This window comes from Bacillus cereus group sp. MYBK245-2 (genome assembly GCF_051916145.1).
Classification (GTDB): domain Bacteria; phylum Bacillota; class Bacilli; order Bacillales; family Bacillaceae_G; genus Bacillus_A; species Bacillus_A pacificus.
Window position 1 is genome coordinate 1 of record NZ_JBQAGB010000008.1, and the last position, 115,343, is coordinate 115,343.

Consider the following 115,343-nt stretch of genomic DNA (forward strand, 5'->3'; position numbering starts at 1 on the left):
TTACTCTCGACTATTAAAAGACCGCATCATTATGCTTGGTAGCGCAATTGATGACAACGTAGCTAACTCAATCGTTTCCCAGCTTTTATTCTTGGAATCTCAAGATCCAGACAAAGATATTCACCTATACATCAATAGTCCAGGTGGTTCTATCACAGCAGGTATGGCAATTTACGATACAATGCAGTTTATTAAACCGCAAGTATCAACAATCTGTATCGGTATGGCTGCATCTATGGGTGCATTCTTACTTGCAGCAGGTGAAAAAGGAAAACGTTATGCACTTCCAAACAGTGAAGTAATGATTCACCAACCACTTGGTGGAGCACAAGGTCAAGCGACTGAAATCGAAATCGCTGCTAAACGTATCCTATTCTTACGTGAAAAACTAAACCAAATTCTTGCTGACCGCACAGGTCAACCACTTGAAGTACTACAACGCGACACAGACCGCGACAACTTCATGACAGCAGAAAAAGCTTTAGAATACGGTTTAATCGATAAGATCTTTACAAATCGTTAATAGATATTTAAGGCGAAAGCGGCTCGTTTAGAATCGCAGGGCGATGGAGCCCCTGATTCTGAGGCGATTTTTGCCTCGAATGAAGGGGCGAAGCGACCGGAGATTCTAGCCGCTGGAGCTGGATAAAATTAAAAGCGGAAGCGGCTCGTTCAGAATCGCAGGGTGTTGGAGCTTTTACATCCGAGGCGCTTTTTGCCTCGAATGTAAAAGCGAAACAACCGGAGATTCTAGCCGCTGGAGCTGGATAGATTAAAAGCAGAAGCGCCCTATAACAGGGCGCTTTTTTTATATGCTGTTCTCCGCCCGCATACCCCACCTAGTATCAGCCAAAATATATCGGCGATTTTTCAAATATATCGACCGTAACTCCAATTATATCGGCGATTATTTTAATATATCGACGTTTCGACACAACTTATCGACTTACCGACAATTCTCGACAAGTACACACACCCCACATACCCCCACCAACAAGCCCCAAACAACAAAAAAGCTATCGCACATACGCGATAGCTTCTTATTGTACATATGCAGCTAATGCTTCTAAAGCTTCTTCTGCATCTGAACCTTCTGTTGTAATTGTTATCATGCTACCAGTTCCAATTGCTAAGCTCATAATCCCCATTATGCTCTTTGCATTTACTGTCTTCCCATCTTTTTCGATGAAAATATCTGCATGAAAGCGATTGGCTTCTTGTACAAACAACGCAGCCGGACGTGCTTGTAAACCGTTTTTTAATGAAACCTGAACTCTTTTTTGAACCACAGCTCCATTTCCCCTTTAACCTCTTATTTTTTTGCTACCGTTTCCCCCGCGCGTAATTTCTCTGCAATATCATCGATTTTACGCAAACGATGATTAATACCCGATTTACTAATTTTCCCCCCGGATACCATCTCACCTAACTCTTTCAATGTTACATCTTGATAATCTCTTCGTAGTTGCGCAATTTCTCGTAGTTTATCCGGCAATATATCAAGACCAACCGTCTCATCAATATAACGGATATTTTCAATCTGCCTTAGCGCTGCACCAATTGTTTTATTTAAATTAGCTGTTTCGCAGTTCACTAAGCGATTTACAGAATTACGCATATCACGTACGATTCGAATGTCTTCAAATCTTAAAAGTGCATTATGAGCACCTATAATATTTAAAAACTCTGTAATCTTTTCTGCTTCTTTCAAATACGTAATGTACCCTTTTCTTCTTTCCAACGTCTTACTATTTAAATCAAATCCGTTCATCAGTTCACATATAGCATCATTATGTTCCTTATATAACGAAAAGATCTCTAAATGATAAGATGATGTTTCTGGGTTATTTACTGAACCACCTGCTAAAAATGCACCGCGTAAATACGATCGTTTACAACATTTCTTCTCAATTAATTCTTGTGATATATTTCGAATAAATGAAAAGTCATCTCGAACGATATGAAGATCAGCTAATATTTCGCGCGACTTCTCAACAAGCCTTACGATATATACATTGTTTTTCTTCAATCGCATTTTTTTACGAACAAGTAATTCTACCGTCACGTCATATCCTTTTTTCAAAAGCGTATAAATCCTTCTTGCAATTGCCGCATTTTCCGTTTGAATATCGATTGATAGACGACGATTTGAAAAAGAAAGCGATCCGTTCATGCGAAGTAACGCTGATAATTCTGCTTTCTCACAGCATTCCTTCATCTCCAGATTCGTCAACTCTTTCTTTGTTTCTGATGCAAATGACACAGTCAACACCTCCTTATACGATTATTGTGGAACAAAAATCTTGTCCTATATGAAATGAGGAGCGTTACCTCAAACGAGGCAACGCACATCTACAACAGTGAATATAAAATAGAAGCTAGTTTTAATGTATCGTGTCTTACAACACGGTCATCATACTTCGCTAATTGATCTTGAATCACATTAATATTGTTTTCAGTAAAACGCTCTTCATCTACTACAACTGGCACCGACATTTCTTCCTCATATAACTGACGTAATTCACAAGGAATATCACGGTTATTTACAATTGCAGTATCGATAAATGGTTCACCTAAATGATCATGTAACGCCTGCACATGGTCAAACGCAGTATATCCCATCGTTTCACCAGCTTGCGTCATAACATTACACACATATACCTTCTTCGCTTTTGCAGCAAGAACAGCGTCCCCAATTTTGTTAACAACTAAATTCGGTAATATACTCGTATACAAACTTCCTGGACCGAAAACAAGTAAATCAGCTCGTTTAATTTCAGTCAACGTTTCATGTAACGGCTCTACATCTTCTGGAGTTAAAAAGACACGGTTAATTTTCTTTCCGAAATAAGGAATCTTTGATTCACCTGTTACAATTTCTCCGTCTTCTAGTTCCGCATGTAGTACTGCACTTTGATTCGCTGCTGGTAATACACGTCCTCTAACATTTAAAACTTTACTCGTTTCTGTAATAGCATGGAAGAAGTCTCCTGTAATCGAGGTCATACCTGCCAATAATAAATTTCCTAACGCATGACCTTTCAGCCCATCTCCCGTTGTGAAACGATGCTGAAATAAAGCTTCCACCAGTGGCTCTACATCTGATAACGCAACAAGTACGTTACGAATGTCACCTGGGGGTGGAATTTCTAGCTCATCACGTAATCTACCTGAACTGCCACCATCATCAGCGATTGTAACAACTGCTGTAATATCAACCGGATATTGTTTTAATCCTCGTAATAAAACAGAAAGTCCCGTTCCGCCTCCCATGATAACAATTTTAGGTTTTCTCTCTTTTTTCATCCCTTAATGACCCTTTCTCTTCTCCACATCACGATGAGATACATGAACGCTATACTCTGGTTTCAGATGTTTCCCAAGGTATTCTGTAAGCGTAACAGAACGATGCTGTCCACCTGTACATCCAATTGCAATTACAAGTTGACTCTTGCCTTCTCTTTTATAATGAGGCAGCATGAAAGTGATAAGATCAGTCAATTTCTCTAAAAACTTATGCGTCTCATTAAATTTCAGCACATACGATGAAACTTCTTCATCTAGTCCTGTTAATGGCTTCATATGTGGAATGTAATATGGATTTGGTAAAAAACGAACATCAAATACTAAATCTGCATCAATTGGAATACCGTACTTAAATCCAAATGACATAACATTTACACGAAATGCTTGCTCAGTTTCAGTTGAAAATAGGTGAACAATTTTTTCACGTAATTCTTTCGGTTTTAAATCCGATGTATCAAGCACAATATTCGCGCGTGCCTTCATATCTGTTAATAAATTACGCTCTGCTTCGATTCCCTTTAACGGCAGACCAGTTGGTGCAAGTGGATGCGAGCGTCTCGTTTCTTTATAACGAGTTACAAGCGTGCTATCTTTCGCATCTAAGAATAAAATATGAGGAATAATCCATGTACGTTCTGATAAATCATCAAGCGCTTCCCATAAATGTTCGAAAAACTCTCGGCCACGTAAATCAATACCAAGTGCTACCTTATTCATTTTTCCTTTTGAATCCGCCATAAGCTCAATAAACTTCGGCAATAACATCGGTGGTAAATTATCCACACAGAAATATCCTAAATCTTCAAAACTTTGTAAAGCTACTGTCTTTCCAGCTCCAGACATTCCTGTAATAATTACCATTTTTATATCATTATTCTCTGTCATCGTATCCTCTCCTTGACGGTTTAACTCGGATCTAATCGATATGAAAGCAACTCAAAATCTGGGGTATATACAAATGTACCGTAGATTATGCCATTTCCTTTAATTAAATAATCAATAATGTGATAATCTCCTGGTGCCATTGCTAAATCATCAATTTTATCAAATGTATGCCAACCAATGATGCCTTCTTCGCTCTCTAGTTTGTTTTCTCCTGCAAAATCTGTCGCTAAAAAGGAGAACATCATCCATTCAGAAACAACTTTATCACCTTCTTGGATGACAAAGGTGAAGACCCCCTTTAACGCTGGGTTCTTTAAATAAATACCTGTTTCTTCACGATACTCGCGAACAACGGAATCTCTTACAGTCTCACCACGCTCCATTTTCCCGCCTGGTGCAACCCACCAATTCCGGCGAGGTTTTTGGAGTAAGAGTACTTCATTATCTCTAATTAACACACAGTTTGTCACTCTTTGCATGTTTCTTCACCTCAGCTACTTGCAGCAAATTTCTCACTGCATACTCATTTCATTATACTATCAAAAACAGTTTGCTACAACGAAAGAGCCAGTCCCCCTTTCGCTAAGCACTGCTACTCAACAATTTTAAAAAAGCTTTTTATAACAAGCAATGTAAATGCCTGCACTTTCCGTGAATAGCATGAAAAATCCCCTTAACGACTTTTATCGCCAAGGGGACTCCAGCCCTTACTTCTTACCGAAATAAGTAACAATCGCAAATCCTAAAATAAAGGTAATAATTGAACTTATAATTGAAAATCCTCCAGTTGGAATACCAGGGAACACAATTACAATCGAACCGATAACTAGTCCAATAATTGCCGCAAATGTCATACTTTTATATCGATCTAATAAGAAGCTAATTCCTTTACTACTTACAACGAACCCTACCATAACACCAGCACCAATAACTGCGATTAAAGGTAAGTTGAATGTAGTTAAAGCATTAATTGCTGTCGGATACACACCAATAATTAATAAAATAAACGATCCGCTAATTCCAGGAAGCAACATAGCCATACTAGCCATCCATCCTGCGAAAAATAAACCAATTGCATTTAAAATTGTTAACGTTGTAATTGGGTCTGCTGTCTTATCTGGTTTAAAGAAAGCTGTAATCGCAACAAGAATTGCTGCAACTATTAATAAAACAATGTGCTTACCTTTAAACGATGACTTTGCATCAGCTTCTCTCATTAACATCGGTAATATACTAATAATTAAACCGAGGAAGAAAAATTGAGTCGGTTCATAATGATTTGCAAGTAAATATTTAATAACGTGACTTAACGTTAAAAACGCTGCTGCCACACCAGCTGCAAGTGGAATTAAAAATCCTAAATGTTTTTTCCATTCACGACTAAAGAATCCGCTAATTGCCGCAAGCAATTGTTCATAAATCCCTAACACAACAGCGATTGTACCGCCGCTCACACCAGGAATTAAATCACTAACGCCCATACAAAATCCACGATATATATTACGCCATTCCATATTGAATAAATTCCTCATTTCTTATAGTGATTTTTTCCGTAAAGTCCAGTATATCAATAAGAAAGCTTATAATCCCAATATTTTTTGACAAAACTTTGACATTTTCACACAAAAAAAGAAGAAAGCTCCTATCGGTAGCTTTCTTCTCAAAAGGTATATTATCCCTTATTTTTCTGATACAGTTTTTAGTTCTTCTAATAATTCTTCTACGTAATGTTGTGCACTTTGTGCTGCAATACTACCATCACCTGTTGCAGTTACAATTTGACGTAGCATTTTTTCACGAACATCACCTGCTGCGAAAATACCAGGAACTTTCGTTTCCATACGCTCGTTTGTTTCAAGGTAACCATTTTCATTTGTAATACCTAGTTCAACAAATGGTTTTGATAGTGGTAACATACCGATGTATACGAATACGCCGTCAGTTTTGACTTCCTTCTCTTCTCCACTGTTTACATCTACAAGTGTTACACTTCCTACTTTACCATTTGCTTCGTTAATTTCTTTTATCGTGTGGTTCCAAATGAAGTCTACCTTTTCGTTTTGGAAAGCACGATCTTGTAAAATTTTCTGTGCACGAAGCGTGTCACGGCGGTGAACGATCGTTACTTTTGATGCGAAGCGTGTTAAGAACACACCCTCTTCAACAGCAGAATCTCCGCCGCCAATAACTACAAGTTCTTTACCTTTAAAGAATGCGCCATCACATACCGCACAATATGATACACCGCGGCCGCCAAGTTCTGTTTCACCTGGTACACCAATTTTTTTATACTCTGCACCACTTGCAACGATAATTGCACGTGCTTTATATTCTTTTTTACCAGCAATAATTGTTTTGTATTCTTTACCATCGATGACTTCTTTCACATCACCGTATGCATATTCAGCACCAAATTTCTTCGCATGCTCGAACATTTTATTTGATAAGTCTGGTCCTAAAATAGACTCATAACCTGGGTAGTTTTCTACATCTTCTGTATTTGCCATTTGTCCGCCTGGAATACCACGCTCAAGCATTAATGTGCTTAAATTCGCACGAGATGTATATACTGCAGCTGTCATACCAGCTGGTCCTGCACCAATAATAATGACATCATAAATTTTTTCTTCCGACACACTATTCACTCCTATCCATTCCTACACAATTAAGTTACCCTCATTATACTGTTCGCATCATTTTTTTCCCAATGATTTGCTTATCTATGTGTGCGTACGCTTAACAGCTTGCACATACTTTCGAACAGTCGCTACAGATACATTATACACATCTCCGAGCTCCGACTGTGTCATCTTATTTCCTTGTTCACTGCGTACGATATATTCAACCGCAGCTGACCAGCCGTATACATTTGTAAAAACTGCCCCAGATGTATATAAACGTATGAACGTACAAAACCAAAATTGTAAACACTCTTCGATTAATTCATCATCTTTTTTCGTATAATTGTATAAAGCATCCGCGATTCGCGCGCACTGTTCAAATTGCTGTAAATCAGCTGGAATACTCTTATGGCTATTCAGTAAAAAGAAATACTTTGCAAGTTGCGATACAATCGGAACACCATTCTTCGCCTGCGTTACATCAAAGAAGAATCCAACCTTCTCTGGCGTTGATAATTCATTCATTAAATATAAAGCTAGCATTTGTTCCTCTAGCGTCGCACTTTGCTGAAATGATTTTCGTAATTCTTCAAATAACACGTTTTGTCCTTCATCCGCTAAATTCAATGCATTCCACGGTTCTTTTCCCTTTTTATCAGGGTGCAATTCTACAACATGTTGCCACATTTTTTCAGCTACTTGCTGATCTTTTACCATATACGCAGAATATGCAAACCAATAATAAAAACTAACGTCTCCCTCGTATCCTTGACGCTTTAATAATTTGAACCATTTATATGCAGGCTCGAAATGACCAATTGTTGCAAGTGTCGTCCCAAGTTTCAAACGATGTTCAAACGAAATCGGATATACCGAAACTAACTGAGCAGCTAACGCCTCTACTTGTTTATGCTCTCCAATTGAATATAGAAAAATAAGTGTATTACAAAGCGCATGTATATTACCAGGATTTTTCTCTAAAATCATTTCCGTTAATTTCAGCGCCTTATCTACATTACCAGATTGAAAATGCGCAATGGCTAAATTATTATGCCCCGACCAAAATTCCGGATAATCTTTCGTAACAATTTCTAATGTAGCAATTGCTTCTTCCAATTGTCCGTTACGAATATAACGATTGGCTTCTTCCTGCATAACAATTAAATCATCTTCATCCTCAATCTCTTCCGCACCCATCGCTTCTTCTTCCATAATTTCAAGTAATTCTAATGTATCTTCAACAAATTCCTTCTCTTCTGCAACTTCTAAATAGCGATCCGCATACTTCTTCGCCTGCTGAAATAGCCCCATATATGCATAATTATTTGCAATAAAATAATAACACTGTTCAAGTTCTGGATTAGATCTAACAAGCTTAAAGAAGGTTTGATTTGACTCTTGATATTCACCAGCCTCAGATAATACTGTTGCTAATTGACATAAAATAAACGGCTCCTTCTCACTTTGTGCCGCTCTTCGAAAATATTTAATTGCATCTTGCAATTTTTGTCCTTTGTAAGCCCTCATCCCTTTTTTATAAAAGAAGTCCGCTAATTGATTAAAAGAGATAACTTGTCCGTTCTCCTTATATATTCTTTGATTTTTCCCCATATATCCTCCAGTTTTTTGTTTTCTTCGTTCACACATTCTTCTATCTATAAGTATAAACGATTCCGTAAAAAACAAAACAGTATATTATACTCAATTATTTCCTTTTTATTCATTAAAAAGAAGAGAAATGTTACATTTTTAGCATCAACCTTCTCTAGCATCCATTTCTTCTTTTGTATAAATAACACGCATTGGATTTCCACCTACGAAAGCACCGCTTGGTACATCTTTATGAACGAGTGTGCCAGCTGAAACAATCGCACCATCTCCAATTTTCACACCTGGTAATATAGTCGTATTCGCTCCAATCATCACTTCATTTCCTATAACGATCTCTCCAAGTCGATATTCTCGAATTAAATATTCATGTGCTAAAAGCGTTGTATTATAGCCTATAATCGAATTTTCTCCCACAGTTATCTTTTCCGGGAACATAATGTCTGGCATTACCATAAGCGCAAACGAGGTTTTCTTTCCTACTTTCATCCGCAAAAATGTGCGGTATAACCAATTCTTGACCGATAAAAAAGGTGTATAACGTGCAATTTGGATAATCATAAAGTTTTTCATTACCTTCCAAAAAGACACTGTTTTATACACATTCCATAATGAATTCTCTCCTGAAACAGGATAGCGCGTTGTCCGTCGCACTTCACTCGCTCCTCTACTTATCTTTACGAACGATTCATGTCGGACAAAATCGGCAATAAATCACTCATTTTATCTAGCATAAAGTCTGGCTTGTAAGCCTCTAAATACGCTCTCCCTTTCAACGTCCATGAAACCGCAGCTGTTTTCGTACCCGCATTTTGTCCGCCAACAATATCATGATGATTATCCCCAACCATCAATGCTTCTTCCGGTTTCGCATCTAATAACTGAAGCGCTTTTTGAAGTGGCTCTGGATGTGGTTTCACATGCTCGACATCATCAATCGTCACAACAACATCAAAAAACTCATCAAGCTTTGAAAACTTTAATCCCATTTCAACGGTTTGTCTCGCTTTCGTTGTAACAATACCAACCTTATAGCCTTGCTTTTTCAACTCTTGAACTGTTTCATATACAGTTTCATATTCTTCTACTAATTCATCATGATGATCATGGTTAAATTGACGATAGCTTGTAATTAACTCTTCAACCTTACTTTCATCAATCTTGCTGAAAGTATCATGTAAAGATGGACCGATAAATGGCAATACATCTTCACGCTTATATTGATTTGGATAATATGTATGTAAAGTATGTAAAAAAGAAGAAATAATAAGTTCATTTGTATTAATTAACGTTCCATCTAAATCAAATAACACTGTATTTATTTTCATTGCCTTAGTCCTTTCTCTTTCCTGAATATGAAAGAAGCAGCATCTTACAATAAGATGCTACTTTTCTCTAATTTTCTAAATATCTTTTATCAGCTTGCCCCATTTTTCGTCTCACAATAATGAAAATAACAGAAATAACAACAAGTCCAATTGACATTACTTGTGCAATACGAAGTGGCCCTAGCATTAAACTATCTGTACGTAACCCTTCTACGAAGAATCGTCCTATTGAATACCAAATTAAATATGTGAAGAATAACTCCCCGCGTCGTAAATTCACTTTTCGTAATGCAAGTAATAGAATTACCCCTGCAAAATTCCATAATGATTCATATAAAAACGTCGGGTGATAGTAAACACCATCAATATACATTTGATTAATAATGAAATCCGGTAAATGAAGGCCTTCTAAAAACTGTCTCGTTACCTCATCACCATGTGCCTCTTGGTTCATAAAGTTTCCCCATCGGCCAATTGCTTGTCCTAGTAAAATACTTGGCGCAGCAATATCCGCCAACTTCCAGAATGAAACTCCGCGGCGTTTCGCAAAAAAAATCCCTGTAATAACAGCCCCGATTAAGCCACCATGAATCGCCAAGCCACCTTGACGAATATTAATAATTTGACTCGGGTTTTGCGCGTAATATTCCCATTCAAAAATAACATAGTACATTCTCGCAAATAGAATAGCGATCGGTACTGCAATTAATACAAGGTCAACAAATGTATCTTTTGGAATACCTAGCCTTTCTCCTTCGCGAGTTGCTAGCCAAAGACCTAATAGCACACCTGTACCGATAATAATCCCGTACCAATAAACAGGAAACGGTCCAAGTTGGATAGCTACGCGGTCAAGCTGTGGTACAGAACCTAACAGCATATGTATGACCTCCCTCTCCAATGTTTACTCCTGATTTCCTAACTCAATCGCACTCATTAATCGTTCTGAGAACTGCTGTGCTGCATTGACACCCATACGTTTTAAACGGAAGTTCATCGCTGCCACTTCAATAATAACAGCTAAGTTTCGACCAGGACGAACTGGAAGTGTAATCTTCGTAAGTTCTGTATCAATAATCTTCATCTTCTCTTCATCAAGACCTAAGCGATCATAATTTTTCTTTTGATCCCAAATTTCAAGATTAATAACAAGTGTAATACGCTTATAATTTCGCACTGCCCCTGCACCGAATAACGTCATAACGTTAATAATGCCTAGACCACGAATTTCTAATAAATGCTCAATTAAATCTGGCGAGCTTCCAACTAACATGTCTTCATCTTCTTGGCGAATTTCTACACTATCATCCGCAACAAGGCGATGACCACGTTTTACAAGCTCAAGAGCTGTCTCACTTTTACCGACACCACTTTGTCCTGTAATTAAAACACCAACGCCGTAAATATCAACTAACACACCGTGTACAGCTGTTGTTGGTGCTAACTTACCTTCTAAATAATTTGTTAAACGACTTGATAATCTCGTTGTCGTTTGAGAAGAGCGTAATAAAGGCATGCCTGATTCACGCGATGCTTGCAGCAACTCATCTGGTACATCTTGATTACGAGTTACAATAATACATGGCGTCTCCTCAGTACAAAGCGCTTTCATTCTCTCTTGTTTTTGCTCTGACGTTAACGTGTCAAAGAACGTAAGCTCCGTCTTTCCAAGAAGCTGCACGCGATCAGCTGGATAATATGTAAAAAATCCTGCCATTTCAATACCAGGTCGTGATAAATCACTTGTATCAATCGGACGATGAATTCCTTCTTCACCACTTATTAACTCCAATTGAAATTGTTCAATTAAATCCTTTGTCCTTACTTTCGGCATATGTATAAACCTCCACTCCGCTGCGGGTTCAGTCTCATTTGATGTAAAATTCCATTCTACCGGATATTGTACCATTTTTTTCTGGAAACAAGAAATACGGTTTCTAATAAATAGAAAAAAACATTTCATACATATCATGAAATGTTTTTCTTTTTGTCATTTTCTCTTTTTTTCATATAAAGGTTCCACAATTGCCTTTTCAATAATCATATTAAAAATTGAAATACAAATTGCCGCAACGATCGCTACACCGAAACCTGATATATTAAATGCGTCTCCTAATAATGAATCTGCTATTTTTAACGTAATCGCATTAATAACAATTAAGAAGAAACCGAAAGTTACAACAGTAATTGGTAGCGTAATTAAAATTAAAAACGGTTTTACGAACACATTTAAAACAGCCAAAATAATACTCGCAATAATTGCAGTTTGTATATTTGCTACGTAAAACGCGTCTGGTGCAATCCCTTTTAAAAGTCCCGATACAGCGATTAACACAACACTATTTACAAGAAGTGATACAATCCATCTCATTTTCTTACACATCCTTTTAAACATATATCTTTCATCATACGCTAATCAATAATAAACGCAAGCACGATACAAACACTTATATCAATTTATTCGATTCTTCATGCTTGTATACCTACTAACACTTCCTTGCAAAATAAGGGCCATACCATCCATGCTCATGCGTTTTCACAAAAGTCCAAGTGAAATCTTTATCTACAATGTAAATATCGCCTTTATACATATCATCTGTTTCACGTAATATATCATCCATACTTAATACACTTGCATCTTTTATTAATAGTACATCATTACAGTGTTGATAGAAGATGTAGCACTCCTTTTTCACCTCATTATGAAACGCATTTTCTGCTTCTTTCCCCTTTAAGTATTTCTTTTTCTCTTTTCACATTGTGGTTCTATTAAAATAATTATCGTACTATTCCACCGCTATATTTCAATTCATACACCTTTTCATCACCTATGAGAATAATTTCTTTACCTTGAAAACAATCAAGAGTGCCTTCATACTCATTCTTGAAAATATATGTACCTGATTTATAGTAATTTGGACCACGATAGATAGAATTCGTATCAACTGACCTTAATGCTTGGCGAAGAAAGTTATAAATTGGACCCATGATATCCCAATCTGAGTTTGGGTTAGTGACACCACCTGAATAGACCATTGACCAAATGGGACGATTCTCAAACTCTACAGTTTCTTGTCCAATAAAAAAAGCTGAACCAAAATAAATATCTCGATAAAAATAATCACCGCTACTGTACTCAAGTTGTTTCGATCCGTTTAATAACGCCTGAACCGATGCGTCATCTCCCTGAGATGCATATGTCCTTCTTTTCGCTTCTACAATAAATTGGGCAAGTGATTTATGATTAATTGACATAATCCCCCTCCATTACAATTCCATTTTGATACCTTATAAATTTCTTAAAACCCCATCTTCTCCCCCTATACAATAAAAACCGAGCGTCATTTCAACTCGGTTTTTATTACTAAACTTATTGTGATAGCTCTACTTCTTTTATTCTCTCTTTCATTCTTGCTTTATCACGATTTAAAATCTCTTTTAAATACTTACCTGTATACGAGCGCTCTTCTTTCACTACTTGCTCTGGCGTTCCGGAAGCAACGATTTGTCCACCTTTGTCTCCGCCCTCTGGTCCAAGGTCAACGATATAATCCGCTGTTTTAATTACATCTAAATTATGTTCAATTACAAGTACCGTCTCACCGCTCTCAACAAGACGTTGCAACACTTCTAGAAGACGCGCGATATCATGCGCATGTAAACCAGTCGTTGGCTCATCTAAAATGTATAGTGTACGACCTGTAGAACGACGGTGTAATTCAGAAGCTAATTTCACACGCTGTGCTTCACCACCAGATAACGTCGTAGCTGGTTGTCCTAATTTCATATAACCAAGCCCTACATCTACAAGCGTTTGAAGTTTACGCTTAATTTTTGGGATATTAGCGAAGAACTCTACCCCGTCTTCAATCGTCATCCCTAACACTTCAGAAATGTTTTTATCTTTATATTTCACTTCTAACGTTTCACGGTTGTAACGTTTACCGTGACAAACTTCACACGGAACGTATACGTCTGGTAAGAAGTGCATTTCGATTTTAATAATTCCATCACCACGGCACGCTTCACAACGTCCACCTTTTACGTTAAAGCTGAAACGTCCTTTTTGATATCCGCGCACTTTCGCTTCATTCGTTTGAGCAAACACATCACGAATATCATCGAACACACCTGTATAAGTCGCAGGGTTAGAACGTGGTGTACGACCGATTGGCGATTGATCTATATCGATTACTTTATCTAAATGTTCAAGACCTTTAATCTCTTTATGCGTACCTGGCTTCGCTTTCGCTTTATATAACTTTTGCGCTAACGATTTATATAGTACTTCATTAATCATCGTACTTTTACCAGAACCAGATACACCCGTTACCGCTACAAACGTACCAAGCGGGAATGACATTTTCGCGTTCTTTAAATTATTCTCTTTTGCACCGACAATTTCCACTTTTCGTCCGTCACCTTTACGTCTTTCAAGTGGAACTGGAATAAACTCTTTACCGCTTAAATACTTCCCTGTTAGCGAATTCTCATCTTGCATCACTTCAGCTGGTGTACCTGCTGATACGACTTGTCCACCGTGAATACCTGCGCCAGGCCCGATATCAAGTAAATAATCAGCTGCCATCATCGTATCTTCATCATGCTCAACAACAATTAACGTATTACCTAAATCACGCATTTCTTGCAATGTACGAATAAGACGATCGTTATCGCGCTGATGCAAACCGATAGAAGGCTCATCAAGAATGTAAAGTACGCCAGTAAGACGAGAACCAATTTGTGTCGCTAAACGAATACGTTGCGCCTCACCACCTGATAAAGTTCCTGCGGCACGACTTAACGTTAAATAATCTAAACCGACGTTCACTAAGAACCCAACGCGCTCCTGAATTTCTCTTAAAATTAAATGAGCAATTTTTTGTTGTTTCTCTGTTAGCTCCACACTTGAGAAGAATTCCTGTACTTCTTGAACAGAATATTTCGTTACATCAGCAATCGTTTTTCCGCCAACGAAAACAGCTAAACTCTCAGGTTTTAAACGTCCACCTTTACACTTCGGACAAGCTTGTTCTGCCATATACTTTTCCATTTGCTCACGAATGTAATCAGAACTCGTTTCGCGATAACGACGTTCAATATTTGGAATAACACCTTCAAATAAAATCTCATTTTCCTTTACTTGACCAAATTCATTTACATAGCGGAAATAAACTTTCTCTTCACCGCTTCCGTACAACACTTTATCAAATAAATCTTTCGGTATATCTTTCACAGGCACATCCATATCAACGCCGTAGTGATTACATACAGATTGTAAAAGCTGTGGGTAATATTGTGAACTTGTCGGTTCCCAAGGCGCAATCGCATGTTCATTTAATGATAAATCCCAGTTCGGAATAACAAGTTCTAAATCTACCTCTAGCTTTGAGCCAAGTCCATCACAAGAAGGACATGCACCGAACGGACTATTGAATGAGAACATACGCGGCTCTAATTCTCCGATTGAAAAACCACAATGCGGACAAGCATGATGCTCACTAAATAGAAGTTCCTCTTCTCCCATAACATCGATTAACACTCGTCCCCCGCCAAGCTTTAATGCACTTTCAAGTGAATCCGCAAGACGGCTTGCGATTCCTTCTTTTACAACAATACGATCTATTACAACTTCAATGGAATGCTTCTTATTTTTATCTAACGTAATATCTTCAGACACATCAAGCATTTCACCATCAACACGTACACGAACATATCCTTGCTTCTTAATGTCTTCAAGTACTTTCACATGTGCACCTTTACGGCCAGAAACGATAGGAGCTAACACTTGTAATTTCGTACGTTCAGGATATTCAAGGACGCGGTCTACCATCTGCTCTACTGTTTGTGATGTAATTTCAATGCCATGATTCGGACAAATTGGCGTACCAATTCGCGCAAATAATAAACGTAAATAATCATAAATCTCCGTTACTGTTCCAACTGTTGAACGTGGATTACGACTCGTCGTTTTTTGATCGATTGAAATTGCTGGTGACAATCCTTCAATCGTATCTACATCCGGTTTATCCATTTGCCCTAAAAACTGGCGTGCATACGCAGATAACGATTCTACGTATCTGCGCTGCCCTTCTGCATAAATCGTATCAAATGCTAATGATGATTTCCCCGAACCAGACAATCCCGTCACAACGACAAGCTGATTTCTCGGAATGGTTACATCAATATTTTTTAAGTTATGTGCTCTAGCACCTTTTACAACGATAAAATCCTTGCTCTTACTCACTCTTTTCACCCTTCCGCTTTTAATTCTAATAGTAAATCTCTTAATTCAGCTGCACGCTCGAAGTCTAACGCTTTTGCTGCTTCTTTCATTTCTGCTTCCATCTTCGCAATTGTCTTTTCACGCTCTTTTTTCGTCATCTTCTTAGCTGGCGTTGCTTCATACGTTTCTGTTGCTTCAGCAGCTGTCGTTGCACGAATTACATCACGCACACCTTTTTGAATCGTTTTCGGCGTAATACCATGCTCTTCATTGTAAGCTTCTTGTATACTACGACGACGCTTCGTTTCTTCAATCGCAATTTCCATCGATCTCGTTATGCGATCTGCGTACATAATAACGCGGCCGTTTTCATTACGTGCTGCACGACCGATTGTTTGAATTAATGAACGTTCTGAACGCAAGAATCCTTCCTTATCAGCATCTAAAATAGCTACAAGTGATACTTCTGGAATATCTAACCCTTCTCGTAATAAGTTAATACCGACAAGAACATCAAACTTACCAAGACGAAGATCCCGAATAATTTCAATACGTTCTAATGTTTTCACTTCAGAATGCAGGTAATTCACCTTAATCCCTACATCTTTTAAGTAGTCTGTTAAATCCTCTGACATCTTCTTCGTTAAAGTTGTAATTAATACACGTTCATTTTTTGCAATGCGATCTTGAATCTCTCCTAATAAATCGTCAATCTGCCCTTCAATTGGTCGTATATCAATTGGCGGATCTAAAAGCCCTGTTGGACGAATAATTTGTTCTATTACTTCTGGCGACTGCTCTAATTCATACGGTCCTGGCGTTGCTGACACGTAAATAACTTGATTTGTTTTCTCTTCAAACTCATCAAATGTGAGCGGTCTATTATCTAAAGCTGATGGCAGACGGAATCCATGATCCACAAGCACTTGCTTACGCGCTTGGTCCCCGTTATACATCGCTCTTACTTGCGGCACTGATACGTGCGACTCATCCATAACGATTAAGAAATCTTCCGGGAAATAGTCTAATAACGTATACGGCGTTGCCCCCGCTGGACGAAGTGTTAAATGACGGGAATAGTTTTCAATACCTGAACAAAAGCCCATCTCACGCATCATTTCTAAATCATAACGTGTACGCTGCTCTATACGCTGCGCTTCTAACAACTTGCCGTTATCATTTAATTCCTTTAAACGCTCTTCTAGTTCTTTTTCGATATTTTCAATAGCGACCTTCATTTTTTCTTCACGTGTAACGAAGTGAGATGCTGGGAAAATTGCTACATGATCACGTTCTGCTAATACTTCCCCTGTTAACGCATTTACTTCGCGAATACGATCAATTTCATCACCGAAAAACTCAATTCGGATACAATGCTCGTCAAGTGATGCCGGGAAGATTTCAACTACATCTCCGCGCACACGGAATGTACCGCGCTTGAAATCAATATCATTACGTCCATACTGCACATCAACAAGTTCACGAAGCAATTGATTGCGATCCTTCTCCATACCAACTCGAAGTGAAACAACTAACTCGCGGTATTCTTCTGGAGAACCTAAACCATATATGCACGAAACACTCGCAACGATAATTACATCATCCCGTTCAAATAATGCAGACGTTGCCGAGTGACGCAATTTATCAATTTCATCATTAATCTGTGCGTCTTTTTCAATAAACGTATCTGTTTGCGGCACATACGCTTCTGGTTGATAATAATCGTAATAACTAACAAAATATTCAACTGCATTATTTGGGAAAAAGTCCTTCAACTCACTATATAACTGTCCTGCTAACGTTTTATTATGAGCCATGACAAGTGTTGGCTTTTGCACTTCTTTAATGACATTTGAAATCGTAAATGTCTTACCCGTTCCTGTCGCTCCAAGCAACACTTGCTTTTTCTTTCCGCTATTAATTCCCTCTACAAGCTTCTCTATAGCTACCGGCTGATCACCTTGCGGGGAATACGCTGAGACAATTTCAAATTGACGTTCCAAGAAAATCCGACCTCCTCATAAAAATCTGTATTATTATTTTACCACGAATGCCTATAAAAAACCTAAAAAAACGAACAGATATTCGGTAAAGTTTTCGACAATATATACATAGAAAAAGGAAGGAGTATATACTTCCTTCCTCTACTAACTCTATTTTTTAGGTACATATAATACATCATATCCATTGCGCCCATCTTCATTCGTACAATCTATTAGCTTATAAGTGGTTCCTGATTCGCGCTCGTCTTTAACAATACTTTTACAACTATCTTTATATAACCCTTTATTATCACCGGCAAATTGGTCTTTTCTATTATCTGACACATAAAGTATATCGTTCTTACTACGCTCTAACGTTTGAAAAATCGGGTCACCTTCATGGGTATACTGTACAATTCTTATTTTATCAACTTCCCTTTGCTCGACATTCAAAACGAACTTTTCAAATTTATCTAGATTGAGAATTCCTGCTCCCTTTACAATGACATCATTCTGCCTATCAATTGTTGTGCTTGATGGTGAGCATGCTACTAAACTAAAGAGAAATATCCATATAAAACTGGTTCTTTTTCCTACTGTCATCCTCTCCTATACGAAACTATTGGCATACTAAAAAGCTACTTCCCCTAAGAAAGTAGCTTCTTGTTCCCTTTCTCCTTCTTCGGAAAAAGAACATATGAAAATGAAATAGCTGCATCCACTAAAAGTATAATCGCCCAAACTTGGCTAACCCGACTCGCTGCTTTATTTAAAACAATTCCCGTTTCTAACCAATTATGCCATTGTTCAACCGGGGCAAGACCGTACAGAAAGAAAAAGAAAATATGCACAACAACAAACAAACTAAGGTGCAAGACCCAATTTTTTATTTCCTGCTTCGCATAAGCCATACCTGTTAATTCTACCTGTTCTTCTATAATAGGCGCCGGCTCATTCCGCCATTTCGCAACTAGCTTTTGCGCAAATATATCAAGCTTCTTCAAATCCTTTTTCCCGTAGAAAACTGCATACAATAAAATAATTACCGTAATGATTTGAAAGTTAGAGAACTTTCCTGTTTGATAATAGTCCACTACCCCTAAAGTTAAAATAAACACTTCATTTATGAGTAGTACAATCCCCATAATAAAACTCGCCTTTTTCAAACGGAATCCGTAACGGAGTAAAAAGAAACCGATAGCTGATAACCAAAATACAATCTCTGCCCCAATTAAAAAATACCAACGATATTCTGCAAGTATACTCATTTATCCTTCTCCTTTTCATCATATATACGAAAAGCTTCATCCATATATAATAAAAGTTCTTCTTCGATTGGATACATGCTCATTTTCTGGGAATCTTCTTTCGATTTTCTAACTTCCCATAACTTATCTAAAAACGCTTCGTCACCATTAGCCATTTCTAAACACTTCTGCATTAATCTCTTCGTTGCCCCTTGTACCTCATCATTTGCAGCTTCTTTACCATCTTTCATAAAAGTGCGAAATTGCTTTAATAAATCTACCCACTCTAAAACATTCGGATCTTCTTCACTCATATTCGGCAAATTCTGAAGCAATTTTTGTTCTTCCTTTGAAAACACTTCATTTTGAAATATTTCACGTATACGAGAAGACTGTTTCGAAAGCTGAATTAATTCAAACATAACTTTCCAATCGAGCTCTCCCTCTACATCTACCGAATAAACAACCGCTTGTAAAACACGCTCCATTCGATTAAATTTCTTTTGTTCTTCCTGTACAAATCGAAGTTGTTTTTCAAGAGAATTCTTTAAATCCAACTCACCTTTTACTAACATATTCGCAGTTTCTTTTAACGAAAATCCCATTTCCTTTAAAAATAAAATTTGTTGCAAACGAATAACGTCCGCTTCACTATATAACCGATGTCCACCCTCTGTTTTACCACTCGGCTTTAATAAATCTATTTGATCATAATAACGTAATGTGCGTACTGTTATCCCTGTTTCTTTCGTCAATTGTTGAATTGAAATCACTATCATCACCTCTTCTCCTTCATTATAAAAGATGACGTTACGTAACTTTCAAGTGTTTTGTAAAAAAATACAAAAGGCTGTTTATACGCTTCGTATAAACAGCCTTTACGGAAATAACCCCTTTTGCACAGCACGACCACAAAATAAAATAAGTGCTCCGACAACAACGCTCGTTGCTGTTTTATGATAATGAGCTGAAACTAATAAATAATACGATAAACCTACAGTACCAAGCATAATACAAATACTCGGCACTGGATTATGAGAGAAGTTCTGCATTCCCCAAAACAAAGCAAAAATAGCTGTAGCGACACATAATACCGGTAATCCCATCCCAGTTCCCCTTTTTCTATCTATTCCTTGTTGCTAACACGCTCGTCGATGCCATACTTATTAATAGACCAAAAATAGCAATATATAATAACTCATTTACATGTACTACTGGCCTGTCTAAATATTTATTTACACAAAGATACATAATGAATAAGAACACGAAGCTTGTCATAACTCCAGCGTAAATATTTCTTCCACCTTCACTCCAAAATATTTGGCGATTTTTAAGGATAACTCTAGACTCGGGTTGTAATGATGGTTTTCAATCGCCACGATTGTCTGCCGTGTCACCTGCATCGCCTTTGCCATTTCAACTTGCGTTATATGATGTTGCTTTCTTAATTCTTTAATTTTATTTTTTACACCCATAGGCTCCACCTTCAAAAGTAAAGATATCTTTACTTTAATTATAAATATTTTCCAAATACAAGTAAAGATATCTTTACAAATTTTAGAAAAACGTCTCATTAAACATCTACTCTAACAAAGTACAAAAGTAATTCAATTTATATCAGCGATTTTTCAAATATATCAGCGCAACTGAAATTATATCGGCGATTTCCCAAATATATCAGCGCAACTCCATTTATATCAGCGATTTTTCGAATATATCGACTTACCGACAAATACCGACATTCGTAGCAAGGTAAACATAAGAAAAAGCTGCCCCCAAATATACCTTCGGGAACAGCTCTCTCCTTTACTACATAAATCCTAACGCATATACAAGAACATATCCAAGCACCGATAAGCAAACCGAGCCAATTAGCCCTGCCACGAATGCTTTGCTTCCTAACTTACGGAACGTTTTAAACTCTACATTTAAACCAAGCCCCGCCATCGCCATTGCGATAAGCATATAAGCGATGACTACAATATATCCCGCAACAACTTCTGGAATAATCCCGAGCGAATGCACTGCACTCATCGCTAAAAATCCGAAAATGAACCACGGAATTGGAAGGTCGCGCCATGATCTTTTTTCCCTGCTTCCTTCACTCTTACCAAACCATAATCCAATTAAAACCGCTACTGGTACAAGCATTGCAACGCGCGTTAACTTCACGATAACTGCGATGTCTACAGCCGCGCTTCCTCCTGGCGCCGCAGCTGCGATGACATGAGCGATTTCATGCAGCGTGGCCCCTGAGAATACACCGTAACCGTATGGAGATAGGCCAAGTACTGGATATAATAACGTATAAATAAGAGTAAATATTGTACCTAAAATCGCAATGATTGCAGCCCCAACTGCCGTTTCATCATCTTTTGCTTTCACTTGCGGCGCAATTGCCACGACCGCTGCCGCGCCGCAAATTGCTGTTCCACATGCTGTTAGAATCCCAAGTTTCTTTTCTACCTTAAATACTTTCGTTAGTCCATATACAACGAAAATTGTAAATATAATAACAACCGCAGCGATAACCAATACTTTCGGTCCCGCCTTCGCAATATCAACAAGATTTAATCGCATTCCAAGTAAGATGATCCCGAAGCGAAGTAATTTCTTACTCGCGAAATTCGTTCCTGCAATCGCATCATGAGGAACTCCAATTGCCGCACGCCAAACCATCCCAATTAGAATAGCAATTACTAATTGTCCCATAATATTTAAAAATGGAAGCTCCGCTAAATATTTCGCCACAATTGCGATTAATAATGTAATCCCAATCCCTTGCGAAAATCCAAAACGCTTCTTCTTTTGTATAACAAGTGTTTGTTCCACTTTGAACCACTCCAATAATCGTATTGGAACATGCATGTTCTTTCTACTTACATTATAAGAGAGTTTCTATAATAAGTTTAATACCAATACCAAATCTCTATCATCAGAAATACTTATGATAAGATGATAGAAAAAGAAAGGAGCAGATGATATGAACGTAGACATTTTAAAAATTTTTGTTACGGTTGTTGAACAGAAACACTTCTCTCGTGCAGCAGAATTATTAAACCTTTCACAGCCTGGCGTAAGTATGCACATTCGCAACTTAGAAAACGAATTTGGAACTACACTCATTCAGCGATCCCCGAAGCACGTTCAAGTGACCGAGGCCGGAAACATTTTATATATACATGCAAAGCAAATACTCTCTCTTTACGAAGACGCTAAGCAAGAAATTAACGAGCTACATAACGTTGTAACAGGAACACTTCGCATCGGTGCTAGTTTTACAATTGGCGAATACTTACTCCCGAAAATATTAGCTAATTATGCCAATGAAAATCCACGCGTCGAAGTCCATACCTTTATCTCAAATACAGAAGACGTTTTGCAAAGTCTTCGATCTAATCAAATTGATATCGGCTTAGTGGAAGGGCAAGTCGTATACGCCGACGTTGACGTTGAAACATTTATGCAAGATGAAATGAAACTCGTCGTCCCGCCAAATCATCCACTGCTCGACACAAAGGAAGTGAATGAAAGGACACTCCAAGATCAAGTGTGGGTATTAAGAGAAAGTGGTTCCGGAACACGTGCTTATAGCGATCGCTTTATTCATCAACACCATTTAAAAATGAAACGATTCTTTACCTTTAGTAGTATCCAAAGCGTAAAGGAAGCTGTCGCTGCCGGGCTTGGCATCGCTATACTTTCTGATTGGACTGTACGGAAAGAGCTACTGGCAAAAGAACTATTCCACGTCGAAATTCCAAATGAACAACTCATCCGTCCATTCTCCATCGTGCGCGGCAAATATTTTATTCCGTCTAAAGCTATTCAAGTGTTTTTAAATCATGTAGATTACTTTGCGAAAAAACAGAGTTGACCTTCACATTAGTGTGAAGGTTTACAATACATGTAAAAGGAGTGAAACGCATTGCGAATTGGGGAGTTATCAAAAGAAACTGGCGTTAGCGAAAGATCACTAAGACATTACGAAGAAAAGGGATTACTCCCTTCGAAGCGCCTCGCAAATGGCTATCGTGATTTTGACGAAAGTGCCATCGAAAAAGTGGAGCTTATTCAAATGTACTTACAAATTGGCTTAAATTTAGAAGAGACGGCAAGGATGCTGCGCTGCCTTGAAATTGAACCGCACTTATACGACAATCCGTGCAGCAGCATCCTTACGCTTTATGAAGATAAACTTAATGAAGTAACAAAGCAAATTTCATTACTTTCCAATATTCAAACGAATTTGCAAAAACACGTTTCACTCCTAAAAAAAGCAAAAGAAAAGGAATGATTACATGTTTGTTATACACGGCAGTTCAAGACAAAATGGAAATACGGAAGCTTTAACACATATGATGATTGATGGAATTGAAACAGAACAAATTTATTTACGTGATCACACAGTCTATCCTATTACAGATCAGCGTCATGATGCAGGAGGATTCCAACCTGTAGATGATGACTACGAGCAGTTAACGAAGCGCATGTTAGAGCACGACACAATTATCTTTGCTACACCATTATATTGGTACGGGATGAGTGGTCATATGAAAAACTTCATCGATCGCTGGTCACAAAGCTTGCGTGATACATCCCTTCATTTCAAAGAAAAAATGAAAGGCAAAAAAATGTACGTTGTTATCGTTGGCGGCGATAATCCGAAACTAAAAGCATTACCGCTTATCTCCCAGTTCCAATACATCTTTGATTTTGTTGGTTCATCATTTGAAGGTTATATTATTGGGGATGCGAATGGATTAAATGAAATTCAAAATGATGCTGAGGCGCTAGCGAAAGCACAAATTTATAATAACGAATTCAAAAATCACAAGCTGAAATAAGTTTGACAAACTCATTTGTATGCGCATACAATAAAAGTAATATTATGAAAGGAAGGTACTTTGACCAATGAAGTTCTAATTCTCTTATTTATTTCATCCATCACAAATAGTGAACAAAAATGATGAAAACTAGCAGAGGATTAGTCTGTCCATTTGTCGATACTTTCTTTCGAAACGATCATGTGAAAAATCGTTTATTTATGTACGATTTTTACATGCAAGGACGACATTTATCCTCTCTAGTGAAACTAGGGAGGTTTTTTTATGACTATTTTATTCGCACGTAATATTGAAAAAAGCTTTGGTGATCGTACACTATTTACGTTACCATCACTGGAAATTCAATCACAGGATCGCATAGGAATTGTCGGAGTCAACGGTGCTGGTAAATCTACGTTATTACAAATATTAAGTAAAGAAATAGAAGCTGACAAAGGCATAGTAACTCATCATAGTTCTATCAGCATCATTCCTCAGCTTAGCGAAGAACTACCAGAAACCGCTTCTTCTCTCGCAAAAGGAAAATGGTGCATTTCAAACGTTACAGATTCAATGAGCGGCGGTGAACGAATGCGTCTAAAGATTGCCCACGCTCTTGAACAGAATGCAGGCATTTTATTCGCTGATGAACCAACAAGCCACTTAGATATGACCGGTACAGAACAATTAGAAAAGGCACTTTTATCTTATAAAGGGGCACTTGTTTTAATATCACATGATCGTGACTTTTTAGATGCAATATGTACAAAAATCATCGAAATCGAAGACGGCACTATTCAAGAGTATAAAGGTAATTATTCAAACTATCGCAAGCAAAAAGAACGTGAGCGAATACAAAAACAAGCAGAATATGAGCAATATGTACAAGAAAAAAATCGTTTAGAGCAGTCCATTTTACAAAAAAAGCAACGTGCTTCTAGCATGACAAAAATCCCAACACGGTTCAGTTCATCTGAATCTAAACTGTATAAATTAAGTGGGGCTCATGGCCAAGAACAGGTTAGTAAAGCAGCGAAAGCATTAGAAACACGTCTTGAAAAACTAGAAAAGAAGGAAAAGCCAAAGGATCTTTCTCAAGCTCAGTTTGACGTGCAATACCATACACCCATTCATAGTAAAGTGGCATTACAGTTTAATAAAGCAACAAAGAAAATAGATGACCGCACACTATTCAAAAATATGAACGGAACGATTGTCCCTGGTGCAAAGCTTGCTATTTTAGGGGCAAACGGAAGTGGAAAAACGACCCTGTTCAACATGCTTCTTGCAAACGAGCGTGGCATTCAGCTTTCGAAAAGTTGTAAGATTGGGTACTTTGAACAAACACTATCCATTTTAAAAACGGATAAAACCATTTTAGAAAATGTGCTAGAAGAAACAAACTATACAGAGTCGTTCGTTCGCACAATACTTGCACGGCTTCTATTCCGCCGTGAAGATGTTCATAAACCTGTGCACGTTCTAAGCGGGGGCGAGCGAATGAAGGTTGCACTCGCAAAAGTATTTTTAGGAAACTATAATATGCTTCTGCTTGATGAACCGACAAACTATTTAGACTTAGCAACACAAGAAGAATTAGAAAGCATGTTACAAGAATATCCTGGCACTATACTTTTTATTAGCCATGACCGTGCCTTTATTCGCTCTGTGGCAGACCATATTCTACAAGTAGACGAGAGTGAACCTAGAGTATTCCACGGTAATTACGAGCAATACACCAAGAGAACAACCGAGGATTCTGTAAACGTTACCGAACAAGAATTGTTACGATTACAAACAAAATTAACAGAAATCATCGGCCGAATTTCCATACCAAATCATCACGATGACATTAAATCTCTCGAACAAGAATACGAAACATTATTAATTGAAATCCGGAAATGTAAAGGAGCACTCTAATGTCTTCCCTATATATCGACGGGACCTTCCGCATTTCCCAAGAAATATTGAATCTTCGACATAGCATACAAAAAGCCGTGCATCAGCACGGCTTTTTACTTCAGATACGGACAGCAGTCCCGCTGACCGCAACCATTAGCATCCCTTCGCGAACCACTTCATAATCCACGTCGATACCAACAATTGCATTCGCATTTTTTTGTCTTGCGAAAGTTTTCATTTCTTCCATTGCGATGTCGCGCGCTTCTTTTAATTTACTTTCATAAGCGCCAGCACGACCACCGACAACGTCACGGACAGAGGCGAAGAGGTCACGAACGATATTCGCACCCATAATCGCTTCTCCATTGACGATATCGATATACTCAATAATTTCTTTTCCTTGAATTGTAGACGTTGTTGTTACAATCATACTTTATTACCTCCCATATGAGATTTTTACCTACTTATGGTGCACTAATTCCGTACAAATTATATTTACGAACTAAACTGAGCTTCGTATAACCTACTGTATCCCCCGCCTTGCTCAATTAATTCATCATGTGAACCTTGTTCTGCAATACCATCTTTATTTACAACGACGATGCGATCTGCATTTTTAATCGTTGCCAGTCTATGAGCGATAACTAACGTTGTACGACCGACAGATAGTTCAGCAAGTGATTTTTGAATCGCAAGTTCCGTCTCTGTGTCTAATGCGGAAGTCGCTTCATCTAATATTAAAATTGGCGGGTTTTTCAAGAACATACGAGCAATTGCTAGACGTTGTTTCTGTCCACCTGAAAGTTTCACACCGCGCTCACCAATAACGGTATCTAAACCGTCTCGTTGTGAGTAAATTAAGTCTTCTAATTGCGCACTTTTTACTGCCTGCCAAATTTCAGCTTCTGACGCCTTTAAATTTCCGTAAGCAATATTTTCACGAATCGTTCCAGAGAATAGGAACACGTCTTGCTGCACAATTCCAATTTGCTTACGAAGTGAAGATAACGTCATGTCTTTCGTATCAATACCATCAATTTGAATGGATCCAGATGATTGCTCATAAAAACGTGGTAATAAGCTACATAACGTCGTTTTTCCAGCTCCAGATGGTCCAACGAACGCAACTGTTTCACCTGCATGTATTTTCAAACTAATATCATTTAAAATCGGTTCTTTATTTTCATATCCGAACGTAATGTTGTTATATTGAATATCACCGTGTACATGTTTCACTTCCATCGCATCTTTAGAGTCCACAATATCTGGCTCTGTTTCAAGAAGCTCTACATACCTCTTAAAACCGGCAATCCCTTTCGGATAACTTTCGATTACCGCATTAATTTTTTCAATTGGGCGGAAGAAAATATTCGTTAATAGAACGAATCCGATAAATCCACCGTACGTTAATTCACCTTGCAGAACAAACCATGTACCGCATATTAAGACGAAGAGCGTTACGAGGCGCATGAGCATATAACTAATCGATGAATTTAACGCCATAATTTTATACGCCATTAATTTCGTTGTACGGAAACGAGCGTTGTTCACAGCAAATTGCTCTTTCTCAAACTTTTCATTTCCGAATGCTTGTACAACGCGAATACCACCAACGTTATTCTCAATACATGCATTGAAATCAGCAACGTCTGAGAATAAACGTCTAAACGTACCTGTCATTTTTTTGTTGAAGTAAAGTGCTAACCATAATAGGAATGGAATGACGAAGAACGTTAATAGCGCTAACTTCCAGTTGATCATCATCATAAATGAGAATGCCCCAACTAAAGTCATTACAGCGATAAATAAATCTTCTGGCCCATGGTGAGCAATTTCCCCAATTTCCATTAAATCGTTCGTAAGACGTGAAATTAAATGACCTGTTTTATTATTGTCAAAAAATCTGAATGATAGCTTTTGAATATGATCAAATAATTTCTGTCTCATATCTGTTTCAATGTTAACACCAAGCATATGTCCCCAGTATGTAACGACATATTGTAAACCTGCATTTAACATATACACTGCAAGTAAACCGAAACAAGCCCATAAAATAAGCGTCCAGTTTTGCCCTGGCAATAACTTATCAATAAATTGATTTACGATAAGCGGGAAGCCAAGTTCTAGTAATCCTGCGACGACTGCACAAGAAAAGTCGAGTATAAATAAACCTTTATACGGTTTATAGTAAGAAAAAAATTTACGTAGCATATCTTCCCTCCATTTTCCAAAATTAAAAAGACTCCCTAAATGATAACCATTATCAAATAATTATTCAAGTGATTCGACTATGAAACTAAAATGAGGTTTGCGATAGTTGTCGTTTTTTGCCGGAAAGTCGATATATTTGGATAATCGCTGATATATTTCAATAATCGCCGATATATCTCAAGTTGCGCTGATATATTCCGATAATCGCCGATATAAATTTCATGTACTATAACTACCGCCCATCTTACACAAAAAAGGCATCACCACAAGGTGATACCTTTTCTTCTATTACATCGCTTCCGAATCCCACTCATGCTCCTGCTGAACAAACACAATACCCAATTCGTGATGTCCACCAGCGTATAATGCCGTTTGAGCAAGACGTAACTCTCCGTTTGTATCTAATACTTCTAACTTACAAAATGCTCCTGTCGTCTTCGTTTGAAGCGCATCATAAAATTCCTCAGCACTTCTTGGAATGACTCCATTTACTTTCGTAATCATTTCTCCAGGCAGTAAATTCAGCTCTGCTCCAATTGTATTTGGAATTGTATCTAGTACAACGAGTCCATCATTACGTGCAGCGAAGTATGCTGGTCTTGTTTCATCCGCAATTTTCTCTTGCATGGAAATTGTAAAACGTCCAAGCATTGCAACGCCCATTGCAATAATGGCAAGTACGTGCCACCAATAACTTGCGATTCCTAAAACAAGCACAAGTCCTGCTAATCCGTACACACGTCTTCCTGTAAATAATAAAGCTTCCGTCGGCTCATAACTTCTAATCCTTCTCATAAATCCAATTAAAAATGGAACGAGGAATAGAGAATATGTATGTGAACCGATTGACACGACAGGCCACCATGAAATAAACTGCGTTACTGCTTCACCTGGTACAAGAATAAAAATAGGAACGATCCATAAACGCTTTGATTCGTGTAAACCAATCTTTAGTCCACGCTTACCCTTCCTAATCTTCGGCGTCGAATATCCTACTGCATTTTTAGAAATCAACAAGCCCTCTACAACGAGCATGATGCCTAGCAAAATAGCAAGGGATACGATTGTATTCTCTTCACCTTCTCCAAGCTGTAAGAAAGAAACTGGTAGCTTAGAAGATAATAGAACACATACAATCGCGATACTAAACGTATAAGCCGCTGATAAATATCGATACATAGCAGTTAATCCAAATAGTAACGTCCAAAGTAAAATGGCCCATAAGCTCGCCTTAGAAACAACAAGTCCGAGCCCAATCGTAATGATAGATACGATTAATCCGTATTTAACTCCCGCCAATAAAGATGTTCGCAGTTCAAACCAAATATCATAAACTTTAAAAGAAAAATCTTTTCGTTCTCGTAACATACGTAAGTATCCAACGAAGATACTACTTATTAAAAATACATAGACAGCAGGGTGTAAGAAAAAACGTCCAACTGCCCGCATTATTTCAAAAATCCATGCCTCCACGAACCCATTCACCACCATTTATATCATTCTTTCTTTTTATATTATCATAACTGGACAAACGTTTGTTTAACACAAAAAAATACAGGCAGCAAACCGCCTGTATTTCTTTTTACTTCGCCATTAATTTTAATGCTGACTGTAATTGTAGATCATTTTCTCCAGAACGGATTTTTTCAATAATTTTCGTTTGAATCGCCTCAGCTGTCTTTTTATCGAGCTGTCCTGTCGCTTCCATCTTATTCGCATTTTGGAATGCTTTCAGTGCTGATTCTGTCTCTTTACTAAAGTAGCCATCTTCACGTCCTGGTACATATCCTAAACTCTTAAGCATTTCTTGGGCATGTTTTACTTGTACATCATTTGCATTGTATGAAAGTGTCTTTTCAATTTGAATTGGTGTCGCATGATAATAATCTGGTTGTTTCACTTCTACAGTTGGCTTGATTCCTTTTTTATGAATCCAGTTTCCATCCGGTGTTAACCATTTGAACATCGTTAATTTGATGTTGCTACCATCTTTAAATGGAACAGCTTGCTGAACAGTACCTTTGCCAAACGTTTTTTCACCAATTAAATCGTATCCTTCTCCCTCTTTTAGCGCACCCGCTAAAATCTCTGAAGCAGAAGCACTTCCGTTATCAATTAATACTGAAATCGGATATGGTTTTCTCTCTTTCAGTTCCGTAGAGAATTTCTTCTTCTCACCATTTCTTTGCTCTACTTGTAGCATCGGCTTTTTATCCGTCATAATTTCTCCTAGTATCTCTTCTACACTATTTAAGTAGCCACCTGGATTACCACGTACGTCAATAACTAAGCCTTTTATGTTTTTCTTCTCTAACTCTTTTAACTGATCCTTAAATTCTTTCGCTGTATTTTCAGCAAAAGAAGTGATTTGCATATAACCGATATCTTTTCCACTCTCTTGTTTCACAGAGCTAAACACTGTGAAGATTGGAATTTTTTCACGCTTAATTTTAAATACAATCGGATCAGCTACTCCTGCACGCTTAATTTCAATCGCAACAGTCGTTCCTTTTTTACCACGAATCTTTAATACTGCTTCTTCACGTGATAAATCTTTCACACTATTTCCATCTACAGATAAAATTTGGTCATTCGGTTTAATTCCAATCTTTTCTGCTGGTGAGCCTTTAATTGGAGATACGATAATAAGCTTACCGTCCGTTTTGTTCACCTCAGCCCCAATCCCTTCTAACTCGGGATCAAGCGATTCACTAAACTGTTTAGCCGTTTCTTTATCCATATACGTGGAATAAGGGTCCTTCAGCGTAGACAACATGCCTTGTATTGCACCTTCGACTAATTTTTCATCTTTCACGTCTTCCACATAACGTGAATCAATTAGTGCATACGCCTCATTAATTTTTGCCAAATTCCCTTGCGCAGTGCTAGCGTTTCCATTCGAAATTGTTTGCGTTACTTCTGCTGGGTTAACCCCAAATAAAGACATACCCGCAAACATTCCGCCAGCACCAATTAAAAATGCAACAACCATTCCAATAATTGCAACTCTACGTTTCAATGCGGAATTCCCCTTTCCAAAACACACAGGTGGTGTAGCAAAAGGCATCACACAGTGTGTGATGCCTTTACCTATTTCTACTATATGATAAGCTTGTACGAATTATGTTTGCAACTTTTTATACTTTTAAGAAGCGACGAATTGACATTACACTTCCCCACATACCGATTAAAGCCCCGATTAACACTAGTAAACCAGCTAATTGGAATACGAATGGGCTGTATGGTAGAAGTTCGAAAATTGTTCCGCCAAGTTTTTCGTTAAACACACCTTGCAACGAATTATACGTAACTAGAATTAAGCCAATTGGAATAATTGATCCTAATACTCCTAGGAATAATCCCTCTAATAAGAACGGCCAACGAATAAACCAGTTTGTTGCACCTACAAGTTTCATAATTTCGATTTCTGTACTACGAGCATAAATTGTAATTTTAATTGTATTAGAGATTAAGAACATCGCTGTGAATAAAAGACCAGCAATTAACACAATCCCGATGTTACGACCAGTTTTTACAGTATCAAATAATCGTTCAACTTGCCCTTTTCCGTACTGAACATTACTTACAAACTGCATTTTTTCAATCTTTTTCGCAATTGTTGCTGTATCTGTTGGTTCTTTTGCTTTTACAACGAATACGTTTTTAAGTGGGTTATCTTGTTCAAATAACTCAAATGTCTTTCCGCTATCGCCTAAGCTTTTAATTAAACGTTTTAACTCTTCTTCTTTAGAAGAATATTTAATAGAGTCTACTTTTGCAATCTTACTCATATCATCTTCTAATTTCTTTTGATCAGCTTCTTTTGCTGCTGGATCAATGTGTACACGAATTTCTACATCTTGCTCTACTTTCGTCGCAAAATGGTTCATATTCATAATCGCTGTTAAAAAGACACCTACAAGTAATAATGTAACTGTTACTGCACTAACAGAAGCAAACGTCATCCATCCGTTACGTGATAGATTCTTTACACCTTCTCGCAAATGTCGACTAAGGGTCTTAGCCTTCATATCCGTATCCTCCCTCCATCTCATCTCGAACAATTTTTCCGCCTTCAATCGCGATTACACGATGACGGATTGTATTTACGATATCTGCGTTATGTGTCGCCATAACGATCGTTGTACCACGCTCATTAATGCGCGTGAAAATCTTCATAATATCAAGAGCTGTTTCAATATCTAAGTTACCTGTTGGCTCATCGGCAATTACAACCTTTGGTCTATTAACAATTGCTCTCGCAATCGCAACACGTTGCTGCTCCCCGCCTGAAAGTTCGCTTGGAAGTGCGTCTGCACGATCTTCAAGACCTACAAGACCTAACACTTCTGTTACACGCTCACGAATTGCATCTGGCTCTTCTTCAATTACTTCTAAGGCAAACGCAACATTCTCATATACCGTTAATTTAGGTAGTAATTTAAAGTCTTGGAAAATCACGCCTAATTGACGACGGAAATATGGAACGTCTCTTTCTGCTAATGACTCGATAGTAAGACCATTTACATTAATTGATCCTGTAGATGGCTTCTCTTCACGATACATCATTTTAATAAATGTAGATTTTCCGGCTCCACTCGGTCCAACTACGTATACAAACTCGCCTTGTTTAATGTTAACTGTGAGACCAGCAATGGCTTTCATACCATTCGGGTACTCCTTATAAACATTCGTCATTTTTATCATTATTTATCACCCAATACTTAATGATTTTTTTCGAAATACTTTTCTGTACATTTGAAAATAAAAGCTAAACCTTTATTCTCTTTTAAACCACTCTTGTTGAAGGTAGTCTACTTATACTCTTTTTCTAAGCAATACTACTCTATGTAATATATTTCAGCAAAATTCTACAAACCTCATTGTAACATCAAACGGTTTCCAGTTTGGATACATTTTTGTTACAGTTATGTTACATTCCAAAAAAAGGGAAACGAGTTGATTATATGAATCAACTCGTCCATTTTACCCCTTTTTATTTATGTTCAGCTAACCACTCAGCTACTTTTTTCGCATCTTCACCTTGAATAAGTCCTGGCGACATTGAACCGCGACCTTTTTTAATAATTTCTTCGATATCTGCAGCGTCGTACTTCCCGCCTACTTTTCTTAAATCAGGTCCAGTTGCTCCTGATAAATCTGTTGCGTGACACCCAGCACAACTTCTTTGGAAAATTTGTTCTGCACTGTCTGTACTTGCAGACTGGTTCGAAGGCTTACTCTCTTCTTTATTTCCACACGCTCCTAAAGCAAAAACGACTGATGTTCCTAGCGCAATAGCCAATAATTTCTTTTTCACTTCTATCGCTCCCCATTGTTGATATTCTTTTCATTCCTAACACACTCATTTTCATTATAAGCATTATCTTTATATAGAAAAACTAAGGTATATTTCATATTCTTCAAAAATAAAGTGAGAACCCTAATGATATAAAGCTTTTATAAGTTGTTTCAATTCTGTGAACAACTTATAAACTTCTATAAAGGATTCTTTTTGAACGGGAATTTAGAAAAATTCTGTAGAAAGCCTTACTCTATTGCCAATCTGTTTTACTATTTTCTACTTTTTACAAAACAATATACAACATTGTATGCTACATATAATCCCATCAAAAAGAGAAGTTGTCGTTTCCAACTTCTCTTCCTCTGTACTTCATCCATATAAATAAAATAGCACTCTTTATGTCCTCTATATCCTCAACGTGCGCCAACAATTTTGTTGGCTTTTTTTCACTTAGCTTATTAGATGCGAGAACGTAAGTAAGCATCAATAAATGGATCAATTTCTCCATCCATAACTGCTTGCACATTACCGACCTCTGTATTTGTACGGTGGTCTTTCACAAGAGAATATGGGTGGAATACGTAAGAACGGATTTGGCTACCCCATCCGATTTCTTTTTGTTCTCCGCGAATTTCATCTAACTCCGCTTGTTGCTCTTCTAATTTCTTTTGATATAATTTCGCTTTTAACATCTTCATCGCATGCTCACGGTTTTTAATTTGAGAACGCTCTGACTGACACGTTACAACCGTATTTGTCGGTGTATGCGTAATACGAACTGCTGAATCTGTCGTATTAACGTGCTGTCCACCCGCTCCACTTGCACGATACGTATCAATTTTCAAGTCTTCTGTACGCACTTCAATTTCAACTTCATCATTGAACTCAGGTACAACTTCACAAGATACGAACGATGTATGACGACGGCCTGAAGAATCGAATGGTGAAATACGTACAAGACGATGTACACCTTTCTCAGCTTTTAAGTAACCGTAAGCGTTATGACCTTTAATTAATAAAGTAACGCTCTTAATACCAGCTTCATCACCTGGTAAGTAGTCAACAGTTTCTACTTTAAACCCACGTTTTTCAGCCCAACGTGTGTACATACGTAGTAACATAGAGCCCCAGTCTTGTGACTCTGTTCCACCAGCACCTGGGTGTAATTCTAAAATGGCGTTATTTTTATCATAAGGATCGCTAAGTAGTAACTGCAGCTCATACTCATTCATTTCTTGAATTAAGCCTTTTACTTCTGATTCAAGTTCCTCATGTAAATCTTCATCATACTCTTCTTTTAAAAGCTCATGCGTAATTTCTAGGTTTTCGAACGTCTCATCTAGCTGACGGAACTTTCCAACCATATCTTTCAGTGCATTTGCTTCGTTAATTACAGCTTGTGCGCCTTGTTGGTCATCCCAAAATCCTGCGCCCATCATTTTCTCTTCTAATTCTGCAATTTGTTTCTCCTTAGTAGGGAGGTCAAAGAGACCCCCTAAAAGCCGCTAATCTCTTAGCCATTTTCTCTAATTCCTGTCTAATTTCTACTAATTCCATTTCCTTCACCTCTATGTAATTGCTGTTACTTTCGTATGAAAACAAGGGAAACTCTCTCCACTTATGACGGAGAGAGTTTAATCCTTCTTAATTATACATTTTTGATGTAAAAGTTTGCAAAGCAGCCTAGGCTACCGCCCTATATTACTTCCCAATGCCACAGCAGTTTTTATATTTTTTACCGCTACCACATTTACATAAATCGTTGCGGCCCACTTGGTCACCTTTTACAACTGGTTTTTTCTTCGCCTCTTCGCCATCGCTAGATGGGTGAACAGCTTCACCTTGAACAACTTCTTGACGCTCTAAGTTTTGTTCAATTTCAGCTTTCATAATGTAACGAGAAATTTCCTCTTCAATAGAAGCAATCATTGATTCGAACATTGCGAATCCTTCCATTTGATACTCACGAAGTGGATCAATTTGGCCGTAAGCACGTAAATGAATACCTTCACGAAGGTGATCCATCGCATCGATATGCTCTGTCCATTTCGTATCTACAACACGGAATACAACAACTTTTTCGAACTCACGCATTTGCTCTTCTGGCATAAGCTTTTCTTTTTCGTTGTAACGCTCTATTAATTTCGCGATAATTGGCTCGCTCATTTCCTCTGGAGCAAGGCGACGTAATTCTTCTTCTTTCACATCTCCTTCTTGCAGAAGGTTTGTATTTAAGTAGTCAACAAGACCTTTAATGTTCCAATCTTCTTCAATTTCCTCTTGTGTATGAAGTGCAACCGCACGCTCTACTGTAGATTTCATCATACCTTCAATAATACCGCGTAAGTTCTCAGACTCCATTACCTCTTGACGCTGCTTGTAAATAACTTCACGTTGCTGACGAAGTACATCATCGTATTGTAGTAACTGCTTACGTGCATCATAGTTATTTCCTTCTACACGTTTTTGCGCAGATTCTACTGCACGAGAAACCATTTTACTTTCGATTGGCTGAGAATCATCCATACCAAGGCGATCCATCATCGCTTTCATATTATCAGAACCGAAGCGACGCATTAGTTCATCTTCCATTGATAAGTAGAACTGCGTAACACCTGGGTCCCCTTGACGACCAGCACGACCACGTAACTGATTATCAATACGACGACTTTCGTGACGCTCTGTACCGATAACGGCTAAACCAACGTTTTTCACATCGTCTCCAAGCTTAATATCTGTACCACGACCTGCCATGTTCGTCGCAATCGTTACAGCGCCTTTTATACCTGCTTCTGCAATGATATCCGCTTCACGCGCATGGTTTTTCGCATTTAAGATGTTATGACGTACACCTTTACGAGTTAACATTTTTGAAATAAGTTCTGACGTTTCAATCGCAACTGTACCGACAAGAACTGGTTGTCCTTGTTTATGACGATTTACAATATCCTCAACAACAGCATTAAATTTACCTTCCATTGATTTGAAGATTAAATCCGCACGGTCATCACGAATAATCGGTTTGTTTGTTGGAATTACGATAACGTTCATATTATAAATGTTACGGAATTCCTCTTCCTCTGTTTTCGCTGTACCAGTCATACCAGATAACTTTTCGTACATACGGAAGTAGTTCTGGAATGTAATTGTCGCAAGCGTCATACTTTCATTTTGAATTTCTACGCCTTCTTTTGCCTCGATAGCTTGGTGTAACCCTTCGCTATAACGACGACCTTTCATAAGACGACCAGTAAATTGGTCTACAATTACGATTTCGCCTTCTTGTACAACATAATCTGTATCACGATGCATAACAACGTGCGCACGAAGTGCCTGATTAATATGGTGAAGAAGTGCTACATGTTTTAAATCAAATAAGTTTTCAATATGGAAAGCTTTCTCCGCTTTCGTAATACCATCTTCTGTTAACATTACATTTTTCGTCTTCACATCAAATGAATAATCTTTTTCATTTTCTAACGTACGAACGAATGCATTTGCAAACATGTACAGCTCTGTTGATTTTTGAGCTTGTCCAGAAATAATAAGTGGCGTACGCGCTTCATCGACTAAGATAGAATCGACTTCATCGATAATAGCAAAGTGCAGTGGGCGTTGAACGCACTGCTCTTTATATAAAACCATGTTGTCACGTAAGTAATCGAATCCAAGCTCATTATTTGTGCTATACGTAATATCAGCAGCATAAGCCTCTTGTTTCTCTTCGCGTGACATACTGTTTAAATTAATTCCTACTGTTAATCCTAGGAACTCATGAAGTTGTCCCATTTCGCTCGCATCACGTTGTGCTAAGTATTCATTGACTGTAACAACGTGAACACCTTTTCCTGTTAAAGCATTTAAATATACAGGTAATGTAGATGTTAACGTTTTACCTTCACCCGTTTTCATCTCAGAGATATTCCCTTCATGTAAGGCAATACCACCCATTAACTGTACACCATACGGACGCATTCCAAGAACACGAGTCGCAGCTTCACGAACAACCGCAAAAGCTTCAGGTAGTAGATCATCTACTGTTTCACCTTTTGTTAGACGTTCTTTAAATTCAAGCGTCTTCCCTTTTAATTGTTCATCAGTTAATGGCTTAATAGATGGCTCTAATGCATCAATTTGCTCAACTGTCTTCTGCATACGTTTAATTTGGCGTTGATTTACATCAAATACCTTTTTTAAAATACCGATCATAGGAAATACGCTCCTCTTTTTTATTAAAATAAAACTTCCGATTGTTTTTCTTTTTCTCTATTACAATCAGTCGTTATAAAAATCAAATGTATGTTATGCCAATTTTTCTCCTAATTAAAAAAACTAAAATGTATATACCTAATGATAATTGTAACACTTGTCTTATAACTATGACAACAATCGGCCGAATGTCTCGTTCTAAATTAAGAAAACTTTTTTAAAAAATCTATTTTCAGCAAAAAAAGCGCAGCCATTTCGGCTGCGCTTTTGAATTATTACTTAGTTTCAATTAAACCATATTTCCCATCTTTACGGCCATATACAACGTTAGTTTCATTTGTATCAGCATTTGTGAAGACGAAGAAATTATGTCCTAGCATATCCATTTGTAGGATTGCTTCTTCAACGTCCATCGGTTTTAAGTCGAATCGTTTTGTACGTACAAGCTCTAGTTCATCCTCTTCTACCTCATCCAGAACAGCTACTGCTTCTGGAAGGATAAAGTTCGTTTTCATAGAACCTTTCTCACGTAACTTACGATTTACTTTTGTTTTATGTTTACGAATTTGTCGCTCAAGTTTATCAACTACTAAATCGATAGCAGCGTACATATCGCTATTAGTTTCTTCTGCACGAAGTAATAAATCAGTAAATGGAATTGTTACCTCGACACGTTGCTTGTCAGAGTATACTTTTAAATTAACTTTAATCTCTGGGAATGTATCAAAATAACGCTCTAACTTACTTAGTTTTTTCTCTACATATTCCTTTAATGCTGGAGTTACTTCAATATTTTCACCACGAATGTTGAATTTCATAGATGAATTCCTCCTTTCAAGCCTATGTACTATAATTTCGACACCGGCTTAAAAACTCCTTCTAACTTTTTTAAAAAAATTAGTGGAATTGCGATTTTTTTATCGTTTTTTGTTGAAATGAAAAGATGCATCGTTTCTATCTTTATTTTATCCTATTAACATCGTGAATAACGAATATAACTGTGGACAATTCGTTACAGAAAAGAAACAACTTTTTGACAACTCCATTCATAACAAAAACCCCTTGCAAAAAAACAAGAGGTTCTACCATATATATAACGTTGCCACAAGCGCAGCTTTCTCTTCTCAAAAACAATATACCTACAGTTTTACAACATTAGCTGCTTGCGGTCCACGTGCTCCCTCTACAATATCAAACTCAACTTGTTGCCCTTCTTCTAATGACTTATATCCATCTTGTTGAATAGCAGAAAAATGAACAAACACATCATCACCGTCTTCACGCTCAATAAACCCAAATCCCTTTTCTGCATTGAACCATTTTACTCTTCCTTGCATGTTCATTCCATTCCCTTCACTCTAAAAATCAGGGCATTTGCCCCATAATTTCACTATAACGAATGACAACATACGAAGTCAAAGAAGACTTATCGTCTTTTTATTATCTCTTTCGACAGTTACAGATCAACTTCTACAGAGCGTCAAACTAGAAACTTCGCTTGCTCCTTTATCATAGAAAAGACTTCCAATTTGTCTCACTGTAATTCCTGTCGTATATACATCATCAACAAGTAAAATGTGTTGACCATGAAACATCTCTTCTCTCTGAAAATAAAAAGGATTACTTCCCGAAAGCCTTTCTTTACGCGATTTCTTACTTTGCTTTTCTGTTTCCTTCCTTCTTAATGATGAATAAAAATTTTTGACAGGCAAACATGCTGCTAATAACTCTGCTTGATTAAAACCTCGTTCATATTCTCGTTCCCTACTAAGCGGAACAGCAATAACAGTTGAAACGTCCGTAAAATACTTTTGAAATAACTCCCGAAAAGATTGATAAAAAATACGAACTAACTCCGCATCACCTCGAAACTTAAACTGCGCTAGTATACCTTTCATATCATCATTGTACACGTACAACGAACGATTTTTAAAAGGACGATATCCTTCCTCATTCCTCCATCTTACACAGTCCATGCAAATGTCATTTTCTTTATATCGAGTAGGTAAGTCATCTAAAGGACGACCACAATCCATGCAAATTCCTCCTATAATATAGGAAAGTTTTTGCTCACATCTATCACATACATATTTTTTGGGGGACTTTACAAAGAAGGTGTACCAACTAACTGTTTCCACCATATACTCATCACAAAGTAAACAATGCATTAATCGATCAATCCTTGTTCTTTCGCATTTTTGTTCATACTTTGAATATGTTTTTTCGCGCGTACCATTGCCTCTGTCTTACCGTAATGAAAATACATAACCTCACCATATGGCTCTTCAAAACTACGCCCCGCTCGGCCTGCAATTTGTACGAGCGCACTCTCTGAAAAAATTTCTTCTTCAGCTCCTAACACAGCCACTTGTAAGTTCTTCACAGTTACTCCTCTTTCTAAAATTGTCGTTGTAACTAATAACGGAATGTCTCCCTTTCTGAAAGATGCTACTTTTTCTTTTCTCATCGAATCTTCTGCATGCACGCCATCTATTCTATTATCCAACCCTTTCAACAACTGACTTATTTCTTCTATATATCGCACATGAGGAACAAATAAAAAAATAGGATACTTTTTGTTTAAGTTCATTTTTAACCATTGTAGTAACACGCGAGGAATTTTTTTATGATGGAGGCTTTTCTTCCAATTTCCGCACCAACTAAATAGAGGAACTGGTAACGGGTGACGATGGTATCGTCCTGACACAATAACACCTTTTTGTTTCCCCTTTCTAAAATTACGCTTCCACTTCTCATCAGGGGTTGCAGTTAAATAAATACGCGCTGCTTTCTCTTTCATTGCTTGCCTAACTGCATACTGTAACATTTGATCTGCATGATACGGGAAGGCATCAATCTCATCTACAATCATCACATGAAACGCTCTATAGTAACGTAACAGTTGGTGAGTCGTTGCAACGACTAACGCTGCATCTTTTTTATGATCTACACTCCCTCCGTATAAAGCAGCTACAGTTATACTTGGAAACACTTCTTGTAATCTCGGCGCTAATTCCAGTACAACGTCCGTCCTTGGCGTTGCGATACAAACTCTTTCTCCTTTTCGAAGCGCCTCTTCTATACCGTAAAATAACATTTCTGTTTTTCCAGCCCCGCACACAGCCCAAATAAAAAAAGATTTTTTCTGCTTAATCGCTTCTTTAACCCCTTGCGCCGCCAACTCCTGACCAATCGATAAAGTCCCATTCCACTGTAATGGATTTAGCTCCCTGTCCCCGTTTCTTTCATGAATCCCGCGAACAAGTACAGTACATTCACTAACTCTCCCCATCGTGATACACTTCCGGCAATACGCGCATGCTTTACCGCACCTTTTACATAAAAATGATGCAAATAGCCGCTGCTCTATATTTCCGCAGCGCTGACATATATATTTAGAAGCCTTCTTCGTTATACCTTGTACACATACAACCTCTCCCTTCTTTTTCAAATCACTTAATTCTCTCCGTAAATCTGAAGAGAGTTCTTCTAATAGCAACTGTTTTCCAGCAAGCATTAGCACTCACCTCCAGCATTACTATAAACCTTTCTTATAATCTCGTAAAAACACAAAAAAGCCGATAACCTACTTATAAAATAGTAAGCTATCGACTTTATACACGTTTTTTATTCAATTATAATCCTATAATCTACCGTAACCTAAGAAATGTTTTTGGTTATAAGAACTATTTACACTACCGTAAGTAACACCCGTTGATTCATCAGCAGCATGGATCATTTGACCGCCACCAATATAAATACCAACGTGAGATACGCCTTCTCTGTAAGTACCTTGTAAGAAGATAAGATCTCCTGGTTTTGCTTCAGATGGGCTAATCTTTTGTACAGAGTTCCATAAACCTCTAGTATCTTGACGACCTAAACCGTAAACATAAGAGATTAAACCACTGCAGTCAAATCCACCATTTGAAATTGACGCACTACCCCATACGTATTTTAAACCTACTAAGCCTTTAGCTTTTGAGACAACATCTTGTCGTCCCCCATCATCATTACCTGGTACTGGAGTTGGAGCTGGTGTTGCTTTTTTCTCTTCTTTTTTCTTAGGCTCTTCTTTTTTAGATTCTTCTTTTGGAGCTTGTACAGCATTGTTTGCTGGAGCTACTGGCTCTGCTTGTGTTTGTGCTGGTTGAGCTGGAGCTTGTTGAGCCTGAGCTTGCTGAGCAGCTTGTTCTGCTTGTTTTTGAGCAGCAACTTCTTGTGCAGCTTTTTCTTGCGCTTCTTTTTCAGCAATTTGCTGTAATTTTAATGCCTGTTGTTCAAGCTCCTTCAATTGGTCTTCCGTACTTGTCATTGAAGTTACAACTGTATCCATTTTACCGCTTAAATCGTTTACTGCCGCTGCTTTTTTCTCTTTTTCAACATCAAGTTCTTTTTTAGCAGTTTCAATTTGAGCTTGTGCTTCTTTTAATTCTTTTTGCTTTGTTTTTACCGTTTCAACATCTTTTTTCACGTTCGCTTGATCTTCTTGTTGTGTTTTCATGATGTCTTCGTCAGACTCAAGAATTTTAGAAACTGAATTTAAACGATCAACTAAATCTGCAAGATTTTTAGAGTTTACAAGAACTTCTGTTACAACGTTCGTGTTTGGTTGCTCTTGAAGTGCAACTAAACGTTTTCTTAATAACTCTTCACGTTTTGCAATTTTCGTTTGTAATTCTGCAATATCTTTATTTTTCTTTTCGATTAATTGCTCAGTGTCCGCAACTTTTTTCGTTGTTTCATCAAGCTTTGCAGCATTCTCTTGAACAGACTTATCTAAACCTTGAATTGTTTTGTTTAAGTCATTCATTTGTTTTTGTAATTCATCACGTTCTTGTTGTTGTTTATGTAAAGTGTCATTTTGTGTATTAATTTGTGATTTCACGTCAGAAATTTTATCTTCTGCAAATACATTTGGTGTTAGTCCTGAAAACATTAACCCTGCCACTAATGCGCAAGATGCCATTTTTAGCTTTTTCATTTTATTTTTTACACCGCTTTCTTTTTTCTTTTTCCGTATATAACCTATAAAATTTATACCATAATTCGGGATTTTTTTTGCTAATGTTACGCTTTTGTAAAACAAATGTAATATTATATGTAACACTATCGCAAAATATGCATATTTTTGTATATACGTGTAGAGTTTTAAAAGTTTTTTTTAGCAAAGAAAAAAACGCAAGGTTTCCCTTACGTTTTATTAAATATACTAATACGGATGAAATCAAAACGTTATTTCATCCATTTCTCAGCCCAATTTTGGACTTCATCCATAACACTTTCTAACGCTTTTCCCTTGTCCGTTAAGCCATACTCGATTCGAACTGGTACTTCTGGATAAACATTACGAACTACAATGCCTTCGCTTTCCAATTCCTTTAAACGCTCTGATAACATACGATCGCTCATATTCGGTATAATATCTGCGATTTCTCTAAAACGTTTTGACTCTTCCAGCAAAGATTTAATAATTAAGCCAGTCCACTTCTTACTAAGCAAAGTAAAAGCTGACTCAAACTTTGGACATAAACAAGAATTATGCTCCATATGTTTCACCTCTCTTCTATTATAATATAGTTTCTTGTAAAAAGTAAGTTATAAAACTTTCCTCATTATTTTATTTTACGTACATTTTACCATTTCCAAATATTAACTTGTCAACTTCACGTAAAATATCCGTAAAAAAACCCTCTTCCGAAAGAGAGCTTTTTATATCTTTATTACTTCGTATACCATCCAAGACCTAGTGCACCTTCACCTAAATGCGTTCCAATTACAGCACCGAAATAACCTGTGCGGATTGTAACATGAGGATATTTTGCTTCTAATTCTGCCTTCCATTCATTCGCTTCCTCTTCACGTTGTGCATGAATGATAACTGCTTCCATAGGTACACCTTTACTTGCTTGCTCATCAAAAATTTCAATGATACGTTTTAGCGCTTTTTTACGCGTACGAATCTTTTCAAACGGGATAATGATTTTGTCTCTAAAATATAAAACCGGCTTTACTTGTAACAGACTACCGATGAAAGCTTGCGCACTATTTAATCGGCCTCCACGTTGTAAATGGTGTAAATCATCTACTACAAAATAAGCGTCCATCGTTTTCTTCATTTCATCAAAACGGGCGATAATCTCTTTTGGATCCTTCCCTTCGCTTGCTAGCTTTGCACCTTCACGCACGTAGAATCCTTGTACTTCACAACTAATTTCAGAGTCGTACGTATATACATCAATACCCTCTACCATTTGACCAGCTGTCGTTGACGTTTGATATGTACCACTAATCCCACTTGAAAGATGAATGCTAATAACTGCATCATAATCCTTAGATAATTCTTCATATAGCTCAACAAACTTTCCGATTGCTGGTTGAGAAGTTTTCGGAAGCTCTTCTTGCTCACGTACTTTTACATAAAAATCATCTGCTGAAATTTCAGCTTCTTCTTGATAAGATTCCGTTCCAAACACAACGTTTAATGGAATCATATATATATTGAGTTCATCACGAATATGCTTCGGTATATATGCTGTACTATCAGTAACAATAGCTGTTTTCATTTTCGTACCTGCCTTATAAAAAAGTTTTTATTTCCTAATTTTACACGAAAACTAAAAATGGTGCATCCATACATGAAAATGCGGGTTTGAAATTATACTTATCATCTCGACAAATTACAACAAAAAGGTAAAATACTCATCAAAAATTTCAGCTTATTTATAAAAAATGTTTGAATATAAAAACGCCCGCTTTTAAAATGTAAAGTACTAGTCATTTTGATGGATAGGGGCGTATACAAGTGTTATTACAATATTTAACAATAAAAAACTACGGTGAACACGAAATTGTTATTCAAAAATCAAGATTCATCTGTTATGTTAGTCGTGCTACAACCGAAGAAGAAGCTCAAGAATTCATACAAAAAATCAAAAAACAAAACTGGAATGCAACACATAATTGTTCTGCGTATTTAATTGGCGAACAAGATCAAATCCAAAAAGCAAATGATGATGGTGAACCTAGTGGTACAGCTGGCGTACCCATGTTAGAGGTACTAAAAAAACGCGGTTTAAAAGATACCGTCGTTGTCGTTACCCGATATTTTGGTGGCATCAAACTGGGAGCTGGTGGATTAATTCGCGCATATGGAAAATGTACAAGCGAAGGCATTAATCATGTCGGTGTTGTCGAGCGAAAGCTAATGCGTATTATGCAGACCGAAATTGATTACACATTACTTGGCAAAATTGAAAATGAATTACGCAATTCAAAATATGCCATTAAAGATATACATTACCTCGAAAATGTCACATTTGATACGTATGTAGAAGAAGATGGAAAACAAGCATTCACGGATTGGATGATTGAATTAACAAATGGGAAATGTACAATTACAGAAGGAGATATGTTGTACTTAGAACAAGATATTATCTAAGAATAACTACTGTATCGCCTTTAAAGATTAATGTAGTGAATTACTTTCCTACAAATGAACTAAGGAGATTATATATGGAAGAACGTTATTATCATCTCCAAAATAGCAGAATAAAAAAGAAACGAAGAAGAAAGTTTTTCTACTTCCTTATTTTCTTATTTTTATTTGGTAGTGTAGGACTTTATATATTAAATTCCTACTCTTCTCTCATGGGGATGTATAGTGGTTTTACTCGTGAAAAATCGGATTTGAGAACCGAAGATGTAGAAATTACAAAGGAGCCTTTTACACTCCTTATTATGGGTATAGAAGATTATGCAACAGACGGCCAAAACGGTCGTACAGATTCATTAATGTTTGCGACAGTCAATCCGAAAACGCAAAAGATTTCGCTTATGAGTATCCCTCGTGATAGTCGCGTTCCAATTGTCGGAAAGAATAAAGAGGACAAAATTAACGCTGCGCATGCTTACGGCGGAGAAGAAATGGCAATCAAAACTGTCGAAGGTTTCCTAAAAGTACCTGTAGACCATTATGTTAAAATTGATTTCCAAGGATTTAAAGGTATTGTTGATGCTGTTGGCGGTGTTACTGTTGATGTTCCCTTCGATTTTTGGGAGCGTTCAGACGTAGATTACTACAAAAAAATCCAATTTAAGCAAGGACAGCAAGAATTAAATGGTGAAGAAGCACTCGCTTACGTTCGTATGCGAAAGCAAGATCCAAATGGTGACTATGGTCGGGCCGCTAGACAAAGACAATTACTAGCTGCTGTTGCTCAAAAACTAAATTCCACCTCTACCGTATTTAAAATTAAAGATTTAACAGCGGTCGTTGGAAAATATATAAAAACTGACATTCCTATTTCTGATGGCCTTGCTCTTTACAAGAAACTTTCTGGGTTTGATCCTTCCACAATACAAACACTCAAACTTGAAGGAGAAGACAAAAAAATAGGTGGTATTTATTACTTCCTTCCAGATCCAAACGGTGTTGAGGCAGTACGTAACGAAATTAAAAAAGAACTAGGAGAAAAGGTAACCACGCAAGAAAATTCAACAACAAAAACCGAATCCACTCCTTCTTCAAATTCTAACTCTAACGAAAAAGCGAAGAAAGAAACGAATCGGAATCAGAATAAAACACCAACTGATCCCCCTCCTTCTACGAATGCTCATGCAGAGTGGATTATGAGAAATCAGCAATAAAAAAGAGCCAAATCGCATGCGATTTGGCTTTTTTTTATTTATTAAAGTGTTTTAAAATTGCTTCTACAATACGCTCTGATGCACGGCCATCACCGTACGGATTAGATGCTTTTGACATCTTATCATGAGCTTCTTTGTCTGATAACAACTCATCAGCAAGGCTAAAGATTGTCTCTTCGTCTGTTCCCGCTAATTTCAACGTACCTGCTTCAATACCTTCTGGACGCTCTGTTGTATCACGAAGAACAAGAACTGGCACACCGAGTGACGGTGCTTCCTCTTGTACCCCGCCAGAGTCAGTTAACATTAAGTATGAACGAGCTGCAACATTGTGGAAATCAATTACATCTAGCGGCTCAATTAAATGAATGCGGCCATGATCGCCTAAAATATCATTTGCAGTTTCACGAACAACAGGGTTCATATGAACAGGATACACAACTTGTACGTCTTCATGCTTATCAACAAGACGCTTAATTGCACGGAACATATTACGCATTGGCTCTCCTAGGTTTTCACGGCGGTGAGCTGTCATAAGTACAAGACGATCATTTCCAAGTTTCTCTAGTACAGGATGACTATATGTTTCTTTTACAGTCGTTTTTAGCGCGTCAATCGCTGTATTTCCTGTTATGAAAATGCGTGATTCATCTTTATTTTCTTTCTGTAAGTTCGTTGCTGATTTTGCTGTAGGTGAGAAATGAAGATCTGCCATTACGCCTGTTAATTGGCGATTCATCTCTTCTGGGTATGGAGAATACTTATCCCATGTACGAAGTCCTGCTTCGACATGACCTACTGGAATTTGATTGTAGAAAGCAGCTAAACTTGCAATAAACGTTGTCGTCGTATCACCATGTACAAGTACGATATCAGGCTTTGCTTCTTTCATTACTTTATCCAAACCTTCTAAACCACGCGTTGTAATATCGATTAAAGTTTGGCGATCCTTCATAATATTCAAATCGAAATCTGGTGTAATTCCAAAGATACTTAATACTTGGTCTAACATTTGACGATGTTGTGCTGTTACAGTCACAATCGATTCAATTTTCTCAGGATGCTTTTGCAACTCTAATACAAGAGGTGCCATTTTAATTGCTTCTGGACGTGTCCCGAAAATTGTCATTACTTTTAAACGTTCAGTCATTTCATTGCCTCTTTTCTTTCACTAGTTACAAATCCTATTATGACATATAAGAATATACATGAATACATACCTTTTTAACGAATAACAGAAAAATCCCTCTTATGAATACTTTCTCTTCCAACGGAATAATAATCTATTCCTTGTTTCTTGACATCCTCATTAGTATAACAATTTCTTCCATCAAATAAAATAGGCTCTCTCATAAGTTGTGCGTACTTTTCTAACGGATAAGCTCTGATTGCTTCCCATTCTGTCACGATAAAAGCCGCACTCGCTCCTCTAATCGATTCATCTATACATTCGCTATATTGTATAGTCTCCCCAAAGATATTTTTCATATTGTGAATTGCCTTTGGATCATATAGAACTACATCCGCACCCATATGAATTAATTCTTGTATCATAATAAGGGACGGTGCGTCTCTTATATCATCCGTATTCGGCTTAAATGCCGCTCCCAGCACTGCAATCCGCTTCTTGTTCATATTTATTACTTTCTTCGCTTTCTCAATCAATAACAACTGTTGTTTATTATTCACTTCAATGACGGCTTTTAACAAACGAAAATCATGCGCCACATTCCCTGCAATTTGCACAAGCGCTTTCGTATCTTTCGGAAAACACGATCCCCCGTAACCAATGCCCGCATTTAAAAAAGACGCCCCAATTCTCTTATCCATTCCCATTCCTTTTGCAACATCTAATACATTAGCTCCTACCTTCTCACATATATTTGAAATTTCATTGATAAAACTAATTTTTGTCGCTAAAAAGGCATTCGATGCGTATTTAATCATCTCTGCACTTTTTATATCTGTAACATACGTTTGCAAATGTAATTTACTATATAAATTCTCAACTTTTCGCGCCGCTTCCTCATTATCAGCTCCAATTACAATACGATCTCCCTGAAAAAAATCGTAAATCCCTGAACCCTCCCGTAAAAATTCGGGATTCGATACAATATGTAATTCATGCCTATTTTGTAATGTCTCCTCAATCCATCCCCTCATAGCACCATTCGTCCCTACAGGAACAGTACTTTTTGTAACAACAATAATGTCTTTAGTCGCATATGCTCCAATATCAAAACATGCATTTTGAATATATGTTAAATCTGCTGTCCCATCTAATAACGATGGCGTTCCAACTGTAATAAATATAAATTCTGCATCATGAAATGCTTCTTCTTTACTTGTTGTAAAAGTTAAACGATTATTCTCACACGCATCATGTATTAATTCATATAAGCCAGCTTCATAAATAGGCAGATCCCCTTGTTTTATCCGTTCAATTTTCTCATCATTTATATCAAAACATGTAACCGAATGTCCCAATACTGCCAATCCTACTCCTGTAATCAATCCAACGTATCCGGTACCTATTATCGTAATTTTCATTTCCTTTTCGCACAGGAATATACAATAGAGAATATACGAATACATAGAATTTCCCCTGTGCTTCCCCCTCTCACATTAAAAATGAGAAAACTCTTTTACTTCTTTATTATATGAATTGCTTTCTTCATTCTTTTTTAAGTTTTTGTAAAATTAAATATTGTCCATAAAACCAATAGAAATTTTACCGAGATTAAAGCTGCACGTTCAGGCTTGAAAAATTCCCACATTTTAACACGGAACTTACTCATTTCTACGTGTAACACTTATAATATTGAAATAAAATTATTCGCTATTAAAGAGAAAGAGAAAATGTCATATTCCAAAGCCCAATACGATTAACCTTCTCAAACGATTCAACATTCTGTATACCATTGTCATATATTCTATCTGCTTCCATTTACCATAAAACGAAAAAAAGATTGAATTCTAATCTTTTTGTGATACCATATGTTATGAGCCTGTAAATAAACATCATAATTTTCAGATAAATATATTAAAAAAAATTACGTTAGACTATAAAAGGGTGGGGTATTAATGGACTCACAAGTGATTTATGCCATTTTGGCATCTTTCATCACTGTACTCGTCGTTACTCCTTTAGTTATTAAGTTAGCTTTTAAAATAGGAGCAACAGATAAGCCAAACGCGCGTAAAGTGCACCAAAAGATTATGCCTCGTCTTGGCGGGTTAGCAATATTTATTGGTGTGGCTGTTGGATTTGTTGTCGGTGGCTTATACGAACAAAGAATGTTATCGATAACGCTAGGTGCGATTATCATTGTAATCATCGGTATTTTAGATGATATGTACGAGTTATCTGCGAAGGTAAAATTCGGTGGACAACTATTAGTTGCCATTATGATTGTAAAAAGTGGATTATTAGTGCAAGTATTATATATTCCAATCCTCGGGGATACTGAACTTGGATGGCTTGCTTACCCAATTACAGTATTTTGGATTGTAGGTATTACAAATGCAATCAACTTAATTGATGGCTTAGATGGATTATCCGCTGGTATTTCATCTATCGTACTGGCAACGCTAGCATACATGGCCTTCACTAGCCCATGGGGTACTGGAACGGCTATCATTTTACCTCTAGCACTAATTGCACTTGCAAGTACAATTGGATTTTTATTCTACAACTTCCATCCAGCAAAAATTTTCATGGGAGATACAGGAGCACTATTTTTAGGATACTGTATTTCTGTTATATCGTTACTCGGATTATACAAAAGTGTAACGCTATTCAGCTTTATCGTTCCAGTTATCATTTTAGGCGTGCCTGTATTTGATACGACATTTGCAATTATCCGTCGTATCGTAAATAAAAAACCTATTTCAGCACCAGATAAGTCGCATTTACATCACCGTTTACTTGCAATGGGCTTCTCTCATCGTAAAACGGTACTAATTATATACGCATTCGGTATTTTCTTTAGTGTAAATGCAATCATTTTCTCTAGTGCGACATTATGGTTATCCATTATTCTTCTTTTCGTTTTAATCTTCTTTACAGAGATTATTGCTGAAGTAATTGGACTTGTACATGAACGTTACAAACCACTTATTTCCTTTTATAAAAAAGTGAAAAAACGCGAAGACTAATTGTAGTATAGCCTTTACTATTATGAAATATTCAAATAGCATCCTCTTTCTTATAAGAGGATGCTATTTTTATTCATTATTTTACATTTCCAAAATATAGCTTGTTTGAGAGTTCCACTATTGGAGAAAGATATACATAATAAGAAAAGGATTATATTTTCTTTTTACATCTTGATTGTCAAACTGAGGGTGAATGTTATGATCAAGCGAGTATTTCAATACATTATTTTATTTTTAACGATTACTATGTACGCGTCATCTCACGCAGGAGCAACTACCATTCCCCCTGCTGAACATCATCCAAATACCGAAACTACCTCTTCTACCCAAAAAATCGCGTACTTAACATTTGATGACGGACCAAACAAATATACTACGCAAATTTTAAACATCTTAAAAGAAAAGAACGGAAAAGCAACTTTCTTTGTTATTGGGGGAAAAGTACCACATTATAAAAAGACAATGCAACGATTAATTAAAGATGGACATTATATCGGACTTCACAGTATGTCCCATGATGTAAAACGCCTTTACACTGGTGACCCATCTACTTTAATTACAGAAATGGAACAAGCACAAAGCATCGTTCAGCAAGTTACAAAATTAAATTCACATCTCGTTCGTGTCCCGTATGGTAGCATGCCTTACTTAAAAAAGAATTACCGTGATGCACTTGTATCAGCCCAGTATAAAATGTGGGATTGGACAATCGATACATACGACTGGAAAAGCTATGATAACCCTTCTGCCATACTAGAAAGGGTACGTAATCAGAGCGATGAACAAGTCGAAGTAATTTTAATGCATGATTCGAGTGTAACCGTACAAATACTGCCACAAGTAATTGATTACTTACAGTCACAAGGATACAAGCTTCTTCCCTATAATCCATCTTCTCATCTCGAAGTAAACTTTTGGAAAGACACAAGATTGTAACAGCTTTAGTGCTATGTGCTAAAGCTGTTTTATTTTTCTCTTCCCACCCTTCCCATTTTTGTGTAAAATTTTAAATAGTGATGAAGTTTCGAGGTGAATAGAAATGAAACGAATAGATCTCATTTTTAACGCAATACAAAAAGGCAATTATACAGAAGGTGTAACTGCATCAGAACTCGCTACCCTGTTGCAGCTAGATCGAGCCAATGTAAGTAGCGACTTAAACAAACTCGTAAAAGATAAACGTTTATTAAAAACAAATACGCGTCCTGTTCGTTTTTATATAGAAACGAACACTTCGTTGGAAACGCATTCAAAAGAAGTAACTTCATTAGATACATTTGCAGTTGAAAATACGAGCCTTAAAATCGCAATCGAAAAAGCGAAAGCTTCTATTCTCTATCCTCCAAACGGTATGCATACTTTACTGCTCGGAGAAACAGGCGTCGGAAAATCCATGTTTGCTTCTTTAATGCACGAATATGCAATTGAAGTTGAACAGCTTCCTAAAAATGCACCATTTATCGTCTTTAACTGTGCTGATTATGCAAATAACCCACAGCTACTACTCGGACAATTATTTGGGATTAAAAAAGGAGCCTATACAGGGGCAAGTGATCAAAAAGGGTTAATTGAAAAAGCACATGAAGGGATCCTTTTCTTAGATGAAGTACATCGCCTTCCTCCAGAGGGACAAGAAATGCTTTTCACCTTTATTGACCGCGGAGTATATCGCCGCCTTGGAGAAACAGAAAACGAACGTAAAGCACAAGTATTGATCATTACTGCTACAACAGAAGAGCCAAATTCATTTTTATTAAAAACATTTACAAGACGTATACCAATGACTGTCACGCTGCCACCACTTCGTGAGCGTACACATAAAGAACGTTTTGCTTTACTGCAGCTATTTTTCACAAATGAAGCAATTCGCTTGCGAAAAGAAATTCACGTTAGTCCGAATGCAATGCGTGCTTTCGTCTTTTACAATTGTCCCAATAACATCGGCCAATTAAAAACGGATGTACAAATTGCCTGTGCGAAAGCCTATTCTGACTTCGTGACAAAGAAACGTGATTCTGTCTATGTTTCAAGTACAGACTTACCTTGGTATATGAAAGAAGGACTATTCATTGAAAGAAAGAGCCGTCATCTATACCAAATACCGAATGAAACATTTATATTTACAGGTGATGAAGGTTGGAGTAATCATAAAATAGAAAATGAAAAACAGTCTTCTATTTACGATTATATTGACTATAAATATGAAGAACTTCAAGCTCGTGGTATTGAAGAGGAAGAATTAGAATTACTAATAGAAAATGATATTCAAAGCTTTTTCGTACAATATTTTAACCAAATGTCAAAAAAGACAAGTCATGAAAATGTTTTTAAAATTGTAGATCGTAATATCGTTTCCGTTTGTGAAAAAATTGCTGAACTTGCTGAAAAACATTTATCCAAGACGTTCGATGAAAAAGTATTTCTCGCTTTAAGTTTACATGTACAGACAACTCTACAACGTTTACAGGCTGGAAAACAAATTCATCACCCGCAATTAAATCAAATTCGTACGAAATATAAAGAAGCTTTTTCCGTAGCTATGCAATGCATTCAACTACTGGAAGACGAATTACAAATAACAATGCCTATCGATGAAGCAGGCTTTTTAACAATGTTCTTCGTTGTTGATCCAATTCCTGCCTCACAAACAGAAGTAAAAGTATTAATATTAGCGCACGGCAACGGCATAGCAACAGAAATGGCAAACGTCGCAAACGAACTGCTCGGCATTGACGAAGTAACCGGTATCGATATGCCGTTACATGAATCGCCGAAAGATTTCTTAGAGCGTGTGAAAGTGTATATGAAAACACTCCAAAATGTAAACGGGCTTCTCTTACTCGTTGATATGGGATCTCTCGCTTATATTGGTGATATATTAGAAACTGAGTTCAAAATTCCGGTACGTGTTCTTTCCATGACGAGCACTCCACATGCACTAGAAGCTGCTCGAAAAGCTCAGCTTGGCTACTCGTTAGATGCATTATATGAAACAGTAAAGAACTTAACACCGTTTTACTTAAACGTACAAGAAGAAAAGAAAAAGCCACTATCACCAATGAAATCTGTTATTTTGACAGCTTGTTTAACAGGGGAAGGCAGTGCTTTAGCTATTCAAAAAATGTTGGAGAACTATTTGCGATTTGACAAAGACTTAATTGAAATCATTCCGATTAGTATCGTCCATGAAAAAGATTTAACGAAAATGATTGAGAACATAAAAAAAGAGCGGAATATCATTTGTATCGTCACAAATTTCGATGTGCAGGTGCCATGCTTAACTTATCATTTCCAAGACATTGTAAACTACACAGCGATTCAGCCAATTCAAGAATTAATTACGTATGAAGAAACATATGCAAAAATGGCTGATATTCTTGAACAACAAATGCAGCGTAACGACGGAGCACTACTTATTAAAACAATTCGTTACGCATTAAATACAATTCAAGAATTAATTTCCTTACAGCTAACTCCTGACAGTTTAATGGGTGTTATTCTTCATATGAGCTGTATGGTTGACCGTCTTCAAAAAGGAGAAAGCCTTCTCCCTCATCCAGATAAAGAGAAACGAAGACAAGATGAATACTGGATGTATATGAAAGTAAAAAAAGCATTGCAGCCAATTGAAAATACATTTGAAATACAAATACCTGATGACGAAGTGTTTTATGTTATGGACTTCTTCATTAAAAATCAGCCTGTAAAAAATTAATCGAGGCTGTTTTGTAGTATATCGACCGTAACTCGGATTTTATCGGCGATTTTCAAAATATATCGATTTACCGGCTATAATCACTAAAATTTGTACCTTATAGCAAAAAAGGCTGTTCCAGATGAACAGCCTTTTTTCTACTTCTTTACTTTCCTAATTCTCCCCCTGATTTCGCCTTTCTTATTAGACTTCGTATAAACATTTACATATACATTCGCCTGAATGATTTCTTGCAGTAAGCTATCAAACGCTCGCCCTTGTAAAGGCCCTTCAAAATCCCCCACATTAACTACACCAGTGACGACTCCTTCATTAACACTAATACCTTGCTTTAATGGACCAAATAAACTTAAAACAATTGGACCAATTTGATCTGTTTTCCCTAAATGAATTTGGCATGATGTAACTTTTTCGATGTTTTTCAATATGACCCGATATTGCAACTTCTTTAAATCCTCACTAAATATAAACTCTGCTACGCCATAAGCTTCTGTATTTACAGGAGGTATTTCCCTCTTACCTGTTAACCTCGCAAAGAAATGTGTTGTCATACGGGCATTCTCCTTATATAAATTTCCCAGCACTACTTCTACTACTTTATGGTTTATACATAATCATTTATGACTTTTTCAAACTTTAATTACGAAGAAAAGATTCACACAATCTTTACATTAGAATCGTTCCTTTTGCTTTACTACCTCTTGTATAATGCACATAGAAAAACATTCTAGGAGGTTATTTTGGAAAATAACAAATATACTATTCACAAATTATTAGAGATTTTTCTCGTTTCATTTAAATTAGGACTTACTTCATTTGGTGGCCCCGTCGCCCATCTCGGCTATTTCCACCACGAATATGTACAAAAAAGAAAATGGATGGATGAACGAAGCTATGGAGATTTAGTAGCACTATGTCAATTCCTCCCTGGTCCTGCTAGCAGCCAAGTTGGTATGGGCGTTGGATTATTAAGAGGCGGGGTATTCGGAGCTATTATTTCATGGATCGGATTCACTTTGCCGTCTGTGATTGGTTTAGTTTTCTTCGCCTCATTCCTTAATCAGTTCGATCTTGGAAATGCTGGCTGGAGTCATGGACTAAAACTTGTAGCAGTCGCTATTGTCGCTCATGCCATATGGGGAATGGCGCAAAAATTAACGCCAGACCGAAATCGTGCGACGATTGCAATTGCAACTGCCTCAATCGCCTTATTATGGCCAAGTAGCTGGACACAAGTCACTCTCATTATCATATCTGGCTGTATCGGCTGGCTTTTATATCGCAACCAACCAATTAGCCAATCTCAAAGTATAAAAGTACCTATTTCAAAAAAGATAGCAGTTTCTTGTCTCGTCTTATTCTTTGGACTATTACTACTGCTACCAATATTAAGACCGTTCTCTTATTACATCGCTTTATTTGATAGTTTCTATCGCTCTGGTGCACTTGTATTTGGAGGCGGACACGTCGTCCTCCCCCTTCTTGAAGGTGAGTTCGTACAAAACGGAATGATGACGAAAGAACAATTCCTAGCTGGATACGGATTAACACAAGCAATGCCAGGACCACTATTTACATTCGCCTCTTATATAGGAGCAGTGTTAAACGGAACGCTTGGAGCAATACTCGCAACAATTGCGATCTTTCTTCCTGCTTTCTTACTCGTTATTGGTGTTTTACCATTTTGGAACAGTGTGAGAAAAATATCTTTCATACAAGGCGCACTACTTGGAGTCAATGCGGCTGTTGTTGGTATTTTAATTGCCGCTTTTTATGATCCTATTTGGACAAGCACGATTATGAACGCTGTAGATTTTGTTTTTGCGTCTCTTCTATTTTGCTTGCTCGCTTTTTGGAAAACACCCCCTTGGGTTATCGTCATACTTGGAGCCTTTGGCGGATATGTTCTATCCATTTTATAAATAAAAAACGACGGCATGATGTAGCCGTCGTTTTTTTATTAGAACTTCACAAGCTCTATTCCTTCAGGCAACTCACTCTCTGTTAAAATACGCAATTCTTTCACACGATCCATTACGTAAGAAGAACGTTTCACAAGCTCTGGGTCAATATAAGCTGGATGAACCATAATTTCTACCGTTTGTTCACCTTGTACTCTTTCTTTTAACTTCACAAAATAATCTTCCGTCACACCATCCGCATAAAAATCACTGTAAAACACGTCAGAAAATGGACGCACTGCTCGCTCTTCTTCACAACGACGAATTGGAACATTATATTTATTAGCTAATCTTTCAAGAACATCGTGCAAGATCGGTAATCCATGCACGTGATGATGACTATCTAAATGAGTTGGTTTTAATCCGTAAGATAGGAATTTCTCAATTTGAGCAGCCCACTCTCTCTCGACTTCCTCTGGATTTACCTTCCCTTCCCATACGACGCTTTGTTTATGAAACAGTCCATCGCTACTTACAAGTGATGGAACATCTCCAAGAAGCGGGTTTCCTGCCGTTAATACAAGATGTACGCCTACCCCTAACGTTTTATACTCTTTTGCTAAGCGTACCGCATGCTCTGTTCCCGGCATATTCATCATCATCGTCGTTGAATTTACAAGTCCATTTATATGCCCATCAATAATGCCGTAATTTGTGCCTTCTGTAAGACCGAAATCATCTGCATTTACAATTAATTTAATCATCATAATACCTCCTAATAGAATAAAAAAAGCGGGCTAAATAGCGCCGCTTTTATTTCTCTACCTTTTTGAAGAACTGCGGAAGATATTCTTTATGCGCTTCCAACATTTCATCTAAAATTTGTTTTGCCACTTTATCTGATGGTACAAGTGGATTAATTGTCATAGCAAGCAGCGCTTTATGATAATCCCCTGTAACAGCAGCTTCAATTGTTGTGCGCTCAAATGATTTAATTTGTTGTACTAAACCGCGAACTGGTACTGGAAGATCTCCAACTGCAATTGGTTTTGGACCTTCTTTCGTAATAATACAGTTCACTTCAACAGCCGAATCATGTGGCAAGCTTGCAATTGTTCCGTTGTTTCGTGTATTAACAGGCTGGATATCACCTTTATTATTATAAATAGACGTAATTAAGCTACATGCTGCGTCACTATAATAAGCGCCTCCACGTTTTTCTAATTGTGGTGGTTTAATATCTAAATTCGGGTCTTTATATAACTCGAATAAATCATCTTCTAATTGTTTTACTACTTCTGCACGTGTACCTTTTTCAACCGAAGCTTCTTTCTCTTCTTCTAGCATTTCACGTGTTTTGTAGTAGTAACGATGGTATGGACATGGAATTGCACGAAGGCCGCGAATAAAGTCTGGCTCCCAGTTAAGCGCAGCGATATTTTCCATCGTAATTTGCTTTTCTGGATCTGTTACAAGTTCTAACACACGATCCATTACACTTACGCCATCTAAGTATACGTCTAATCCATATACCATGTGATTTAAACCTGCAAAATCAACGTGAACACGGCTTGCATCTACTTCAAGCAATTTTGCAAGACCCATGCGGATTCCGATTGGAACGTTACATAGACCAACTACTCTTTGAATATTTGTATAACGAAGAACAGCTTCTGTTACCATACCAGCTGGATTTGCAAAGTTAATTAACCATGCATTCGGACAAAGCTCCTCCATATCCTTACAAATATCTAAAATAACAGGAATCGTTCTCAATGCTTTGAATAAACCACCAGGACCATTCGTTTCCTGACCGATTACATTATATTTTAACGGGATTGCTTCATCTTTTGCGCGAGCTTCTAATAAACCTACGCGAAGCTGCGTCGTTACGAAGTCAGCATCTTTTAATGCTTCGCGACGATCAAGCGTTAAATGTACCTCAATTGGTAAACCAGATTTTTTTACCATACGTTTCGCTAAGTTACCAACGATTTCTAACTTTTCTTTTCCTGCCTCAATATCTACTAACCAAATTTCACGAACAGGAAGCTCATCATAACGTTTAATAAATCCTTCAATTAACTCTGGTGTATAACTAGATCCACCGCCGATTGTAGCAATTTTAATTCCAGTCATGCTTTATTCCCCTTTCGCTTCTAACTTTTTATAAAGGTCAATAAACTCTGCTGCTAATTCTTTTACTGTAATCGCATTCATTAAATGATCTTGTGCATGAATTAAAAGAACACTAATCTCTGTTTTTTCTCCTCTTGCTTCTGATTGTATGAGCTCCGTTTGAAAATGATGCGCTTCATTAATCGCTTCTTTCGCCTTTGCCATCGCTTCATCAGCTTCTGCCATTTTCCCCTGTTTGGCAAATTGAAGTGCCTCCATCGCAAAGCTTCGTGCATTACCACTATTTAAAATCAATTGGAATGGAATTTGTTCTGCTGTAGTCATCATAATTACCGCCCTCTCTATTATCGTTCAACCGACTTACATACCCCTTCAGTTTGAACATTTCTATTAAAATATTAATTTATGAATGATAGTTTGGTGTTCTTGTAGATGGGTCTCATCTTTTTGAACATGATATAAAGGTGATTGTCCTCACAGATAGTGTTATCTGTGAGAACAATTACTGTGTTACATAGGTACAGAGTTGTTATTTCCTTGTGCTGCTGCTTTTTCAGTACGAACAACAGAACGATCGCATAATACAACGAATGGATAATAGATTACCATCGCAATTACAAAGTTGAATAACTGTAGAATTGCGCCTGAAAGATGCCCACCTGTTACAAGATAACCACTAATAATTGGTGGTGTTGCCCATGGAATCATCGCAACTGTTTTTGGTACCCAACCAATAGATATAGCTGTATAAGAAGTAATTACCAGTACAATTGGTGTTATGATAAACGGTAAGAATAAAACTGGATTTAAAATAATTGGCGTACCAAAGATTACTGGTTCGTTAATATTAAATGCACCTGGTCCAATTGATAAGCGAGATACACCGCGTAATTGTGCACTTTTTGCTACAAGTAATACAACTACTAAGAACGCTAATGTTGCACCAGAACCACCCAGATATACGAAAGTATCAAAGAATGGTTTTGTAACAATGTTTGGAACATCAAATGCAGATGTACCACCTTGGAATAACTTCATGTTTTTCTCTAATGCCGGTAAGTATAATGGCTCAATAATACCACCAACGATATTCGGACCATGTAAACCGAAGAACCAAAGAAGATGAACAAGGAGTACAATGACAATTGCACTTGGTAATGTCCCTGCTAAACTTTGCAGTGGTGATTGAATCGTATTAAAGATAAATTCATGAACACTTGTACCAGCTAATTTCACTGCTAATTGAATACCTGCAACTACTGTTAAAATAACAAATGCTGGAACTATAGCTGCAAAAGATCTTAAAACTGCTGGTGGTACTCCATCAGGCATTTTAAAAGTAATGTTTCTTTGTACGAAGAAACGGAATACTTCAGTAACAAGGAGTGCTACAATAATTGCTACAAATAACCCTTGTGCACCTGTCCAAACTAAGTTCAATCCGCCTTCTTTCGGTGTTGTTGGCGTAAGAATAATTAACGCACCAAATGAAATAATACCTGCTGACAAACCATCAACGCCGTAAGATTTTGCTAAGTTATAACTTGTTGTAAATGCTATGATTAGTGCTAGAATCGCGAAAGAACCAGTCCACATTCCACCGCCAACTTGTTTCCACGTTTCACCAAACAAACCTTTCATGAAATCTTGGAAAGCTTCAGATGGAAAACCATTAATTAGTGATGCCAGTGCACCAACTAAAATAAGTGGCATAACTGCAATAAATCCGTCACGGATCGCAGCTAAGTGACGTTGCGATCCGATTTTACCAGCGACAGGAACAATATATTTCTCCATAAATGCAATAAACTTTTGCATTTTACTTCCCCCCTAATTATTTTTTAAGTGTTAATGCATGATCTAAAACTGCTTCTCCATTCATCATGCCGTAGTGCATTGGATTGATAACGTCGATTCCAACGTTTCTCTCATCAGCAAGCGTTTTCATTGAAGAAAGCATGTAACGAACTTGTGGTCCTAATAATAATACGTCTGCTTGATCGATATTTGTTTTTACTGCATCCCCAGATACAGCCCAAATCTTTCCTTCTAAACCGCGAGCTTTTGCAGCCGCTTCCATTTTTGTAACTAGTAAACTTGTAGACATCCCTGCTGAACAACATAATAAAATATTCATTTGAAAATCCCCCTTGTGTAGTATAAAAAATTTATGTTTTATTTATTTTTCTTTACGCTATTTATTAATGCAATTAGCGTGCCAACTTTTTAAAACCACTAAAATCAGCACTTTTTCGACTGTTTTCTTTGTGTGTTAACGCTTTCAATTAGTGTGTCACCCCAAAAACACACAGTGTGTTATAAAACAACACGCTTTTAACACATAACTGTATGAAAATAGATTAGTGTTTAGTTGTCTAGTTGTGTTTAAAACAAAAAATACACTAAAAAAATTTTTTAACGAACAATAATTTATTATTTTTACCCACTATTTAATGAAATAAAAAAACCTTGCATACGCAAGGTTCATTCAGTTACCGACATCTTCTTATATAATTCTACAAATTCACTCGCTAATTCCTTCACCGTAATTGCATTCATTAAATGATCTTGCGCGTGCACCATCAGAAGGGTGACTTCGGTCTTTTCACCACCAGCTTCTTTCTGTATGAGATCCGTTTGTACACGGTGCGCCTCTTTTAATTCTTCTAACGCTTCTTGTAATTTCGCTTCTGCTTCTGTAAATTCTCCACGCTTTGCACAATCAATTGCTTCCATTGAACAACTTCTCGCATTTCCCCCATGCAAGATTAAGTGAAAGGCCTTCGTTTCTATCGTATCCATTTTAGTTCTCTACTCCCCCTTTTCTTCCGCTATTTTTTGTTTATCCCATATTTTTAAGAACGGTAAATATATGACGAACGCTAGTGCAAAGTTAACGAGTTGCAAAATCACACCTGAAATTTTGCCACCCGAGCCTAAATATCCACTAAATAGAATTGGTGTCGTCCATGTTACAGCAGCACCACTCGGGCGAGCTACCAATCCCCATTCCATTGCGAAATAAGAAACAATCGTTAATACAACAGGAACTACTATAAATGGAATAAGTAAAAGTGGATTCATGACAATTGGCATACCGAAAGTTACCATTTCATTAATGTTAAAGATACCAGGTGCAATTGACAATCGTCCTAAACTTTTTAATTGCTGACTTCGTGCAAACAATAACATTCCGACAACTAAGGCTAATGTTGCACCAGAACCGCCCATATAAATCCATAAATCAAAAAACTGTGCAGTAATCGTGTTCGGTACATCTTGGCCCGCTTGAAAAGCAATCCGGTTCTGATCCATTAACGATAACCAAATCGGGCTCATTACACCGCCCACAATTGTAGCTCCATGAATTCCACACGCCCAAAGGACATGAACGAGAATAACCGCTATAACTGCTCCCCAAAGACTAGCACCAAGTATACTCAGCGGTTCTTGCAGTAGCTTCCCTACAACATTATGAATGCTTCCGAAAGTTGTGTGTTCAAAAATCAATCTAATGATCCAAACAACTGTCACAACAATAAACCCAGGAATAAGCGCTGCAAATGAACGCGTTACTGCCGGTGGAACTGTCTCAGGCATTTTTATAATCATCTTTTTTTGTACAAGAAATCGGTATATTTCAGTAGATATAATTGCAATAATCATCGCTACAAATAAACCTTGGCTTCCCATTAATGCCGCTGGAATTACTCCATCTACCAGTATACTTTCTTTCGTACCCGGCATGATATATGCAACTTGAAATGGAGTTGCAAGTAAAAATGTCACAAGCGACAATGCCCCGGATGCTAAAGCGTCCACTTTATAATATTCTCCAAGCCTGTAAGCGATTCCAAAAACAGCTATTAAAGCCATTATATTAAAAGTTGCACTAACTGGATACCCTAATGCTACGTTCCAGTTTTTCCCGAACAAACTCGCCATGAATTCACTATACCCAGGGATTGGTAATGTACTAATAATAAGAAAAATTGATCCTATAATTAAGAACGGCATCGTCAATACAAGTCCATCACGAATTGCTAGCAAATGCCTCTGCTCTGCAACCTTTCCTGCTACCGGCATTACATATTTCTCTAAAAACCGTATCATCTATCCCACTCTCCTCATGGTTTCATTGACAAAGCTGCTTGCAAGATAGCTTCTCCATTACAAAGTCCGTAATGGACGGATTGAATGACATCAACAGGTACTCCTTTCTCCTTACATAATTCTTTCATTTTCGGTAATAAATAACGTACTTGCGGTCCAAGTAAAAGTACATCGGCTTTATCAATATGGCTATTTACTTCAGAACCTGATACAGCCCAAATCTTTACCTCTATCCCTTTTGCCTCTGCTGCTTTCTCCATTTTTGTAACAATCAAACTGGAAGACATTCCCGCTGCACAGCAAAGTAAAATATTCATCCCTTTTCCCTCCCCTTTTTCCAAACCTAAGTTACGGCGCATCCCTTACCACAACTAGGTTACAAATATATATGTCTAGATTTCCTGCTGTATGCCGAGCTTAAAAACAAAAATTTCTCGGTTTTCACGCTATTCCATCTATCCGTATTCTCCTAGTAAAGAGGGCTCTAACTCGCTATAATAATTCAGTATGATTTTTTATAATTGATAGGAGGATATATTTATGAAGGCATATCGCTTTCCACTTATTTTATTATCTTCTATCCTAATTGGTGGTTTCATTGGTTATTTCATGGGTGCCGATGCAGTTGCTTTAAAGCCGCTTGGTGACATTTTCTTAAACTTAATGTTTACGATTGTTGTACCTCTAGTGTTCTTTAGCATCGCGTCATCTATTGCTAATATGGATGGATTAAAACGTTTCGGTAAAATTATGTCTAGTATGGCTGGGACTTTCTTATTTACAAGTATTTTAGCTGCTATTTTTATGATTATTGTCGTGAAAGTATTCCCGCCAGCACAAGGTGTTGTATTAGAACTAACACAACCTGACAAAGCTGAAAAAGCAGTTAGTGTTGCAGATCAAATCGTCGGTATTCTAACAGTATCTGACTTCTCGAAGTTACTATCTCGTGAAAATATGTTAGCTCTTATTTTCTTCTCTATCTTAATGGGAGTTGCAACTTCAGCAGTTGGTGAAAAAGGAAAACCATTCGCTACATTCTTACAAGCTGGTGCAGAAATTTCAATGAAAGTCGTATCTTTCATTATGTACTACGCTCCAATCGGACTTGCTGCTTACTTCGCAGCATTAGTTGGTGAATTCGGACCACAGCTTCTTGGAACTTACTTCCGAGCAGCAATGGTATACTATCCAGCGTCTCTTATTTACTTCTTTGTATTCTTTACGTTCTATGCATACCTTGCAGGTCGCAAGCAAGGTGTACAAGTATTTTGGAAGAACATGGTCTCTCCTACTGTTACATCTCTTGCAACTTGTAGTAGTGCCGCAAGTATTCCAGCGAACTTAGAAGCAACGAAGAAAATGGGTATCTCTTCTGACGTTCGTGAAACAGTTGTCCTTCTTGGATCTACACTTCATAAAGACGGCTCTGTTTTAGGCGGCGTATTAAAAATTGCTTTCTTATTCGGTATTTTCAACATGGAATTCGAAGGACCAAAAACATTAGCAATCGCACTTGTTGTTTCTTTATTAGTAGGAACAGTAATGGGCGCTATTCCAGGCGGCGGTATGATTGGTGAAATGTTAATCGTTTCTCTATACGGCTTCCCGCCAGAAGCATTGCCAATTATCGCAGCGATTAGTACAATCATCGATCCTCCTGCAACGATGTTAAACGTAACAGCAGATAATGCTTGTGCCGTAATGACAGCTCGCCTTGTAGAAGGTAAGAATTGGATCAAAAACAAATTTGCTTAATAAATAGAAAGAGGATGCTCGTTTTGAGCATCCTCTTTTTGTCGTTATTTGTTGATAAGTCGATATTCCTTGTCGAAACGTCGATATATTGAAAAAATCGTCGATATAATCTATTCCGCCACAAATTTGTTAAAACCTTCACAAATATTCCACACTCATTATCCTTTCTCCGTACTATAATCATGTATGGAAAAGGAGATGGACATAATGACTCAAAGCGCACCTGAATTTAAAGTTTTGCAAAGCATTGCATTCCTTGCGGTCGTTTTGCAAAGTTCCTTATTATATACAATGAATCAAGGAAATGTCTTACTTGAGCAATCTCTCATTATGGGCATGCTATTTAACCTTGCAAAATTTTCAGCACCTGCATTCATATTTATCGTCGGCTTCCACTTAATTCGTCACTATACAAAGCAATTAGTATACAAAGAATATATTTCTGAAAAAGCCGCACATTTACTCATTCCTTATTTCTTCTGGTCTGTTCTTTACTTATTAACAACAAACGATATGATTACACTACAAAGCGGAATAAAAAGTTTATTACTCGGAACAGCCGCACCTCATCTTTGGTACGTGATTATGATGTTTCAAATTCACCTACTGTTCCCTTTGCTGTGCACACTATTTTATTGGTTTCAAAAACGAACAGAAAATAAAAAAGACATATATAAATATATGACCATCTTTGCTTCTCTATATTTCCTCTTAATGTGGTATTCTTCGCACTACATTTTTAATGGAGAGAAATTGACTAGCTCAACCATTTTACATTATACAGATCGTTCCTTCTTCTTCTATTCGTTCTATTTCGTCATGGGAGGAATCGCTGCTGTCGCACTAAAAGCGTGGCGTACATTTGTCATAAAACATATTCCGCTTATTACAATCTTATTCTTTATCTTATTTTTATTCATCAATTATGAGTTATTTAGTTTTTACGGAGCAAACTCTATTCATTTAACCGTTTCGACTTATTTAAAACCGTCTATGTTTTTATATATCGTATGCGAAATTATCATACTTTACGTGCTATCTATTACAATCGTACAGCGACGTGGTTTCTTATATAAAGCTTTACGATTTATCGGGAATTACACGTATGGTGCTTATTTAGCTCACTTTTTCTTCTTGCAACTATGTACAAAGTTTCTTTCTTTATTCACACTGCAAGAAAACACAATATTATATAGCTTATTATTATTTACAATAACAGCCACAATCTCGATTTCAACAATGGTCATATGCAGTACACTACCATTTCATACATGGATTACAGGACCTTCTCCTACAACAAATATGAAATGGGCTAAGATTGCACTTCGGAAAAATCACGAAAAGGTATTCAAACCATATCTTTGATATAATAGAATTCCATAAAAGAAAAGAAAGTAGGACACACCTATGATTAATCAAATTGGACAAATTATGCTATATGTAAATAATCAAGATGAAGCAGTACAATTTTGGACTGAGACAGTAGGATTCCAAATTATTGCGGAAGAAAATAACGGACAAGGTTTTCGCTGGATTGAAATTGCGCCGTCAAAAGAAGCAGGCACAAGCATCGTCCTTCACGATAAAGAGTTAATTGCAAAAATGCAACCTGAATTAAACTTACATACACCTTCACTTATGTTCTTCTCTAACAACTTAGATCAACTGTATAAAGATCTTTCTGAGAAAAATGTTACTGTTGGACAAGTTGTAGATTTACCTACTGGCAGAGCTTTTAACTTCGCTGATAACGAAAACAATTACTTTGCGGTAATGGAACGCAAATAATAGGCCAAAAAATGGTTCTCCTTTCATACATATACATTGAAAGGAGAACCATTTTATATTTTCTCTATAGTTTTACGCTTCTTTCTTCTATATAAAGCAATTAGAAATGCACCTACAATGATAGCACCTGCTCCTATCATTCGTTTATCTACTCCAACAACTTCCTTAATCTTTTCTTTTTCCTTTTCGTCATATGGAACACGGTGTCCTCGAACGAGTAACCTATGCGTGTTTACACCATATGGCGTACATGTAATTAGTGTCACATAATCCTGACTTTCAGCTACTGTTAAATCATCCGTTTCTTCTGGGAGCACTACTTTAATTTGATCTACTTTATATGCTAATACTTTATCTAAAGAATGAATATAAAAAACATCCTCCTCTTTTAATTTATCCAAATCTGTAAATAATACAGCAGATGGTAACCCCCTATGTCCAGTCAAAATAGAATGTGTTCCTTCTCCGCCAACTGGCAAAGAGGAATTCTCTATATGACCTACCCCTCTACTTAAAACATCCTCAGACGTTCCATGATATATAGGAAGCTTCACATTAATTTTAGGAATTTCTACATAGCCCATTACTTCTCCTACATTCAACATATCTACGTAAGAACTGGAATTTCCACTCTTATCGGAACGAAATGGATCTGTAACGGTCTGTCTCTCCCGTTGTAGTTTCTCATTGTACTCTTTCGCTTCTTTTTCTTTACGTTTAATCTCTTCCCTTTGCAGCTCTTTCACCTTTTTGTCATATGTACTTACTTCAGAATAATGCGCTCTTGTCGCTAACCAATTACTCACCGTCGGGTATAAAAAAATACTAAGTCCTACTAAAAAGATGCATCCAAAAATAATATTACGTTTCATAATATACCCCTTTATTATGCATATGTAGTTCCATTTATCCCGCTATTTACCGGGCAGTAAATAACGAAAAGAGGAAGATGTTCTTTCTCCCTCTTTTCTCCCTATACTCGTACGCTTATTAAGCTTTTCTTCTTAAGAACATAAACGCTGCGCCCATTAATACAAGGCCAACTACTGTGAAGAGGATTGTCCCAATTCCACCTGTTGCAGGAAGGATCCAGCCACTCTTATTATTTTCTACAGTTAATTTCACCGTTTGGTTATCCTTATCAATCTTAACTTTAATTGGCTCTCTTAATTTTTGATAAGATTTCACTTCACCTTTATCAGTATACTTCGGTGCTTCAATTTCAACGATTTCGTATTCACCGTAAGGGATGTTGTCCCAATTAATAATCCCATCTTTATCAGATACGCCGACAACGTCAACACCTTTTACTTTTACAACTTTACCATCTTTTCGTAATTCAAATTTCGCACCTTCTAAAGCATCTTTAGTTGCACCGTCAATTTTTTTCAATGAAATTTTGCCATCAGTTACGATAACTTTTACAGGAGGTGTTGTTGTTTCATCGTCTGGTGGTGTTACTTTATCACCAGTTTCATAATCGATTTTTGCTATATTTTCTATTACTGTTCCACCGTTAATATCTCCATTTACTTTCGCCTTGATTTGCAAATGTAGTTCTTTTTTATCTTTTAACGCTGCAAAATTCTCTACAGTCACTGTCACTAATTGACCTGCAGCAGTCTTTTCACCTAACGTCACTTTTACAACATCAGAAGATACTTTTTCACCATCAATTGTAACAACTGGTGTACCGATAATTGTTAATCTTGGATCCATGTTATCTGTTATTACGTATTTCTTGTACAGATGAATATCACCTGGTAGTTTCGTTTTAATGTCGTATGTGAATTCTTCATCTACGTTAATTGGTAAACCATTTAAATTACCGTTAATCTTCTTATCAATTGTCGGTTTTTTATAGTTTATAATTTTATCTAGTTTTACAATTTCCCCATAGCCTGCTTGACCGTCTTTAGGGAATGCACCTGATTTTTCAACTTTAAATTCATATTTTTTAGGATCTAAAACATACCCTTCTAGTGCTTTTGACTCTTTGAAATAATATTCTCCATACAATAAACCGTCAACGCGGATTTTACCATCCTTATCTGTCTTTAGATCCTTTAATTCTTTTCCTGCTTTATCTACTACTACTTTATCAGTCCCTTTATGATATAGTGTGAACTCTACATCTTTTAATGGTTTGCCTGCATCGTCTACTTTCGTTAATTCTACTGCTCCACGCTTGATTTCATTTTTTGGATAAATATGAACGTCGTAGTTTAATTTTTTACCTTCTTTATCAGTCATTGGGATATCAATTGTATATGGCTCTGTATTTATATTTACGTTATCTGGACCGCTAACTTCTTTCACTAAGTAACGACCGATTGGAAGGTCCTTAAAAGTTACTGTACCATCTTCACCTGTTACGTCGCTAATAGGTGTTGCATTGTCAACTTTCTCAACAGCTTCTTTTACAATTTCTCCATTTCTTTCAATCACTTTAAAAGTTGCAACTTTTACAACTTCATACTTTACTCCTTTTATCGGTGTTGCCCCTTCAGGAACTTTCTGACCAGGTTCACCAGTTCCTGCTTCACCTTGTTGTCCATCTTTTTCATGCGCATATTTATGAATTGTTAAAGACCCTTTTGTCGGAACCTCATTTGCAGCAAATGCACTTGGCAGCGTTGAAAGCATTAATATAAATGCTAAAACCATACTAAATACCTTTTTCATACTCGTATTGCCCCCTTTATATTTTATAAATTACTGTCCCCTTTTCGGAAATAGAGAAATAGCGTTAACACAATGAGTAATGTGCTAAATAAGTAAATGAGATTTGTTCCAAACCCTCCTGTATTCGGAATGACCCATTCACTCTTGTTGTTCTCTACTTTCAACTTTTGCAAAGGTGATGTAAGTTCTACATGAATTGATTCCTTCAAGATCATGTAACCTGTCGGTGCTTTTATTTCTTTAATTTCATATTTACCGAATACTAGCGGTTCAGAAATTGCTTTTCCACTTTCATCGGTTACTAATTTTCCGACTACAATTCCATCTTTATCGATAATTTGAAACTCTGCATTTTTCAGTTTCAACGTATGATCCTTTGCATCTACTTTTTCAATTTCAATTTTCCCTGACGGAGGAGGTTCCACTGCTATTTCTACTGATGGTTTTTGTGGAGAAATATTATCTCCTTTTACCGTACCTACGTTCAGTATTTTTTTATCTTCATAACCATCTTTTATCTTCACTTGAAATACGATTGTATGCCATTCGGTATCTTGAATGTCTCCAAGTTTCCCTATTACTTTTCCAGCCTTATAATGACCACTGTCAGTATCTTCGGCATCCGTTACTATATTGCCATCCACCCGAATTGATCCTGGTACATATTCCACACCTTCTGGCAATTGGTCTTCTACTAAAGAATTTCTTATGATGCTATCTTTGACTGTATTACGAACCTTAATCGTATATTCAATCGTATCTTTTACTTCATACTTCTTACCTTGTGGTAAGTTCTTTACTTCTTTCACTGATTCCACTTTCGGATTCTTATAATCTACTTTTACTAGTTTTTCAGGTTCCTGCGGTGTAATGTTCTCTCCTGTTACCTTCGCTTTATTTACTATTTCTTTCCCTGCTTGATTCGTTTTCACTTTCACATGGAACACTACTGTATGCCACTCTGTATCTCGAATATCTCCAAACTTCCCGGTTATTTTTCCAGTCTTATAATGGCCACTATCCCCATCTTCAGCATCTGTGACAACCTTCCCATCTATTCGAATCGTCCCTGGCACATATTCCACACCTTCTGGTAATGGATCCTCAATAATAGCATTGTTTATCACACTACTCGCTACGTTATTACGCATTTTCACTGTATATTCAATCGTATCTCCGACTTCATATATGCTCTTACCTTGCTGTAAGTTCTTCGCTTCTTTTTCCGTTTCTAACTTTGGATCTTTCGGTTCTATTACAATAGATTTCTCTGGTTCTTGCGGTGCAATATTCTCACCTGTTACTTTTCCTATGTTACGAATCGTCTTATCTAACTGATCCGATTTTACTTTCGCTTGGAAGGTGACCGTATGCCATCCTGTATCTGTAATATCACCTAAATTCCCAATCACTTTACCTATCGTATAGTGGCCGCTATCTTGATCTACAGCGTCCGTTACCGCTTTTCCATCTACCTTAATGGTCCCTGGTACATAATCTACCCCGTTTGGTAATGAATCTTCTATTACAACCTTTTTCGCAATGCTATTCTCAATTTTGTTACGCATTTTAACTGTGTATTCAATTGTATCTCCGACCTCGTACCTACTCTTACCTTGTACATTTTTCACTTCTTTAACCGACTCTATTTCAGGGTTTCTTGCAATAACCTCGTTTACAACTTCATTGGAATTTGTATATTCCTTTGAGCCCTTCAACAAGTTGCCATAATCTATTCTTGCCTTATTTGTAACTTGCTTTCCAATATAACTTGGTAAAGCCCTTACTTTAAATTGAACTGTAATTCCATTTGGATCCTCTTCTGTATTTTGTACATCGCCTAATTTAACAGTGACTTTTTTGTCTTTATAAAAGCCTGCATCATTATCTTCTGCATCTGTTATAGCTTTTTCGGTTCCATCAGCTTTTAGTTTTATGGAGCCCGGTACATATTCTGTTCCATCTGGAATCATGTCAGTGAACATTGCTTCACCAGCAACATCTCCGCCGTGGTTTTTAACGTTCACTGTATACGTCAACTCATCTCCCGCATACACTTTTCCTTCTGGACTTACAGATTTTGTTGCCGTAACACAAGGTTCTGTTCCTAGGAAAATATCATCTAGGAAATTTCCTACTGATAGGACATTTCCGTATGTTTTGACAGCCTCAAAACCAAATCGAGTTAACGTTTGACCTGCTGGAACTGTATAAGTCCCGCTATAGCGACCCCACGCTTTATTATCATCTTCCATCGTTTGAATAGTAGGTAAGGAAGTAATATTCGCACTTGCTGATCCGATACGAACTCGCATCGTATCTTTCCCATCTCTTCCCCTATGAGCTAATCTCCAATAAATCGTTTGCCCTGGAGTCGTTTTCACATCTTGATATAACATTCCAGGTTCCCTTGCATTTAGTTCGGCAAATTGCTCTCCTTCTGCTGGAAGTGGTGAAGGCAATGGTATTCTATCTCTCGTTCTCCAAATTTCGATTACTTTATAGCGATCTGTCGTTCTCCAGCCCTCTACATTATCTTGATCAATAAAAATGTCTCTAGTTATTTTTGGCTTTTCAAATCCACCATTTTTAAGTACAACTCTATTTTGCTTAGCACATGTATTATCTACCAAACTTGCTGGTCTCATATCTTTTATCCAAGAAAATGTTCCAAGTTTCTCCTCTTGAACCTCTGCAGGAATATTTTTTGCTACATTTTTTCCATACGGCGGACCTGGGTCAAAATCTTTCACAGTTTCCGGATTCGGTAGCTCTATTGCAGAATCTATCTTCGTATCTTTCGATTGTTCTGCTGTAGAATCTACCACCTTATCTTTCGGTTGTTCTACCGTAGAATCTACTCCTTTATCTTTCGGTATAGATTCTATCTCTGCGTGCATCGTTATGTTGCCAATTAAACTGATAGGTATATCCGCGAACACTAATAAAAGCATTAACAATACTAAAAAGGATTTTTGTCTTCTTAGCTTCTTTTTTCGCCTCCATATGTTCATATACGATATCCCACTCCTCCCCAGACTTCTTGACTTGTTACTACGCCATGTGCATTGTACTTTCCATTTCAAAAAGGAAAATTAATTTACATCATTAAGAGTGAGAATTGGTAGCTTGCAAAGGAACGGTTCATCATTATACGTATAAGAAAATTTACTGAATGAGCATTCAGTAAAAAGTTCAAACAATCTAACATATAAACTATGTACGCCTTCTCTTCCTACCTTAAAAACATTTGAATACCTTTCCTTCCATGTAAAACAATGCCAATATTTAATTTGTACGTTCATTATATTTATTTCCAAAAAACATTTCCATAATATTCTAACAATTGGTATACTCCAATTTTAGAATATTCAAACTTTTATAAATGCAAATATACAATAAAATGTATAATAAAAATAAGCTATCCGAAAAAATCGGATAGCTTATTTCATTTTAAGAAACTTGTTCTACATTCGTTTCTCTATGCTGTATATGGCTCGTGATCCAAGCAATTCCGCCAGCAACAACGAGATAGCATAACAATATTAAAATTTGCATTTGTAATTGCGACCAATCTCCTAAAGAAATCACATCTTGCAATCCTCTAAGAGAATGGGACATTGGGAGAAATCGTCCAATCTTGCTAAGAACAGCTATATTTAATTCTCCTGGGAAAGTCCCACCGCTCGTCGCTAATTGCAAGACGAGAAGCGTTACCGCTAAAAACTTTCCAACAAGACCAAACACCGTTACTAACATAAGAATAAACGTCATGAACGTAAAGGAAATAACGATACTTGATAAAACAAAGAGTGGCACACTTGCAACTTCTAACTTCATAACTCCTAGCACAACTACATCCACAAGTAATGCTTGAATAAGTCCAATTACATATACCAATCCTAATTTATTAATAAAATGTACCGTTCCGCTTACTTTCATATTTTGTCTACGGCCAAGCGGTAAAATATTTGATGCCATAATTCCGCCAACATAAAATGCAAGCGATAAGAAATATGGTGCAATACCTGAACCGTAATTAGGCACGTCAGAAACTGTTGACTTCACTAATTGAACCGGCTCTGAGAACATCGTATTGCGTGCATCATCATTGCGAACATCCGCTATCTTCTCTGCGCCCTCTCCTAATTTCGTAGAAAGTTCTTTCGCACCATCATCAAGTTTAACAAGTCCGTTCGTTAACTGATCAGCACCATGATTCAGCTCTGTTCCGCCACTCGCAAGTTGATTTACACCTTCTTGTAATGATGTAAATCCAGCTCCCCATTTCGTAAATCCACTAGCTAAATTTGTAGCACCATCTGCTATCTTTTTCGTTCCAGCAGTAGCTTCATTTAACTTAACTCCGAATGTATTCATACCTTCTTCAACCTTATGCTGACCATCTGCAAGCTTCTGAGCACCTTGTGTCAATTGTTGCTGGCTATTACTTAAAGTGTTTGTTGCTTGAGCTAATCCATTAGAAGTAGCAACAATCTTTTGAAAAGCAGGATCTTGCTGCACTTCTGGATGACTTTTCACGTACTCTTCTAATTGTTGTTTTACACTATTTGCTGCATTCTCCGCTTTCACTTGCCCTTCAGCAAGTTTCTCACTTCCGTTCACCCATTCATTTGTACCAGCACTTAATTCACTAACCCCTGATTGTAAGGTTTTTTCACCTTGCGTCAATAACTCCATACCGCTATGAAGTGAGGTTGCTCCTTGACTTAGCTCATTTGCTCCGTCAGTTAAGGCAGATTGGCTAGAAGCAAGTTTGTCACTTCCCTCTTTCACTTTTGATGTCCCGTCACTTAAACGATGAATACCATCTGCGAGCTGATTTGCCCCATCTTTCGCATCTGTCGTTCCTTCATGTAACTTCCCAGCACCATTACTTGCATCATTCAACCCTTGTGCTAAGTCTTGAAACTTTGAAAAGACACCTTCTGTATAAGATTTCGTAATACTATTTGAAATTTTTGTTTTCATATTTTCAACAGCTGTCGTTCCAATTTGCGCTGCTACAAAGTTTTTACCCGGATTTACTTTGTACTGCAATTGTGCTGGTTCTGGTTTCTCATCCATAAGTGTACTTACCTTTTTAGAGAAATCGGCCGGAATCGTAACAACCATATAGTACTTATCTTCTTTTAGCCCTTCATCAGCATTTTTTTCTGATACGAAATGAAAAGCCAGTTCCTTATTCTCTTTTAAATTTTTTACAAAATCGTCTCCTGCATGAATTGTTTTCTCATCCATTGCAGCACCCTTATCTAAATTTACAATCGCAACAGGTAATTTATCTAATCGTCCGTACGGATCCCAATATCCAGCTAAAAAGAACCCTGAATAAATTAAAGGAACGATTAATAAAAAAATTAAAGCGATACGTCCATGTTTATGGTGCCACATCGCTTTCCAATCTTTAAATATAAGTTGAATTCCCTTCATGAAACATACTCCTTCTCCTAATTTAACACCATTAGAATGGTTTAACAGATTTACTATACACGTCCATTTTCATACTGTATAATACATCTTTAATTATCAATCCATTCCTTTTGGTCTATAGAAAGGAGAGTCAAAATGGAACTTCTTCAACTAAAATACTTTCAAACAGTTGCACGATTAGAACATATGACAAAAGCCGCTGAAGAATTGCATATCGCACAGCCTTCGCTCAGCAAAACAATTGCTAGACTAGAAAAAGACTTAGGCGTCCCGTTATTTGATCGCCAAGGTCGACAAATTACATTAAACTCTTTCGGGAAAGTATTCTTAAAACGAGTAGAGCGCATTTTTCATGAATTAAGTGAAGGCGAACGAGAAATTAAAGATTTAGCTGACTTACAACAAAGCTCTATTACGCTGGCCGTTTCTATTCCAAGAATATTACCAGAACTACTCGGTTCTTTTTTACTAGAACATCCTAATGTTCGATTCCAACAGTTTCTCGCATCTACTCCTTCTATGAAACGACAACTAGATAATATAGAAATTGACTTTTGCATTTCTTCTGTGCCAATTGAAGGCGAGGAGATTATTTGGGAACCACTTATTACAGAAGAAATTTTCTTAGTCGTCCCTTCAGGCCACCGTTTATCAGAACGTGAAAGTGTATATCTACATGAAGTAAAGGACGAACCGTTTATTAGTATGAATACTGGTTATGGATTTCGGCACTTAACAGATGAATTTTGTAAGGAAGCTGGCTTCACTCCACATATCGCTTTTGAAGTAGATGAACCAACTGTGATTAGCGACCTTATTAAGCAAGGCCTCGGCATCGCCTTTGTCCCAAGTTTAACTTTATTAAAAAACTCTACTTTAGCATTAAATAAGTTACGTATTATTGAACCCGTTTGTAAGCGAACGATTGGCTTAAGCTGGTCAAAAAAACGTTACTTATCGAAAACCGCTCAGCAATTCCGTGAATTCGTGATTCATTACTTCTCCAATATTAGGACGTAAAATGATATCCAAAAATAAAAGGTGCCATCCCCATAGGGTGGCACCTTTTATTTTTCACTCTTCTCTAATTCTATTTCAGCTAAAAGCGGCAAAACATTATCAAAAATATGCGTATTGTTATTTTCGCCTGTTACGTATCCACCGTAATATCTACTAAATACATTGTCATTTCGAAATGTGGCCATATGATCATATAATTCCTTTGCAAACTTTGTATCACCTGTTTGTAGTACGTACAAAATCGTTAATCCGTAAGCGGCTGGAGATTCATAATTCACAGTTTGCTTTCCCGTTTCTAAATTGTAACGACCGTATAGCTTTCCATCCTCCTGGAATTTCTTCTTTATAAATTCCAAATATGCATCTGATGAAAGCCCGCCTAAACTACGATGATATGCAACGTATGATTGGTCAATAAGATTCACTTCTTTGTCGTACGTAAATGTACCATCTGCTTTATACTCTTTCGGGAATGCCCATCCACGCCTTGGATAATCTGCTAAAAATTGAACGACTTTCTGATATTGCTCAGCAGAAACTTTGCCATACTTTTTCATATAGGAGAATGCGCGCGGATTTATATATGACGTTGTTGCAAAATCATTTTGTTTCCTTGCATCTGCATCATAATAATCAACATAATAATTACCTTTCTTATTATAACGAATTACAGCATCACTCAATTGATCTGCCAAGTTTTTATAACGCTCTTCCTTGTACATTTCATAAGCGCGATATAACTGTTCTATAATACGAAGATCATCGATAAGTGCATTTGTAGCTGACTGCATTTCTCCCTTTTCAGAGATTTTCCATAAAACAATTTGGTTCTTATGTACAAAGTTATTTTGAATAACCTTAACTTGTTCATCAAATAACGCTTGATCGTCTTTATCCAATGTATATTGTAGCCATAGTCCTGCTGATTCCGATAAAGCTTCACGGCCTTTCGCTTCACCGGTACCTGCTTTTGTATCTTCTAAACGATATGTAGCAAGCGTTCCATTTTCATTCACCATATGTCTTAAAATAAAATGTTCCGTACGGTTTCCTTGCAGAGCTGACCAAAATACAATTCCACCTAAAGCGATTAAAAGAATAACTCCGATCACTATATATATACGTTTCCGCAAACTTTTCACCTGGTTTGAAATTCTTATAAAAATCTATAAATTGTTGGCGAACCAAGTCAAATGCCAACTACCGAAAAGGAATCTCACCTTTTTCCTGTCCGTAAGGGTTGTGACCTTTTCATCCACCTATTGTGAAAGAATGACGGCAGGTTCCTGTTAGGAACGATCTGTCCTTGCATACTACCATTCATCCAAGTCAGTAGTATGCAAGAGGTTATAAGAAATAAACCAGTACCCCCCTTCTCATTTAAATTTTAAATACGAATTGTTGATTGTTCATATAAACAATTTTGTGAAGAATGCTCCACAATTTCCAATTATGATATTCTTTCCACGTTTGAATTGTTTGTAACCATTTTTTATATACTTTTTGCGTATTCTTTTTACTTTCTTCCATGGAAGCAACAAGAATACGCAGTTTTGTTGTAATTTGGTTTTTTAATAATAATATAATTTCTTGTGGTAATTGTTCTTGCAATTCTAATCCACGTCTTGCGATCGTGAATGCGGCTGCTTCATGAACGCTAATACCGAAATTTTTACTATATTTTAATTTTCCGATCACACTTGTATAAGCGGGGTTTACTGTTTTAACAGAAAATCCGTTACGAAGAGCCATACGAATTAAACTGTTCAACATCTTTTTATACGTAAATTGATGGAAATTACGATTACTGTATTTGTCAGTATCATGAGATTGTTGAAACTTTAAATCTTCTAAAACAATTCCACCTACATTGTTTTCCAATAACCATGTTTTAATTGGTTGTACGATTTGTCCAATTATCGTTGCGCGTTTGTTTGTTGAAAATGTATTCAGATTGTGTAGATAAAAAATTTTTGAACCTTTAAAATTACCTTGTTTTGTACATAAACTAACTGCAATGCGGTCCGGATTTACATCAATTCCTGCAATTACATCTGATTGTGGTGTTTCCTTGAAATCTAGTACACGACCTATTTTTGTTTCATCAAACGTAATATTTACATAAAATTCATTTTGTTTACGAATGATTTCTACACTATATTTTTGATGCTCTATAATCGGTTTTCCTTTTGAATTTACACCGATTTGCTTTCCCATAACGACATTTGTAATTTGATGATAAAAACGATATGGAATCATAATCGGAACTTTGATTCGGGGGCTCTTTGTTTTTCCATTTGTTCGTTCTAATGGATTTGCAATTTCTAACCATCCTTGCCCACAATCATCAACTGTAATGCGCATGTTCAAATTCCCTTTTTTACTTTTATCTCCGCGAGAATATAATTGCCTTGTACGTAAATCTTTCCATTCTTGATTAGATATCTTATCTTTCATTCTTTCATAGAAATTTTTCCGTCCACCAAAAATAATAGGAGGTAATGTTCCATTTTTAATATGTGTTTCATACATTTCAATTTTTTGTTCTAATTTTTGTTGTCTTTTTCTTAATCCAATTAGACAAATTTCTAATGAAACTTTTTTTGGGTTTTTCCTGCCACTTTCATAATCATCTTTTTTTTGTAATGTTTTTTGTAATGTTTTTTCTAATTTTTTTTGATTGTTTTCTAGGTAAACAGGAAGAAGTTCTTTTTGGGAGGAAAGGATGGTTTGTGCTTGCAAAACTGCATCTTCACAAAAACGTTTGTTTAACAAATATTTAAGTTGTAGTTTTTTAATCAATTCTTTCTCGTTTTCTCCTTCAATTAAACGATTAAAACTATATCGTTTTGCACTTTCGAACGTACGGATCAAAGTAATTAAAGCTTCCGTTTGTTCTTTTGTAATAGAATTGATTTTACAAGCACGTGTTGTTTTCATCCTTTTCCCCCTTTTCATCACCTGAAAATATTATAGGTTGAATTCTGTAAAATATAAAACCTGTAATTGTAAATTTTTATAGTTTTTTATAGATTCTTATTTACTGTTATTTCCTCCCTAGTAAGGCTATCCTTAATTTTACCAGAACATACGTAAATGTAAAAAAGACAACCTATTAGATTGTCTCCCGTTCCTCTATCACTCACAAGCCTCTTTAGAAGGTCTATATAACGATTCCACGAGTCGATCATACTCACTACGTGTAATCTCTTTATTATACAGCTTCAATAATAAATCTCTATGCTCTTTTGAAAATGCCATCTTTTTAATGACTTCAGGATACATCAAACATCCTCTCCATTTCACATAAACTTCTTCACTTCAAAACAGAACTTATGTTCGCATAAAAGATTATAAAATATTCCCGCTAAAAAAACAAACAAAACATGAAAAACTACATATTTCTTTTTATTCAAAATATTACAACATTATATTATCATATTCACTTTTTAAATACATATATATTTTTGGTAGTTTTTTTGAATAAATCTTCCAATTCAATCAGAAAATAATGGCAAAAAGAAGAGGAGTCTACATATGGATACGGTAACATTAGCAAGAGCATTTTTCGGTTCTTCACTAGCATTCCACATTATCTTCGCAACACTTGGTGTCGGACTTTCATTAATGATTTTTATAAGTGAAATACTCTATCACTGGAAGAAAGATTCCGACTACGCCATTATGGCGAAAAGATGGACAAAGGCCTTTGCCATCCTTCTCGGTGTAGCAATTCCAACGGGAACAATCGTTGGTGTGCAAATCTCACTGCTTTGGCCTGGTTTTGCCAAAATTGTTGGGCAGGTTATTTCTGTGCCCTTTCAAATTGAGATTTTCGCCTTCTTTTTAGAGGCTTTGTTCATGTCCATTTATGTATATGCAGCTGACAAACTACCTCCATTCATGAGATTAATCTCGCTATTCTTCGTCATGATTGGTGCCACGGCATCTGCCGTGCTTATTACATCGGCAAATACATGGATGAATACACCCGCGGGCTTTTCAATGGGGCCAGATGGATCCGTTTTTAACGTTGATCCGTGGAAAGCTTTCTTTAATCCGAGTTTTGGCACGAGCGCATTCCACGTTGTGATTACAGCCTACGCAACTGGAGCTGCCGTCATTGCCTCTATCGCCGGATTTAAATTATTAAAGAAGAATGTAAGTGAACGTGAAGTGGCATATCATAAAAAAGGACTACTGTTAGGACTCGTCGTGACATTTATTACAGGCGCTACGATGTGGCTTTCGGGACACGAATCGGCAATTGCTTTACATAAGCATTCCCCTGAAAAACTGGCATCTGCTGAAGCTTTATTTGAAACGACATCACATGCACCGTTATCAATTGGCGGCGTTGTAGATCCTAACACACTTGAACTAAACTACGCACTAGAAATTCCGAACATGCTTAGCCTACTAGTAGGACTAGACCCTAGCACTGTCGTAAAAGGACTAAAGGAATTTCCACAAGAAACATGGCCACCATTTTACACGCATACACTGTTCAATTTAATGGTCGGCACTGCTGCCTTTACCTTTGCAGTTGCAGCAATTGCCCTCTTATATTGGTACTTTGTTTACCGAAAAAAAGGAACAGAGCTACCGAAGTGGCTTCTTTGGGGAGCTGCCGCATGTGGACCAGTTATGATGCTCGGCATTGAATTTGGGTGGATTTTCAGCTGTAGCGGTCGTCAGCCATGGACCATTTACGGTATGCAACGTACAGTCGACGCTTCTACACGCGCTGATTTTGTCGGTCCTTTATTTATTCTATTCATCATTTTATATATTGGACTCGGTATTTTAACAGTTTTCGTATTACGGACATTCTTTAAGAAACATCCGCTTACAAATGATTTACATCACGAAGGAGGCGATTCTCGTGCATGAGGAAAGTATTGCAATCATCATCTTATGGGCTCTTATTTTCGTATACAGTATATTAGGGTCCATCGATTTTGGAGCAGGTTTTTGGGGCATGGTATACGCAAAACATCCAACGCTCGCTGCCAAACTTGCCAACCGATACTTATCACCGACTTGGGAAGTAACAAATACATTTCTCGTCTTTGTCGTTGTCGCTTTTCTCGGTTTCTTTCCGAAAGCCGCTTTCACCCTTGCGACAGTCATGTTCGTACCAGTTATGTTAATTTTAATACTCATTGCAATTCGCAGTACATTCATGGTATTTGCTTACTCTGTGCCAAAATATCAGTACCTCCTTCGGGTTATTTCAGGTATTACTGGGCTCTTAATTCCAGCCTTATTAATTACCGTTTTACCTGTTACAGAAGGGGCTTATATTACAATGTCTGAGGGAAAAGAAGTACTCCTGTATGGAAAACTTCTTTCTAGCCCGGTGATCTACTGTTATATGCTCTTTGGGCTAACTTCAGAATTATTTCTTTCCTCCCTCTTTCTTGCTGATTTTGCGAGAGAGCAAGGTTCAGAAGATTCGTATAGAATTTATAGAAGAAACGCCATCATCCTTGGTCCTGCAACACTCGTTACGGCGATTATCGCCCTCGTTGTAATGGATCCGGAAACACACTGGCTTATGCAAGGGCTCATAAAGCAATTCCCGTGGTTTACAGTTTCTATCGTTTTATTCGTTATCGGGTACTCTTCTCTTTGGTGGACAAACAAGAAGTATGGCACACTAGGATACCCTCGCATTGCCGTTTTAGCAGTCGTCGCTCAATATGCATTTGCAAGTTATGCTTACGGCGTTGCGCATTTACCGTATATTATTTATCCTGATGTAACTGTATTTACAAGCTTTACAACGGTCGAAACATTCTATGCATTGCTTATTCTATATGCAATTGGGATTGCAATTTTATTACCAGGATTTATTTTCTTCTGGAATTTATTCTTGAAGGATCGAACTTTTTTGAAGGAAAAATAATATTGTAGGGCCTGTTCCAAAAGGTATTTTGGGATGGGCTCCTTTTGTCATGTTTTGTCGATAAGTCGATATAATTTAAAAATCGCTGATATATTTTGAGTTGCGCCGATATATTTCAATAATCGCCGATATATTTTGAGTTGCGCTGATATATTTCAATAATCGCTGATATATCTCCATAATCACCTATATAAATTTCATTTACTATCTTACTGCCCCATTAATTTCTAGACTCCTCTCACAATAGTTATTTCACTAAGAAAGATACTTGTCCCATAACTTGAAAAACACATATTCATTGCACTCCGTTATACGTCTAGTTCTTCTTATTTTTTGCTGAATATACTACCAATACAAACCTTGAGACAAGCTACATTGCTTTAAGGAAAAGTAGAAAGGTAGGTAAAATATGAGTATTGAAATATGGATTACTATTATTGTATTTTTCTTAACGATGATCGTTATCTTTTGGCGGCCTCGCGGTTTAAATGAGGCGTGGCCAGCAGCAATTGGCGCTGGCATTATCTTGATTACTGGACTTGTATCAAAACCAGACGTCATGGACATTATTAGTAAAATTGGCGGTGCCTCCATAACAATATTAGCAACTATCGTTATGGCGGTTATATTAGAAAGCTTCGGTTTCTTCCACTGGTCCGCAGCGAAACTTGCAAATTTAGCAAAAGGCTCCGGTCGCCGCTTATACTGGTATATTCAATTATTATGTTTTCTTATGACTCTTTTATTTAATAACGACGGTAGTATTTTAATTACAACGCCAATTTTAATTCTTCTCCTAAAAAATCTTCAATTAAAACCGCATCAACAAATTCCTTATTTATTAAGCGGTGCTTTAATCGCTACTGCATCTAGCGCACCAATTGGTGTAAGTAATATCGTAAATTTAATTGCATTAAACATCGTCCATATGACTCTTTATATGCATACTGCTATGATGTTTGTACCTGCAACATTAGGACTATTGTTTATGTCATGGCTTATGTATACGGTTTTGAAGAAAAAACTTCCGAAAAAATTGCCTGTTTCTTCATATGATATCGAAGAAATATTCTTCACGAAAAACTTTCATCCGTTAAAAGGAAAAAATTCAGTTGATACGAAACAAAAACGGACAAGGTTCATGCTAAAAGTATTAGGCTTCGTCTTCCTTATGCGCTGTCTTCTATTCGTTGCATCCTTCTTATCCATCCCAATCGAGATTGTTGCTGTACTCGGTTCACTCGTTCTTCTCATTTGGAGATGGTACTACTTACGAACAAACCCTGTCGACATTTTGAAAAAGACACCGTGGCACATTTTAATTTTTGCTTTCTCTATGTATGTCATTATTTACGGGCTCCACAACGCAGGACTAACAGCAGCGCTTGTCCAATGGCTTGAACCAGTTGTAAATCAGCATCTACTTTATGCTAGCTTTGCAATGGGCGGACTCGTTTCCCTCCTCTCCAACGTCTTCAATAATCACCCTGCACTTATGATTGGTACGATCACATTAACAGAAATGGGACTAGATCCAATTACTTTAAAAACAATCTATCTCGCAAATATCATTGGTAGTGACATCGGTTCACTATTACTACCAATCGGTACGCTAGCTTCCCTCATTTGGATGTATATTTTGAGACAAAACAAAATTAAAGTAAAATGGAAAGACTATTTAAGTGTATCCCTTATCGTCATTCCGCTCACAACAGTCGTCACATTATTCCTGCTATTCTATTGGGTACATCTCTTCTTCGCCTTATAAAGTGAAACTTTAATCAGTGGGGTCTTACTGCCCGCAAATAGCGGGATAAACAACAGAATCCCGCTTTGCTACCGTCTTAGCAAAGCGGGATTCTTCTATATTTAAGTTAGGTACTACAGCGTCGTGATCAATCAAGTAAAGAGGTGTAACGTGTTATTGGTATAAATGACTACCAGTGTCTTTGAATTCTTTCGCTTTCTCTTTCATTCCTTTTTCAATTGCTTCTGTCGTTTCTAAATCATTTTCTTTTGCATATTCACGAATATCATGTGAAATTCTCATACTACAAAACTTCGGTCCACACATGGAACAGAAATGAGCCGTTTTCGCACCTTCTGCTGGCAATGTTTCATCGTGATACTCCATTGCACGTTCAGGATCTAAAGATAAATTAAATTGATCGCGCCAACGGAATTCAAAACGAGCTTTTGAAAGTGCATCATCACGCTGATGAGCCGTTTTGTGCCCCTTCGCCAGATCAGCTGCATGCGCAGCGATTTTGTACGTAATAACACCTTCGCGTACATCATCTTTATTCGGTAAACCTAAATGTTCTTTCGGCGTTACATAACAAAGCATCGCTGTTCCAAACCAGCCAATCATCGCGGCTCCAATTGCGGATGTAATATGGTCATAACCTGGTGCAATATCTGTCGTTAACGGCCCAAGTGTATAGAACGGCGCCCCCTGACAAATATCAAGCTCTTTCTCCATATTCTCTTTAATTAAGTGCATCGGTACATGCCCAGGTCCTTCGATCATCACTTGCACATCATGTTTCCAAGCAATTTTCGTTAATTCACCAAGTGTTTCAAGCTCAGAGAACTGTGCTTCGTCATTTGCATCTGCAATCGAACCTGGACGTAATCCATCTCCAAGAGAGAACGAAACATCATACTGCTTCATAATTTCACAAATCTCTTCAAAATGAGTATATAGGAAGTTTTCTTTATGATGGAATAAACACCACTGCGCCATAATCGAACCACCACGCGAAACGATACCTGTCGTACGCTTTGCAGTAATGGGAATGTAACGAAGTAATACACCAGCGTGAATCGTAAAGTAATCTACGCCTTGCTCCGCTTGCTCAATTAACGTATCACGATACACTTCCCACGTTAAATCTTCTGCAATTCCGTTTACCTTTTCAAGAGCTTGATAGATTGGTACAGTTCCAACTGGTACAGGCGCGTTACGAATAATCCACTCACGCGTCGTATGAATGTTTTTACCTGTAGATAAATCCATAATTGTATCTGCACCCCAGCGAGTAGCCCACGTCATCTTCTCTACTTCTTCTGCAATAGAAGAAGATACAGCAGAGTTTCCGATATTTGCATTAACCTTCACGTGGAAATTACGTCCGATAATCATCGGCTCTGCTTCAGGATGGTTAATATTCGCTGGTAAAATAGCGCGACCTTCCGCAATTTCCTTACGAACAAACTCCGGCTCTACTCCTTCACGAATCGCAACATATTCCATCTCAGACGTAATGATCCCATTACGTGCATAATGCATTTGCGTAACATTTGCACCTTGCTTCGCTCTAAGCGGTTTGCGATCCATCTGCGGGAAAACAGGTGTATGTTTTGAAGCCACCTTCACACCGTCATCCTCTGGTTTCACTTCGCGCCCTTCGTATGCTTCTACATCCCCGCGCTCTAGAATCCAAGAGTGGCGCGGCGCCTGCAACCCCTTTTCTAACTCCACTTTATACTCTGGATCCGTATAAGGACCGCTCGTATCATACACACGAATTGGCGGATTCGGAACGCCGTTTGTATCGCTTTGTTCAATCTCACGCATCGGCACCTTCATACCTTCGCGTGGCCCATCCACATACACTTTCTTACTTCCTGGTAAACTCGATTTCAATTCAATTTGCTCAGCTGAAACAGACTGTTTCATAACCTTTGTTGCCCCCCTGTACGTGACAAGGACGAGATATGGCCAGCGTATGCCAAAATAAAAAGAGCCAGGTCCATAAAAAAATAAGGACCTGGCTCATAAAAGACATCATTATGTAAAGCCGTTAACTTCCCTACGCTGGTACGAGCCAGATCAGGTCCAAAGGGTTAAGAAGTTCACGCGCTTCTCTCTCAGCCTACGCATACGTTAGGCACCCCTAGTTTATCACTGATTTAATTTTCAATACTTTCTCATCATACACGATAATCTGAAAAATGCAAAGTTTATTTCTGTCGCTCTTTACGGAATCATCCAAGTTAAATAATAAGCTTGAACATAAGTCATAATCCCCACAATTATTACGAAGAACAAACTATGCTTTACTGTAAACCGGAATAAATCTGATTCTTTCCCAGCAAGTCCAACTGCTGCACAAGCAATCGCAATCGATTGCGGAGAAATCATTTTTCCAGTTACACCGCCCGTTGTATTTGCTGCAACGAGAAGTACTTCAGATACACCGACTTGCTGCGCTGTAATTGCTTGTAAATTTGAGAATAATGCATTCGCTGACGTATCAGACCCTGTTAAGAATACGCCAATCCATCCTAAGAATGGTGAGAAGAACGGGAATAGTCCGCCAGTTCCTGCTAGTGCTAACGCTAGTGTAGAAGATAGCCCAGAATAGTTTGCGATAAATGCAAATCCTAATACAAATCCAATAGATAAAATTGGCATTTTAAGTTCACTTAAAGTTTCTTTAAATGTTACCACTGCATCTTTTACACTCATTTTCAAAATCAGCATGGAAATGATACAAGCAATTAAAATTGCTGTTCCTGTTGCTGATAATACATCAAACTTCAAAATTGCCTCGTAAGGCGTCGCTGTATTTACAATAGGCTCTGCTTTCATTACTAAATTGTGCAAGCCTGGAACTTCAAACTTAAATACAAGACTTTCTAACGCGCCTCCTGGAGCAAATAATGCTTTAAAGAAACTTTGACTCCAAACGACTACCATAACCGTTAATACGATAAATGGAGACCATGCCTTTACTACTTTTCCCAATGTTAATTTCGGCATCGATGCCGCTGTTGTTGCAGCTACTTCTCTATTTGCTTGCCCAGATTGATAAATTTCTTTCGGTTGCCATACTTTTAAGAACAGCGCTAAACTAACTAAACTCACAAGTGCCGACGTAATATCCGGAAGTTCTGGTCCTAAGAATGTCGCTGTTATGAACTGCGTAATTGCAAATGAGCTACCTGCTACAAGTAAAGCAGGCCACGTTTGTCTTATCCCTTTCACCCCGTCCATTAAAAATACGATAAAGAATGGAACAAATAATGATAAGAACGGTAATTGATGTCCAGCCATTTGTCCAATTTTATGTGGATCAATACCTGTTACTTGTCCGGCAACTGTAATCGGAATACCCATCGCTCCGAACGCTACTGGTGCTGTGTTTGCAATTAAACAAAGACCTGCTGCATATAAAGGATTTAGCCCAAGGCCTGCAAGAAGCGCTGCCGTAATCGCTACTGGTGCACCAAATCCCGCTGCCCCTTCTAAAAATGCGCCGAATGAAAAACCGATTAAAATAACGAGTAAACGATGGTCATTCGTAATAGATAGTACAGATGCACGAATTACATCGAATTGACCTGTTTTCACAGATATTTTATATAAAAATACCGACATAATGATAATCCAAGCAATTGGCCATAATCCATATAAGAAACCATATCCAGTTGCTGCCATCGCCATTGTGAACGGCATCTTATAAGCGAATAAAGCCACTAAAATTGTAAGTACAACTGTAATAAATCCTGCCACATACCCCTTCATGCGGAAAACTGCTAAAGCTAAGAAAAAAAAGATAATCGGAATAAGTGCTACCGCTGCCGAAATCCAAATGTTTCCGAACGGATCATAAACTTGTGTCCATGTGTTCATTGTTCTCTCCCCCTAAAGAATCCCCTTTTAAGTAGAATAACCTCATCAATAGACTATCAGGTCATCATACCTTTCAACCTAAAAATAAAAAAACGTTTAAGAAAACGTTTTCAACAACTTTCATTTATACTGTACCATAACAATTTCTATTTAAAAAGATTTTTTTGAAAATTTCATCCGACTTTAATGGGCAGTAAGATCCCATCTCAAAATTCAGCAAAAGCAAAGAGTTTTGGTGAGGGATCAACTGCCCATAAAAGTCCGATTGGTTCAACTAATAATCAGTGGGGGATGAAAAGCCCCCACTGATTAAAGTTTCACTTTATTATTTAACGAAAAAATCTTACAAAATCGTCATGTTCTTGTCATGTTCATCGATAGAAAGCTCGCTACCTTTCCTGCATAATAAAGGTATAACAACGGATATTATTTATGAGGTGATATATATGAACGGAAACAAAATATTAGCAGCTTTATCATACTTTAGTGTATTATTTGCCCCTATCTTATTCCCGATTATTGTGTGGATTGTGGGAGATGTGGAAACGAAACCACATGCAAAACGTGCTCTATGGACACACATTATCCCAAGTATCGCTACATTCATTGGCATGATTATTTTAGGAGTTATGGGGCTTGGATCTGATCAGCCGGATGTAACATTTGGAATTGGTGCAATGATTGTCTTATGTATTTGCGGAATCATTAGCTTATACTACTTCATTTGGAACATCGTGAAAGGTATTAAAGTACTGAAAGCCTAATTTCCTTTTTAAACAAACGTTTGATTAAAAAGAAAAACCGTCCCAAAATACCTTTTTGGGACGGTTTTTTTATCTTCTGCGTTTCTTCTTTTTTCTCATCATTTTCTTACGGCGCGTATTCACTTTATCCGCTATAATGTGAAGCGTGCTTGCCACAACAATTCCCATTACGAACGTTACAATTTCAACCTCATGTTCCTTCGCCATTTCTATTAAATTCCCGTCGAGCGCGATTACATTTAATAGGAATAAAAACGGAGAAAACACAATTAACATGTATGCAATACGAATCACATCACCAAGTATAATTGTGTGTGTAAAGAAGGAGCGATGCGGCATTACCTTCTTATACGGATACCAAAATATACGCAGGAATCCCCATTTATTATACGCATTACTATACGTATCTAAATCCGGTGTTAAAAATGTAGTACCTACTAAAAAGCCAATTGCAAAAGTTAATAAAAAATCAAAATTTGTTAGTCCATACGAAAAGAGCATAAACAAAACAACCGGAAGGGATATTAAGTTTATTTTCGTATGCGTTCTTCCTGATGGCATAATGCACTTCCTCGCTTACGTTCGCCCTGTCACCATGTGACAGTTCTCACCTATTGATCTAATTTCTGATCGATAAAGGATGTGTCTATATCCGAACCAAACCATTCTGCCAACTTCACTCGCGCCTTATCTTTTACATCATCATCGACGTATAGCGACGCTTGTAATAGCGCAGCCATTAACGCCCCTAAATCATCCGTATAACCAATTCCAGCAACGAAATCTGGAATCGCATCAATCGGTGCAATAAAATAAGCAAGTGCTCCAATTACAATAATTTTCACTCGTTTTGGAACATCTGGTTTCTGCAAAACGTAAAACAACAATAAACTTGCATAAATGACTGACTGTCCTGCCTGCTTTGCGACATGTTTTACCTTCTTCCAAAATGCTTCAACTGAAAATTTTTGCTCCATGTAAAAGCCTCCCTATTTTTTAAAAGAAATAAGCTACAATATGTTTTCAGTAAAAGTTCATCAAAATTACACATAATCTATCAATGAACTTTCATTGTAACAAACAAACCCAAAAAGAACAAGTGTTCGTTAATTTTTACATACTTCCCTTCATATAATAGGTTTCTAGATAACCACTTACCCATTGTCATTTCTTATTTCTCAACAAGAGATTTTTCACTTTCACTTAACATTCTGCTCTACCTTTGTTATATTTTCTAGTTGACGGACATATAAACGAATGTTAAAGTTTTCTCTGGTAGTGACAAATCTTATACAAAAAATGTAAAATGTTATAGTGTTTCTCAGAAATGAATTTTGTTGTATAATACAGAAATGACGTTATGCTTATGAGTAACACAAGAAACTAAAAGGGTATGCATAGTTATAGTCGTATATGGGTGAATATAGAACCTCTAATTATGGCCAAGAAAACTATGTATTTTTTATTTTAGCATTTTTCGCTCCAAAATCGACCAAGCCTGATAGAGAAAGGGTGGAAATGAATGAAAGAAACCTTGAAATCACAATTTCAAAATGTGCGTTTCACTGCATTCGTAGCTTTAGCCTTATGGTTGAAGACATATCTTATTACACGCACAAGCTTTGATTTAAAACTTGAATCTTTCATGCAAGAATTCATTTTATTCCTGAGCCCATTAGCAGCATCATTACTGCTTGTTGGTCTTGCATTATTTGCAAAAGGGAAAAAACGTAACTATATAGCACTTGGAATTAATTTTGTCTTAACAATCGTTCTTGTTGGTAACGTAATGTTCTACGGATTCTATAATGACTTCGTTACTTTACCAGTACTAGGACAAACATCTAACTTCGGAAGTTTAGGTTCTAGTGTAAAAGAATTGTTTAACTACAAAATTATCCTTGCATTTGCTGATATTATCGTATTCTTCATTTTATTGAAGAAGATTAAGAATTTTGCACCGACAGAACGTGTAGCACGCCCAATGCGTTCCCTATACTTCGTGTCAACAATTGCTATTTTCTTCGCAAACTTAGGATTGGCAGAAGCTGAGCGTCCAGAACTATTAACACGTTCATTCGACCGCGTTATGCTTGTTAAAAACTTAGGTTTATATGTACACCAAGTATATGATCTTGGCTTACAAGCAAAATCAAGTTCACAAAAAGCATTTGCTGACGGCAGTAAGTTACAGGAAACAGAGAACTACGTAAAAACAACGCAAAGCAAACCAGATCCAAATATGTTTGGTACTGCAAAAGGGAAGAACGTAATCGTTGTCTCTCTTGAGTCATTACAAACATTCTTAATCGGTGCAACAGTTAACGGACAAGAAGTTACACCATTCTTAAACCAATTTACGAAAGAAAGTTATTACTTTGATAACTTCTTCCATCAAACTGGGCAAGGAAAAACATCTGATGCTGAATTCTTAGTAGATACTTCAATGTATCCACTAGACCGTGGTGCTGTATTCTTCACACACGGTAACAACGAATATACAGCAACTCCAGAAATTTTACGTCAGCAAGGATACTACACTGCAGTATTCCACGCAAACAACGCAACATTCTGGAACCGTAACATTATGTATCCGGCACTTGGTTATGATCGTTACTACAACGAGCTTGACTATAAGATTACGCCAGAAACGAAATTAAACTGGGGATTAAAAGATATCGAGTACTTTGATCAATCTATCGATATGTTAAAACAAGTGAAGCAACCGTTCTATACTCGCTTCCTTACTTTAACAAACCATTACCCATTCACTTATGATGACAATACAAAATTAATTGATGAATACAATTCTGGTGATGGCGTATTTGACCGTTACATGGTAACAGCTCGCTACTTAGACGAAGCAATGAAACACTTTATTGAGCGTCTAAAAGCAGAAGGTATTTACGACAACTCAGTTATCGTATTCTACGGTGACCACTACGGTATTTCTGAAAACCATAACCGTGCAATGGCACAGTTCTTAGGAAAAGAAGAAATTACTGCATTTGACCATATGAACTTACAAAAAACACCGATGTTTATTCACGTTCCAGGTCAAAAAGAAGGTAAAACAATTTCAAAACCAACTGGTGAAATTGACATTAAACCAACTATTCTAAACTTACTTGGTGTAGACTCTACGAATGACGTTCGATTCGGTCATGACGTATTCTCACCTGACAATAAAGGGTTCGTTGTTCTTCGTGATGGTAGCTTCGTTACAGATAAGTACATGTACACGAACAGTACATTCTACGACCGTGCTACTGGCGAAGTTGTACAACTACCAAAAGAAGAATCTCAACCACTTATTGATCGTGCCCAAAATGAATTGAGCATGTCTGACAAAATCATTGAGGGTGACTTACTTCGCTTCTCTGAAAGCAACAAGATCAAAACTGGTGAAGTAAAGACAGCTATTAAAGAAGAAAAGAAGAGCGCTGAGTAATCTCAGCCTCTTTTTTTATATTCCTCCATAAAATTACTTATATTCATTAACTTTAACATTACATAACCTTTACCAAATATTCACATAGAATTAATGAAGTATCTCTATAATAAAATATGTAAACGAGGTTCTATATATTTCTTATCTCTCATCTGTAATAAGATCCCTTAAAGAAATATGTGAATCGTTTATTTCTACTTTCTTATAATTGTCTTTCAATATGTTTTGTTTCCATACACAAAACATTCAATAAGACGATGTCCCTATGAAAGATAGCTACCCTCCTTGTGCAGCATTCCATAAGAATGTTGCTTTTTTTTATTTAAAAGCAGGATTCTTATTTCTTATTTTCGAATTTGTATATACGAAATGCTGTAAATCACTACCACTTCTCTACCATTTACAAATACATATACGTCATATGTAAAGAATTACTCACATAAAAATTACTGTAGTGATTTTTATTCCAAATGAATGAAAGCTTCACTTTACTTATGCACTTACGAAAGGATGGGACGAAAATTGGCATATGAAAGATTTGTACTTTGGAATGATGCAGTTATTGATACAACGAAACAAAAAACGTACATAGACCTTGAGGAAAGAGGCTTGCAGTTTGGAGATGGAGTCTACGAGGTTATTCGTCTATATAAAGGGAACTTTCACTTATTAGATCCGCATATCACAAGATTATATCGCTCCATGGAAGAAATAGAATTAACACTCCCTTTCTCAAAAGCGGAACTGATTACCCTACTTTATAAACTAATCGAAAATAATAATTTCCACGAAGATGGAACGATTTATTTGCAAGTATCTCGTGGTGTACAAGCTCGTACCCATACGTTCTCATATGACGTCCCTCCAACAATCTATGCCTATATTACAAAGAAAGAAAGACCAGCGTTATGGATTGAATATGGTGTACGTGCCATATCAGAACCGGATACGCGCTGGCTACGCTGTGATATTAAATCATTAAATTTATTACCGAATATATTAGCTACTACGAAAGCGGAACGAAAAGGTTGTAAAGAGGCCCTTTTCGTACGAAATGGTACTGTAACTGAGGGAAGCCACTCTAACTTCTTTCTAATTAAAAACGGAACTCTTTACACACATCCAGCTAATCACCTTATTTTAAATGGCATTATTCGTCAATATGTCCTTTCTTTAGCGAAAACCCTTCGTATTCCAGTACAAGAAGAGCTTTTCAGCGTTCGTGATGTTTATCAAGCGGATGAATGCTTTTTTACAGGAACGACGATTGAAATTTTGCCGATGACTCATCTTGATGGAACCGCCATCCAAGATGGTCAAGTTGGCCCTATCACTAAAATGCTGCAACGATCATTTTCTCAGAGTTTGTTACAATCCAATATGTCATCTTCTTAAACACGAATAATTTCTATCCTTTCTACATTCAATATATGTATTTAAATGGAAATCAAGGTATAGATTTATGCCTTGATTTTTTCTTGTAATCTTTTTGTCATATTCAGATTCCCGCATAAGTCTTGACAGTAATCGACATGCTCTTTAGAATTTTTAACAGTTGGTAAATATTTCTTCACTACATTACAGACAGAAAGGAATCGACAAATTATGAAAAAATACCTTGCCGGTCTTGCGGCAGTGTCTGTAGCAGGAGGAGCAGCACCTACACTTGATAGTGTTCAAGCTGCCCCTGAACAAAATACACAAAAAGCTGCTACAACTGTCCAAGCTTCTGCATCAAACAGCTCATCTTATACGGTAAACGCTAGCGTATTACATGTTCGTGCAGGATCAAGTACTTCTCACGACATCATCTCGCGCGTTTATAACGGTCAATCACTAAACGTGATTGGCGAAGAAAATGGTTGGTACAAAATTAACCATAATGGAAAAACAGGTTTTGTTAGTGGCGAATTTGTATCAAAAAATGGTGCAAGTAATTCCAATGTAAGTACAACAGGTGGAAAAAACAAAGTTACTGCTGATGTATTACGTGTACGTACTGCTCCTAACACTTCTAGTTCTGTTTCAGGACGTGTATATGAAGGACAAACATTAAACGTAATTGGCCAAGAAAATGGTTGGGTGAAAATCAACCATAATGGACAAGTTGGCTATGTAAGTGGCGAATTCGTATCTGGTGTTTCTTCTAATGCAGGTTCTTCAAACAACAATACGAATAATAACAACCAAGAATCTGTAAAACCAGCAAGTGGAAACTATACAGTAAATGTATCTTCCCTTCGTGTTCGTACAGGTCCTAGCACTTCTCACACAACTGTAGGCTCTGTTACGAAAGGACAAGTCGTACAAGTTGTTGGCGAAGTTCAAGATTGGTTCAAAATCAATTATGCAGGCCAAACAGCTTACGTAAGTAAAGACTACGTAACAAAAGGCGGTTCTAGCGATAACGTTACACAAGGAAACAACCAAGATAACAAACAAGAACAAAATAATAATGTAACTGTTCAAACTGGCGGTACTTACGTTGTTAACGCAACATCTCTACGCGTACGTACAGGTCCTGCTACTTACCATAGCGTAATTGGTGGCGTATTAAATGGTACGACATTAAACGTAATTGGCTCTGAAGGTAGCTGGTTTAAAGTTAACTATCAAGGAAAAACAGGCTACGTTAGTAGCGAATTCGTGAAATTTGTTAAAGGTGGCACTACTACTCCTGAGCAACCAAAACAGCCTGAACAACCTAATCAAGGTGCAATTGGTGACTACTACATTAATGCTTCTGCCTTAAATGTACGTAGTGGTGAAGGTACAAATTATAGAATCATAGGCGCACTTCCACAGGGACAGAAGGTTCAAGTAATCTCTGAAAACTCTGGATGGAGCAAAATTAACTACAACGGCCAAACTGGTTATATCGGCACACGTTACCTTTCTAAAACACCAGTTGGTGGCGCAGTAGATAATAAGCCTAACAACAACCAAAATAACAATCAAAACAACAATAATAACAATACAAGCAATAATAGCGGTGACAGTTCTTCCGTACTTGCATATGCAAAATCAATGCAAGGTGTACCATACGTTTGGGGCGGAACTTCTGCTACTGGTGTTGACTGCAGTGGTTACATCTACCACGTATTTAAGAAATTTGGTCATAACATTAGCCGTCAAAGTGTTGCAGGATATTGGGGTAGCCTACCACAAACTTCAAATCCACAACCAGGTGACTTAATTTATTTCCAAAACACTTATAAATCAGGTCCTTCTCATATGGGTATTTACCTTGGGGGCGGATCATTTATCCAAGCTGGAGATAAAGGTGTAGCAATCGCTTCATTAAGCAATTCTTATTGGAGTAAGCACTTCTTAGGTTATACGAAAGCACCTTAAGTTATATTTTTAGAGCCTTCTAGATTACTAGAAGGCTCTTTTTATTGTGTATAACCTATTTCCCTAAAAAAATAATGTATCTATTTTCCTATTTCATACACTATATTCTACAATAATGATCCATAACGTTATCATAATGTATATTTTCACATAAAAAACATAACCTATTTCATGTCTAATCATTTTATATGTGTTTTTTTGAAGAATTTTCTTTTTATTTAAACTTTTCGTTAGACGTTTGACCTCTGATGTCCATTATGATAAGTTACTTAAGATGTTATATTTGCAGAAGTATAGACAACTGTTTTATACATTTTTTTACTATGAGGAAGGAGCATACACTGCATGAATCTTTTATGGGGAATTGGCGGCGTGATTGGAGTATTAGCAATCGCTTTCTTACTATCTTCCAACCGCAAAGCTATTAATTGGCGCACGATTTTAATCGCGCTAGCATTACAAATGTCATTTTCATTTATCGTATTACGATGGGATGCCGGAAAAGCAGGTTTAAAACACGCTGCAGATGGCGTTCAAGGATTAATTAATTTTTCTTACGAGGGAATTAAGTTCGTTGCTGGGGATTTAGTCAACGCAAAAGGCCCTTGGGGATTTATCTTCGTTATTCAAGCACTACTTCCAATCGTATTTATTAGTTCATTAGTAGCAATCTTATATCATTTCGGTATTATGCAAAGATTTGTTAGTATCGTTGGTGGCGCATTAAGTAAACTTCTTGGAACTTCTAAAGCAGAAAGTTTAAACTCAGTAACAACTGTATTTTTAGGACAAACTGAAGCTCCAATCTTAATCAAACCTTACTTAGCACGTTTAACAAATAGTGAATTCTTCGCTATTATGGTAAGCGGTATGACAGCTGTTGCTGGATCAGTTCTTGTCGGCTATGCAGCAATGGGTATTCCGTTAGAACACTTATTAGCAGCAGCAATTATGGCAGCTCCATCAAGTTTATTAATTGCGAAACTTATTATGCCAGAAACAGAAAAAGTAGATAATAACGTTGAACTTTCTACAGAGCGTGAAGATGCAAACGTTATTGACGCAGCAGCACGTGGTGCATCAGAAGGTATGCAACTTGTTATTAACGTAGCAGCAATGTTAATGGCTTTCATCGCATTAATCGCTTTATTAAATGGCCTATTAGGATGGGTTGGCTCTTGGTTCGATATTAAACTTAGCCTTGATTTAATCTTTGGTTACTTACTATCACCATTTGCAATTTTAATCGGTGTTTCTCCTGGTGAAGCTGTACAAGCAGCAAGCTTTATCGGTCAAAAACTTGCAATCAACGAATTCGTTGCATACGCAAACTTAGGACCACATATGGCAGAGTTCTCTGCAAAAACAAATCTAATTTTAACATTCGCAATCTGTGGATTCGCAAACTTCTCTTCTATCGCAATTCAATTAGGTGTAACAGGGACATTAGCTCCTACTCGCCGTAAACAAATTGCACAATTAGGGATTAAAGCAGTTATCGCTGGTACACTAGCTAACTTCTTAAACGCAGCAGTTGCAGGTATGATGTTCCTATAAAATAAAGCAAGTCCCCTCTTTCTAAAGAGGGGACTTTTTATTTTCTTAGTATATATTAAATACTTTATGCCGAAATATAAAAACATTATGATACAATAATTATCAAGTCTGTTTATTTTTTCTTACAAAAGAGGGATACTACTTATTGTTGCTCTCTCAAAAAGAATATAGTCATCCGATCTATTTCTTAATAATTGTGCATACTACAAGTATCCTTGTATGAATTATCTTTAAGGAGGAAAGTTTTGTGAAAGATAACTTCTATAAAGTCCTCTCTATTTGGATTTTACAAATTTTATTTTATTTTACAACTGTACATGTAACGCAATATGAGCATGCTCTCATTTTTACAATTATATATGTAATTGTTAATGTACTATTTCTATTTTTGCCTGATAAAACTGCATTTGTTTTCTTCATATTAGGAACCATTACTTCGGTATTCTACCTGTTCTACCAAGCATGGCTTTACTTATGGAGTACATCAGAACAATGGGAATACATTATTACTCACTTCCTAATGGCAGCAAATTTCTTCATTGTATATATCTCCACTCATCTATTAAAGAAGGTTATTCATGAAAATAAAGAATTAACCGAACGTGTGAGAACGTTAGAACACTACATTGGAGAATCGAAATTATTAACAAGACAAGAATTCGAGAGACGACAAGCATTATTAATCAATGCAATGAATCGTCGTAATGAAACAGGCGTTATGATTTATTTTGACTTCACTTCCTTTAGTAAATATACAAAGGAAAGTGTTATGGACCGTGTAGCTTCATTATTAGTTGAAACGGTAAGAGCTGACTTTGACCTTGTTGCTGAGTATGATAAAAACACATTAGTCATTTTATTACAAAATACAAATGAAGCTGGTGCCGATATTGTAATGAACCGTCTACAGCCTAAAATGGAAAAATGGCTTGCAGATGAGGCCATTCAAGATATTAAGATGAAACGAGAACAAATCGCTACAAAAGGACCGAAGTTATTATGATGACACTCGTTATACTTCTTTTATTCCTTCTATTTTGCGTACTCGTTTTTTGGATCAGCATCACATTTTCAATTAAGTATGTACTTATTTTTACAGCCTTTCTATTCTCTGGCTTACTCGTTTACTATTCTTTCTTAACACTCGCAGGTTTAGTTCACCGAAGTAGGAAACAAAAAGATCGTACGCTAGAACATTACCCAAGCGTCGATATTTTAATACCAGCTCACAATGAAGGCGTCGTGATTAAGGATACTTTAGAGGCGATGGCAAAGATTGAATATCCAGGCAAACTAACTGTTTATTTATTAAACGATAACTCGCAAGATGAGACACCTGAAATTGGTGACGATTTTGACAAAGCTTATGCTCATATTCGTCACATTCGCGTTCCACCTGGTGAACCAAAAGGAAAATCACGTGTATTAAACTATGGCCTTAGTATTTCAGATGGTGAATACTTCTGTGTTTATGATGCAGATAACCAGCCTGAACCACACGCACTGCGAATGCTTGTAGAACACGCTGAAACAACCGAGGATGCTGTTGGAGCTGTTGGGCATGTTCGTACTGTAAATGAAAAAAGAAACTGGCTAACACGAATGATTTCGTTAGAATTTCAAATCTTCCAGCTCCTTATGCAATCCGGACGCTGGTTACTATTCCAAACAGGTTCACTAACAGGAACAAACATGCTTCTTCGTCGCGCTGCATTAGAAGAGCTTGGCGGCTATGACCCTTATGCAATTGCAGAAGACGCTGAATTAACATTACGAATTACACAAAAAGGCTATCTCCTGCCAATCGTTCCAGAGTCAATTACATGGGAACAAGAACCTGAGCATTTAAAAATTCTTATTAAGCAGCGTACACGTTGGCTTCAAGGGAACTTGTACATTTTAGAAAAAATGTTTTCTTCATTAAGTTTCTTTAAAGGAAAACTGCTCGTCCATTCTTTACAACAAGTTTTAGTGTATGTTGTATTTTGGTTATTCTTAATCATTTCGAACGTTTGGTTTGTAATTGGGTTACTCGGGATATTCCAAATTCAATATAGCATCCCACTACTATTTATGTGGTATGTCGCATATGTTACATATGTTTCTCAATTATTTAGTGCCCAGAGTGTGGAACGAACCTTTACACCAACTAATATTTTTATTAGTGTTATCATGTACTTTACGTACGCACAGCTCTTTACGTACTTATTCATTCGTAGCTTAATTTTATACTTACGTGCAAAGAGTAAGAAACAAGTCATTGGCTGGGATAAAACTGTTCGATTCAAAAAGGACAAATAAAAATAAGCACAGAGCGCCGTATGCTCTGTGCTTATTTTTTGCCGTATAAATTATATATCAGACAATACCCCTTAGCTGAAAGTAATTTCACGTCCATCCCCCAACGAACGATCGACCTTCATTTATATACGAAAAAGTGATTGCTATTTTTGTAGAACCAATTGCTTCTCTTGCTGCTCTTTGCGCGTTTCAGTCTTAGGTTCCGTGCTTTCTTGGACACTACGATGTGCCACACGTTTCAAACAAATATGCTTCCACTTTCTTTCGTAACGTTTCATTATTCTAGATGTCCCCCTTGAATGCGCTTTAAAACTATTTGAAATCGCTTACAGGAAATAATATAGCACATATATATAAACGTGACAACACATTTCCGACAATTTTTTGTCAAAAATATGAATAGAATCTGCAAGATATCGAACATTGTCGAAACGAATCGATTTTTATCGGTATAAAAGGCATACTACTAATATATTGACACTCCCACAGCTAAAGCCGCAAGCTGACTAACGTCAGTGGGATTCTTGCTACCAAAGGCGACGTCTATTTCTAGTATCGCTGACGTGCAAGATTGCGGTGTGCCATCACCACTCCGTATCCAGTGCATCTAGCAGATACGGCACTCGTTCTATTACCAAACGAGTCAGATTGTGAGTTCTCAAATGTGTTTTAGCGTCTTGTACTTGACGACTCAATACATTTTACGGAGCAGAAGAATTTGTTACTCCAACCTCATATGTATTCTGTTTTCAGAGAACAAGATTGTTTTAGAGACTTTTACTTGTCTGTTATGAAAATTATACCATTTCAAATACTTGATGTACAGAACATACTTTCGGTATTTTATCTGTACATCGCATTTGACCTCACTATCATCCCACCCCTAAAGGGGGTACTATCGCACCGTAGTGGGCTTTCCTATTCGGAAAATCTGTAAAGTATTTTATTTCCCTTACTTGCAGTTCAAGTTCCTTCTATATAAAAAAAGAGCTGATACATAATCAACTCTTTTTCCTTCTATTATTTATGACGCTTCATACGACCTTCTTTTTGTAACTCTTTAAATAATGCTGCCATCATAAAGAAAATAACGAAGACGAATGGGAATGCTGCAATGATAGCTGCCGTTTGTAAGGCTTCTAATCCACCTACATATAATAAGATAGAAGCTAGAGCAGCTAAAACGATACCCCAGATCATTTTAATGCGGTTTGGTGGATTTAAACTACCATGTGTCGTTAACATCCCTAAAACAAATGTCGCTGAATCTGCAGATGTAATAAAGAATGTAGAAATAAGAAGAATAGCTAGAACAGATAACGCTGATCCAAAGCTTCCCATCTGATCAAACATAGCGAATAGTCCTACTTCTGTTCCCATCTCTTTAATTTTTTCAAAGATATGTGCATCACCAAACAGTTCCATATGAATACCAGTCCCGCCGAAGACTGAGAACCAAAGAGCACCAATTATTGTCGGTACGAGTAACACACCGATAACAAATTCACGAATGGTACGCCCTCGTGAAACACGGGCAATAAATGTACCTACGAATGGTGACCATGCAATCCACCATGCCCAATAGAAAATTGTCCATGATTGAATCCATTGATTTCCGCCTTCATCTAATGGACTTAATCGGAAACTCATACTTGGTAATTCCTGAATATAAGAACCGATTGTCGAAGTGAAGTAATTCATAATAAAGTTTGTTGGACCTGCAAACAATACAATAATCATAAGTGCAAACGCAAAAATAATGTTTGTATTACTTAAATATTTAATTCCTTTATCAAGACCTGTTTGCGCAGATAACATAAATAACACTGTTACGATTGCAATAATAACTAACTGAGTCGTTAATGAGTTCGGGATAGAAGTTAAATAACTAACACCACCGGCAATTTGTTTTGCGCCAAGACCTAATGATGTTGCCACGCCAAACACAGTGGCGAAAACAGCTAACACATCAAATAAATGAGCAATACGCCCATGGTCCCCGTCCTTAAATAACGGTCCTACTGTCGCACTAATTGTACTTGCTTTTCCTTTTCTAAAAGTAAAGTAAGCAATACAAAGCGCTACAAATGCATATAGTCCCCACGGATGTAATCCCCAATGGAAAAATGAAAAACGCAGTGCAAGACGCGCACTTTCCTCAGTTGCACCTTCTCCAAACGGAGGCGCGTATAAATGGTTTAATGGTTCGGCAACGCCCCAGAACACTAAGCCGATACCCATACCAGCACTAAATAACATGGCAAACCATGTCATATAACTATAATCAGGTTCGTCATCATCTTTCCCTAAACGAATAGAACCGTATTTTGAAACAATTAAAAAGATAGACACACCTAAAATAATAGAAACAGAAATAATATAAAACCATCCAAACTTACTAACTAATGCAGTTTGAATTGCGGTTGTTACATTTCCTAAGCTACCTTTTCCAATAATAGATTCGGGAATAATCCCCCAAATTGTAAATGCAATACATAATGTTAATGAAACGATGAATGTTTTTGTCAGTTTCCTCATCAAATCCCCCTTCGTAGGTTTTACTTTTATAAATAACATTAATTCCGATATGTAAAATCGGATAGAAAACTATAATTTTGCGGTGATTTTCTTACTTTCACCTTCACCAACTAGAATTCTGATGGACAGCCTTACCTTCCGTATAACCTTTTCACTCTGCAAGAGCTATAAGATCGAAATACTGCTGTCAAATTGTGCGAGAAAAATGCGGATGGGAATGTATTTTCCCAAAAAAGGATGTGTTACAGATGTAAAAAAGGGCATTTTCCTTCCTTGCAACCCTTTCTTTTTGTAACAATTATGCGGTTTTTTTGCTAGTATATAGCACGTGTTTATAGTTTCACAAACGAAATGTTTATGTTTATATAACTATATTACCCATAAAACGGTAAAATACTCAAGGAATGTAATCGTTTAGTAAACATCATGTAACACTCCTGTAATATTTTTATTTACGCCGAAAACAATATGTTGTATTAAATATTTTGAATATAAGTAGAAACCTACTAAACATATAGAATGAAAAACGCTTTCCTATATTTTTTGTTATATTACAGGATGTTAACGACTTATTACGAATGGTTTGTAATTGTGTGTTTTCCCCAAATCCGAAAAAATCTGTTGCTATAATGAGGACACGAAAACAAACGCAATGGAGGCTATCATGAAAAAATTAATTGGTATAGCAACAGCAGCAGTTTTTGGTCTTGGGATTTTCACATCATCTGCTAATGCAGAAACTGTTGTAACAACAGACGTACTAAATGTACGCGAAAACCCTACTACGGAATCAAAAGTTGTCGGTAAATTACTAAACGGTAATAAAATAAATGTTCAAAATACAGAGAACGGATGGTCAAAAATCACTTTAGATGGTAAAGACGCATTCGTAAGTGCAGAGTTCACTAAAAGCATCTACTACGTAACAGCTAACGTATTAAACGTACGTGCTGAAGCGAACACAAACTCAGAAATTCTTGGGACGCTTAAGAAAGATGATATGATCGAAACAACGAACCAAGTACAAAATGAGTGGTTACAATTCGAATATAACGGAAAAACAGCTTATGTTCACGTTCCTTTCTTAACAGGTACAGCACCTGTTATTGAGAAACAAGAACAACCTGCTCCTGCTAAAGCGCAAGCACCAGCTCAAGCACCTGCAGCTCAAGCAAAACAAGCTGCTAAGCCTGCTGTAAAGGCTGCTGAAACTAACACACCTTCTGGTGGTCGTGAGTTAACAGTTGTAGCTACAGCATATACAGCTCATCCGAGCGAAAACGGTGGCACATATGGCGGCCGTGTATTAACTGCAATGGGTCATGACTTAACAGCGAACCCAAACATGAAAATGATCGCTGTTGACCCGAAAGTAATCCCATTAGGATCTAAAGTATGGGTAGAAGGTTACGGAGAAGCTATCGCTGGAGATACTGGCGGTGCAATTAAAGGTAACCGTATCGACATCCTACTTGGATCAGATAGCGCTGCTCAAAAATGGGGACGCAAAACTGTTAAAGTGAAAATTTTAAAATAACCAATGACTGCTGAAGCCAGTTCTCTTTGTTGAGAGCTGGCTTTTATTTTTTTATAATAACCATAAGGAGGTTATGTCCATGAATGTACAAGCAAAAGTAGACTGGATCGGTACACCAAAACCGTATATATATAAGGATGAAGTAACATACGACGCTACTTCCATTGATTTCTCACTTGCTGACGACGACAATCGATATAAATTAATTGTGCTCAAGTCTGAAGATAATACACATTACAAATTTGTCCAATATGGAATCAAACCCGGCTCACAAAAGCCATTCCCTATCGACATTCCATTCGAACAAAACATGTTACCCATTATAGAGCAAATATTACATGATCCGTATGTACAAGTTGTATTAAAAAAAACGCGTTTCTAATATAAAAAAGCTATCTCTATAATTGAGATAGCTTTTTTATATTAGCGAGTTGGACCAGAGATTTCCTCTGATTTCAACGTATTATTTGCGCCAAGAGAATAATATAGTATATTTCCATTCCCATTAACTGTTACAATATGGTCATTACTAAAGCTCTTAAATTTAACAGAGCCATCACCGTAACGAATATGATACTCTTCATATGTCGTTACTTTATATTTCGTAGCACTTTGACGCTCTACATTACGAACTTCCATCGTTAATAAATCTTCTGTAATTCCTTTTTGGTATAGATATTGTAAATACTCACGGTCCTGTTTATACGATGGCCCGCTCTTATCATAATTATTTGCGATAATACTAAAATCATTTGACGAAATCGCACGTACATTATCATAAATATGTGTTCGTACAAATTCACCAACTGCAGAGCTCGATATTTCTTTTACGCTTGGCGTTTCTTTTGGGAACTTTAAATAATAAGTACTTTGATCCCCAACTTTGATACTTTCAGATTTAATGGTACCAAGCTCTGTATTTTTCTCTAAATGCACTTCTACCGTTTCATCTGTCTCTACAGGTCCCAGTTTATAACTTCCGTTACTCAATTTCCCGCGCTTTTTCCCATTCACAAAAACAGTCGCTTCATTTTCATCAGAAGAGATAGTTACATAATTTCCTTCAAGTGATAAATTCACTTCTACTGTCCCTTTCTTTTCGTCTGCTAAGTCCACTTCTTTTTCTGTCTCTAATTTAGTAAGTTCCGCTTTCGCCTGTGCCTTCACAACATAAGAACCCGGGAAATATGGCCCTAATTCTTTTGAATTTTTACTACTAGAAAGCTCTATTTCTTTTTTATCATTTACATATATTTCAGCATTCTTCGCGGTTGTGCTAACATTCATGTAATAAGATTTCATACTGAACTTATACTTCGGATACAAGAACCATTCTTTCCCGTCTTCTATAATTCTCCCATCTTCAAAGGATACTGTACCACTTGTTGAATTTTTAGCTATCGCCTCTTTTTGCAAGTAGTATAGTAACGCTTTATTGTATGAAGGATTGTCTTTTAAATAACGTATGTATGCCTGAATGTCTTCTGACTTAACTTTTAGAGCTGGATCATCTACCTTCACAAACTCATCGATTGCACTAACATCTTTCTTTTGGAATGCCTCAATCATTGCATTTACTTGCTTCTCTTTTGAAAAATTATATGCCCCGAATTGATATACTCCAAATAATAAGGCAGCAATTACGATGAAACCACTGAAAAGAAATATATTTTTCTTACTTCGTACTGGTCTCGTCTCTCGTTGTATCTCCTCACTAGAAGCAACCGTACCCGCCGCCGAAATATCGTCTAATTTATGGCGGCACCTAGGGCAAAAATTCAAATGGCCTGCAAACTGTTCCTTACATGTTTCACAAAACTTCAATATGCTCTCCCCCAATTTTTCTCTAGCTTTATTGTGACACAATAAAGCTTATGCTTTTTCTATATTTACACTTACATTCCTTTTGCAGTTGCGCAGCAGGTAATTTCAGCTTTCCTTATTCACTTTACTCCCCAATTCAAGCCATATTTCTCCCTATAAACATTTTATATATTACCATGATTTTCAAGTAATGTAATCTAAATTTCATTTTTTCTGTTTTGAGCATTTTTTGTTTATAATGGTAAAGGAAAGAAATATGTGTACGGAGGAATATTATGCTGCAACACTCAATTACGAAAGATGAAATTATGATGATTGCGAATGAGTTCGTTCAAGGACTAGATCCACAGCAAACAGCTGATCAGGAACATGTCGCTACAGCTCGGCACCTATATCGTAGTGGTGTTGTCTACAACGTTGACTTTGATGGCTATACGCTATCAGGAACTGTAGATGCTGAAGGCAGCGTATATAGCGTCCATATCCCGATTCGTAACGTCGCTGAAAGCTATTGCGATTGCTTCGCACCCACGCAGTGTGAGCATATGCTCGCTGTATTACTATCGGCAGCATCTAGTTTCGGGCAAGTAGGAGATGTATTAACTTTATTCAAAAATAATACGAAACCTTCTCTTCCTCCTATTCGAACTGCAAGACAAGTATTGCAATCATCAGCTTTTGAAGAAACGGATTATAAAAGTTGGCAATCCTATTTTGATAACGAATATGAATCATTTAAAAAAGAACAAGCTCGGCTTACTTATAAACAAATGTATTTTCTTATGAGTATTTTTACGGACTTCTATACGAAACTCGAGCGGAAAGCCCCGCGTATCATTGTGATACATGAATTGTTCAGGCTACATGCAGCGCTTTATTGCTTTCAAAAATTATTAGAAGAAATTCAGGAATTTGAGGCAAATAAAACGTATTCTTATCATCAGCCTGTTAATGTCGTTCGCCTATTTGTAGATAAAGTGGAATCCATCGTTCGGGACTTACAATCAGAATCGATTCCTTCAGAGTCTAAATCAATTCTGCAAGAAACAGCTCGTCTCGTTCACGAAGTATTTTTCTCCACCGATGCCTATACGCAAGAGAGGTTCTTTATTTATCGTCACATATGGAGTGAACTGTTACACAATAACGAGCAACTACAAGAAGAAGAAAAACGAATTGGTACGAAAATGAATCCACTTTCCAAAGCATTAGCATCTTCTCATCTACTCTTTTTAAATGATGAAGATCGATTAGCGATGGACTTACTAAAGAAACAACCTGCTTCTGTTGTAAGTCTTTACTTCTATTGGTTAGAAGAGTTATTACATGCAATGAAATGGGATCGTGCGAAAAACTGGCTTTCCTTTACGTATAAACAAGTGAAGAAAACGATACATGAGCACGAAAATACAATTTTCATAAAAGATATCGTTCGCTTATTCGTCATCATGTATGAAACGTATGCAACTCATACAAATGAACAAGCTGGATTCGAAATGATTTTGCAAGAGCTATTACCATATAGTTTCGCAAACTATGAGCAATACGTACTGGCGAAAAAACAGTATCGAACATGGGCAGAACTTCAGCTCTTACATGGATTTGAAGCGATTGAACTTTTGAAAGAGCCGCTGAAAGATATTGAAAAGGAAGCACCAGAAGCAGCACTTCCTCTTTATCACCTTGCTGCTACCGAAGCTATTGAAGAGCGAAATCGCAAATCATATAGACGTGCAGTTCGTTACTTAAAGAAATTACGTACATTATATAAACGATTAAAGCGTACCGATGAATGGGATGCTTTCATTATTCACATCGCAAACTTACATTCACGTCTGCGTGCACTACAAGAGGAATTACGGAAAGGAAAATTAATCGATGATCAATCAAACTGAAGTAACAATTAGGCTCCAGCACGTTAGTCACGGTTGGTTCCTTTGGGGAGAAGATGATAGCGGTACTCCATTATCCGTAACAAGTTGGAAACGAAATGCATTTACATGGCACTCCACTTCCTTCTACGGCACGTTTCTAAAAGAAGCAACCTTTGAAGGAAGACAAGGTGTTATGCTAACAAACGCACAAGCATTTGAATACATCGCGAATAAACCGATGAACTCCTTTGCCCGTATTCAAATGAACGGCCCTATTACAGCACTTACGGAAGATGCGAACGCATTGTGGGATGCCTTCACAAGCGGTAGCTTCGTACCTGATATGGAGAGTTGGCCTAAACAACCATCTTGGAAAGTTCAAAATACTCCAATCGAAGATGACACATTGGCTTCTCTTTTCTCGGCTGCAGTAAATGAAAGCATATTACAAGATAACCGTTCAAATGACGGATGGGAAGATGCAAAGAGACTTTATGAACATTACGACTTTACGAAAAGACAATTAGACGCAGCACTACATGAAGAAGATTGGCTTCGAAAAATTGGTTACATTGAAGATGACCTTCCCTTTACAATCGGACTACGACTACAAGAGCCGCAAGAAGAATTTGAAATGTGGAAGCTTGAAACAATTGTTACGCCAAAGCGCGGGGCACATCGCATATATGTATATGAGAGTATCGATTCTTTACCAAAACGATGGCACGATTATGAAGAACGTATTCTGGAAACACAAGAAAGCTTCAGTAAGCTCGTACCGTGGCTAAAAGATGGTGATACATTCCGAAGTGAACTCTTTGAAACAGAAGCGTGGAACTTCTTAACAGAAGCAAGTAACGAATTACTCGCCGCAGGTATTACAATCTTATTACCATCGTGGTGGCAAAATTTAAAAGCGACAAAACCAAAATTACGTGTGCAACTGAAGCAAAATGCTACACAAACGCAATCTTTCTTCGGCATGAATACACTCGTTAATTTTGACTGGCGCATTTCAACGAACGGCATTGATTTATCAGAAAGCGAATTTTTTGAACTCGTTGAACAAAACAAGCGGTTATTCAATATAAATGGTCAATGGATGCGACTAGATCCAGCCTTTATTGAAGAAGTACGAAAGCTTATGAATCGTGCTGATAAGTATGGACTTGAAATGAAAGATGTCCTTCAGCAACATTTATCAAACACTGCTGAAACAGAAATTGTAGAAGAGGATAGTCCGTTTACCGATATTGAAATTGAACTAGATGGATATTATGAAGACTTATTCCAAAAACTATTGCACATTGGAGATATTCCGAAAGTAGATGTCCCTTCATCACTAAACGCCACACTCCGTCCGTATCAACAACATGGCATTGAGTGGTTATTATATTTAAGAAAGCTTGGATTCGGCGCATTGTTAGCTGACGACATGGGACTTGGAAAGAGTATTCAAACGATCACTTACTTACTATATATAAAAGAAAACAATCTCCAAACAGGTCCTGCTTTAATCGTGGCTCCGACATCTGTTCTTGGAAATTGGCAAAAAGAATTTGAGCGTTTCGCACCGAATTTACATGTTCAGTTACATTATGGAAGTAACCGAGCTAAAGGGGAATCCTTTAAAGATTTCCTTCAATCAGCAGATGTTGTATTAACATCTTATGCATTAGCTCAGCTTGATGAGGAAGAACTTAGTACGTTATGCTGGGATGCTGTTATTTTGGATGAAGCACAAAATATTAAAAACCCACATACGAAACAGTCTAAAGCAGTACGAAACTTACAAGCAAATCACAAAATCGCATTAACTGGGACACCGATGGAAAACCGCCTTGCCGAGCTTTGGTCTATTTTCGACTTCATTAATCATGGATATCTTGGCAGCTTAGGACAATTCCAGCGCCGCTTCGTCTCACCAATTGAAAAGGACCGTGACGAAGGAAAAATCCAACAAGTTCAACGTTTTATCTCACCGTTTTTACTGCGTCGTACGAAGAAAGATCAAACAGTCGCATTAAACTTACCAGATAAACAAGAACAGAAAGCTTACTGTCCACTAACTGGTGAACAAGCTTCCTTATATGAACAACTTGTTCAAGATACGTTGCAAAATGTAGAAGGATTAAGCGGAATTGAACGACGCGGATTTATATTACTCATGCTGAACAAACTTAAACAAATTTGTAATCATCCCGCTCTTTATTTAAAAGAAACAGAACCGAAAGACATCATCGAACGTTCCATGAAAACGAGCACGCTCATGGAACTCATTGAAAATATAAAAGATCAAAATGAAAGTTGTTTAATCTTCACGCAATACATCGGTATGGGGAACATGCTAAAAGATGTGTTAGAAGAACATTTCGGTCAGCGCGTCCTCTTCTTAAACGGTAGTGTACCGAAGAAAGAACGTGACAAAATGATCGAACAATTCCAAAACGGAACGTATGACATCTTCATTTTATCGTTAAAAGCAGGTGGTACAGGATTAAACTTAACAGCTGCCAACCATGTCATTCACTACGATCGTTGGTGGAATCCAGCGGTAGAAAACCAAGCAACAGACCGTGCATATCGCATTGGTCAAAAGCGCTTCGTTCACGTTCATAAACTGATTACAACGGGGACACTTGAAGAGAAAATCGATGAAATGTTAGAAAGAAAACAATCATTAAACAACGCCGTCATTACAAGCGATAGTTGGATGACAGAACTATCTACAGATGAACTAAAAGAATTACTTGGTGTATAAAGTGAAACTTTAATCAGTGGGGGTCTTACTGCCCATTAAAGCAGGATAAACAAAAGGAGCTAATCTTTTCGAGATTAGCTCCTTTTTCTATTCCAAAACCAATTACTTATTATAATACCTGTTAATCCGCCGCACGTATCCAGTAATGAATCTTGCCACATCGGTGTACGATCGCCCGTAAACCATTGATGAATTTCATCAAATGTTGCATATCCCGCCACGAAAAGGAGAGCGTATATAAAACACCTTTTTCTCGAATAACCTGATCGATGAAAAGCGTAATACGTCAATGAACCGAGCATAAAGAACACCATAAAATGAGCACCTTTACGAAGGAAAAACTCAATAAATCCGCCTACACCTTTATTTGCAATACTAACAGGTGTACCACCGCCGTAATCGATAGATACCCATGAAAAATGCTCTTTCACAAACTCCACATTTACATATTGTTCAATATCCGAACGCATATCCTGCTTTTTATATGGTTGTGCCGAGGAATAGAAAATCAGCCCCATCCATAGTAAAACAGGAATCCAAAATAACCATTTACGATTCATTCTTCCGAAACTCCTCTCTTATTCTTTTAAGAGTACCAAAAAAAAGAATAAATTTCACGCCAAAACATGACATTTGCATCCTATTTATATAGTGAAAGGGGGTGATAAACATGGCAGTCGAAACAATCGTAATGGATTTAACTTTACGTCTCGTCTTAAACAATGGATTAGATAAGAATGGAAAAACAGTTTTTAAGAACAAACAATTTAAGCGCGTAAAAACAAACGCAAACTTAGAGCAAGTACAAAACGTAGCACGTGCTCTTGCTTCTTTACAAGCATCACCACTTCACGCTGTACAACTTGTTAGCACATCAGATCTTTCTAACCTTTAAGGTGGAAATGTAATCAGTGGGGATGCCCCTACTGATTACAAGATAAATAAAAAGGAGGAAACAACGTATGCAAGTACTAGAATTAATTTTCGCGAAAGAAGATGGAAAAACAGTTGTCTTTTCTATCGAGAAGCCGATCACGCCCGTCGATGCACAAGTCGTAAATCAAGTAATGGATACGATCCTTGCCTCATCTGTATTTTCATCAATTAATGAAAATACCCGAAAAAAAGGAGCTCGTCTCGTAGAAAGGACTGTATCTGAAGTTCCCATTACCTTATAAAGTGAAACTTTAATCAGCCCTCACCAATTGGACTTTTATGGGCAGCCCGCCCACACCTAACTTCTTTGCTTTCGCTGCATTTTGAGGTGGGGGTCTTACTACCCATTAAAGTCGAATAAACAAAAAGACGAATCTGCATCATTTTGCAGATTCGTCTTTTTTCTTCGGCATTTCAATTGGAATAAAGATTTTTGAAAAACCGACGCATACATATTTATAGTGTTCTCCGCCGATATCAAATTCCGTCTTATATGTTGAGAAGAATATATAATCATCTCGCTTCGTATAATGATCGATTAACAATCCAACTTGCGGTTCAACATATTTTTTCGCCAACTTCTTACCAGCCGATGCTAAATCACCAAGGAGCCCCTCTTCATTTTCCTTTTGAACTTCGTCTAGCTTCTTACTTACATCATTACGTTTCATAAACTGCTTCGCTGCCCAATCCGTATATTCACCTTTACTCGGATTACTATTTGCTAAATATACTAGAAGAACAACAACTAGAGCCATAATAATATACCTTTTCTTCATACTATCTCACCGCCTACTCTTTTCTATTTTCATATATATGTACAAGCGATGCAAATTAGAAAGACTATCATCTATTGATTGTAAACGAATAGCTAAAATTTACAATATGAAATAAAAGATTAACAATTAATTTACTTAATTCGTATATAATTATATTGAGAATTATTATCATTTATAAAGGGGGAATTAAATTTATGAATGACGAAAATGATATTATTATTTCTAATTCTACAATGATGTTAGAACCATACAAGCACCCTTACTATCAGACAAAGATTATCGAAAGTAGCGGGAACCATCTTTACTCCTGTCAAACTGCTCTCCAACTTATCAAACAATCTTGTCTAACCAATGTTCACTCTACTTATCAAGGTAGACGGAAAGCAGTTCAAACAAACTTTCATTTCAAACAAAATGTGCCGATTCCAATTAATCATCGAGAATATATTTGTGCTTTCCCAACAGAGTCTCCTTCTTCTCCAAACTGTATATGGCTATTTTATAACCATATAGATGACATAGAGTTTTTCAAAAAAAGTAAAAAGGCTACCATTCATTTTTCAAATGGTACAACTACAACTATACATATCAGTCCCCATAAGTTAAAACAACAATTATTAAAAGCCGGATATGTATTATCACGTATGAACATGCAAGATTCACTACAATTTAAAAGCCTCTTACTACATTTACTACCTTAACAGAATAAGTAGAATGGAAAGCAATATCACTTGCCTTCCATTCTTATGATAATATTTATCCTCTTAAGCTATTTCGCATTTTCTCAAGTGCTTGCCGGTACATCCACCTCACTTGATAATAGCTCATCTCTGTCTCCAAAGCGATTTCCCCCATCGTCTTTCCTACAAAAAAACGTTCAAAAATAATATACTTCTCCTTCTCATCTAATACACTCATAAAATCCTTCGCTTTCATTTCAATATCTTCAAAATGAAAGATATCCTCATACTCTCCTACACATACACACTTTTCTTGCACTGCAAACTCTTTCTTCAATCTTTCTAATATATAACCACGTACCGTTACAACTGCATATGCAGGAAAACTCCCTTTCTCCGCATCAAACTTTTCATACGCATGCCAAAGACCGATTAACCCACATTGATAATACTCTTCATAATCTTGATAGATCCCCAACCTCTTTATTTGATTTACAATCAATCCTTCATACAACAAGGCTGCCTCTTTAAAAGTCGCTGGTTTCACACAGTACCCGTTTCTAAAAGGTATACCTTTCTAGTATTCCGCGGTACCTTCACAATATAAAAATAAAGAAGGAAATTCACTGTGAGTAATTTTAAATACAACCACCGAAATTTGAAATTACATGAAGTAGAATTTGAAATTCTGCTTGTGGTATTTGAAATAAGGGCAAAAATAAAAAAGGCGACTCTGGGGGGAGCCACCTTTTAATCCAATCATATTATTATACAGGCAAACCAGGTAAGAACTTTGCAATCAATACAACAATCGCAGCTAGGAATCCCGCTTTAATAATGAATAAAACAATAATTGGGATAGCTGCTTTCACTTTACTTAATCCTGCTGTAACTTGTAATCCTAACCAAATTAAAACTAAATTCCATAAATAGAACAATTCAATTGTATTACCGATTCCATATGCAAGTGAACCTTGATCAAATAGTGGTCCTAAACTTGTATACGCAGTTGGTCCAGCACCTAAAATTAAAGCTATAACACTATTAATAAGTCCACCAATAACAACAACAATATCCGCATATACAATAATCATTACTATTTTTTTATAAGAAGTATCATTCCCATAGAACATCATAAACACCTTATAAATAGCTGCAACAACTAATGTCGCAATCATAACACCTACTATTCCCCATATCGTACCAGAAATTACATCTGATGCAAGCGAACCCTGCTTTGCAAATTCGCCTCCCAATTTCTTTTGCATTTCAATCATCTCAGGTGATGTATACGTAATATACGAATTTAAACCACCCACAAGTCCTTGTAATAGCGCCACTATGAAGAACATACCCCAAACTTTCTCAGTCGTCTTCATTCTCTCAAACTGTAAACCAGGAGAAGTAATCATTCCGAACAATGATGGCTTCTCACCGCCAGCTTTTTGCGTATTCACATTAACTTCCATTATAACGCCTCCTTCTATGTATATAACCCGTTCTAACGGGCGGTTCACTTCCTCATATAGAGGCTACGAACCGCCCACTAGAACGGTAATGTGTAGTTCTACTACACTAGTAATTACTCATAACGCAATGCTTCAATTGGATCTAATTTCGCAGCTTTATTCGCTGGAATTAATCCGAAAATAATACCGAGTGTCATCGAGAATAATACGCCGCCGACGACAACTTCCCATGAAACAAGAGGTGGCCATTTTGCGAATGTGGAAACGATATAGGCTCCGCCATATCCAAGACCAATTCCGATTAAGCCGCCTAGAAGTGTTAACATAACCGCTTCAATTAAAAACTGTAATAAAATTTTACTACGCGTTGCCCCAAGTGCTTTACGTATCCCGATTTCGCGCGTACGCTCCGTTACAGATACTAGCATAATGTTCATAACACCGATACCGCCAACGACTAATGAAATACCTGCAATACCGCCGATGATCATCGTCATAATACCAGTTACTTTAGAAACATTTTCTTGGAATTCTTTTAAATTCACCAGTTCATATTTACCTGGAATTTCACTTGGCTTACGACTATTTAATACATCCACAGCTTGTTTTCCAGCTGCTTCTAAATCGTCTACATTTTTAGCTTGAATTGCGATATTTTGAATATTATCTGTTCCGAATAAAACAGGCCATAACGTAAGAGGGATTAATGCTTCTTCCATTTCAAATCCCATAAACTCATTATCAGATGTATACACACCGACAATCTGCATTGGCTGCCCCTTCATCTCAATAATTTGTCCAACTGGGTTTACGTCCTTAAATAACGTTTCTTCTGTTTTTGTACTAATCATCATAACGTTATTTGCATGAGTAATATCTGATTCACTTAAAGTACGTCCCTTTACGACCTTTACTTTATTAACGGCAAAATATTCATTATCCAGACCAATAACATTCAGATTTGCCTTTTTATCATTTACATCAAGTATCTCCATTCCCTGATTTGTTGTAATAACGTGGGATACATCCTTCACTTGTTTTACTTCCATAATATCTTCTTCCGTTAACTTCGGTATTTCATGCCCGCCCATATTAAACTCATCATTAATATCTGCTTTAAATTGAATTGGCATAAGATTATTACCGCCAGAACCTGCGAATTTCGACTTCAGCATCGCTTCTCCGCCTTGCCCAATTGCAACGACAGTAATAATAGAACCAACGCCGATAATAATACCTAGCATCGTAAGAGCTGAACGCAGTTTATGAGCTAAAATAGAAGAGAGGGCAATTTTTATACTATCTAGTAAACTCATACCGCACACCTTCTATCTTCTGTAATTTTCCCGTCTCGCAGTACAATGCGGCGGGAAGAATACGCTGCTACTTCCTCTTCATGCGTAACCATAACAATTGTTGTACCTTCTGCATTAAGCTTCGTGAAAATATCCATAACTTGCTCACCAGACTTCGTATCAAGCGCACCAGTCGGCTCATCGGCCATAATGAACGTTGGATTATTCGCGATAGCTCTTGCAATTGCTACACGCTGCTTCTGTCCACCTGACAATTCGTTCGGTAAATGATGCACGCGATCCGCTAATCCAACTTTACCTAATGCCTCTAAAGCACGCTTACGACGCTCTGCCTTCTTCACGCCGCCATATACGAGCGGAAGCTCAACATTTTCCACTGCTGAAAGACGCGGCAGCAAATTAAAGTGCTGAAACACAAAACCGATATATTCATTACGAATTAAAGCAAGCTTTGACTCGTCTGCTGTTAAGATATTCACATCATTCAACATATATTCGCCTTCTGTTGGACGATCTAAACAACCGATAATATTCATAAGCGTTGATTTACCAGAACCAGACGGTCCCATAATCGAAACAAATTCACCGCTCTGAATGGTTAAACTAATACCATGCAAAATCGGCACAGCCAATTTTCCTTGATAATACGTTTTAGCAATATGGTTTAACGTAATCATTTCTCTTTCACTTCCATTCCGTCATACACATCGTCGGAAGGATTTTTAACCACCTTTTGCCCCACTGTTACGCCTTCAGTAATCTCTGTCCAGTCTCCATCAGTAGAACCTTTTTTCACATTTTGTTTACGAAGCTTTCCTTTATCCTCAACATAAACAAATGCATCATCACCTTTTTCTACAATGCTCTTAGTCGGAACAGCAACCATCTTCTTATTCTCTAAATTTACTTGCAGAGAAACGTGATAACCTGGAGATAAACCATCTTGACTATCAAGGCTTGCTTTATATGTATATTGAGACATATTTTGAGTCGCTTCGCCCATACCGCCAGCTTGCGCCATCTCTGCACTCGTTGGGAATTCACTTACTTCTGTAATCTTACCTGTCCACTTCTTCTTATTATTTGCTTTCGCAGTTACAGTAAATGTTTGATCTTTTTGAATTTGTGACTTTTGAAGCTCCGTTAACGTACCTTGAATTTGGAATGGATCTTTAGAAGCCACTTGTAAGAAGGCTTTCCCTTGACCACCTAACGCTTGAGATGAACTTTGCGCCGCATCTTTATCTAACTTTTGAACAACACCAGCAAAATTACTATAAATCGTAAGCTCTTTCTGCTTTTTACTTAACTCTTCTTTCTGCAACTTCCCTTTTTCTTTCTCAAGATCCGTTGTCTTTTGCGCTATCTCCAGCTCACTTACTTGCTCTTCCATCGGATCTGTTACTTCTTTCCCAGCTCCGCTATCTTTCGCCTTCTTAATTTCTTTCTTCAGCGAATCAATTTTCTTCTTCCCTTGATCATAACGCATATCTGCCATCTTCTGATCAAGTTCAGCTTGCTTCATTTGAAGATTAATCTCTTCATTATCATAAGAGAATAACTTCGCACCTTTCTCTACCTCTTGTCCTTCTTTTACCTCAATATCTTTCACTT

101 protein-coding genes, 2 pseudogenes and 1 riboswitch (1 of these 104 running past the window's edge) are annotated in these 115,343 nt (G+C 37.2%); of the genes and pseudogenes, 32 read left to right on the plus strand and 71 right to left on the minus strand.

Translation table 11 applies throughout. From position 1 onward, the window contains the following. The coding region (clpP, locus tag ACTFRN_RS14630) for an ATP-dependent Clp endopeptidase proteolytic subunit ClpP (protein ID WP_438881797.1) at window positions 1–523 on the plus strand (523 nt) is incomplete at its 5' end. A gap of 517 nt (window positions 524–1,040) precedes the next feature. Here the strand turns inward: clpP and ACTFRN_RS14635 are convergent. From ACTFRN_RS14635 to ACTFRN_RS14750, 24 genes and pseudogenes are all read right to left on the minus strand, one after another. Continuing rightward, window positions 1,041–1,289: an HPr family phosphocarrier protein gene (locus tag ACTFRN_RS14635; protein ID WP_000250307.1), complete on the minus strand. Its 249-nt coding sequence runs from the start codon at window positions 1,287–1,289 to the stop codon at window positions 1,041–1,043. 23 nt (window positions 1,290–1,312) lie between these two features. After that, on the minus strand, window positions 1,313–2,263 hold the full coding sequence (whiA, locus tag ACTFRN_RS14640) for a DNA-binding protein WhiA (protein WP_000006561.1): 951 nt from the start codon (window positions 2,261–2,263) through the stop codon (window positions 1,313–1,315). An 89-nt stretch (window positions 2,264–2,352) separates the two neighbouring features. Next, window positions 2,353–3,306: a gluconeogenesis factor YvcK family protein gene (locus ACTFRN_RS14645; protein WP_000712176.1), complete on the minus strand. Its 954-nt coding sequence runs from the start codon at window positions 3,304–3,306 to the stop codon at window positions 2,353–2,355. A gap of 3 nt (window positions 3,307–3,309) precedes the next feature. After that, window positions 3,310–4,191 (minus strand): RNase adapter RapZ, encoded by an 882-nt coding sequence (gene rapZ / locus ACTFRN_RS14650; RefSeq protein ID WP_000138457.1) that lies wholly within the window; start codon window positions 4,189–4,191, stop codon window positions 3,310–3,312. Between the two features lie 20 nt (window positions 4,192–4,211). Further along, the gene (locus tag ACTFRN_RS14655; RefSeq protein ID WP_001190080.1) at window positions 4,212–4,670 is read right to left on the minus strand and encodes an NUDIX hydrolase; all 459 of its coding nucleotides are present in this window, start codon (window positions 4,668–4,670) and stop codon (window positions 4,212–4,214) included. A 228-nt stretch (window positions 4,671–4,898) separates the two neighbouring features. Further along, on the minus strand, window positions 4,899–5,705 hold the full coding sequence (locus ACTFRN_RS14660; protein WP_000455201.1) for a DUF368 domain-containing protein: 807 nt from the start codon (window positions 5,703–5,705) through the stop codon (window positions 4,899–4,901). Between the two features lie 165 nt (window positions 5,706–5,870). Next, window positions 5,871–6,827: a thioredoxin-disulfide reductase gene (gene trxB, locus ACTFRN_RS14665; RefSeq protein ID WP_001288072.1), complete on the minus strand. Its 957-nt coding sequence runs from the start codon at window positions 6,825–6,827 to the stop codon at window positions 5,871–5,873. An 84-nt stretch (window positions 6,828–6,911) separates the two neighbouring features. Then, window positions 6,912–8,423, minus strand: a complete 1,512-nt coding sequence (locus tag ACTFRN_RS14670; protein WP_016718902.1) for a tetratricopeptide repeat protein — start codon at window positions 8,421–8,423, stop codon at window positions 6,912–6,914. Window positions 8,424–8,567: 144 nt separating this feature from the next. After that, window positions 8,568–9,074: an acyltransferase gene (locus ACTFRN_RS14675; protein ID WP_001255081.1), complete on the minus strand. Its 507-nt coding sequence runs from the start codon at window positions 9,072–9,074 to the stop codon at window positions 8,568–8,570. 23 nt (window positions 9,075–9,097) lie between these two features. After that, window positions 9,098–9,748 carry a pyrophosphatase PpaX gene (ppaX, locus tag ACTFRN_RS14680; protein WP_000700954.1) on the minus strand — a complete coding sequence of 217 codons (651 nt, stop codon included), beginning with the start codon at window positions 9,746–9,748 and terminating at the stop codon, window positions 9,098–9,100. Between the two features lie 67 nt (window positions 9,749–9,815). Next, a complete protein-coding gene (gene lgt / locus ACTFRN_RS14685; RefSeq protein WP_088106319.1) occupies window positions 9,816–10,628 on the minus strand; it encodes a prolipoprotein diacylglyceryl transferase in 813 nt (270 codons plus the stop codon). Window positions 10,629–10,652: 24 nt separating this feature from the next. Next, on the minus strand, window positions 10,653–11,582 hold the full coding sequence (gene hprK, locus ACTFRN_RS14690) for an HPr(Ser) kinase/phosphatase (protein WP_001127250.1): 930 nt from the start codon (window positions 11,580–11,582) through the stop codon (window positions 10,653–10,655). 156 nt (window positions 11,583–11,738) lie between these two features. After that, a complete protein-coding gene (locus ACTFRN_RS14695) occupies window positions 11,739–12,119 on the minus strand; it encodes a phage holin family protein (RefSeq protein WP_001267308.1) in 381 nt (126 codons plus the stop codon). A 115-nt stretch (window positions 12,120–12,234) separates the two neighbouring features. Next, a pseudogene (locus ACTFRN_RS14700) lies at window positions 12,235–12,498 on the minus strand (DUF4275 family protein); the annotation flags it as partial. Between the two features lie 28 nt (window positions 12,499–12,526). Further along, on the minus strand, window positions 12,527–13,003 hold the full coding sequence (locus tag ACTFRN_RS14705; protein WP_000026297.1) for a DUF5680 domain-containing protein: 477 nt from the start codon (window positions 13,001–13,003) through the stop codon (window positions 12,527–12,529). A gap of 115 nt (window positions 13,004–13,118) precedes the next feature. Continuing rightward, a complete protein-coding gene (gene uvrA / locus ACTFRN_RS14710; RefSeq protein WP_000045582.1) occupies window positions 13,119–15,995 on the minus strand; it encodes an excinuclease ABC subunit UvrA in 2,877 nt (958 codons plus the stop codon). Window positions 15,996–16,000: 5 nt separating this feature from the next. Continuing rightward, the gene (uvrB, locus tag ACTFRN_RS14715) at window positions 16,001–17,977 is read right to left on the minus strand and encodes an excinuclease ABC subunit B (RefSeq protein WP_088106318.1); all 1,977 of its coding nucleotides are present in this window, start codon (window positions 17,975–17,977) and stop codon (window positions 16,001–16,003) included. Between the two features lie 150 nt (window positions 17,978–18,127). Continuing rightward, the gene (locus ACTFRN_RS14720; protein ID WP_000215783.1) at window positions 18,128–18,559 is read right to left on the minus strand and encodes a DUF4362 domain-containing protein; all 432 of its coding nucleotides are present in this window, start codon (window positions 18,557–18,559) and stop codon (window positions 18,128–18,130) included. 44 nt (window positions 18,560–18,603) lie between these two features. Further along, the gene (locus ACTFRN_RS14725) at window positions 18,604–19,224 is read right to left on the minus strand and encodes a hypothetical protein (protein WP_000025192.1); all 621 of its coding nucleotides are present in this window, start codon (window positions 19,222–19,224) and stop codon (window positions 18,604–18,606) included. Next, window positions 19,221–19,982 carry a MerR family transcriptional regulator gene (locus tag ACTFRN_RS14730; protein WP_000635520.1) on the minus strand — a complete coding sequence of 254 codons (762 nt, stop codon included), beginning with the start codon at window positions 19,980–19,982 and terminating at the stop codon, window positions 19,221–19,223. Before ACTFRN_RS14730 ends, ACTFRN_RS14725 begins: the two co-directional genes overlap by 4 nt. A gap of 99 nt (window positions 19,983–20,081) precedes the next feature. Beyond that, window positions 20,082–20,309, minus strand: a complete 228-nt coding sequence (locus tag ACTFRN_RS14735) for a hypothetical protein (protein ID WP_000524119.1) — start codon at window positions 20,307–20,309, stop codon at window positions 20,082–20,084. 16 nt (window positions 20,310–20,325) lie between these two features. Next, window positions 20,326–20,490, minus strand: a pseudogene (locus tag ACTFRN_RS14740) (ATPase); the annotation flags it as partial. Beyond that, the gene (locus ACTFRN_RS14745; RefSeq protein WP_000538360.1) at window positions 20,478–20,678 is read right to left on the minus strand and encodes a helix-turn-helix transcriptional regulator; all 201 of its coding nucleotides are present in this window, start codon (window positions 20,676–20,678) and stop codon (window positions 20,478–20,480) included. The pseudogene ACTFRN_RS14740 and the gene ACTFRN_RS14745, both read right to left, overlap by 13 nt. Before the next feature lie 334 nt (window positions 20,679–21,012). Continuing rightward, window positions 21,013–22,035, minus strand: coding sequence for a YeiH family protein (locus ACTFRN_RS14750; RefSeq protein ID WP_140383331.1), 1,023 nt, complete (start codon window positions 22,033–22,035; stop codon window positions 21,013–21,015). Window positions 22,036–22,186: 151 nt separating this feature from the next. Between ACTFRN_RS14750 and ACTFRN_RS14755 the strand changes: the two genes are divergently transcribed. The 4 genes from ACTFRN_RS14755 to abc-f all read left to right on the plus strand — a co-directional run bounded on the left by ACTFRN_RS14755 (window position 22,187) and on the right by abc-f (window position 25,949). After that, window positions 22,187–23,080, plus strand: coding sequence for a LysR family transcriptional regulator (locus ACTFRN_RS14755; protein ID WP_001099961.1), 894 nt, complete (start codon window positions 22,187–22,189; stop codon window positions 23,078–23,080). A 51-nt stretch (window positions 23,081–23,131) separates the two neighbouring features. Further along, the gene (locus ACTFRN_RS14760; protein ID WP_001219200.1) at window positions 23,132–23,500 is read left to right on the plus strand and encodes a MerR family transcriptional regulator; all 369 of its coding nucleotides are present in this window, start codon (window positions 23,132–23,134) and stop codon (window positions 23,498–23,500) included. A 4-nt stretch (window positions 23,501–23,504) separates the two neighbouring features. After that, window positions 23,505–24,050 carry a flavodoxin family protein gene (locus ACTFRN_RS14765; RefSeq protein ID WP_000497604.1) on the plus strand — a complete coding sequence of 182 codons (546 nt, stop codon included), beginning with the start codon at window positions 23,505–23,507 and terminating at the stop codon, window positions 24,048–24,050. 264 nt (window positions 24,051–24,314) lie between these two features. Further along, the gene (gene abc-f / locus ACTFRN_RS14770) at window positions 24,315–25,949 is read left to right on the plus strand and encodes a ribosomal protection-like ABC-F family protein (RefSeq protein WP_074567477.1); all 1,635 of its coding nucleotides are present in this window, start codon (window positions 24,315–24,317) and stop codon (window positions 25,947–25,949) included. 100 nt (window positions 25,950–26,049) lie between these two features. Here abc-f and ACTFRN_RS14775 read toward each other — a convergent pair whose 3' ends face one another. From ACTFRN_RS14775 to ACTFRN_RS14850, 16 genes are all read right to left on the minus strand, one after another. Next, on the minus strand, window positions 26,050–26,361 hold the full coding sequence (locus ACTFRN_RS14775; protein WP_000637523.1) for a heavy metal-binding domain-containing protein: 312 nt from the start codon (window positions 26,359–26,361) through the stop codon (window positions 26,050–26,052). A gap of 65 nt (window positions 26,362–26,426) precedes the next feature. Then, on the minus strand, window positions 26,427–28,142 hold the full coding sequence (locus ACTFRN_RS14780) for an ABC transporter ATP-binding protein (RefSeq protein WP_000944623.1): 1,716 nt from the start codon (window positions 28,140–28,142) through the stop codon (window positions 26,427–26,429). A 288-nt stretch (window positions 28,143–28,430) separates the two neighbouring features. Then, window positions 28,431–29,633 (minus strand): PDZ domain-containing protein, encoded by a 1,203-nt coding sequence (locus tag ACTFRN_RS14785; protein WP_074567478.1) that lies wholly within the window; start codon window positions 29,631–29,633, stop codon window positions 28,431–28,433. A gap of 91 nt (window positions 29,634–29,724) precedes the next feature. Continuing rightward, complete coding sequence (locus ACTFRN_RS14790) at window positions 29,725–31,161, minus strand: S41 family peptidase (RefSeq protein ID WP_000830290.1); 1,437 nt, start codon at window positions 31,159–31,161, stop codon at window positions 29,725–29,727. 118 nt (window positions 31,162–31,279) lie between these two features. Next, window positions 31,280–32,173 (minus strand): permease-like cell division protein FtsX, encoded by an 894-nt coding sequence (ftsX, locus tag ACTFRN_RS14795; protein WP_000645019.1) that lies wholly within the window; start codon window positions 32,171–32,173, stop codon window positions 31,280–31,282. Further along, window positions 32,163–32,849: a cell division ATP-binding protein FtsE gene (gene ftsE, locus ACTFRN_RS14800; RefSeq protein WP_000594318.1), complete on the minus strand. Its 687-nt coding sequence runs from the start codon at window positions 32,847–32,849 to the stop codon at window positions 32,163–32,165. The genes ftsX and ftsE overlap by 11 nt, the downstream gene beginning before the upstream one ends. 289 nt (window positions 32,850–33,138) lie before the next feature. Then, a complete protein-coding gene (cccB, locus tag ACTFRN_RS14805) occupies window positions 33,139–33,462 on the minus strand; it encodes a cytochrome c551 (RefSeq protein WP_000727968.1) in 324 nt (107 codons plus the stop codon). Window positions 33,463–33,905: 443 nt separating this feature from the next. Beyond that, window positions 33,906–35,004, minus strand: a protein-coding gene (prfB, locus tag ACTFRN_RS14810; RefSeq protein WP_096001716.1) for a peptide chain release factor 2 whose coding sequence is annotated in 2 segments (ribosomal slippage) — window positions 33,906–34,931 and window positions 34,933–35,004 — 1,098 coding nt in all. Because the reading frame shifts where the segments join, the coding sequence is not laid out codon by codon here. A gap of 144 nt (window positions 35,005–35,148) precedes the next feature. Further along, entirely contained in the window at window positions 35,149–37,656 is a 2,508-nt protein-coding gene (gene secA / locus ACTFRN_RS14815) for a preprotein translocase subunit SecA (protein WP_000579366.1), read from the minus strand. Between the two features lie 275 nt (window positions 37,657–37,931). Continuing rightward, entirely contained in the window at window positions 37,932–38,474 is a 543-nt protein-coding gene (gene hpf, locus ACTFRN_RS14820; protein ID WP_000671190.1) for a ribosome hibernation-promoting factor, HPF/YfiA family, read from the minus strand. 321 nt (window positions 38,475–38,795) lie between these two features. Continuing rightward, window positions 38,796–38,993: a cold shock protein CspC gene (gene cspC, locus ACTFRN_RS14825; RefSeq protein ID WP_001162041.1), complete on the minus strand. Its 198-nt coding sequence runs from the start codon at window positions 38,991–38,993 to the stop codon at window positions 38,796–38,798. A 126-nt stretch (window positions 38,994–39,119) separates the two neighbouring features. Then, complete coding sequence (locus ACTFRN_RS14830) at window positions 39,120–39,824, minus strand: ComF family protein (RefSeq protein ID WP_001998620.1); 705 nt, start codon at window positions 39,822–39,824, stop codon at window positions 39,120–39,122. After that, window positions 39,824–41,173, minus strand: coding sequence for an ATP-dependent helicase ComFA (gene comFA / locus ACTFRN_RS14835; protein ID WP_088106316.1), 1,350 nt, complete (start codon window positions 41,171–41,173; stop codon window positions 39,824–39,826). Before comFA ends, ACTFRN_RS14830 begins: the two co-directional genes overlap by 1 nt. 126 nt (window positions 41,174–41,299) lie before the next feature. Next, entirely contained in the window at window positions 41,300–42,745 is a 1,446-nt protein-coding gene (locus ACTFRN_RS14840) for a C40 family peptidase (RefSeq protein WP_041184798.1), read from the minus strand. A gap of 146 nt (window positions 42,746–42,891) precedes the next feature. Then, entirely contained in the window at window positions 42,892–43,206 is a 315-nt protein-coding gene (locus ACTFRN_RS14845) for a winged helix-turn-helix transcriptional regulator (RefSeq protein WP_000400857.1), read from the minus strand. Between the two features lie 173 nt (window positions 43,207–43,379). After that, window positions 43,380–44,222 carry a DegV family protein gene (locus ACTFRN_RS14850; protein WP_000844764.1) on the minus strand — a complete coding sequence of 281 codons (843 nt, stop codon included), beginning with the start codon at window positions 44,220–44,222 and terminating at the stop codon, window positions 43,380–43,382. A 239-nt stretch (window positions 44,223–44,461) separates the two neighbouring features. Between ACTFRN_RS14850 and ACTFRN_RS14855 the strand changes: the two genes are divergently transcribed. Both ACTFRN_RS14855 and ACTFRN_RS14860 read left to right on the plus strand, forming a co-directional pair. Then, window positions 44,462–45,097 carry a YigZ family protein gene (locus tag ACTFRN_RS14855; protein ID WP_000926694.1) on the plus strand — a complete coding sequence of 212 codons (636 nt, stop codon included), beginning with the start codon at window positions 44,462–44,464 and terminating at the stop codon, window positions 45,095–45,097. A 74-nt stretch (window positions 45,098–45,171) separates the two neighbouring features. After that, window positions 45,172–46,305, plus strand: a complete 1,134-nt coding sequence (locus ACTFRN_RS14860; RefSeq protein ID WP_000392775.1) for an LCP family protein — start codon at window positions 45,172–45,174, stop codon at window positions 46,303–46,305. 34 nt (window positions 46,306–46,339) lie between these two features. On the opposite strand, the gene wecB is transcribed toward ACTFRN_RS14860, so the two are convergent. Both wecB and ACTFRN_RS14870 read right to left on the minus strand, forming a co-directional pair. Next, a complete protein-coding gene (gene wecB, locus ACTFRN_RS14865; RefSeq protein ID WP_000140128.1) occupies window positions 46,340–47,455 on the minus strand; it encodes a non-hydrolyzing UDP-N-acetylglucosamine 2-epimerase in 1,116 nt (371 codons plus the stop codon). A 74-nt stretch (window positions 47,456–47,529) separates the two neighbouring features. Continuing rightward, window positions 47,530–48,900, minus strand: coding sequence for a UDP-glucose dehydrogenase family protein (locus tag ACTFRN_RS14870; protein ID WP_000287659.1), 1,371 nt, complete (start codon window positions 48,898–48,900; stop codon window positions 47,530–47,532). A gap of 489 nt (window positions 48,901–49,389) precedes the next feature. On the opposite strand from ACTFRN_RS14870, the gene ACTFRN_RS14875 reads away from it, so the two are divergent. The 3 genes from ACTFRN_RS14875 to ACTFRN_RS14885 all read left to right on the plus strand — a co-directional run bounded on the left by ACTFRN_RS14875 (window position 49,390) and on the right by ACTFRN_RS14885 (window position 54,178). Next, window positions 49,390–50,463 (plus strand): glycosyltransferase family 4 protein, encoded by a 1,074-nt coding sequence (locus ACTFRN_RS14875; protein ID WP_000378310.1) that lies wholly within the window; start codon window positions 49,390–49,392, stop codon window positions 50,461–50,463. Window positions 50,464–50,661: 198 nt separating this feature from the next. Beyond that, window positions 50,662–51,399: a polysaccharide deacetylase family protein gene (locus tag ACTFRN_RS14880; protein ID WP_000597164.1), complete on the plus strand. Its 738-nt coding sequence runs from the start codon at window positions 50,662–50,664 to the stop codon at window positions 51,397–51,399. Between the two features lie 103 nt (window positions 51,400–51,502). Continuing rightward, on the plus strand, window positions 51,503–54,178 hold the full coding sequence (locus ACTFRN_RS14885; RefSeq protein ID WP_000820980.1) for a PRD domain-containing protein: 2,676 nt from the start codon (window positions 51,503–51,505) through the stop codon (window positions 54,176–54,178). Window positions 54,179–54,315: 137 nt separating this feature from the next. On the opposite strand, the gene exsM is transcribed toward ACTFRN_RS14885, so the two are convergent. Then, window positions 54,316–54,729 carry an exosporium regulatory protein ExsM gene (gene exsM / locus ACTFRN_RS14890; RefSeq protein WP_000207032.1) on the minus strand — a complete coding sequence of 138 codons (414 nt, stop codon included), beginning with the start codon at window positions 54,727–54,729 and terminating at the stop codon, window positions 54,316–54,318. A 189-nt stretch (window positions 54,730–54,918) separates the two neighbouring features. Between exsM and ACTFRN_RS14895 the strand changes: the two genes are divergently transcribed. Next, window positions 54,919–56,100 carry a chromate transporter gene (locus ACTFRN_RS14895; protein WP_074567480.1) on the plus strand — a complete coding sequence of 394 codons (1,182 nt, stop codon included), beginning with the start codon at window positions 54,919–54,921 and terminating at the stop codon, window positions 56,098–56,100. A gap of 38 nt (window positions 56,101–56,138) precedes the next feature. Here the strand turns inward: ACTFRN_RS14895 and chbG are convergent, their stop codons facing one another. The 8 genes from chbG to ACTFRN_RS14935 all read right to left on the minus strand — a co-directional run bounded on the left by chbG (window position 56,139) and on the right by ACTFRN_RS14935 (window position 62,648). Further along, complete coding sequence (gene chbG, locus ACTFRN_RS14900; RefSeq protein WP_000593484.1) at window positions 56,139–56,843, minus strand: chitin disaccharide deacetylase; 705 nt, start codon at window positions 56,841–56,843, stop codon at window positions 56,139–56,141. Between the two features lie 49 nt (window positions 56,844–56,892). Next, window positions 56,893–58,218: a 6-phospho-beta-glucosidase gene (gene celF / locus ACTFRN_RS14905; protein WP_000145764.1), complete on the minus strand. Its 1,326-nt coding sequence runs from the start codon at window positions 58,216–58,218 to the stop codon at window positions 56,893–56,895. A gap of 3 nt (window positions 58,219–58,221) precedes the next feature. Further along, window positions 58,222–58,545 carry a PTS lactose/cellobiose transporter subunit IIA gene (locus ACTFRN_RS14910; RefSeq protein WP_000989047.1) on the minus strand — a complete coding sequence of 108 codons (324 nt, stop codon included), beginning with the start codon at window positions 58,543–58,545 and terminating at the stop codon, window positions 58,222–58,224. Between the two features lie 183 nt (window positions 58,546–58,728). Further along, entirely contained in the window at window positions 58,729–60,036 is a 1,308-nt protein-coding gene (gene celB, locus ACTFRN_RS14915) for a PTS cellobiose transporter subunit IIC (protein WP_001168828.1), read from the minus strand. A gap of 16 nt (window positions 60,037–60,052) precedes the next feature. Next, complete coding sequence (locus tag ACTFRN_RS14920) at window positions 60,053–60,355, minus strand: PTS sugar transporter subunit IIB (RefSeq protein ID WP_001023569.1); 303 nt, start codon at window positions 60,353–60,355, stop codon at window positions 60,053–60,055. Between the two features lie 347 nt (window positions 60,356–60,702). Next, a complete protein-coding gene (locus tag ACTFRN_RS14925) occupies window positions 60,703–61,020 on the minus strand; it encodes a PTS lactose/cellobiose transporter subunit IIA (protein ID WP_000379635.1) in 318 nt (105 codons plus the stop codon). Between the two features lie 9 nt (window positions 61,021–61,029). Continuing rightward, entirely contained in the window at window positions 61,030–62,331 is a 1,302-nt protein-coding gene (gene celB / locus ACTFRN_RS14930; RefSeq protein ID WP_000617776.1) for a PTS cellobiose transporter subunit IIC, read from the minus strand. A 14-nt stretch (window positions 62,332–62,345) separates the two neighbouring features. After that, the gene (locus ACTFRN_RS14935) at window positions 62,346–62,648 is read right to left on the minus strand and encodes a PTS sugar transporter subunit IIB (RefSeq protein WP_001023538.1); all 303 of its coding nucleotides are present in this window, start codon (window positions 62,646–62,648) and stop codon (window positions 62,346–62,348) included. Window positions 62,649–62,871: 223 nt separating this feature from the next. Between ACTFRN_RS14935 and ACTFRN_RS14940 the strand changes: the two genes are divergently transcribed. The 3 genes from ACTFRN_RS14940 (at window position 62,872) to ACTFRN_RS14950 (ending at window position 65,877) form a co-directional block, all read left to right on the plus strand. Continuing rightward, complete coding sequence (locus tag ACTFRN_RS14940; RefSeq protein ID WP_000649373.1) at window positions 62,872–64,089, plus strand: dicarboxylate/amino acid:cation symporter; 1,218 nt, start codon at window positions 62,872–62,874, stop codon at window positions 64,087–64,089. A 207-nt stretch (window positions 64,090–64,296) separates the two neighbouring features. Beyond that, a complete protein-coding gene (locus ACTFRN_RS14945) occupies window positions 64,297–65,454 on the plus strand; it encodes an acyltransferase (RefSeq protein WP_000194309.1) in 1,158 nt (385 codons plus the stop codon). A gap of 42 nt (window positions 65,455–65,496) precedes the next feature. After that, a complete protein-coding gene (locus ACTFRN_RS14950) occupies window positions 65,497–65,877 on the plus strand; it encodes a VOC family protein (RefSeq protein ID WP_000609844.1) in 381 nt (126 codons plus the stop codon). Between the two features lie 53 nt (window positions 65,878–65,930). Here ACTFRN_RS14950 and ACTFRN_RS14955 read toward each other — a convergent pair whose 3' ends face one another. From ACTFRN_RS14955 to ACTFRN_RS14970, 4 genes are all read right to left on the minus strand, one after another. Then, window positions 65,931–66,749 (minus strand): class C sortase, encoded by an 819-nt coding sequence (locus ACTFRN_RS14955; protein ID WP_074567482.1) that lies wholly within the window; start codon window positions 66,747–66,749, stop codon window positions 65,931–65,933. 118 nt (window positions 66,750–66,867) lie between these two features. Next, a complete protein-coding gene (locus ACTFRN_RS14960) occupies window positions 66,868–68,562 on the minus strand; it encodes a SpaH/EbpB family LPXTG-anchored major pilin (RefSeq protein WP_088106314.1) in 1,695 nt (564 codons plus the stop codon). A gap of 23 nt (window positions 68,563–68,585) precedes the next feature. Beyond that, on the minus strand, window positions 68,586–71,576 hold the full coding sequence (locus tag ACTFRN_RS14965) for an isopeptide-forming domain-containing fimbrial protein (RefSeq protein WP_254231458.1): 2,991 nt from the start codon (window positions 71,574–71,576) through the stop codon (window positions 68,586–68,588). 439 nt (window positions 71,577–72,015) lie between these two features. After that, on the minus strand, window positions 72,016–74,016 hold the full coding sequence (locus ACTFRN_RS14970; protein WP_440038223.1) for a YhgE/Pip family protein: 2,001 nt from the start codon (window positions 74,014–74,016) through the stop codon (window positions 72,016–72,018). A gap of 135 nt (window positions 74,017–74,151) precedes the next feature. Here ACTFRN_RS14970 and ACTFRN_RS14975 point away from each other — a divergent pair, with 135 nt between their 5' ends. Further along, window positions 74,152–75,036 carry a LysR family transcriptional regulator gene (locus tag ACTFRN_RS14975; RefSeq protein ID WP_000421918.1) on the plus strand — a complete coding sequence of 295 codons (885 nt, stop codon included), beginning with the start codon at window positions 74,152–74,154 and terminating at the stop codon, window positions 75,034–75,036. Between the two features lie 47 nt (window positions 75,037–75,083). Here ACTFRN_RS14975 and ACTFRN_RS14980 read toward each other — a convergent pair whose 3' ends face one another. The 3 genes from ACTFRN_RS14980 to ACTFRN_RS14990 all read right to left on the minus strand — a co-directional run bounded on the left by ACTFRN_RS14980 (window position 75,084) and on the right by ACTFRN_RS14990 (window position 78,321). After that, a complete protein-coding gene (locus ACTFRN_RS14980) occupies window positions 75,084–76,169 on the minus strand; it encodes a hypothetical protein (protein ID WP_001231579.1) in 1,086 nt (361 codons plus the stop codon). A 247-nt stretch (window positions 76,170–76,416) separates the two neighbouring features. After that, entirely contained in the window at window positions 76,417–77,976 is a 1,560-nt protein-coding gene (locus tag ACTFRN_RS14985; RefSeq protein WP_088106312.1) for an IS200/IS605 family accessory protein TnpB-related protein, read from the minus strand. A gap of 198 nt (window positions 77,977–78,174) precedes the next feature. Next, complete coding sequence (locus ACTFRN_RS14990; protein WP_000283183.1) at window positions 78,175–78,321, minus strand: hypothetical protein; 147 nt, start codon at window positions 78,319–78,321, stop codon at window positions 78,175–78,177. A 252-nt stretch (window positions 78,322–78,573) separates the two neighbouring features. On the opposite strand from ACTFRN_RS14990, the gene cydA reads away from it, so the two are divergent. The 3 genes from cydA to ACTFRN_RS15005 all read left to right on the plus strand — a co-directional run bounded on the left by cydA (window position 78,574) and on the right by ACTFRN_RS15005 (window position 82,715). Next, the gene (gene cydA / locus ACTFRN_RS14995) at window positions 78,574–79,929 is read left to right on the plus strand and encodes a cytochrome ubiquinol oxidase subunit I (RefSeq protein ID WP_000381964.1); all 1,356 of its coding nucleotides are present in this window, start codon (window positions 78,574–78,576) and stop codon (window positions 79,927–79,929) included. Continuing rightward, window positions 79,922–80,947, plus strand: a complete 1,026-nt coding sequence (locus tag ACTFRN_RS15000) for a cytochrome d ubiquinol oxidase subunit II (protein WP_000544167.1) — start codon at window positions 79,922–79,924, stop codon at window positions 80,945–80,947. The genes cydA and ACTFRN_RS15000 overlap by 8 nt, the downstream gene beginning before the upstream one ends. A 409-nt stretch (window positions 80,948–81,356) precedes the next feature. After that, entirely contained in the window at window positions 81,357–82,715 is a 1,359-nt protein-coding gene (locus ACTFRN_RS15005; RefSeq protein WP_000021131.1) for an arsenic transporter, read from the plus strand. A 153-nt stretch (window positions 82,716–82,868) separates the two neighbouring features. Here the strand turns inward: ACTFRN_RS15005 and thiC are convergent, their stop codons facing one another. Together thiC and lldP are read right to left on the minus strand one after the other, a co-directional pair. After that, window positions 82,869–84,629, minus strand: a complete 1,761-nt coding sequence (thiC, locus tag ACTFRN_RS15010; protein WP_000814473.1) for a phosphomethylpyrimidine synthase ThiC — start codon at window positions 84,627–84,629, stop codon at window positions 82,869–82,871. 113 nt (window positions 84,630–84,742) lie between these two features. Further along, a riboswitch (TPP riboswitch) is annotated at window positions 84,743–84,858 on the minus strand. Window positions 84,859–84,929: 71 nt separating this feature from the next. Next, a complete protein-coding gene (gene lldP / locus ACTFRN_RS15015) occupies window positions 84,930–86,588 on the minus strand; it encodes an L-lactate permease (protein WP_049112456.1) in 1,659 nt (552 codons plus the stop codon). Between the two features lie 446 nt (window positions 86,589–87,034). Here lldP and ACTFRN_RS15020 point away from each other — a divergent pair, with 446 nt between their 5' ends. Further along, window positions 87,035–87,352 (plus strand): DUF4870 domain-containing protein, encoded by a 318-nt coding sequence (locus ACTFRN_RS15020; RefSeq protein ID WP_014893409.1) that lies wholly within the window; start codon window positions 87,035–87,037, stop codon window positions 87,350–87,352. 69 nt (window positions 87,353–87,421) lie between these two features. Here ACTFRN_RS15020 and ACTFRN_RS15025 read toward each other — a convergent pair whose 3' ends face one another. Then, window positions 87,422–87,913 carry a metal-binding protein gene (locus ACTFRN_RS15025; protein ID WP_001139083.1) on the minus strand — a complete coding sequence of 164 codons (492 nt, stop codon included), beginning with the start codon at window positions 87,911–87,913 and terminating at the stop codon, window positions 87,422–87,424. Between the two features lie 50 nt (window positions 87,914–87,963). Then, entirely contained in the window at window positions 87,964–88,329 is a 366-nt protein-coding gene (locus tag ACTFRN_RS15030; protein ID WP_000435502.1) for a YkvA family protein, read from the minus strand. Window positions 88,330–88,874: 545 nt separating this feature from the next. Here ACTFRN_RS15030 and ACTFRN_RS15035 point away from each other — a divergent pair. The 6 genes from ACTFRN_RS15035 (at window position 88,875) to ACTFRN_RS15060 (ending at window position 98,015) form a co-directional block, all read left to right on the plus strand. Next, window positions 88,875–90,803, plus strand: a complete 1,929-nt coding sequence (locus ACTFRN_RS15035) for an LTA synthase family protein (protein WP_000665328.1) — start codon at window positions 88,875–88,877, stop codon at window positions 90,801–90,803. A gap of 510 nt (window positions 90,804–91,313) precedes the next feature. Further along, window positions 91,314–92,198 carry a D-amino-acid transaminase gene (locus ACTFRN_RS15040; protein WP_049112924.1) on the plus strand — a complete coding sequence of 295 codons (885 nt, stop codon included), beginning with the start codon at window positions 91,314–91,316 and terminating at the stop codon, window positions 92,196–92,198. Window positions 92,199–92,408: 210 nt separating this feature from the next. Beyond that, entirely contained in the window at window positions 92,409–94,157 is a 1,749-nt protein-coding gene (locus tag ACTFRN_RS15045) for a C40 family peptidase (protein WP_000760300.1), read from the plus strand. Window positions 94,158–94,502: 345 nt separating this feature from the next. After that, window positions 94,503–95,714 carry a NupC/NupG family nucleoside CNT transporter gene (locus tag ACTFRN_RS15050; RefSeq protein ID WP_001051013.1) on the plus strand — a complete coding sequence of 404 codons (1,212 nt, stop codon included), beginning with the start codon at window positions 94,503–94,505 and terminating at the stop codon, window positions 95,712–95,714. A 247-nt stretch (window positions 95,715–95,961) separates the two neighbouring features. Continuing rightward, window positions 95,962–96,717, plus strand: coding sequence for a diguanylate cyclase domain-containing protein (locus ACTFRN_RS15055; RefSeq protein ID WP_074567488.1), 756 nt, complete (start codon window positions 95,962–95,964; stop codon window positions 96,715–96,717). Then, window positions 96,714–98,015, plus strand: a complete 1,302-nt coding sequence (locus ACTFRN_RS15060; RefSeq protein WP_000988770.1) for a glycosyltransferase family 2 protein — start codon at window positions 96,714–96,716, stop codon at window positions 98,013–98,015. Before ACTFRN_RS15055 ends, ACTFRN_RS15060 begins: the two co-directional genes overlap by 4 nt. Before the next feature lie 1,020 nt (window positions 98,016–99,035). Here the strand turns inward: ACTFRN_RS15060 and opuD are convergent. Next, window positions 99,036–100,553, minus strand: coding sequence for a glycine betaine transporter OpuD (gene opuD, locus ACTFRN_RS15065; protein WP_001229106.1), 1,518 nt, complete (start codon window positions 100,551–100,553; stop codon window positions 99,036–99,038). Between the two features lie 664 nt (window positions 100,554–101,217). On the opposite strand from opuD, the gene ACTFRN_RS15070 reads away from it, so the two are divergent. Both ACTFRN_RS15070 and ACTFRN_RS15075 read left to right on the plus strand, forming a co-directional pair. After that, on the plus strand, window positions 101,218–102,090 hold the full coding sequence (locus ACTFRN_RS15070) for a cell wall-binding protein EntA (protein WP_074567489.1): 873 nt from the start codon (window positions 101,218–101,220) through the stop codon (window positions 102,088–102,090). A 79-nt stretch (window positions 102,091–102,169) separates the two neighbouring features. Beyond that, window positions 102,170–102,472 carry a DUF3910 family protein gene (locus ACTFRN_RS15075; protein WP_001102517.1) on the plus strand — a complete coding sequence of 101 codons (303 nt, stop codon included), beginning with the start codon at window positions 102,170–102,172 and terminating at the stop codon, window positions 102,470–102,472. Between the two features lie 41 nt (window positions 102,473–102,513). Here the strand turns inward: ACTFRN_RS15075 and ACTFRN_RS15080 are convergent, their stop codons facing one another. Further along, window positions 102,514–103,914 carry a zinc ribbon domain-containing protein gene (locus tag ACTFRN_RS15080; RefSeq protein ID WP_000666845.1) on the minus strand — a complete coding sequence of 467 codons (1,401 nt, stop codon included), beginning with the start codon at window positions 103,912–103,914 and terminating at the stop codon, window positions 102,514–102,516. A gap of 275 nt (window positions 103,915–104,189) precedes the next feature. Here ACTFRN_RS15080 and ACTFRN_RS15085 point away from each other — a divergent pair, with 275 nt between their 5' ends. Together ACTFRN_RS15085 and ACTFRN_RS15090 are read left to right on the plus strand one after the other, a co-directional pair. Further along, window positions 104,190–105,809, plus strand: a complete 1,620-nt coding sequence (locus ACTFRN_RS15085; RefSeq protein ID WP_014893408.1) for an SWIM zinc finger family protein — start codon at window positions 104,190–104,192, stop codon at window positions 105,807–105,809. Beyond that, on the plus strand, window positions 105,793–108,549 hold the full coding sequence (locus ACTFRN_RS15090; RefSeq protein ID WP_000610092.1) for a DEAD/DEAH box helicase: 2,757 nt from the start codon (window positions 105,793–105,795) through the stop codon (window positions 108,547–108,549). The genes ACTFRN_RS15085 and ACTFRN_RS15090 overlap by 17 nt, the downstream gene beginning before the upstream one ends. A gap of 74 nt (window positions 108,550–108,623) precedes the next feature. Here ACTFRN_RS15090 and ACTFRN_RS15095 read toward each other — a convergent pair whose 3' ends face one another. Then, window positions 108,624–109,109 carry a VanZ family protein gene (locus ACTFRN_RS15095; protein WP_001080717.1) on the minus strand — a complete coding sequence of 162 codons (486 nt, stop codon included), beginning with the start codon at window positions 109,107–109,109 and terminating at the stop codon, window positions 108,624–108,626. Window positions 109,110–109,219: 110 nt separating this feature from the next. On the opposite strand from ACTFRN_RS15095, the gene ACTFRN_RS15100 reads away from it, so the two are divergent. Both ACTFRN_RS15100 and ACTFRN_RS15105 read left to right on the plus strand, forming a co-directional pair. Next, the gene (locus tag ACTFRN_RS15100) at window positions 109,220–109,444 is read left to right on the plus strand and encodes a DUF1659 domain-containing protein (protein ID WP_014893407.1); all 225 of its coding nucleotides are present in this window, start codon (window positions 109,220–109,222) and stop codon (window positions 109,442–109,444) included. Between the two features lie 67 nt (window positions 109,445–109,511). Further along, window positions 109,512–109,727, plus strand: coding sequence for a DUF2922 domain-containing protein (locus ACTFRN_RS15105; RefSeq protein WP_016718961.1), 216 nt, complete (start codon window positions 109,512–109,514; stop codon window positions 109,725–109,727). Window positions 109,728–109,865: 138 nt separating this feature from the next. Here the strand turns inward: ACTFRN_RS15105 and ACTFRN_RS15110 are convergent, their stop codons facing one another. Next, window positions 109,866–110,264: a DUF4359 domain-containing protein gene (locus tag ACTFRN_RS15110; protein WP_000747726.1), complete on the minus strand. Its 399-nt coding sequence runs from the start codon at window positions 110,262–110,264 to the stop codon at window positions 109,866–109,868. 194 nt (window positions 110,265–110,458) lie between these two features. Between ACTFRN_RS15110 and ACTFRN_RS15115 the strand changes: the two genes are divergently transcribed. Then, window positions 110,459–110,965: a competence protein ComK gene (locus tag ACTFRN_RS15115; RefSeq protein ID WP_074567492.1), complete on the plus strand. Its 507-nt coding sequence runs from the start codon at window positions 110,459–110,461 to the stop codon at window positions 110,963–110,965. A 55-nt stretch (window positions 110,966–111,020) separates the two neighbouring features. Here the strand turns inward: ACTFRN_RS15115 and ACTFRN_RS15120 are convergent, their stop codons facing one another. The 5 genes from ACTFRN_RS15120 to ACTFRN_RS15140 all read right to left on the minus strand — a co-directional run. After that, entirely contained in the window at window positions 111,021–111,491 is a 471-nt protein-coding gene (locus tag ACTFRN_RS15120; RefSeq protein ID WP_074567493.1) for a sigma-70 family RNA polymerase sigma factor, read from the minus strand. Between the two features lie 220 nt (window positions 111,492–111,711). Next, on the minus strand, window positions 111,712–112,413 hold the full coding sequence (locus ACTFRN_RS15125) for a Yip1 family protein (protein ID WP_000453649.1): 702 nt from the start codon (window positions 112,411–112,413) through the stop codon (window positions 111,712–111,714). Window positions 112,414–112,526: 113 nt separating this feature from the next. Then, window positions 112,527–113,729, minus strand: coding sequence for an ABC transporter permease (locus ACTFRN_RS15130; RefSeq protein ID WP_000054359.1), 1,203 nt, complete (start codon window positions 113,727–113,729; stop codon window positions 112,527–112,529). Then, window positions 113,726–114,406, minus strand: a complete 681-nt coding sequence (locus ACTFRN_RS15135) for an ABC transporter ATP-binding protein (protein WP_000631602.1) — start codon at window positions 114,404–114,406, stop codon at window positions 113,726–113,728. The genes ACTFRN_RS15130 and ACTFRN_RS15135 overlap by 4 nt, the downstream gene beginning before the upstream one ends. Beyond that, window positions 114,403–115,343, minus strand: the 3' portion of a protein-coding gene (locus ACTFRN_RS15140) for an efflux RND transporter periplasmic adaptor subunit (protein ID WP_088106311.1). The gene runs 253 nt beyond the window's last position; only the last 941 of its 1,194 coding nucleotides appear in the window; its start codon lies beyond the right edge, outside the window; the stop codon is at window positions 114,403–114,405. Before ACTFRN_RS15140 ends, ACTFRN_RS15135 begins: the two co-directional genes overlap by 4 nt.

What these genes read in the sequence shown, in the direction of transcription:
- ACTFRN_RS15070 (WP_074567489.1), top strand. Translation starts at nt 101,218, where the DNA reads ATGAAAAAATTAATTGGTATAGCAACAGCAGCAGTTTTTGGTCTTGGG.
- ACTFRN_RS15110 (WP_000747726.1), bottom strand. Translation starts at nt 110,264, where the DNA reads ATGAAGAAAAGGTATATTATTATGGCTCTAGTTGTTGTTCTTCTAGTA.
- ACTFRN_RS14705 (WP_000026297.1), bottom strand. Translation starts at nt 13,003, where the DNA reads ATGTCAATTAATCATAAATCACTTGCCCAATTTATTGTAGAAGCGAAA.
- opuD (WP_001229106.1), bottom strand. Translation starts at nt 100,553, where the DNA reads ATGAGGAAACTGACAAAAACATTCATCGTTTCATTAACATTATGTATT.
- ACTFRN_RS14955 (WP_074567482.1), bottom strand. Translation starts at nt 66,749, where the DNA reads ATGAAACGTAATATTATTTTTGGATGCATCTTTTTAGTAGGACTTAGT.
- ACTFRN_RS14965 (WP_254231458.1), bottom strand. Translation starts at nt 71,576, where the DNA reads ATGAACATATGGAGGCGAAAAAAGAAGCTAAGAAGACAAAAATCCTTT.
- ACTFRN_RS14645 (WP_000712176.1), bottom strand. Translation starts at nt 3,306, where the DNA reads ATGAAAAAAGAGAGAAAACCTAAAATTGTTATCATGGGAGGCGGAACG.
- ACTFRN_RS14940 (WP_000649373.1), top strand. Translation starts at nt 62,872, where the DNA reads ATGAAGGCATATCGCTTTCCACTTATTTTATTATCTTCTATCCTAATT.
- ACTFRN_RS14935 (WP_001023538.1), bottom strand. Translation starts at nt 62,648, where the DNA reads ATGAATATTTTACTTTGCTGTGCAGCGGGAATGTCTTCCAGTTTGATT.
- ACTFRN_RS15130 (WP_000054359.1), bottom strand. Translation starts at nt 113,729, where the DNA reads ATGAGTTTACTAGATAGTATAAAAATTGCCCTCTCTTCTATTTTAGCT.
- ACTFRN_RS15090 (WP_000610092.1), top strand. Translation starts at nt 105,793, where the DNA reads ATGATCAATCAAACTGAAGTAACAATTAGGCTCCAGCACGTTAGTCAC.
- celB (WP_001168828.1), bottom strand. Translation starts at nt 60,036, where the DNA reads ATGCAAAAGTTTATTGCATTTATGGAGAAATATATTGTTCCTGTCGCT.
- celF (WP_000145764.1), bottom strand. Translation starts at nt 58,218, where the DNA reads ATGACTGGAATTAAAATTGCTACAATCGGCGGTGGATCTAGTTATACA.
- ACTFRN_RS14725 (WP_000025192.1), bottom strand. Translation starts at nt 19,224, where the DNA reads ATGAGTATACTTGCAGAATATCGTTGGTATTTTTTAATTGGGGCAGAG.
- ACTFRN_RS14990 (WP_000283183.1), bottom strand. Translation starts at nt 78,321, where the DNA reads ATGTATCCTGAAGTCATTAAAAAGATGGCATTTTCAAAAGAGCATAGA.
- cydA (WP_000381964.1), top strand. Translation starts at nt 78,574, where the DNA reads ATGGATACGGTAACATTAGCAAGAGCATTTTTCGGTTCTTCACTAGCA.
- ftsE (WP_000594318.1), bottom strand. Translation starts at nt 32,849, where the DNA reads ATGATAAAAATGACGAATGTTTATAAGGAGTACCCGAATGGTATGAAA.
- ACTFRN_RS15050 (WP_001051013.1), top strand. Translation starts at nt 94,503, where the DNA reads ATGAATCTTTTATGGGGAATTGGCGGCGTGATTGGAGTATTAGCAATC.
- ACTFRN_RS14985 (WP_088106312.1), bottom strand. Translation starts at nt 77,976, where the DNA reads ATGAAAACAACACGTGCTTGTAAAATCAATTCTATTACAAAAGAACAA.
- wecB (WP_000140128.1), bottom strand. Translation starts at nt 47,455, where the DNA reads ATGACTGAACGTTTAAAAGTAATGACAATTTTCGGGACACGTCCAGAA.
- ACTFRN_RS15020 (WP_014893409.1), top strand. Translation starts at nt 87,035, where the DNA reads ATGAACGGAAACAAAATATTAGCAGCTTTATCATACTTTAGTGTATTA.
- ACTFRN_RS14960 (WP_088106314.1), bottom strand. Translation starts at nt 68,562, where the DNA reads ATGAAAAAGGTATTTAGTATGGTTTTAGCATTTATATTAATGCTTTCA.
- ACTFRN_RS14775 (WP_000637523.1), bottom strand. Translation starts at nt 26,361, where the DNA reads ATGATTGTAACAACAACGTCTACAATTCAAGGAAAAGAAATTATTGAG.
- ACTFRN_RS15035 (WP_000665328.1), top strand. Translation starts at nt 88,875, where the DNA reads ATGAAAGAAACCTTGAAATCACAATTTCAAAATGTGCGTTTCACTGCA.
- ACTFRN_RS15100 (WP_014893407.1), top strand. Translation starts at nt 109,220, where the DNA reads ATGGCAGTCGAAACAATCGTAATGGATTTAACTTTACGTCTCGTCTTA.
- ACTFRN_RS15005 (WP_000021131.1), top strand. Translation starts at nt 81,357, where the DNA reads ATGAGTATTGAAATATGGATTACTATTATTGTATTTTTCTTAACGATG.
- ACTFRN_RS15060 (WP_000988770.1), top strand. Translation starts at nt 96,714, where the DNA reads ATGATGACACTCGTTATACTTCTTTTATTCCTTCTATTTTGCGTACTC.
- secA (WP_000579366.1), bottom strand. Translation starts at nt 37,656, where the DNA reads ATGATCGGTATTTTAAAAAAGGTATTTGATGTAAATCAACGCCAAATT.
- ACTFRN_RS14975 (WP_000421918.1), top strand. Translation starts at nt 74,152, where the DNA reads ATGGAACTTCTTCAACTAAAATACTTTCAAACAGTTGCACGATTAGAA.
- ACTFRN_RS15105 (WP_016718961.1), top strand. Translation starts at nt 109,512, where the DNA reads ATGCAAGTACTAGAATTAATTTTCGCGAAAGAAGATGGAAAAACAGTT.
- ACTFRN_RS14765 (WP_000497604.1), top strand. Translation starts at nt 23,505, where the DNA reads ATGTTTGTTATACACGGCAGTTCAAGACAAAATGGAAATACGGAAGCT.
- ACTFRN_RS14885 (WP_000820980.1), top strand. Translation starts at nt 51,503, where the DNA reads ATGAAACGAATAGATCTCATTTTTAACGCAATACAAAAAGGCAATTAT.
- ACTFRN_RS14880 (WP_000597164.1), top strand. Translation starts at nt 50,662, where the DNA reads ATGATCAAGCGAGTATTTCAATACATTATTTTATTTTTAACGATTACT.
- ACTFRN_RS15125 (WP_000453649.1), bottom strand. Translation starts at nt 112,413, where the DNA reads ATGGAAGTTAATGTGAATACGCAAAAAGCTGGCGGTGAGAAGCCATCA.
- chbG (WP_000593484.1), bottom strand. Translation starts at nt 56,843, where the DNA reads ATGATTAAATTAATTGTAAATGCAGATGATTTCGGTCTTACAGAAGGC.
- rapZ (WP_000138457.1), bottom strand. Translation starts at nt 4,191, where the DNA reads ATGACAGAGAATAATGATATAAAAATGGTAATTATTACAGGAATGTCT.
- ACTFRN_RS14735 (WP_000524119.1), bottom strand. Translation starts at nt 20,309, where the DNA reads ATGGGATTACCGGTATTATGTGTCGCTACAGCTATTTTTGCTTTGTTT.
- ftsX (WP_000645019.1), bottom strand. Translation starts at nt 32,173, where the DNA reads ATGAAGGCTAAGACCCTTAGTCGACATTTGCGAGAAGGTGTAAAGAAT.
- ACTFRN_RS14755 (WP_001099961.1), top strand. Translation starts at nt 22,187, where the DNA reads ATGAACGTAGACATTTTAAAAATTTTTGTTACGGTTGTTGAACAGAAA.
- comFA (WP_088106316.1), bottom strand. Translation starts at nt 41,173, where the DNA reads ATGCTTGCTGGAAAACAGTTGCTATTAGAAGAACTCTCTTCAGATTTA.
- ACTFRN_RS14670 (WP_016718902.1), bottom strand. Translation starts at nt 8,423, where the DNA reads ATGGGGAAAAATCAAAGAATATATAAGGAGAACGGACAAGTTATCTCT.
- ACTFRN_RS14830 (WP_001998620.1), bottom strand. Translation starts at nt 39,824, where the DNA reads ATGCATTGTTTACTTTGTGATGAGTATATGGTGGAAACAGTTAGTTGG.
- ACTFRN_RS14875 (WP_000378310.1), top strand. Translation starts at nt 49,390, where the DNA reads ATGGACTCACAAGTGATTTATGCCATTTTGGCATCTTTCATCACTGTA.
- exsM (WP_000207032.1), bottom strand. Translation starts at nt 54,729, where the DNA reads ATGACAACACATTTCTTTGCGAGGTTAACAGGTAAGAGGGAAATACCT.
- cspC (WP_001162041.1), bottom strand. Translation starts at nt 38,993, where the DNA reads ATGCAAGGAAGAGTAAAATGGTTCAATGCAGAAAAGGGATTTGGGTTT.
- lldP (WP_049112456.1), bottom strand. Translation starts at nt 86,588, where the DNA reads ATGAACACATGGACACAAGTTTATGATCCGTTCGGAAACATTTGGATT.
- ACTFRN_RS14785 (WP_074567478.1), bottom strand. Translation starts at nt 29,633, where the DNA reads ATGGTGGTGAATGGGTTCGTGGAGGCATGGATTTTTGAAATAATGCGG.
- ACTFRN_RS14925 (WP_000379635.1), bottom strand. Translation starts at nt 61,020, where the DNA reads ATGGATACGATAGAAACGAAGGCCTTTCACTTAATCTTGCATGGGGGA.
- ACTFRN_RS14970 (WP_440038223.1), bottom strand. Translation starts at nt 74,016, where the DNA reads ATGAAGGGAATTCAACTTATATTTAAAGATTGGAAAGCGATGTGGCAC.
- ACTFRN_RS14745 (WP_000538360.1), bottom strand. Translation starts at nt 20,678, where the DNA reads ATGGGTGTAAAAAATAAAATTAAAGAATTAAGAAAGCAACATCATATA.
- ACTFRN_RS15115 (WP_074567492.1), top strand. Translation starts at nt 110,459, where the DNA reads ATGAATGACGAAAATGATATTATTATTTCTAATTCTACAATGATGTTA.
- ACTFRN_RS14845 (WP_000400857.1), bottom strand. Translation starts at nt 43,206, where the DNA reads ATGGAGCATAATTCTTGTTTATGTCCAAAGTTTGAGTCAGCTTTTACT.
- ACTFRN_RS14860 (WP_000392775.1), top strand. Translation starts at nt 45,172, where the DNA reads ATGGAAGAACGTTATTATCATCTCCAAAATAGCAGAATAAAAAAGAAA.
- ACTFRN_RS15085 (WP_014893408.1), top strand. Translation starts at nt 104,190, where the DNA reads ATGCTGCAACACTCAATTACGAAAGATGAAATTATGATGATTGCGAAT.
- ACTFRN_RS14720 (WP_000215783.1), bottom strand. Translation starts at nt 18,559, where the DNA reads ATGACAGTAGGAAAAAGAACCAGTTTTATATGGATATTTCTCTTTAGT.
- ACTFRN_RS15045 (WP_000760300.1), top strand. Translation starts at nt 92,409, where the DNA reads ATGAAAAAATACCTTGCCGGTCTTGCGGCAGTGTCTGTAGCAGGAGGA.
- celB (WP_000617776.1), bottom strand. Translation starts at nt 62,331, where the DNA reads ATGATACGGTTTTTAGAGAAATATGTAATGCCGGTAGCAGGAAAGGTT.
- lgt (WP_088106319.1), bottom strand. Translation starts at nt 10,628, where the DNA reads ATGCTGTTAGGTTCTGTACCACAGCTTGACCGCGTAGCTATCCAACTT.
- abc-f (WP_074567477.1), top strand. Translation starts at nt 24,315, where the DNA reads ATGACTATTTTATTCGCACGTAATATTGAAAAAAGCTTTGGTGATCGT.
- ppaX (WP_000700954.1), bottom strand. Translation starts at nt 9,748, where the DNA reads ATGAAAATAAATACAGTGTTATTTGATTTAGATGGAACGTTAATTAAT.
- ACTFRN_RS15075 (WP_001102517.1), top strand. Translation starts at nt 102,170, where the DNA reads ATGAATGTACAAGCAAAAGTAGACTGGATCGGTACACCAAAACCGTAT.
- ACTFRN_RS14780 (WP_000944623.1), bottom strand. Translation starts at nt 28,142, where the DNA reads ATGCTACGTAAATTTTTTTCTTACTATAAACCGTATAAAGGTTTATTT.
- ACTFRN_RS15030 (WP_000435502.1), bottom strand. Translation starts at nt 88,329, where the DNA reads ATGGAGCAAAAATTTTCAGTTGAAGCATTTTGGAAGAAGGTAAAACAT.
- ACTFRN_RS14695 (WP_001267308.1), bottom strand. Translation starts at nt 12,119, where the DNA reads ATGAGATGGATTGTATCACTTCTTGTAAATAGTGTTGTGTTAATCGCT.
- ACTFRN_RS14910 (WP_000989047.1), bottom strand. Translation starts at nt 58,545, where the DNA reads ATGATGACTACAGCAGAACAAATTCCATTCCAATTGATTTTAAATAGT.
- ACTFRN_RS14850 (WP_000844764.1), bottom strand. Translation starts at nt 44,222, where the DNA reads ATGAAAACAGCTATTGTTACTGATAGTACAGCATATATACCGAAGCAT.
- ACTFRN_RS15135 (WP_000631602.1), bottom strand. Translation starts at nt 114,406, where the DNA reads ATGATTACGTTAAACCATATTGCTAAAACGTATTATCAAGGAAAATTG.
- ACTFRN_RS14920 (WP_001023569.1), bottom strand. Translation starts at nt 60,355, where the DNA reads ATGAATATTTTATTATGTTGTTCAGCAGGGATGTCTACAAGTTTACTA.
- ACTFRN_RS14730 (WP_000635520.1), bottom strand. Translation starts at nt 19,982, where the DNA reads ATGATAGTGATTTCAATTCAACAATTGACGAAAGAAACAGGGATAACA.
- ACTFRN_RS15095 (WP_001080717.1), bottom strand. Translation starts at nt 109,109, where the DNA reads ATGAATCGTAAATGGTTATTTTGGATTCCTGTTTTACTATGGATGGGG.
- ACTFRN_RS14660 (WP_000455201.1), bottom strand. Translation starts at nt 5,705, where the DNA reads ATGGAATGGCGTAATATATATCGTGGATTTTGTATGGGCGTTAGTGAT.
- hpf (WP_000671190.1), bottom strand. Translation starts at nt 38,474, where the DNA reads ATGAAATTCAACATTCGTGGTGAAAATATTGAAGTAACTCCAGCATTA.
- ACTFRN_RS14870 (WP_000287659.1), bottom strand. Translation starts at nt 48,900, where the DNA reads ATGTATTCGTATATTCTCTATTGTATATTCCTGTGCGAAAAGGAAATG.
- ACTFRN_RS15040 (WP_049112924.1), top strand. Translation starts at nt 91,314, where the DNA reads ATGGGACGAAAATTGGCATATGAAAGATTTGTACTTTGGAATGATGCA.
- thiC (WP_000814473.1), bottom strand. Translation starts at nt 84,629, where the DNA reads ATGAAACAGTCTGTTTCAGCTGAGCAAATTGAATTGAAATCGAGTTTA.
- hprK (WP_001127250.1), bottom strand. Translation starts at nt 11,582, where the DNA reads ATGCCGAAAGTAAGGACAAAGGATTTAATTGAACAATTTCAATTGGAG.
- ACTFRN_RS14950 (WP_000609844.1), top strand. Translation starts at nt 65,497, where the DNA reads ATGATTAATCAAATTGGACAAATTATGCTATATGTAAATAATCAAGAT.
- ACTFRN_RS14655 (WP_001190080.1), bottom strand. Translation starts at nt 4,670, where the DNA reads ATGCAAAGAGTGACAAACTGTGTGTTAATTAGAGATAATGAAGTACTC.
- ACTFRN_RS14945 (WP_000194309.1), top strand. Translation starts at nt 64,297, where the DNA reads ATGACTCAAAGCGCACCTGAATTTAAAGTTTTGCAAAGCATTGCATTC.
- ACTFRN_RS15025 (WP_001139083.1), bottom strand. Translation starts at nt 87,913, where the DNA reads ATGCCATCAGGAAGAACGCATACGAAAATAAACTTAATATCCCTTCCG.